The sequence below is a fragment of the Microbacterium sp. AG1240 genome (genome assembly GCF_003635115.1).
GTDB lineage: Bacteria > Actinomycetota > Actinomycetes > Actinomycetales > Microbacteriaceae > Microbacterium.
In genome coordinates this window covers 68,995-182,840 of record NZ_RBXJ01000003.1, presented here as the reverse complement: position 1 = coordinate 182,840, position 113,846 = coordinate 68,995, and the positions used below count along the sequence as shown (strand labels likewise).

The 113,846-nt window shown below is 69.6% G+C and carries 112 protein-coding genes and 1 riboswitch (1 of these 113 running past the window's edge); of the genes, 72 read left to right on the top strand and 40 right to left on the bottom strand.

The window, feature by feature from the left end; translation table 11 throughout:
• Positions 1 to 37: 37 nt before the first annotated feature.
• The 5 genes from rpsF (at position 38) to dnaB (ending at position 3,662) form a co-directional block, all read left to right on the top strand.
• The gene (gene rpsF / locus DEU34_RS13000) at positions 38 to 412 is read left to right on the top strand and encodes a 30S ribosomal protein S6 (RefSeq protein WP_116646939.1); all 375 of its coding nucleotides are present in this window, start codon (positions 38 to 40) and stop codon (positions 410 to 412) included.
• Between the two features lie 4 nt (positions 413 to 416).
• A complete protein-coding gene (locus DEU34_RS12995; protein ID WP_116646938.1) occupies positions 417 to 947 on the top strand; it encodes a single-stranded DNA-binding protein in 531 nt (176 codons plus the stop codon).
• A gap of 78 nt (positions 948 to 1,025) precedes the next feature.
• Positions 1,026 to 1,280: a 30S ribosomal protein S18 gene (gene rpsR, locus DEU34_RS12990; protein ID WP_116646937.1), complete on the top strand. Its 255-nt coding sequence runs from the start codon at positions 1,026 to 1,028 to the stop codon at positions 1,278 to 1,280.
• Between the two features lie 9 nt (positions 1,281 to 1,289).
• Positions 1,290 to 1,742 (top strand): 50S ribosomal protein L9, encoded by a 453-nt coding sequence (gene rplI, locus DEU34_RS12985; RefSeq protein WP_121150921.1) that lies wholly within the window; start codon positions 1,290 to 1,292, stop codon positions 1,740 to 1,742.
• A gap of 537 nt (positions 1,743 to 2,279) precedes the next feature.
• A complete protein-coding gene (gene dnaB, locus DEU34_RS12980; RefSeq protein WP_116646935.1) occupies positions 2,280 to 3,662 on the top strand; it encodes a replicative DNA helicase in 1,383 nt (460 codons plus the stop codon).
• A 278-nt stretch (positions 3,663 to 3,940) separates the two neighbouring features.
• Here dnaB and DEU34_RS12975 read toward each other — a convergent pair whose 3' ends face one another.
• Positions 3,941 to 4,891, bottom strand: a complete 951-nt coding sequence (locus DEU34_RS12975; protein WP_121150919.1) for a sugar kinase — start codon at positions 4,889 to 4,891, stop codon at positions 3,941 to 3,943.
• The gene (locus DEU34_RS12970) at positions 4,888 to 5,145 is read right to left on the bottom strand and encodes a hypothetical protein (RefSeq protein WP_121150917.1); all 258 of its coding nucleotides are present in this window, start codon (positions 5,143 to 5,145) and stop codon (positions 4,888 to 4,890) included. Before DEU34_RS12970 ends, DEU34_RS12975 begins: the two co-directional genes overlap by 4 nt.
• 20 nt (positions 5,146 to 5,165) lie before the next feature.
• Between DEU34_RS12970 and DEU34_RS12965 the strand changes: the two genes are divergently transcribed.
• Together DEU34_RS12965 and DEU34_RS12960 are read left to right on the top strand one after the other, a co-directional pair.
• On the top strand, positions 5,166 to 5,486 hold the full coding sequence (locus tag DEU34_RS12965; protein ID WP_121150916.1) for a hypothetical protein: 321 nt from the start codon (positions 5,166 to 5,168) through the stop codon (positions 5,484 to 5,486).
• Positions 5,483 to 7,090, top strand: coding sequence for a helix-turn-helix domain-containing protein (locus DEU34_RS12960; RefSeq protein WP_121150914.1), 1,608 nt, complete (start codon positions 5,483 to 5,485; stop codon positions 7,088 to 7,090). The genes DEU34_RS12965 and DEU34_RS12960 overlap by 4 nt, the downstream gene beginning before the upstream one ends.
• A gap of 12 nt (positions 7,091 to 7,102) precedes the next feature.
• On the opposite strand, the gene DEU34_RS12955 is transcribed toward DEU34_RS12960, so the two are convergent.
• A complete protein-coding gene (locus DEU34_RS12955) occupies positions 7,103 to 7,585 on the bottom strand; it encodes an Lrp/AsnC family transcriptional regulator (RefSeq protein ID WP_121150912.1) in 483 nt (160 codons plus the stop codon).
• Between the two features lie 132 nt (positions 7,586 to 7,717).
• Here DEU34_RS12955 and ald point away from each other — a divergent pair, with 132 nt between their 5' ends.
• Positions 7,718 to 8,833 (top strand): alanine dehydrogenase, encoded by a 1,116-nt coding sequence (gene ald / locus DEU34_RS12950; protein WP_121150910.1) that lies wholly within the window; start codon positions 7,718 to 7,720, stop codon positions 8,831 to 8,833.
• Between the two features lie 43 nt (positions 8,834 to 8,876).
• Positions 8,877 to 9,986, top strand: coding sequence for an alanine racemase (alr, locus tag DEU34_RS12945; protein WP_183042480.1), 1,110 nt, complete (start codon positions 8,877 to 8,879; stop codon positions 9,984 to 9,986).
• Between the two features lie 75 nt (positions 9,987 to 10,061).
• Here alr and DEU34_RS12940 read toward each other — a convergent pair whose 3' ends face one another.
• Both DEU34_RS12940 and DEU34_RS12935 read right to left on the bottom strand, forming a co-directional pair.
• Positions 10,062 to 11,519, bottom strand: coding sequence for a HAMP domain-containing sensor histidine kinase (locus DEU34_RS12940; protein WP_121150906.1), 1,458 nt, complete (start codon positions 11,517 to 11,519; stop codon positions 10,062 to 10,064).
• Positions 11,516 to 12,190 carry a response regulator transcription factor gene (locus DEU34_RS12935; protein WP_121150904.1) on the bottom strand — a complete coding sequence of 225 codons (675 nt, stop codon included), beginning with the start codon at positions 12,188 to 12,190 and terminating at the stop codon, positions 11,516 to 11,518. The genes DEU34_RS12940 and DEU34_RS12935 overlap by 4 nt, the downstream gene beginning before the upstream one ends.
• A gap of 147 nt (positions 12,191 to 12,337) precedes the next feature.
• Here DEU34_RS12935 and DEU34_RS12930 point away from each other — a divergent pair, with 147 nt between their 5' ends.
• Entirely contained in the window at positions 12,338 to 12,898 is a 561-nt protein-coding gene (locus DEU34_RS12930; RefSeq protein WP_121150902.1) for a hypothetical protein, read from the top strand.
• A 58-nt stretch (positions 12,899 to 12,956) separates the two neighbouring features.
• Here DEU34_RS12930 and DEU34_RS12925 read toward each other — a convergent pair whose 3' ends face one another.
• Positions 12,957 to 14,048, bottom strand: a complete 1,092-nt coding sequence (locus DEU34_RS12925; protein WP_121150900.1) for a DUF1611 domain-containing protein — start codon at positions 14,046 to 14,048, stop codon at positions 12,957 to 12,959.
• A 226-nt stretch (positions 14,049 to 14,274) separates the two neighbouring features.
• On the opposite strand from DEU34_RS12925, the gene DEU34_RS12920 reads away from it, so the two are divergent.
• Together DEU34_RS12920 and DEU34_RS12915 are read left to right on the top strand one after the other, a co-directional pair.
• Positions 14,275 to 14,868, top strand: a complete 594-nt coding sequence (locus DEU34_RS12920) for a nitroreductase family protein (protein ID WP_121150898.1) — start codon at positions 14,275 to 14,277, stop codon at positions 14,866 to 14,868.
• Between the two features lie 79 nt (positions 14,869 to 14,947).
• Positions 14,948 to 16,291, top strand: coding sequence for an APC family permease (locus DEU34_RS12915; RefSeq protein ID WP_121150896.1), 1,344 nt, complete (start codon positions 14,948 to 14,950; stop codon positions 16,289 to 16,291).
• 18 nt (positions 16,292 to 16,309) lie between these two features.
• On the opposite strand, the gene DEU34_RS12910 is transcribed toward DEU34_RS12915, so the two are convergent.
• The 4 genes from DEU34_RS12910 to DEU34_RS12895 all read right to left on the bottom strand — a co-directional run bounded on the left by DEU34_RS12910 (position 16,310) and on the right by DEU34_RS12895 (position 19,705).
• Positions 16,310 to 16,660: a multidrug efflux SMR transporter gene (locus DEU34_RS12910; protein ID WP_121150894.1), complete on the bottom strand. Its 351-nt coding sequence runs from the start codon at positions 16,658 to 16,660 to the stop codon at positions 16,310 to 16,312.
• Between the two features lies 1 nt (position 16,661).
• On the bottom strand, positions 16,662 to 16,976 hold the full coding sequence (locus DEU34_RS12905; protein ID WP_121150893.1) for a multidrug efflux SMR transporter: 315 nt from the start codon (positions 16,974 to 16,976) through the stop codon (positions 16,662 to 16,664).
• Between the two features lie 9 nt (positions 16,977 to 16,985).
• Positions 16,986 to 17,048, bottom strand: a riboswitch (guanidine-III (ykkC-III) riboswitch).
• 106 nt (positions 17,049 to 17,154) lie between these two features.
• The gene (locus tag DEU34_RS12900) at positions 17,155 to 18,288 is read right to left on the bottom strand and encodes a CapA family protein (protein WP_121150891.1); all 1,134 of its coding nucleotides are present in this window, start codon (positions 18,286 to 18,288) and stop codon (positions 17,155 to 17,157) included.
• Positions 18,281 to 19,705, bottom strand: coding sequence for an alpha/beta hydrolase domain-containing protein (locus DEU34_RS12895; protein ID WP_121150889.1), 1,425 nt, complete (start codon positions 19,703 to 19,705; stop codon positions 18,281 to 18,283). Before DEU34_RS12895 ends, DEU34_RS12900 begins: the two co-directional genes overlap by 8 nt.
• A 102-nt stretch (positions 19,706 to 19,807) precedes the next feature.
• On the opposite strand from DEU34_RS12895, the gene DEU34_RS12890 reads away from it, so the two are divergent.
• The 14 genes from DEU34_RS12890 (at position 19,808) to DEU34_RS12825 (ending at position 33,578) form a co-directional block, all read left to right on the top strand.
• A complete protein-coding gene (locus tag DEU34_RS12890; RefSeq protein ID WP_121150887.1) occupies positions 19,808 to 21,376 on the top strand; it encodes an ABC transporter substrate-binding protein in 1,569 nt (522 codons plus the stop codon).
• A gap of 29 nt (positions 21,377 to 21,405) precedes the next feature.
• The gene (locus tag DEU34_RS12885) at positions 21,406 to 22,350 is read left to right on the top strand and encodes an ABC transporter permease (protein ID WP_121150885.1); all 945 of its coding nucleotides are present in this window, start codon (positions 21,406 to 21,408) and stop codon (positions 22,348 to 22,350) included.
• On the top strand, positions 22,347 to 24,272 hold the full coding sequence (locus tag DEU34_RS12880) for a dipeptide/oligopeptide/nickel ABC transporter permease/ATP-binding protein (RefSeq protein ID WP_121150883.1): 1,926 nt from the start codon (positions 22,347 to 22,349) through the stop codon (positions 24,270 to 24,272). Before DEU34_RS12885 ends, DEU34_RS12880 begins: the two co-directional genes overlap by 4 nt.
• Positions 24,269 to 25,087: an ABC transporter ATP-binding protein gene (locus DEU34_RS12875; protein ID WP_183042479.1), complete on the top strand. Its 819-nt coding sequence runs from the start codon at positions 24,269 to 24,271 to the stop codon at positions 25,085 to 25,087. The genes DEU34_RS12880 and DEU34_RS12875 overlap by 4 nt, the downstream gene beginning before the upstream one ends.
• Positions 25,087 to 25,959, top strand: coding sequence for an alpha/beta fold hydrolase (locus tag DEU34_RS12870; RefSeq protein ID WP_121150879.1), 873 nt, complete (start codon positions 25,087 to 25,089; stop codon positions 25,957 to 25,959). The genes DEU34_RS12875 and DEU34_RS12870 overlap by 1 nt, the downstream gene beginning before the upstream one ends.
• A complete protein-coding gene (locus tag DEU34_RS12865) occupies positions 25,956 to 26,528 on the top strand; it encodes a MarR family winged helix-turn-helix transcriptional regulator (protein ID WP_121150877.1) in 573 nt (190 codons plus the stop codon). The genes DEU34_RS12870 and DEU34_RS12865 overlap by 4 nt, the downstream gene beginning before the upstream one ends.
• On the top strand, positions 26,525 to 27,760 hold the full coding sequence (locus DEU34_RS12860) for a CaiB/BaiF CoA-transferase family protein (protein ID WP_121150875.1): 1,236 nt from the start codon (positions 26,525 to 26,527) through the stop codon (positions 27,758 to 27,760). Before DEU34_RS12865 ends, DEU34_RS12860 begins: the two co-directional genes overlap by 4 nt.
• Positions 27,757 to 28,788, top strand: coding sequence for a 2-hydroxyacyl-CoA dehydratase family protein (locus tag DEU34_RS12855; RefSeq protein WP_121150873.1), 1,032 nt, complete (start codon positions 27,757 to 27,759; stop codon positions 28,786 to 28,788). The genes DEU34_RS12860 and DEU34_RS12855 overlap by 4 nt, the downstream gene beginning before the upstream one ends.
• The gene (locus tag DEU34_RS12850; RefSeq protein WP_121151571.1) at positions 28,781 to 30,040 is read left to right on the top strand and encodes a 2-hydroxyacyl-CoA dehydratase family protein; all 1,260 of its coding nucleotides are present in this window, start codon (positions 28,781 to 28,783) and stop codon (positions 30,038 to 30,040) included. The genes DEU34_RS12855 and DEU34_RS12850 overlap by 8 nt, the downstream gene beginning before the upstream one ends.
• 8 nt (positions 30,041 to 30,048) lie before the next feature.
• On the top strand, positions 30,049 to 31,524 hold the full coding sequence (locus DEU34_RS12845) for an SDR family oxidoreductase (protein WP_121150871.1): 1,476 nt from the start codon (positions 30,049 to 30,051) through the stop codon (positions 31,522 to 31,524).
• Positions 31,518 to 31,724 carry a hypothetical protein gene (locus DEU34_RS12840; RefSeq protein WP_183042511.1) on the top strand — a complete coding sequence of 69 codons (207 nt, stop codon included), beginning with the start codon at positions 31,518 to 31,520 and terminating at the stop codon, positions 31,722 to 31,724. The genes DEU34_RS12845 and DEU34_RS12840 overlap by 7 nt, the downstream gene beginning before the upstream one ends.
• 113 nt (positions 31,725 to 31,837) lie before the next feature.
• Positions 31,838 to 32,524: a cyclase family protein gene (locus tag DEU34_RS12835; RefSeq protein ID WP_259460160.1), complete on the top strand. Its 687-nt coding sequence runs from the start codon at positions 31,838 to 31,840 to the stop codon at positions 32,522 to 32,524.
• An 86-nt stretch (positions 32,525 to 32,610) separates the two neighbouring features.
• Entirely contained in the window at positions 32,611 to 33,240 is a 630-nt protein-coding gene (locus DEU34_RS12830; protein ID WP_121150869.1) for an acyl-CoA synthetase, read from the top strand.
• Positions 33,237 to 33,578, top strand: coding sequence for an amino acid transporter (locus DEU34_RS12825; protein ID WP_259460159.1), 342 nt, complete (start codon positions 33,237 to 33,239; stop codon positions 33,576 to 33,578). Before DEU34_RS12830 ends, DEU34_RS12825 begins: the two co-directional genes overlap by 4 nt.
• A gap of 130 nt (positions 33,579 to 33,708) precedes the next feature.
• Here the strand turns inward: DEU34_RS12825 and purB are convergent, their stop codons facing one another.
• The gene (purB, locus tag DEU34_RS12820; RefSeq protein WP_121150867.1) at positions 33,709 to 35,088 is read right to left on the bottom strand and encodes an adenylosuccinate lyase; all 1,380 of its coding nucleotides are present in this window, start codon (positions 35,086 to 35,088) and stop codon (positions 33,709 to 33,711) included.
• 57 nt (positions 35,089 to 35,145) lie between these two features.
• Positions 35,146 to 35,652, bottom strand: a complete 507-nt coding sequence (locus DEU34_RS12815) for a low molecular weight protein-tyrosine-phosphatase (protein WP_121151564.1) — start codon at positions 35,650 to 35,652, stop codon at positions 35,146 to 35,148.
• Between the two features lie 113 nt (positions 35,653 to 35,765).
• Between DEU34_RS12815 and DEU34_RS12810 the strand changes: the two genes are divergently transcribed.
• Together DEU34_RS12810 and DEU34_RS12805 are read left to right on the top strand one after the other, a co-directional pair.
• Positions 35,766 to 36,059, top strand: a complete 294-nt coding sequence (locus DEU34_RS12810) for a hypothetical protein (protein WP_121150865.1) — start codon at positions 35,766 to 35,768, stop codon at positions 36,057 to 36,059.
• Positions 36,056 to 37,375, top strand: a complete 1,320-nt coding sequence (locus DEU34_RS12805; protein WP_121150863.1) for a hypothetical protein — start codon at positions 36,056 to 36,058, stop codon at positions 37,373 to 37,375. The genes DEU34_RS12810 and DEU34_RS12805 overlap by 4 nt, the downstream gene beginning before the upstream one ends.
• Here DEU34_RS12805 and DEU34_RS12800 read toward each other — a convergent pair.
• Positions 37,338 to 37,739, bottom strand: a complete 402-nt coding sequence (locus DEU34_RS12800; protein WP_121151562.1) for a phage holin family protein — start codon at positions 37,737 to 37,739, stop codon at positions 37,338 to 37,340. The genes DEU34_RS12805 and DEU34_RS12800 overlap by 38 nt on opposite strands.
• 37 nt (positions 37,740 to 37,776) lie before the next feature.
• Positions 37,777 to 37,959 (bottom strand): hypothetical protein, encoded by a 183-nt coding sequence (locus tag DEU34_RS12795; protein ID WP_121150861.1) that lies wholly within the window; start codon positions 37,957 to 37,959, stop codon positions 37,777 to 37,779.
• 101 nt (positions 37,960 to 38,060) lie between these two features.
• Between DEU34_RS12795 and DEU34_RS12790 the strand changes: the two genes are divergently transcribed.
• The 7 genes from DEU34_RS12790 (at position 38,061) to DEU34_RS12760 (ending at position 49,622) form a co-directional block, all read left to right on the top strand.
• Positions 38,061 to 39,176 carry a histidinol-phosphate transaminase gene (locus DEU34_RS12790; protein ID WP_121150859.1) on the top strand — a complete coding sequence of 372 codons (1,116 nt, stop codon included), beginning with the start codon at positions 38,061 to 38,063 and terminating at the stop codon, positions 39,174 to 39,176.
• A 41-nt stretch (positions 39,177 to 39,217) separates the two neighbouring features.
• Complete coding sequence (locus tag DEU34_RS12785) at positions 39,218 to 40,345, top strand: thiamine pyrophosphate-dependent enzyme (RefSeq protein ID WP_396652136.1); 1,128 nt, start codon at positions 39,218 to 39,220, stop codon at positions 40,343 to 40,345.
• A gap of 11 nt (positions 40,346 to 40,356) precedes the next feature.
• On the top strand, positions 40,357 to 41,322 hold the full coding sequence (locus tag DEU34_RS12780) for an alpha-ketoacid dehydrogenase subunit beta (RefSeq protein WP_116647260.1): 966 nt from the start codon (positions 40,357 to 40,359) through the stop codon (positions 41,320 to 41,322).
• Between the two features lie 103 nt (positions 41,323 to 41,425).
• Positions 41,426 to 42,796 carry a dihydrolipoamide acetyltransferase family protein gene (locus DEU34_RS12775; protein ID WP_121150857.1) on the top strand — a complete coding sequence of 457 codons (1,371 nt, stop codon included), beginning with the start codon at positions 41,426 to 41,428 and terminating at the stop codon, positions 42,794 to 42,796.
• A gap of 582 nt (positions 42,797 to 43,378) precedes the next feature.
• A complete protein-coding gene (locus tag DEU34_RS12770; protein ID WP_121150855.1) occupies positions 43,379 to 44,680 on the top strand; it encodes a sugar ABC transporter substrate-binding protein in 1,302 nt (433 codons plus the stop codon).
• 119 nt (positions 44,681 to 44,799) lie between these two features.
• Positions 44,800 to 48,897, top strand: a complete 4,098-nt coding sequence (locus tag DEU34_RS12765) for a polysaccharide lyase family 8 super-sandwich domain-containing protein (protein ID WP_121150853.1) — start codon at positions 44,800 to 44,802, stop codon at positions 48,895 to 48,897.
• A 110-nt stretch (positions 48,898 to 49,007) separates the two neighbouring features.
• Entirely contained in the window at positions 49,008 to 49,622 is a 615-nt protein-coding gene (locus tag DEU34_RS12760; RefSeq protein ID WP_259460158.1) for a hypothetical protein, read from the top strand.
• Positions 49,623 to 49,706: 84 nt separating this feature from the next.
• Here DEU34_RS12760 and DEU34_RS12755 read toward each other — a convergent pair whose 3' ends face one another.
• From DEU34_RS12755 to DEU34_RS12745, 3 genes are read right to left on the bottom strand one after another with little or no spacing between them, the layout of a single operon-like run.
• The gene (locus tag DEU34_RS12755) at positions 49,707 to 50,795 is read right to left on the bottom strand and encodes a glycosidase (protein WP_121150851.1); all 1,089 of its coding nucleotides are present in this window, start codon (positions 50,793 to 50,795) and stop codon (positions 49,707 to 49,709) included.
• Between the two features lie 55 nt (positions 50,796 to 50,850).
• Positions 50,851 to 51,744 carry a carbohydrate ABC transporter permease gene (locus DEU34_RS12750; protein WP_220659955.1) on the bottom strand — a complete coding sequence of 298 codons (894 nt, stop codon included), beginning with the start codon at positions 51,742 to 51,744 and terminating at the stop codon, positions 50,851 to 50,853.
• Entirely contained in the window at positions 51,744 to 52,709 is a 966-nt protein-coding gene (locus tag DEU34_RS12745; protein ID WP_259460157.1) for a carbohydrate ABC transporter permease, read from the bottom strand. Before DEU34_RS12745 ends, DEU34_RS12750 begins: the two co-directional genes overlap by 1 nt.
• Positions 52,710 to 52,981: 272 nt before the next feature.
• Between DEU34_RS12745 and DEU34_RS12740 the strand changes: the two genes are divergently transcribed.
• Complete coding sequence (locus tag DEU34_RS12740) at positions 52,982 to 54,118, top strand: LacI family DNA-binding transcriptional regulator (protein WP_121150847.1); 1,137 nt, start codon at positions 52,982 to 52,984, stop codon at positions 54,116 to 54,118.
• Between the two features lie 126 nt (positions 54,119 to 54,244).
• Here DEU34_RS12740 and DEU34_RS12735 read toward each other — a convergent pair whose 3' ends face one another.
• Positions 54,245 to 54,616, bottom strand: a complete 372-nt coding sequence (locus DEU34_RS12735) for a helix-turn-helix domain-containing protein (protein ID WP_121150845.1) — start codon at positions 54,614 to 54,616, stop codon at positions 54,245 to 54,247.
• A gap of 71 nt (positions 54,617 to 54,687) precedes the next feature.
• Between DEU34_RS12735 and DEU34_RS12730 the strand changes: the two genes are divergently transcribed.
• Positions 54,688 to 55,137, top strand: a complete 450-nt coding sequence (locus DEU34_RS12730; protein ID WP_121150843.1) for a RidA family protein — start codon at positions 54,688 to 54,690, stop codon at positions 55,135 to 55,137.
• On the opposite strand, the gene DEU34_RS12725 is transcribed toward DEU34_RS12730, so the two are convergent.
• From DEU34_RS12725 to DEU34_RS12715, 3 genes are read right to left on the bottom strand one after another with little or no spacing between them, the layout of a single operon-like run.
• The gene (locus DEU34_RS12725; RefSeq protein ID WP_121150841.1) at positions 55,041 to 55,883 is read right to left on the bottom strand and encodes a glucosamine-6-phosphate deaminase; all 843 of its coding nucleotides are present in this window, start codon (positions 55,881 to 55,883) and stop codon (positions 55,041 to 55,043) included. The two genes, DEU34_RS12730 and DEU34_RS12725, sit on opposite strands and share 97 nt — an antisense overlap.
• A complete protein-coding gene (locus DEU34_RS12720) occupies positions 55,876 to 57,033 on the bottom strand; it encodes a sugar MFS transporter (RefSeq protein ID WP_147424073.1) in 1,158 nt (385 codons plus the stop codon). The genes DEU34_RS12725 and DEU34_RS12720 overlap by 8 nt, the downstream gene beginning before the upstream one ends.
• Positions 57,030 to 57,902 (bottom strand): MurR/RpiR family transcriptional regulator, encoded by an 873-nt coding sequence (locus DEU34_RS12715; RefSeq protein WP_259460156.1) that lies wholly within the window; start codon positions 57,900 to 57,902, stop codon positions 57,030 to 57,032. The genes DEU34_RS12720 and DEU34_RS12715 overlap by 4 nt, the downstream gene beginning before the upstream one ends.
• 197 nt (positions 57,903 to 58,099) lie before the next feature.
• On the opposite strand from DEU34_RS12715, the gene DEU34_RS12710 reads away from it, so the two are divergent.
• The 25 genes from DEU34_RS12710 (at position 58,100) to DEU34_RS12590 (ending at position 84,197) form a co-directional block, all read left to right on the top strand.
• Positions 58,100 to 59,659: an ABC transporter substrate-binding protein gene (locus DEU34_RS12710; protein ID WP_121150837.1), complete on the top strand. Its 1,560-nt coding sequence runs from the start codon at positions 58,100 to 58,102 to the stop codon at positions 59,657 to 59,659.
• A gap of 62 nt (positions 59,660 to 59,721) precedes the next feature.
• The gene (locus DEU34_RS12705) at positions 59,722 to 60,693 is read left to right on the top strand and encodes an ABC transporter permease (protein WP_121150835.1); all 972 of its coding nucleotides are present in this window, start codon (positions 59,722 to 59,724) and stop codon (positions 60,691 to 60,693) included.
• Positions 60,690 to 61,577: an ABC transporter permease gene (locus DEU34_RS12700; RefSeq protein WP_121150833.1), complete on the top strand. Its 888-nt coding sequence runs from the start codon at positions 60,690 to 60,692 to the stop codon at positions 61,575 to 61,577. Before DEU34_RS12705 ends, DEU34_RS12700 begins: the two co-directional genes overlap by 4 nt.
• Positions 61,578 to 62,486 carry an N-acetylmuramic acid 6-phosphate etherase gene (gene murQ / locus DEU34_RS12695; protein WP_121150831.1) on the top strand — a complete coding sequence of 303 codons (909 nt, stop codon included), beginning with the start codon at positions 61,578 to 61,580 and terminating at the stop codon, positions 62,484 to 62,486.
• A complete protein-coding gene (locus DEU34_RS12690; protein WP_121150829.1) occupies positions 62,486 to 63,655 on the top strand; it encodes an anhydro-N-acetylmuramic acid kinase in 1,170 nt (389 codons plus the stop codon). The genes murQ and DEU34_RS12690 overlap by 1 nt, the downstream gene beginning before the upstream one ends.
• Before the next feature lie 2 nt (positions 63,656 to 63,657).
• Positions 63,658 to 64,743 (top strand): dipeptide epimerase, encoded by a 1,086-nt coding sequence (locus tag DEU34_RS12685; RefSeq protein ID WP_183042478.1) that lies wholly within the window; start codon positions 63,658 to 63,660, stop codon positions 64,741 to 64,743.
• On the top strand, positions 64,740 to 65,834 hold the full coding sequence (locus tag DEU34_RS12680) for a serine hydrolase domain-containing protein (protein ID WP_121150825.1): 1,095 nt from the start codon (positions 64,740 to 64,742) through the stop codon (positions 65,832 to 65,834). Before DEU34_RS12685 ends, DEU34_RS12680 begins: the two co-directional genes overlap by 4 nt.
• On the top strand, positions 65,831 to 67,474 hold the full coding sequence (locus tag DEU34_RS12675) for an ABC transporter ATP-binding protein (protein WP_121150823.1): 1,644 nt from the start codon (positions 65,831 to 65,833) through the stop codon (positions 67,472 to 67,474). The genes DEU34_RS12680 and DEU34_RS12675 overlap by 4 nt, the downstream gene beginning before the upstream one ends.
• Before the next feature lie 5 nt (positions 67,475 to 67,479).
• On the top strand, positions 67,480 to 70,302 hold the full coding sequence (locus tag DEU34_RS12670; RefSeq protein WP_121150822.1) for an FAD-binding and (Fe-S)-binding domain-containing protein: 2,823 nt from the start codon (positions 67,480 to 67,482) through the stop codon (positions 70,300 to 70,302).
• Entirely contained in the window at positions 70,299 to 71,438 is a 1,140-nt protein-coding gene (locus DEU34_RS12665) for an N-acetylglucosamine-6-phosphate deacetylase (RefSeq protein ID WP_259460155.1), read from the top strand. The genes DEU34_RS12670 and DEU34_RS12665 overlap by 4 nt, the downstream gene beginning before the upstream one ends.
• Positions 71,439 to 71,583: 145 nt before the next feature.
• Positions 71,584 to 72,633 (top strand): metal ABC transporter solute-binding protein, Zn/Mn family, encoded by a 1,050-nt coding sequence (locus tag DEU34_RS12660; protein WP_121150820.1) that lies wholly within the window; start codon positions 71,584 to 71,586, stop codon positions 72,631 to 72,633.
• Positions 72,630 to 73,442 (top strand): metal ABC transporter ATP-binding protein, encoded by an 813-nt coding sequence (locus DEU34_RS12655; RefSeq protein WP_121150818.1) that lies wholly within the window; start codon positions 72,630 to 72,632, stop codon positions 73,440 to 73,442. The genes DEU34_RS12660 and DEU34_RS12655 overlap by 4 nt, the downstream gene beginning before the upstream one ends.
• Complete coding sequence (locus DEU34_RS12650) at positions 73,439 to 74,299, top strand: metal ABC transporter permease (RefSeq protein WP_121150816.1); 861 nt, start codon at positions 73,439 to 73,441, stop codon at positions 74,297 to 74,299. The genes DEU34_RS12655 and DEU34_RS12650 overlap by 4 nt, the downstream gene beginning before the upstream one ends.
• Entirely contained in the window at positions 74,296 to 74,907 is a 612-nt protein-coding gene (locus tag DEU34_RS12645) for a DUF2087 domain-containing protein (RefSeq protein ID WP_121151550.1), read from the top strand. Before DEU34_RS12650 ends, DEU34_RS12645 begins: the two co-directional genes overlap by 4 nt.
• Before the next feature lie 10 nt (positions 74,908 to 74,917).
• Positions 74,918 to 75,331, top strand: coding sequence for a Fur family transcriptional regulator (locus DEU34_RS12640; RefSeq protein WP_116646901.1), 414 nt, complete (start codon positions 74,918 to 74,920; stop codon positions 75,329 to 75,331).
• Between the two features lie 34 nt (positions 75,332 to 75,365).
• Positions 75,366 to 76,337 (top strand): permease, encoded by a 972-nt coding sequence (locus DEU34_RS12635; RefSeq protein ID WP_259460154.1) that lies wholly within the window; start codon positions 75,366 to 75,368, stop codon positions 76,335 to 76,337.
• Positions 76,330 to 77,112: a TIGR03943 family putative permease subunit gene (locus DEU34_RS12630; RefSeq protein ID WP_121150812.1), complete on the top strand. Its 783-nt coding sequence runs from the start codon at positions 76,330 to 76,332 to the stop codon at positions 77,110 to 77,112. The genes DEU34_RS12635 and DEU34_RS12630 overlap by 8 nt, the downstream gene beginning before the upstream one ends.
• Positions 77,102 to 78,517, top strand: a complete 1,416-nt coding sequence (locus DEU34_RS12625) for a hypothetical protein (protein ID WP_121150810.1) — start codon at positions 77,102 to 77,104, stop codon at positions 78,515 to 78,517. The genes DEU34_RS12630 and DEU34_RS12625 overlap by 11 nt, the downstream gene beginning before the upstream one ends.
• Positions 78,514 to 79,185 carry a DNA-3-methyladenine glycosylase gene (locus tag DEU34_RS12620; RefSeq protein ID WP_121151548.1) on the top strand — a complete coding sequence of 224 codons (672 nt, stop codon included), beginning with the start codon at positions 78,514 to 78,516 and terminating at the stop codon, positions 79,183 to 79,185. Before DEU34_RS12625 ends, DEU34_RS12620 begins: the two co-directional genes overlap by 4 nt.
• A gap of 153 nt (positions 79,186 to 79,338) precedes the next feature.
• Complete coding sequence (locus DEU34_RS12615; protein ID WP_220659953.1) at positions 79,339 to 80,595, top strand: DUF2029 domain-containing protein; 1,257 nt, start codon at positions 79,339 to 79,341, stop codon at positions 80,593 to 80,595.
• A gap of 138 nt (positions 80,596 to 80,733) precedes the next feature.
• Positions 80,734 to 80,970, top strand: a complete 237-nt coding sequence (gene rpmB / locus DEU34_RS12610) for a 50S ribosomal protein L28 (protein WP_116646896.1) — start codon at positions 80,734 to 80,736, stop codon at positions 80,968 to 80,970.
• On the top strand, positions 80,970 to 81,140 hold the full coding sequence (gene rpmG / locus DEU34_RS12605) for a 50S ribosomal protein L33 (protein WP_013584775.1): 171 nt from the start codon (positions 80,970 to 80,972) through the stop codon (positions 81,138 to 81,140). The genes rpmB and rpmG overlap by 1 nt, the downstream gene beginning before the upstream one ends.
• 2 nt (positions 81,141 to 81,142) lie before the next feature.
• Positions 81,143 to 81,448, top strand: a complete 306-nt coding sequence (gene rpsN / locus DEU34_RS12600; protein WP_116646895.1) for a 30S ribosomal protein S14 — start codon at positions 81,143 to 81,145, stop codon at positions 81,446 to 81,448.
• A 299-nt stretch (positions 81,449 to 81,747) separates the two neighbouring features.
• Positions 81,748 to 82,035 (top strand): HU family DNA-binding protein, encoded by a 288-nt coding sequence (locus DEU34_RS12595; RefSeq protein WP_116646894.1) that lies wholly within the window; start codon positions 81,748 to 81,750, stop codon positions 82,033 to 82,035.
• A gap of 134 nt (positions 82,036 to 82,169) precedes the next feature.
• A complete protein-coding gene (locus DEU34_RS12590) occupies positions 82,170 to 84,197 on the top strand; it encodes a cytochrome c oxidase assembly protein (protein ID WP_121151546.1) in 2,028 nt (675 codons plus the stop codon).
• 13 nt (positions 84,198 to 84,210) lie between these two features.
• On the opposite strand, the gene DEU34_RS12585 is transcribed toward DEU34_RS12590, so the two are convergent.
• Positions 84,211 to 85,332, bottom strand: coding sequence for a hypothetical protein (locus tag DEU34_RS12585; protein ID WP_121150806.1), 1,122 nt, complete (start codon positions 85,330 to 85,332; stop codon positions 84,211 to 84,213).
• Positions 85,333 to 85,451: 119 nt separating this feature from the next.
• Between DEU34_RS12585 and DEU34_RS12580 the strand changes: the two genes are divergently transcribed.
• Positions 85,452 to 86,819, top strand: coding sequence for an ATP-dependent RecD-like DNA helicase (locus tag DEU34_RS12580; RefSeq protein WP_121150804.1), 1,368 nt, complete (start codon positions 85,452 to 85,454; stop codon positions 86,817 to 86,819).
• Here the strand turns inward: DEU34_RS12580 and DEU34_RS12575 are convergent.
• On the bottom strand, positions 86,807 to 87,460 hold the full coding sequence (locus DEU34_RS12575) for a heme oxygenase (biliverdin-producing) (protein ID WP_121150802.1): 654 nt from the start codon (positions 87,458 to 87,460) through the stop codon (positions 86,807 to 86,809). The two genes, DEU34_RS12580 and DEU34_RS12575, sit on opposite strands and share 13 nt — an antisense overlap.
• Before the next feature lie 65 nt (positions 87,461 to 87,525).
• Positions 87,526 to 87,837: a DUF2470 domain-containing protein gene (locus DEU34_RS12570; RefSeq protein WP_121150800.1), complete on the bottom strand. Its 312-nt coding sequence runs from the start codon at positions 87,835 to 87,837 to the stop codon at positions 87,526 to 87,528.
• Positions 87,838 to 87,969: 132 nt separating this feature from the next.
• Between DEU34_RS12570 and DEU34_RS12565 the strand changes: the two genes are divergently transcribed.
• The 5 genes from DEU34_RS12565 to DEU34_RS12545 all read left to right on the top strand — a co-directional run bounded on the left by DEU34_RS12565 (position 87,970) and on the right by DEU34_RS12545 (position 94,313).
• Positions 87,970 to 89,250 (top strand): serine hydrolase, encoded by a 1,281-nt coding sequence (locus tag DEU34_RS12565; protein WP_121150798.1) that lies wholly within the window; start codon positions 87,970 to 87,972, stop codon positions 89,248 to 89,250.
• Between the two features lie 19 nt (positions 89,251 to 89,269).
• Positions 89,270 to 90,169, top strand: a complete 900-nt coding sequence (locus tag DEU34_RS12560; protein WP_121150796.1) for a DMT family transporter — start codon at positions 89,270 to 89,272, stop codon at positions 90,167 to 90,169.
• 112 nt (positions 90,170 to 90,281) lie between these two features.
• Entirely contained in the window at positions 90,282 to 91,130 is an 849-nt protein-coding gene (locus DEU34_RS12555; protein ID WP_121150794.1) for a sulfurtransferase, read from the top strand.
• Positions 91,131 to 91,140: 10 nt separating this feature from the next.
• Positions 91,141 to 91,821 carry a nucleoside/nucleotide kinase family protein gene (locus tag DEU34_RS12550; protein WP_259460153.1) on the top strand — a complete coding sequence of 227 codons (681 nt, stop codon included), beginning with the start codon at positions 91,141 to 91,143 and terminating at the stop codon, positions 91,819 to 91,821.
• Positions 91,822 to 91,871: 50 nt separating this feature from the next.
• A complete protein-coding gene (locus DEU34_RS12545; protein WP_259460152.1) occupies positions 91,872 to 94,313 on the top strand; it encodes a glycoside hydrolase family 3 C-terminal domain-containing protein in 2,442 nt (813 codons plus the stop codon).
• 8 nt (positions 94,314 to 94,321) lie between these two features.
• On the opposite strand, the gene DEU34_RS16510 is transcribed toward DEU34_RS12545, so the two are convergent.
• A complete protein-coding gene (locus DEU34_RS16510; protein ID WP_259460151.1) occupies positions 94,322 to 94,456 on the bottom strand; it encodes a hypothetical protein in 135 nt (44 codons plus the stop codon).
• A gap of 392 nt (positions 94,457 to 94,848) precedes the next feature.
• Here DEU34_RS16510 and DEU34_RS12540 point away from each other — a divergent pair, with 392 nt between their 5' ends.
• A complete protein-coding gene (locus DEU34_RS12540) occupies positions 94,849 to 95,175 on the top strand; it encodes a TraR/DksA C4-type zinc finger protein (protein ID WP_121150790.1) in 327 nt (108 codons plus the stop codon).
• A 64-nt stretch (positions 95,176 to 95,239) separates the two neighbouring features.
• Complete coding sequence (locus tag DEU34_RS12535) at positions 95,240 to 95,704, top strand: hypothetical protein (RefSeq protein WP_147424072.1); 465 nt, start codon at positions 95,240 to 95,242, stop codon at positions 95,702 to 95,704.
• A 46-nt stretch (positions 95,705 to 95,750) separates the two neighbouring features.
• Here the strand turns inward: DEU34_RS12535 and fgd are convergent, their stop codons facing one another.
• From fgd to DEU34_RS12465, 15 genes are all read right to left on the bottom strand, one after another.
• On the bottom strand, positions 95,751 to 96,761 hold the full coding sequence (fgd, locus tag DEU34_RS12530; RefSeq protein WP_121150786.1) for a glucose-6-phosphate dehydrogenase (coenzyme-F420): 1,011 nt from the start codon (positions 96,759 to 96,761) through the stop codon (positions 95,751 to 95,753).
• Positions 96,758 to 97,882 (bottom strand): alcohol dehydrogenase catalytic domain-containing protein, encoded by a 1,125-nt coding sequence (locus tag DEU34_RS12525; RefSeq protein WP_121150784.1) that lies wholly within the window; start codon positions 97,880 to 97,882, stop codon positions 96,758 to 96,760. Before DEU34_RS12525 ends, fgd begins: the two co-directional genes overlap by 4 nt.
• Positions 97,879 to 98,874 carry an LLM class flavin-dependent oxidoreductase gene (locus DEU34_RS12520; RefSeq protein ID WP_121150782.1) on the bottom strand — a complete coding sequence of 332 codons (996 nt, stop codon included), beginning with the start codon at positions 98,872 to 98,874 and terminating at the stop codon, positions 97,879 to 97,881. The genes DEU34_RS12525 and DEU34_RS12520 overlap by 4 nt, the downstream gene beginning before the upstream one ends.
• On the bottom strand, positions 98,871 to 99,269 hold the full coding sequence (locus DEU34_RS12515; RefSeq protein ID WP_121150781.1) for a carboxymuconolactone decarboxylase family protein: 399 nt from the start codon (positions 99,267 to 99,269) through the stop codon (positions 98,871 to 98,873). The genes DEU34_RS12520 and DEU34_RS12515 overlap by 4 nt, the downstream gene beginning before the upstream one ends.
• Positions 99,269 to 100,855, bottom strand: a complete 1,587-nt coding sequence (locus tag DEU34_RS12510; protein ID WP_183042477.1) for an amidase family protein — start codon at positions 100,853 to 100,855, stop codon at positions 99,269 to 99,271. Before DEU34_RS12510 ends, DEU34_RS12515 begins: the two co-directional genes overlap by 1 nt.
• 37 nt (positions 100,856 to 100,892) lie before the next feature.
• Positions 100,893 to 101,780 carry a DUF6282 family protein gene (locus tag DEU34_RS16325; RefSeq protein WP_183042476.1) on the bottom strand — a complete coding sequence of 296 codons (888 nt, stop codon included), beginning with the start codon at positions 101,778 to 101,780 and terminating at the stop codon, positions 100,893 to 100,895.
• Positions 101,777 to 102,652: an oxaloacetate decarboxylase gene (locus tag DEU34_RS12505; RefSeq protein WP_183042475.1), complete on the bottom strand. Its 876-nt coding sequence runs from the start codon at positions 102,650 to 102,652 to the stop codon at positions 101,777 to 101,779. Before DEU34_RS12505 ends, DEU34_RS16325 begins: the two co-directional genes overlap by 4 nt.
• Positions 102,645 to 103,658 (bottom strand): ABC transporter permease, encoded by a 1,014-nt coding sequence (locus DEU34_RS12500; protein ID WP_121150776.1) that lies wholly within the window; start codon positions 103,656 to 103,658, stop codon positions 102,645 to 102,647. Before DEU34_RS12500 ends, DEU34_RS12505 begins: the two co-directional genes overlap by 8 nt.
• Entirely contained in the window at positions 103,655 to 105,187 is a 1,533-nt protein-coding gene (locus DEU34_RS12495) for a sugar ABC transporter ATP-binding protein (RefSeq protein WP_121150774.1), read from the bottom strand. Before DEU34_RS12495 ends, DEU34_RS12500 begins: the two co-directional genes overlap by 4 nt.
• 63 nt (positions 105,188 to 105,250) lie before the next feature.
• A complete protein-coding gene (locus DEU34_RS12490) occupies positions 105,251 to 106,351 on the bottom strand; it encodes a sugar ABC transporter substrate-binding protein (RefSeq protein WP_147424071.1) in 1,101 nt (366 codons plus the stop codon).
• A 301-nt stretch (positions 106,352 to 106,652) separates the two neighbouring features.
• Positions 106,653 to 107,411 (bottom strand): IclR family transcriptional regulator, encoded by a 759-nt coding sequence (locus tag DEU34_RS12485; protein WP_183042474.1) that lies wholly within the window; start codon positions 107,409 to 107,411, stop codon positions 106,653 to 106,655.
• A gap of 73 nt (positions 107,412 to 107,484) precedes the next feature.
• Positions 107,485 to 108,546, bottom strand: a complete 1,062-nt coding sequence (locus tag DEU34_RS12480; RefSeq protein WP_121150768.1) for a sulfate/molybdate ABC transporter ATP-binding protein — start codon at positions 108,544 to 108,546, stop codon at positions 107,485 to 107,487.
• A complete protein-coding gene (locus DEU34_RS12475; protein WP_121150766.1) occupies positions 108,543 to 109,367 on the bottom strand; it encodes an ABC transporter permease in 825 nt (274 codons plus the stop codon). Before DEU34_RS12475 ends, DEU34_RS12480 begins: the two co-directional genes overlap by 4 nt.
• Positions 109,368 to 109,375: 8 nt before the next feature.
• A complete protein-coding gene (gene modA / locus DEU34_RS12470) occupies positions 109,376 to 110,152 on the bottom strand; it encodes a molybdate ABC transporter substrate-binding protein (RefSeq protein ID WP_121150764.1) in 777 nt (258 codons plus the stop codon).
• Positions 110,152 to 110,559, bottom strand: a complete 408-nt coding sequence (locus DEU34_RS12465) for a molybdopterin-binding protein (protein ID WP_121150762.1) — start codon at positions 110,557 to 110,559, stop codon at positions 110,152 to 110,154. The genes modA and DEU34_RS12465 overlap by 1 nt, the downstream gene beginning before the upstream one ends.
• A gap of 353 nt (positions 110,560 to 110,912) precedes the next feature.
• On the opposite strand from DEU34_RS12465, the gene DEU34_RS12460 reads away from it, so the two are divergent.
• Complete coding sequence (locus tag DEU34_RS12460; protein ID WP_259460150.1) at positions 110,913 to 112,421, top strand: glycosyltransferase family 2 protein; 1,509 nt, start codon at positions 110,913 to 110,915, stop codon at positions 112,419 to 112,421.
• A protein-coding gene (locus tag DEU34_RS12455; protein WP_121150760.1) for a glycosyltransferase family 39 protein crosses the window boundary here: on the top strand, positions 112,418 to 113,846 show its 5' portion. The gene runs 581 nt beyond the window's last position; the window shows 1,429 of its 2,010 coding nt (coding positions 1–1,429); its start codon is at positions 112,418 to 112,420; its stop codon lies beyond the right edge, outside the window. Before DEU34_RS12460 ends, DEU34_RS12455 begins: the two co-directional genes overlap by 4 nt.

The window sequence follows — 113,846 nt, the reverse complement described above, 5'->3', positions numbered from 1 at the left end:
TGCCCGGAAGCCGTTCTAGTCCGAAGGAGGTGGGTTAGTGACGCACCAGTACGAACTCATGGTCATCCTTGATCCCGAGGTCGACGAGCGCCAGGTCGCTCCGAAGCTCGATGGTTTCCTCAAGGTCATCACGAACGACGGCGGCTCGATCGACAAGGTCGACATCTGGGGCCGCCGGCGACTCGCTTACGAGATCCAGAAGAAGAACGAAGGCATCTACGCCGTCGTCAGCTTCACCGCCACGAGCGAGGCCACGCAGGAACTCGACCGTCAGCTCAAGCTGAACGAGCAGATCATGCGTACCAAGGTCCTCCGTGCCGAGGAAGCGATCGCCATGATCGCCTCCGAGAAGCAGCGCTCCGACGAGAAGGCTGCCCGCAAGGCAGCGCGCCCCGCCAAGCAGGACGCGTAGCGCCATGGCCGGTGAAACGATCATCACGGTCGTCGGCAACCTCACCGCCGATCCCGAGCTGCGTTACACGCAGAACGGGCTCCCGGTGGCGAACTTCACCATCGCGTCGACCCCCCGCACGTTCGACCGTCAGGCGAACGAGTGGAAGGACGGCGAAGCGCTGTTCCTCCGCGCGTCGGTGTGGCGCGAGTTCGCCGAGCACGTGGCGGGTTCGCTGACGAAGGGTGCACGGGTCGTCGCGACCGGTCGCCTCAAGCAGCGTTCCTACCAGGACCGCGAGGGCCAGAACCGCACCTCGATCGAGCTCGAGGTCGACGAGATCGGCCCCTCGCTGCGTTACGCGACCGCACAGGTCACGCGCGCAGCGTCGGGCGGCGGAAGCGGCCAGACCGGTGGCGGGCAGTCCCGTCCGCAGGTCGCGGCCGACGAGCCGTGGTCGACGCCCGGATCCTCGACCGGAGGCAGCACTCCTGCCGCCGGCGGAGCCGACGCGTGGAGCACGCCCGGCAGCTACGGCGACGACACCCCCTTCTAAATGCCCGTCGATCGGCAGCGCGGTGAGAGCCGCACGGTGCCGAGAGACAGCATCCACATTTCACAGTAAGGAAGCACTATGGCTGGAAAAGCCACCGGCGACCGCCGGAAGCCGCGGAAGGGCGCGAAGAACGCGGCCCCCGCGAAGGCGATCCGCGTCGGCCTCATCGACTACAAGGATGTCGCCACCCTCCGCAAGTTCATCTCGGAGCGCGGGAAGATCCGCGCCCGTCGTATCACCGGTGTCTCGGTGCAGGAGCAGCGACTCATCGCCCGCGCGATCAAGAACGCGCGCGAGATGGCTCTCCTGCCTTACGCCGGCGCCGGCCGCTAAGGAGCAACCATGTCGAAGCTCATTCTCACGAACGAGGTCACGGGGCTCGGTAGCGCCGGAGACGTCATCGAGGTCAAGGACGGCTACGCCCGTAACTACCTCATCCCCCAGGGATTCGCTGTGGCGTGGACCCGCGGTGGCGAGAAGCAGGTCGCGTCGATTCGCGCGGCCCGTGAATCGCGCGCGATCCACGACCACGAAGAGGCCGTCGCCCTGAAGGACACCCTCGAGTCGAACAAGGTCAAGCTCGCCGTCAAGGCCGGCAACGAAGGCCGCCTCTTCGGCGCCGTCAAGACCGGCGACGTCGCAGACGCCGTCAAGGCCGCCGGTCTCGGCGACCTCGACAAGCGCAAGATCCAGATCACGTCGCCGATCAAGTCGGTTGGCGAGCACGAGGCGACCGTTCGCCTGCGTGACGATCTCACCGCCGTGATCACCCTCCAGGTAGTTGCTGCGAAGTAGTACCGAACGTCGGTCCTTCGGGACCATCGGATGCCGCGGACCCTCAGGGGTCCGCGGCATCCGTCGTTCGACGTCAGTGCGCCGATCGCTCGGCGCCCGAGCGACTCTTCCGACCGCCGATGTCAAGTTTTCGCGGCAGTTATCCCCGAAGTTGTACACATGCGGCAGATGGTTTCGCAGAACCTTCAACCCACACTTCAAGTCGTCTGGGGAGGGTGGCATGTGGATACACTAATGCCTGATCAGGCGGCATTTATTACCCTCAAGTAAGTAGCATTCTGCAGATTCTCCACAGGTGTTGTACACAGGCCGCCCGGCGTTTCTCGACATCTCTCCACAGACTTATCCACAGGCCGGTTTGCGAGGGGCTGATCGCCTCCATAGCGTGGGGGCAGCCCACCGAAGAAACCCCGTCGAGACGCGCGATCACCGGCCGTGTCGGAGGTTGGTGGTGACATCTCCCGAAGCGGATCGCACCTCGTCCGCTTCGTTTTTCGGTGCGCTCCGCGCGCCGATGCGCACAACCCCGCGGAGCCCATGAACGGAGACCACGTGTCGATCGCCGACATCTCGGAAGAACGCCTGGGCGGACCCCGCAAGCACGAGCGCACCCCTCCGCACGACCTGCTGGCAGAGCAGAGTGCGCTGGGCGGAATGCTGCTGTCGAAAGACGCCGTCGCCGACGTGATCGAGACGCTGCGAGGGGCCGACTTCTACGTGCCGAAGCACGAGTTGATCTTCGACGCCGTACTGACCCTCTACTCGCACGGCGAGCCCACCGACGTCGTCGCCGTCACCGACGAGCTCATCAAGACCGGCGAGCTGCAGCGCGCCGGCGGTGCCGACTACCTCCACACGCTGACGTCGATCGTGCCGACCGCGGCCAACGCGGGCTATTACGCCTCGATCGTCGCCGAGCGGGCCCTGCTGCGCCGCCTCGTCGAGGCCGGCACCCGCATCGTGCAGATGGGCTACAACGGGCAGGGCGACGCCCTCGACCTCGTCAACAACGCCCAGGCCGAGATCTACAACGTCTCGGGAGCCGAGACCGCCGAAGACTACGTGCCGTTGACGATCGCCGTCGACGCCGCCGTCAACGAGATCGAGGCCGCCCGCGGCCGCGACGGTCAGATGACCGGAATCCCCACAGGGTTCAGCGGACTCGACCAGCTCACCAACGGCCTTCACCCGGGCCAGATGATCATCATCGCCGCGCGACCCGCCATGGGTAAGTCGACGCTCGCGCTCGACTTCGCCCGCGCAGCGGCCATCAAGCACAACATGCCGACGATCTTCTTCTCGCTCGAGATGGGGCGCAGCGAGATCGCCATGCGTCTCATGAGTGCCGAGGGCGCGATCCCGCTGCAGAACATGCGCAAGGGAACCCTCGACTCCCGCGACTGGACGACGATCGCCGCCACGCGCGGCCGTATCAACGAGGCGCCGCTCTACATCGACGACAGCCCCAACATGACGCTCGTCGAGATCCGCGCGAAGTGCCGCCGCCTCAAGCAGCGCGAGGGTCTGAAGATGGTGGTCATCGACTACCTGCAGCTCATGACGAGCGGCAAGCGCGTCGAGTCGCGTCAGCAGGAGGTCAGCGAGTTCTCGCGTGCGCTCAAGCTGCTCGCAAAGGAGCTCGGGGTTCCCGTCATCGCGCTGTCGCAGCTTAACCGTGGCGCCGAGCAGCGAGCCGACAAGAAGCCCGCCCTCTCCGACCTCCGCGAGTCGGGCTCGATCGAGCAGGACGCCGACATGGTGGTGCTGCTGCACCGCGAAGCGGCGTACGAGAAAGACAGCCCGCGTGCCGGCGAGGCCGACCTGATCGTCGCGAAGCACCGCAACGGTCCGACCGACACGATCACCGTGGCCTTCCAGGGCCACTACTCGCGCTTCACCGACATGGCCGTGGGGATGTAGAAGGACGTTTAGGTCCCTCGTGACGTCAGGGTTATGGGTTTCGACGGCGTAGCGCGAACGCTCCCGGCCGGCTTGGTGGCGTTAACCGCGCCCTAGGGGGCTGCGACAACGTGCCCGAAGGCAAGCTGGGCGAAGATGACACGAGGGTCAGGCCGATGCCGCGGCCCTCACGCAAGGCGTGGGTGGTGAGCTGCCCCCACAGCTCGCAGCCGGGTTTAATTGAGCTCGACTCCGATTGCAGTGACGAGCACTACGTCGGCGCTCCGCTGGTGTGAGCGTTAGCGGATGATTCCTTCTCGCGCGCCGATGCGGCCGAGCTCGGCGGTGGTGGCGCTGCCCTCCCAGTCGCCGATGACTGTGCACGCGTACGCGCCTGCTGCTGCGGCGCGATTGAGACGCGCTGTCATGGGCGTATCGGTTCCCCACAAGCTGAGGTAGCCGGCCACGAAGGCATCGCCAGCGCCTACTGTGTCGACTACGTCCACGGCAATTGCGGGCTGCTCCACGCGTTGCAGCCGGTTTGCGCCGAGCGCGCCCTTGGCCCCGCGCTTGATCACGACTTCCCGAGGGCCCAGGTCCAGCAGCCGTTCGGCAAGCTCCGGTGCGGTACCGGTACCGACGAGCAGGGCGGCCTCGTCCTCTCCGGCGAACACTACGTCGGACAGCGACGCGATCCACGCATACACCTCGCGAGGGTCTCGGTCGCGCCAGACGGCTTCGCGGTGGTTCACGTCGAACGAGACACTGGCGCCTGCCGCCCGGGCACGCCGGGCGATGTCGACAGCGCAGTCCAGCGCCGTTTCGGAGAGCCCGGGGAGGATGCCGGTGAGATGCACAACGTCCGCACTGTGCAGCAATTCATTAGGGACGTCCGAAGACTCGATTGTGGATGCAGCGCTACCGCGGCGCCAGAAGCTCACGGTACCCGTCGACGTGGTTTGCCGATGTTTATGCATGAATCCGGTCGGCCGGTCGGCGCACCTCGGGGCATGCACCTCGACTTGCTCGGCGCGAAGCTCGCGGGCAATCAGGTCACCGATCGGGTCATCGCCGAGCCTGCTCACCCAGGACACTCGCGTTCCCAGCCGGGCAAGCGCGATCGCGACGTTGCTCTCCGCGCCTCCGAAGCTCAGTGTGTGCGCGCGGGATGCATGAAGAGGACCGGGACGGTCGTTTGCGACCAACCCCATCGTCTCGCCAACGGTCACAATGTGGACGGGGTTTGTCATGAGCCGCCCCGGGTCTCCGCAACGGAGCGGACTGCCTGACGTGCCCGGTGGGCGAGTTCTTCGAGGTCGCCACCGGCGAAGGCGTCGACGATCAGTGGCCCTCCCAGGCTCACCGCGATGCAGCCTGCACGAATCCACGCCGGGATTGCTTCGAGAGTGACCCCACCTGAAGGCAGGGTCTGCACGTCGGGGAGTGGCCCCGCCAGTTGCCGGACGTAGTCGGACCCGACGGTGCTCGCCGGGAAGATCTTCACCGCGGTGGCGCCGCGACCAGGTGCTGCGCTACATCAAGGTGGCCCCCTACGCGGAGGAACTTCGCATCGTCCAACCCGTTGTCTCGGCGAGCAAGACCGGTTTCTACCCGGGCGTGCGCAGCGATATGGGAATCGTGAGGTTCCGCGGCACGGGCTTCTCGTACGCCGCGTCCACGCGAGGGTCGCACGATCTCCTGTTCGCTCCGGAGGACGAGGGTGAGATCACGAACGGCAAGGTCGGGCATGCCTTGCTGCGCCACTGGTGGCCCGAGCAGTGGGGGCCCGCTCCGCTCGTCGACTCACCGCACCTCGCCGCGCACGACCCAGTGAAGGCGCGATGACGACGCCGACATCCGGAGTGTCCCTCAACAAGGTGCTCAGCGAACTCGGATCCACGGTCGTCGAGCTCGCGATCGGACGAGTCGACCCATCGGTGATGGTCTCCACCGTGAGCATCTTCGACCCGCTCGATCACTCGTTGATCACACCCGGGTCTCTCGTGCTGGGTGTCGGGGTCGCGGGCGACGAGTCGATCCTCGACCTCATCCGTCACCTCACCGATCGCAACGCTGCCGCCGTCGTCCTGCGAGAACCGATCTCCGTGGACCGGAACGCCGCGGCTCAGCTGGAGGAGACCGGGGTTCCCGTCATCGGTCTTGTCCGCGGCGTGCCGTGGAATCAGGTCGCGGCCGCCGCCACTCTCACGATCTCGCGAAGCACGCTGGAACTGAGCCGACCCACGGAGGCTCACCTCATCGGAGACGCGGCCGATCTGCGATCCCTCGCCAATTCGGTTGCGGCATTGCTCGATGCGGCCATCACCATCGAAGACGTCAACTCCCGGATCGTGGCCTTCTCGTCGGGGGATCATCCCGCCGATCGCTCCCGCCGTGCAGCAGTGCTGGGGCAGCAGGTCCCCGATTCCTCGAAGCAACGGTTGAGGTCGGCGGGGATCTTCCACCGCATCTACGCCGAACCCCTGCCGATATTCGTGGAAGCGGGCGACATCTACGAACGTGGCCGCGCCGTCATCCGGGTCACCGCCGGAGAGTCTCTCCTGGGGTCGATCTGGGCGGTCGTCGATGCGCCACTGGACGGGCATCAGCAACGCGTGCTCGTCGAAGCATCCCGCCTCGTCGCGATACAGATGCTGCGCGAACGCGTGGAAGCAGACGCCTCACAACGGCAACGCCGTCGTCAACTCGCGGCTCTTCTGGCCGGCGGCGACTCAGCGAGACACGCCGCCCACGAGCTCGGCCTGCATTCCAAGAAGTACGCCGTCTGCGCGGTCACCTCCGTGGACAGCGTCAACGAGGACCCCGCAGATGTGGTTCGTATGGATCGGATCAGCCGCACCTTCGAACTGCACCTGTTGACCTTTCATCCGCACAGTGTCGCGGGAGTGATCGGGAAGGTCGTGTACGGCGTCCTCCCCGTCGACGAGAAGCACGCGTCGGAACGGGCCTACCTGTCGAGTGTCGGCGGCGACTTCGTCACCCAACGGGCGACACGTCTGCCGGTGCGGCTGGGTATCGGCGAGCTCGTCGACGACATCGCGGAGCTCAACCGGTCGCGGTCCGACGCTGATCGGGTGCTCCGCGTCATCGCCAAGCGAGAGCGAGGGGCATACCGAATAGATGAAGTCAGACACGATGTGATCCTCGCGGAGATGAAGGAGCGCTGGATCGACGAACATCGCACGGTGAGCGACGCTGTCACGCAGCTCGAAGAATGGGACGACAGGCACGGCACGCAACTGGTCGCCACACTGGAGATGTACCTCGAGAAATTCGGCGACGTGCGGACGGGAGCGGCGGAATTGATCGTGCATCCGAATACGTTCCGGCTGCGCCTGCGTCGGATCCAGGAGCTGCTGGGGGCGGATCTCGAAGACCCTGATCAGCGTTTCAGCCTGATGCTGCAGCTGCGCCTGCGGCGCCTCTAGCCTCTCGCGGCTTCACGCGACGGGAAGCGACTGGCTGCGCCCGTAATCGAAGATGATGCTGGTGCGTGTCGAGGCGACACTCTCGTGACCCGAGATCTCTTCGACGACGAACTGCCTCAGCGACGCGGAGTCTGCGACAGCGATGTGGATCACGAAGTCATCGCCGCCTCCGACGAAGAAGAACTGCGTCACTTCCGGCAGGCGTCTCACGTGGGCGGTGAACGCCTCGATATGCGCTTGACGGGCACCCGCGCGCAGCGAGACCCCGATCAAGGCCTGGATCGAGTTCCCCAGGGCGGTGGGTGAGATCACCGCTTCGTAGCCGACGATCACTCCCCGCGTCTCGAGGGACCGCAACCGTGTGTGAGCTGTGGACTCCGCGACGCCGGCGAGGGTCGCGAGCTGCCGGTTCGACGCGCGTCCGTTGTGGATCAGGGCCCTGACGATGGCCGCGTCGATGTCGTCCAGCTCGGGGGTTCGTGGATTCTTCGCCATCGCGACGTCCGACTTCCTCTTACGTGAAACACCTGGTCGATCACCGCTGGGATACGCGCGAATCCTTCGGTTGGAACGCTGGATGCTTCTTTTTGTTCTCATACTAGAGCCCACAATCCGAAGGAGATCCTCATGATCGTTGGCGTGCCCACTGAGATCAAGAACAACGAGAACCGTGTCGCCATCACTCCCGCGGGCGTGCACGAGCTCGCTGGGCTGGGCCACGATGTCGTGATTCAGGCCGGTGCCGGCGCAGGATCGGGGTTCCTCGACGAGGACTTCGTGCGCGCGGGGGGCCGTATCTCGGGGTCGGCCGGGTCTGTGTGGGAGCAGGCGGAGCTTCTGCTGAAGGTGAAGGAGCCGATCCCGTCGGAGTACCCGCACCTGCGAGAGGGTCAGGTGCTCTTCACCTACCTGCATCTCGCCGCATCGCGCGAGTGCACCGACGCGCTTCTGGCCTCCGGAACCACGGCGATCGCGTACGAGACGGTACAGCTGCCCGACGGGTCGCTTCCGCTCCTGTCGCCGATGAGCGAGGTCGCTGGCCGACTCGCATCGCAGGTGGGGGCCTACCACCTCATGCGATCCCAGGGCGGGGTGGGTGTGCTGATGGGCGGGGTTCCCGGCACACCGAAGGCGCACGTGGTCGTCATCGGAGGGGGCGTCGCCGGAGAGCACGCGGCCGCGAACGCCCTCGGCATGGGCGCCCGGGTCACCGTCATCGATCGGTCCTTGCCTCGACTGCGCCAGCTGGAGAGGATCTTCGACGGCCGAGTGGAGACACGCTCGTCGACAACGTATGAGATCGCCGATCAGGTCGCCTCCGCTGACCTCGTCGTCGGGTCGGTACTCATCCCGGGAGCACAGGCCCCCAAGCTCGTCACCACCGACATGGTGCGCACAATGAAGCCGGGATCGGTGCTCGTCGACATCGCGATCGACCAGGGAGGATGCTTCGAGGGATCACGGCCGACCACTCACGACGACCCCACCTTCGCGGTCCACGATTCGATCTACTACTGCGTGGCCAACATGCCCGGCTCCGTGCCCGCCACATCCACGCGGGCTCTCACCAATGCGACGCTGCCGTACGTCGCCGCGCTCGCGACGCTCGGGTGGAAGAGCGCCCTCCGTGACGACAGGGCGCTGGCGGGAGGGCTCAGTGTGCACGCGGGATCGGTCGTCAACGTGCCGGTCGCCCGCGCATTCGACCTCCCCGCGACACCGTCGGACGCCGTCCTCAGCTGACATGTCCGGGATTCCCGCCGGTGGCGTAGAACGCACCATCCACGTGCGTCTGGACGCTATCCGGGAGAACGTCGGTCGCTTCGCCGAGCTGGTGTCGCCGGCCGAGGTCATGGCGGTCGTCAAGGCCGATGCATACGGCCACGGAGCCATCGCCGTTGCGCGAGCCGCCCTCGAAGGCGGAGCATCGTGGCTGGGCGTAGCCCACATCGCTGAAGCGCTCGCACTGCGCGACGCCTTCATCGAGGCGCCCCTGCTGGCCTGGCTGCACACACCCCACTCTCCGTTCGAGGAGGCGGTGGCGCGACGCGTCCGTCTCGGGATCTCCTCCCGGGAGGAGCTCGACCGCGCGGCGCGCGCCGCCGTCGTCACGCGGCGTCGCGCCACCGTCCACCTGAAGATCGACACGGGGCTCGGGCGAAACGGATCCACGCCTCGGGGGTGGCATGACCTGCTCGTCATCGCCGAACAGCACGAGCGGCGCGGAACCATCCGCGTGGAAGGAGTGTTCTCGCATCTCTCGGTGGCCGAAGACCCCGCTCGCGACACGGAGACCGACTGCCAGCGCGAGGCCTTCGACGACGCCGTTGCGGCCGCCCGCGAGCACGGCTTCGGCGTGCGGGTCGCGCACCTTGCCAACACGGCGGCGGCCCTGCGGCGGCCTGACCTGCACTACGACATGGTGCGCGTCGGCATCGGAACCTACGGGTTGTCCCCACTCCCGTCCTCAGCGGCAGCTCCGTTCACCCTGCAACCGGCCCTTTCGTTCCGCACGGTGCTGTCGGCGATCAAGGTGCTCCCTGCCGGTCACGGCATCTCTTACGGAGCACGTCACACGACGTCCCGTCCCACGCGCGTGGGACTCGTCCCGGTGGGGTACGGAGACGGGCTTCCTCGATCGGCGCGGGGAATGTCCGTCACGATCGGCGGTGTGGCGCATCCGATCCTCGGAGTCATCGCCATGGACCAGTTCGTGATCGGTCTCGATGGAGAGGACGAATCGAGCCGACCGCAGCCTCCCCGCGTGGGGGATGAGGTCGTCGTCATCGCCCACGAGGGCGTGAACAGCGCGGACGCCTGGGCGGCGGCGGCCGGGACGATCAACTACGAGATCGTCACCCGGCTCGGGATGCGGGCGCACCGGTCGTACTCCTGAACGCGGGCGAGAACCTCGCCGCGCCCGCCGCGGCGGCCGTCGTGAGTCGGGGGCGCCCGCTCGTCGACCGTCGCGTCAGAACGGCACCATCGCCGGGGCCCGGGCGATCACGCCCGTCGGGAGCGACACCACGAACCTCGCGCCGCCGACATGCCGTTCGCAGACGACGTCGCCGCCGTGGGCCCGGGCGATGCCGCGGGCGATGGGGAGGCCGAGGCCGGCGCCGGTGCGGGCCGCGCGAGCCGGATCGAGTCGTAGAAGCCGCTCGAAGATGCGCTCGCGGTCGCCGTCGGGGACACCCGGCCCGTCGTCGGTGACACTTGTCGACGCCGTGTCGCCGGGGCCGACGGCGAGCTCGACCCGCACCCGTCCGGTGCCGGCGGTGACGCGGGCCGCGTTGTCGACGAGGTTCGCCACGACCTGCGCGATGCGGTCGGCGTCGACGGTGACGGGAACGGGGTCGGAGGGTACCCGCAGGTCGAGCCGCAAACCGGGGTGCACCCGCCGCATCCGCTCGGTCTCGTCGTCGAGCAGTGCGCGCAGATCGATCTTCTGCGCACGCAGCTCGAGGCCCTGGTCGACGCGCGCCATCGTGAGCAGGTCGTCGACGAGACGCGACGCGCGCGAGGCCTCCTGCACGACGCGAGCCGCGAGCAGCTCGCGATCGGGACCGTCGAGGTCGGCCCGGATCAGGGTCTCCGCGGCTGCCCGCATGCCGGCGACGGGCGTGCGCAGTTCGTGCGCGGCGTCGGAGAGGAAGGCGCGCAGCCGCGTCTCGGCGTCGAGGGCAGCCTGTTCTGCCCCCACCACGTCGTCGAGCATGTCGTCGAATGCGGCGGCGACCCGACCGATCTCGGTGTCGGGTCGCGTCGGGCGAAGGCGCCGATCCCGGTCGCCGGCGGCGACGGAGCGCGCGGCGTCCGACATGCGGTCGAGGGGGCGGAGGGTGCCGCGCACGATGAGCACGACCGCCCCGGCGCCGAGGGCGAGGACGACGACGGATGCGATGACCATGACCCACCGCACCTGGGCGAGCGTCTCGTCGATCCCGGCGGTCGAGGCCGTGAGCGTCACGGTGGACCCGTCGCTCAGGGTGGAGCGGAGTGTCATCAGCCGATCGTCGCCGCTGAGCTCCGACGCGGTGACCGTCGCGCCCGCCGAGGTCGTCGACGGCGTCGACGCGAGAGGCGCGGGCGGACCGTTCGGTCCGGGCCCGCCCGGAGGGCCCTCGCGCAGCTGATCGGGACTCGGGCCCGCGACCACCGAACCGCCGCCGGCGTCGTCGATCCGCACGGAGAGCCCCTGTGCCGAGAGGCGCTCGGCGAGGTCCTCGGAATCGACGGTGCCCACGAGCGACGCGGCCGCAGACGCGCGGTCACGGAGGCGATCCTCGATCTGGCTACGGAGCCGTGCCCCGAGCACCACGTCGACGACGATCACGAGAACGATCAGCACCAGCGCGAGAAGAGCGAGCACCGCCACGATGGTGCGTCGGCGCAGCGACCCGGTGCGCAGTGCCCCCGCGGCGGTCACGGCGCGACACTCAGCCGGTAGCCGAGGCCGCGCACGGTGTGGATCATGCGCGCACCCCGGGTCTCCATCTTGCGACGCAGCGCGCTGAGGTGCACTTCCACGAGATTCGGGTCGTAGTCGTCGTACCCCCACACCTCGGTGAGGATCTGCGCCTTCGACAGCGTCCGCCCCCGGCTCTCGATGAACATCCGCAGCAGCCGGAACTCGGTGGCCGTGAGGTCGAGAGTCTCTCCGCCCCGGCGTGCCAGCGCGGCATCCGGGTCGACGACGAGGTCGCCGACCTCCATCGTCGACGGCAGACGGCCCCGGCGTCGCAGCACCGCGGTCGTGCGCGCGACGAGCTCGGCCATCGAGAACGGCTTGACCACGTAGTCGTCGGCGCCGCCGGCGAAGCCGCGGAGGCGATCGTCGACATCGTCGCGGGCCGTGAGCATGATCACGGGGGTATCGCCCGCCTCGCGGATCACCGGCAGCAGGCGAATGCCGCTCGGCCCGGGCATCATCCAGTCGAGCACCAGCAGATCGGGCCGGAACGTCGCCAGTCTCTCGGCGAGGTGACGGCCGTCGGCATCGCCCTCCGCGATGAGGCCGTCGGCCCGCAGCGCCGTCACGACCGACAGTCGGATGGTCTCGTCGTCGTCGAGGACGAGCACGCGGGCGGGGGCAGGCATCCTCGGCACGGTACGCCGCGCGACTGGACGGCCCTTATGCGTTCGGTAGGTGGATGCTGCGTGCTCGCCGACTTCAGGCCTGCTTCAGACATCGATCACAGGCTGGAGAGAGAAGCCGGCGGAGCGTCCCCGGCGGACAGGATCACCATGAACAACGACCACATCTCGCCGAACTCCGACGATCACGACGACCAGAACGACACGCTGCCGCTGACCCGTCCGACGGTGACCGAGGAGCCTCAGCCGCGACGGTGGATGCGCCCGGCGCTGATCGTCGGTGCGGTCATCGTCGCGGCCGGTCTCGCCGGCGGCACGGCCGCGGTGGCTGCCCAGTCGAGTGCCACCGCGTCGTCGCTCTCGTCGTCGGCAGTCCGTGCCGACGGGATCGCACCGACCCCCGGTTCCGACGCGACCGCATCGACTCCCGGTTCGGACGGCGCGGCGCCGACGCCCCCCGCTGAGGGCGCGGCACCGACCCCCGGTACCGACGCAGCGGCCCCGACTCCTCCGGCCGGACCCGGCCGACCGGGAGCCTGCGCCGGCGGCGAGGGTCCGGCAGAACGCGACGGGCGCACCCCGCCGGTTCCGCCGACCGACGGGACGGCGCCCACGCCGCCCGCAGAGGGAACGGCGCCGACGCCTCCGACCGACGCACCCACTCCTCCGGCGGGTGAGCCCACGCCGCCCGCCGAGACCCCGGGCCGCTGACGACAGGCCCGTCGGCGAAGACGAGTCTCGTCCACGGTGCTCGCCGGGCCGGCCGAGGTCAGGTGGCGGCGAGCACCGACCTCTCTCGGAGGGCGGGGTAGGCCTGGAAGACCATCTCGACCAGGTGATCGATCGGCCGTGTCAGCGGGTCGGTCGCGGGCACGCCGAACTCGAGCTCGTACTCGTCGATGGCGTCGGTGACCTGCTGGTCGGTCATGTTCTCGTGGTTGATGGTGACCCCGATCACGCGGGTGCGGGCGAACGCCTCGATCAGGGCGATCTCGCTCGCCGCGGTCGGCATCGGTATGGCCGGATAGTCTCCGAGCGTGCCGCGCAGGGGTGCGTGCTGCACGATGACACCGTCGGGGCGGGCGCCGCGAAGGATGTACGCCGACGTGAGATAGGCCGGGTGGCTGAGCGCTCCCTGCCCCTCGACGACGATGATGTCGGGGTTCTCGTCGTGGAACGCAGCGACGACCTGGCCTTCGACCTCGCCCGAGCAGTACTGGGGAACGGTGGCGTCGAGGGCCACGGCGTAGCGCGCGCCCTGAATGAGGGCGGTCTGGCCGGTGCCGATCATGACGGCCTTGATGCCTCGGGCGCCGAGCGCCTCGACCAGGAGGGTCGTCGTGGTGCGCTTGCCGATCGCGCCATCGGTACCGAGAACGGCCACGCGCGGGCAGGTCACGTCGAAGATCTCGCCGGTGAACAGGCGCAGATCCTTCTTGTCCTTCGTCCGTCGCACGTCGGTGATCGTCACGTCCGCGAGGAGGGCCGCCGCGGCGAACTCGGCGTCGTCGTTGAGGAATTCGTGCAGCCCATTGACGAGGTTCATGCCCGCGACGATGGCGTCGAGGAGATCGGCGCGCTGGGCGGGGTTCAACATTCCGCCGGCGGGGGCCATGCCGAAGATCATCGTGTCGGGCACGCGTCCCGCGTGCACGATCGCGTCACCGAGATCGGCGACGACCGGGATGCCCGACGCGAGATCGCCGAGCACCGTGCCGGCGTCGCTACCGGCGAGCGTGCTGTCGATCACGCAGACGATCCGATACTTCTCCGAGTGGCGAACGAGACCGTTCGCCGTCTTGCCGTCCTGGCGCCCGAAGGTGCCTTCGCAGTACACGACGGCCGTGGCGGAATGAGTCATGATGCTCCCCTGATATCCCAGAGGAGGCGACAAAACCGAGCTGTCTTCCCTGACGCCCGCGAGATGCCGACCCCTGGACCGTAGCAACCCTTCCTGTGTAACGAGGAGCGAGGTGCTGCATATGCGCGGGAATAGACCTGGCCGCTCCGCGTTCCACACCGTGGCGCACCCGCGCCGATCGCTCAACGGCGCGCGATCCAGACACACATGGCCCGAGGAGCACGTCATGAGCATCGACACCGTCACGGATCGCGTCGCCCGCACCGACACCCCCATCCTTCCCGTCCTCGCGGAGCGCTGGAGCCCCCGCTCGTTCGTCGCCGACGAGACGATCGACGAGCAGAAGCTCGCCGCTGCCATCGAGGCCGCGCGCTGGTCGTCGTCCGCCGCGAACTCGCAGCCCTGGCGCTTCATCGTCGCCCGACGCGGCACCGAGGCCTTCGCCCGTATCGCCGCGACGCTCGCCGGGTTCAACGGGGTCTGGGCGGGCTCGGCGGGAGCACTCGTCGTCGCCGCTTATGAGCAGACCGGCCCCGAGGGCGAGCCCCGTCCGTGGGCGCAGTACGACCTGGGGCAGGCCATGGCGCACTTCAGCATCCAGGCGCACGCGAGCGGGCTCCACGTGCACACCATGGGCGGCTTCGACGCCGACGCGGTGTCGGCCGCGTTCGAGCTGCCCGTCCGCATCCGTCCCCTCACCGTCACGGCCATCGGGGCACTCGCCCCGGCGGAGGCACTGGGCGACGAGACGCTGATCGCGCGCGAGACGGCGCCGCGCGAGCGCCGCCCGCTGTCGGAGATCGTGCTCACCGACCAGTAACGGCACCGGCCTATACCCCACGCGCGCGGATCGCGCACGAGGGCTTGCATCGCCCGGCGTCACCCGGTCGAGTAGCACGATGACCAACGACACCACGGCCACCGAGCCCGCAGCTCCGACCGGCCTCAAGCGCGCCGTCGGTACTCCGTTGCTCTTCGCGTTCATCGTCGGGGACACGCTCGGCGCGGGCATCTACACCCTCGTCGGTTCCATGGCCGGGGACGTGGGCGGTGTCATCTGGCTGCCGCTGGTCGTCGCGCTCATCATCGCCCTGCTCACGGCGGGGACCTACGCCGAGCTCATCACGAAGTACCCGCACGCGGGAGGCGCGGCGCGCTACGCCGATCGGGCGTTCGGGGTGCCGTACCTGTCGTTCCTGGTCGGCTTCCTCATGATGGCATCCGGCATCACGACGGCCGCCGCGTTGGCGAACGCGTTCGCCGGCGACTACCTGGCCGCGATCATCGACGTGCCCGCCGCTCCGACGGCCGTGGTGTTCATCATCCTGCTGACGCTGATCAACCTCCGCGGCGTCCGCGAGTCGCTCGGGGCGAACCTCGTCGCGTCGGTGATCGAGGTGTCGGGGCTCGTGATCGTCATCGTGCTGGCCGCCGTCTTCATCGGCGGGGGCGGAGGGGACCCGGCCCGCCTTCTCGAGTTCTCGCCCGACAAGGCGCCGGTGGAGGGCGTGTTCGCGGCATCCATCATCGCCTTCTTCTCCTTCCTCGGTTTCGAGGCGGCCGCCAACATGGCCGAAGAGGTGAAGAACCCCTCCAGGGCCTACCCGCGAGCGCTGTTCGGTGCGATCGGCACCGCCGCGATCGTCTACCTGCTGATCGCGCTCGGCGCGGCGATGATCCTCCCGGCCGCCGACCTGGCCTCCTCGACCGGACCCCTTCTCGACGTCGTGGCCGCCACCGGTATCGCTCTGCCTCCGTGGCTGTTCGGGCTCATCGCGCTCGTAGCGATCGCGAACGGCGCGCTGCTGTTCATGGTGATGGCCAGCCGCGTCGGGTACGGCCTGGCCGAGTCGGGTCTGCTCCCCAGAGCCTTCTCGCGGGTGCTCCCGAACCGTCGCACCCCGTGGGTGTCGATCGTGGCCGTCGCCGTGGCGACGATCGGTCTCACCTTCCTCGGCGATGTCGCGACGTTGGCCGAGACGACGGTGCTGCTGCTCCTGCTGGTCTTCCTCTCGGCGAACGTCAGCGTGCTCGTGCTCAAGAAGGACAAGGTCGAGCACACGCACTTCTCGGTGCCGCGGGTGGTGCCGGTGCTCGCCATCATCGCGAGCATCGTGCTGCTCACCCAGCAGACCGGCGTGGTGTGGCTCGGGGCCCTGGCGTACATCGCGATCGGTTCGGTGCTCTTCTTCGTCGCTCGCGCCGGCCGCAAGCGCGATGAGCGCAAGGCCGCGCAGGACTGAGGCGGATGCCGCGCAGCGTCAGGCGCGCGGCTGCTCCTCGTCGTCACCGCGTCGCGCGGGGACGAGTTTGAGCCCGACGACGGCGACGACGATACCCGCGATGAAGATCGCCCGACCCCACGAGAGTGCTTCGTCGCCGGTGACGGTCGCCCACCCCACGGTGAGTACCGCACCGATACCGACCCACACGGCGTAGGCGGTGCCGATGGGGATGCGCTGCGAGGCTTTCGCGAGCCCGATCATGCTGGCGATGAGCGCGACGACGAACACGATCGTCGGGATCGGCTGCGTGAAGCCGTCTGATCGGCCGAGGGCCGTGGCCCACACGGCTTCGAGGACGGCGCTGGCGATGAGGATCACCCACGCCATGTCAGCTCACCGCCTTCAGGCCGATGACCGACGCCACCAGTAGGAGGATGAGCAGGATGCGCGCGGTCGAGGCGCGCTCCTTCCCGGTCACGATGGCCCAGAGCACGGTGAGACTGGCTCCGATGCCGACCCAGACGGCGTAGGCGGTGCCGGTGGGCAGGTCGTTCATGGCGAACGCGAGCCCCACCATGCTGATGACGAGTGCGACGACGAACACGATCGTCGGCCGGGGCCGACGGAAGCCCTTGGACGCGGCCAGCGCCGACGCCCACACCGCCTCGAGAACACCGGAGGCGACCAGAATGATCCACGACATGACGAACCTTCCGAGTCAGTCTTGTCGCTCAGCGGGTACTGCTCCCTCGTCCGCGCCCGCCATCGGGTCGCCCCCAGGCTATCGAGCAGACCTGGGCACTCCCGGTGCAGGAGAAGGGCGACGCGACCACGGTCGACAGACATATCGTGCCGTTCCGCGCGGGGCTGAATTCCTGCCATCACCCCGCCCGGGAGACCCGCACCACGTCGCCGTCCCACTCGTATCGGGTCGGCAGGCCGGCGCGCGCCGAGATCGTCCGCACGTAATCCACCACCGCACGGCCACGATCGTCTGCGCCGTGGGGCACGGGGCGCGCGTCGTCGTCGATCCAGCACGGGATGAAGGATGCTGCCGGAGGCCCGTCACCGAATTCGATCTGCGCGATCATCGTGTTCCGGCTGTCGGGGTGGAAGGGATACGTCGGCATGGCCGGGTCGGGGACGAAACCGAAGAGCTCCCTGCGCCGGGACGCCCACTCCGACGCCTCGGCCGACGACCCGTGATTCGGGGTCAGTGCGTCGGTGACGGTTACGAAGTTGCCGAGCCCATGGAAGATCGGTCGTTCGCGGTAGATCTCCACCCCTCGCAGGATGTGTGCGTGATGGCCGATGACGGCATCCGCACCGGCGTCGATCGCCGCCCGGGAGACCTCACGCTCGTAGTCGGCGAGCACCGCCGGGGTGTGGACGAGGCCCTTGTGGAGGGCCACGACCAGCACGTCGACCCGGGAGGCCGCCTCGGCGATCTCGTCGCGGAACGCGCGCAGCGACGTCGGCTCGCAGAAGGTACGGATGCGGGGCGGGCCGCCCGGGTTCGCATTGCGCATCTCGTAGTGCGTGAGCACATCGACGTAGGCGCAGCCCGCTTTGCCACTGGTGGCCCACGACTCGCGGGGTCCGACGCAGTTGTAGCTCACCACCCCGACACTCCGGTCGGAGCGCTGCACGATGGCGGGCCGCCGCGCCTCGTCGAGATCGGCGCCGGCGCCGGCGGTGAGCATCCCGAAAGACCGGGCAGCGTCGATCGTGTCGGAGACCCCCGTCGCGCCGCTGTCGGAGATGTGGTTGCCGGCGAGCGTGACGACGCCGAACCCGGCCTCGGCGACGGCGCGCAGGTGCGCGGGATCGGCGGGGGGTGCGGGCACGTCGGTGCTGGTGACCTCGTCGGTCGTGCTGTGCGGCACCTCGACGTGGCCGATCGCGAGGTCGGCGGTGCGCAGCGCGGGGGCGGCGGGCGCGAAGAAGCGGGACGGCTGCGGTTGATCGACGATGAGGTCGCCGACGGCGCGGACGACGAGCGGCCGCTCAGGCATCGCCGGGCTCGCAGCCGGTCGCGTCCGCCCACCGGGGCGCCGCGGAGGAGTCCAGTTCGGCGGCGTCCTCCGCCAGCAGGAATCCGGCGGTGACGAGGTCGCGGGTGGCGGCCGTGAAGCGCGCGCGGTAGTCCTGCTCGGACGCATACCGTCGCTCGACCTCCGAAGACGGGAACGCGGTCATCGTTCCCACCAGCCCCGCCGCGAGGTCGGGATCGGCCAGCGGCGTCCAGTCCGGGCCGGCGCTCGCCGCCTCCGCCGGAGTGCCGTGGGGGGAGTACGCGGCGAGGGGGGCCGTGATCCACGGCGGACGGATGCCGCCCGCGACGTTGCCGTCGGGATCGCGGCGCAGCATCCGTCTCTCGGGGACGTCGCCCTCGGCGTACGCGAAACGGGGGCCGCGGGGCGGGGTGCGCCCGTCGAGCGTCTCGACGAGCCGGTCGACGAGCGCACGGGCGACGAGGTCGGTGCGGGCGTCGGTGCGTTTCTCCCGCACGGCGATCGGCGGCAGGTCGACCCCCGAGGCCCGCAGCGCGGGCTCGTGCGTCGGCGCCGCCGAGGGCCAGTCCTCGATGTGCGCCGAGCCCGCGATCTGATACAGCCGGTACGTGTCGCCGGGGTCATCGGAGTCGTCGCGGAGCTGACGGCGGTGCGTCTCGGATTCGGTCTCGCTGAGGATCTCGAACGTCGGCAGGCCGACGTCTCGGATGGTCCGGCGGGGGTCGTCGGTCGCGATGGGCGTGCTGGCGGAAGACAGGGCCGGATACCCGGCGCTCCCCGCGCCGCCGGAGGATATGAAGATCGCCACGGCATCGGCGAGCCCGCCGCGGGCCGTGGCGAACCCCTCGCGCGCGAAGACGCGGCAGAAGCTCCCCGTCGCGGACCAGCCCGAGATCACGACCCGCGACGCGACGAGCCCGGGGATGTCACCCCGGCGGATGGCGGTCAAGGCATCGGAGAAGACGTCCCACTCGGTTCCGCCCCCCGGGACGATCAGCGACCCGTACCTCGCGGGATCGATCCGCTCGCGCATCAGTCCCGCCACCTGCGGGAAGACCGTGACCCCGACCCAGGCGTCCCCTCGACGGAGGAAGTGCGGGGCGAGGGCGCTCCAGGAGAGTCCGGCGTCGAGGTGAGGATGCAGCGGCTCCACGTGCGTCGTACCCGAGGCGAGAACGGCGCGGGCGGGACGCCGCACGAGCACCCGCGTGCGGTACGCCAGCGCCGATCGCCCCCGCTCCGGCGAGCCGGGCTCGGCGGAGTCCCAGGTGCCGGCCGTCCCCGAGAGGAAGTACTCCTCCTCCACGAAGGCATGCGGGGAGAGGTCGATGCCGAGGTCGCGCTCGGCGTCGTGCGCGGTGCCGTACGGGCGACCGCGCCCATCGACGGGCGAGAGAAGGGCGGGAGAGGAGTTCATCGGTGAAGCCTCCGAAGTTGTTGTCAATCATCAGTTTACTTGATAAGTTCCCGAATCGGGGGTGTCGCCGACGAGACCCCACATCTTGCGAAGGAGCAATGAATGTCCCACAGACGCCCCCTTGCCGCCGCGGCGCTCGCCGTCGCCGCGACCGCCGCCCTTGCGCTCTCCGGATGCGCCGCCTCGTCCGACCCGGTCGAGGGCGGACGAGGCGACAACCTCGCCCTGCAGTTCACGGGTGTGCCCATCAGCCTGAACCCCGCGCTCGCCGGCGGCGGAGGAAGCGTCGTGTTCACGGCACTCGCCTACGACCCGCTCATCTACCTGAGCGGGGACGGCGAGCTCGTCCCCGGGCTCGCGACCGAGTGGGAGTTCCGCGACGCCGACAGCACGCAGCTCGAACTCACGATCCGCGACGGCGTCACCTTCCAGGACGGCGCCGAGCTCGACGCCCAGGCCGCGGCGGACTCGATGAACTACTTCATGGGCGCCGGGGGCGGCCAGGTCGCCACCGTCGGCCCGATCGACACCATCGTGGCCGAGGACGCCGACACACTGCTCGTCACCTACTCCTCGTCGTACCCCGCCGCCCCGACGAAGCTCACCCAGATGTTCCAGCTGGGGCTCATCATCGGTCCCGAAGGCGTCGCCAACCCCGAGTCGCTGCTCACCACGATGGACGGCACCGGTCAGTACCGGTACAACCCCGACACCTCCGTCGCGGAGTCGAACTACGTCTACGACAGGTGGGACGGGTACTGGAACCCCGACGCGCAGAAGTACGAGCAGATCTCGGTGCAGATCATCGCCGACCCGAACGCGGTCATCTCCGCCGCCACCACCGGGCAGGTGGACTACGCCGGGGGTTCGGCCGACACGGTCGCGACCGCGGAATCGGCGGGGCTGTCGGTCGTCTCGGCGCCCTACTTCAACTACGGGCTCATCGTGCTCGATCGAGAGGGGAGCGTCGTACCGGCGCTCGCCGACGAGAAGGTCCGCCAGGCCATGGGGCACGCGATCGACCGCGACGCGATCGTCTCGGCGCGCGGCGGGGACGAGTTCGCCGTCGCGATCGACCAGCTGACCACCGATGGCGAGGTCGGGCACATCGACGACGCGGGGCTCGACTACGACCTCGCCGAGGCGAAGTCGCTCATGGCGGAATCCGGGTACCCCGACGGCTTCTCGATGACCCTGCTGTCGCAGACGCCGCTCGACAACCAGTCGCTGATCACCCAGACCGCGATCTCCCACCTCGGCGAGATCGGCGTCGAGGTCACCCTCGAGGTCGCCAGCGCCGTCCCCGACTTCATCCAGAAGGCCGGGAGCAAGCAGTACGGAGCGATCATCTGGCCGATCACCGGTGACACCGCATCGGACTACGCCCAGACGTTCACCGTGCCCGGCTTCATGAACGCGTTCGGGGTGACCGACTCCGAGCTGGACGACCTCGTCGGCCAGGCGATCGTGGCCACCGGTGATGAGAAGACGGCGCTCGAGGAGCAGGTGACCGAGCGCTCGAACGAGCTCGCCTGGTTCCTGCCGCTCGTCGCGACGAACAACGTCTACTACGTCTCGCCCGACGTGACGAACGTGCGGGTCTCGGCGCTCAACCCCAACCCCGTTCCCGTCGCGCCCGACGCCGATCTGGCGTGGGCTCCGGCCTCCTGAGGCCACGGGCCGCATCGAAAGGAGCTGACATGACGATGATGGTGATCCGTCGCGTGCTGATGTCGATCGTGCTGATCTTCGTCTCGACGCTGACGATCTTCGTGCTGATGTCGCTGGTTCCCGGAGATGCGGCCCAGACGATCCTGGGGGAGAACGCGACACCGCAGGCGGTCGAGTATCTGCGCCAGCAGCTCGGTCTCGACCAGCCGCTGTGGATCCAGTACGCGAACTGGGTCGTCGGGCTGTTCCGCGGCGACCTGGGCACCTCGATCTACAGCGGCGAACCGGTGACGAAGCTCGTCTGGGCGCGCATGGGCGTCACGTTCTCGCTGATGGTGGGCTCGACGGTGGCCATCGCGGTGCTCGGCATCGTGGTCGGGCTCGCGAGCGCCCTGCGCGAGGGGTGGGTCGGTCGCTCGATCGACGCGATCTCGCTCGTGGGCTTCGCGCTGCCCAGCTTCTGGATCGCGATCGTGCTGGTGGCCGTCTTCGCGGTCGGCCTCCGCCTCTTCCCCGCGACCGGTTACGTGCCGCCGGCTGCGGGGGTCGGGCCATGGCTCAACTCGTTGGTGCTCCCCGTGGCGGCCCTATCGCTGAGCGGGATCACGGTGATCGCCAAGCAGATGCGTGACTCGGCTCGAAAAGAGCTCGAGCGCGACTACGTTCGCGTGCTGCGGTCGACGGGGGTATCCGAGACGCGGATCGTGCTGCTGCACGTGTTGAGGAACGCCTCGATCCCGACGACGACGCTCATCGGGCTGATGGCCGTCGGCGCTCTCAGCGGGGCGGTCTTCATCGAGAACGTGTTCGTGCTCCCCGGGCTGGGAAGCCTCGTCACCTCGGCGGCGACGCGACAAGACCTGCCGGTGATCCTGGGAGTGGGCGTCGCGTTCACGGCCATCGTCATCCTCATCAACCTCGTGGTCGACGTCGCGTACGTCTCCCTCAACCCGAAGGTGCGTCAGAGCCGATGAAGACCTCCACCTCCCGCCCGCGTTCCGCGTCGCTGACGCGCGCCCTGGTTCGTAAGCCGCTCGGCGTCGCGTCGGCGGCGATCATCGCGCTCCTCGTCTTCGCCGCCGTGTTCGCGCCCTGGCTTTCCCCTTACGACCCGCTCGCGCAGGACCCGTCGGTCGCCCGTCAGGGCCCCTCGGCGGCGCACTGGCTCGGCACCGATCTGCTCGGGCGCGACCTGCTCACCCGGGTGATGTTCGGCGGTCGCGAGTCACTGGTGGGCGTGGCCGAGGCACTGCTCGTCATGCTGGTCATCGCCGTGCCCGTGGGGATCCTCGCCGCTTATCTGCGCGGGGCGTTCGACCGCGCGGTGCTGTCGGTCATCGACATCGTGATGTCGATCCCCACCATCCTCATCACCCTCGCCTCGCTCGCGATCTTCAACAACAGCATGCTCGCGGCGATGGTGACCGTCGGCGTCCTCGCCTCGGCGGCCTTCACCCGCGTGTTCCGCAGTGATGTGCTCGCCCAGCGACAGGCGCCCTTCGTGCAGGCCGCGGTCGTGACCGGGTTGCCGACGTGGCTGATCCTGCTGCGGCACGTGCTGCCGCAGGCGAGAGGCACGATCCTGGTTCAGGCGTCGCTGTTCGCCGCGGCCGCCCTCGGGATCCAGACCGGCCTGTCCTTCCTCGCTTTCGGCCCGCCGCCGCCCGCCCCCACCTGGGGCGGCATGGTGGCCGAGGCCGCCGCGGCCATCCAATCGTTCCCGTGGATGTTCATCCCGACCGGCGGAGTGATCGTCGTCGCCACCCTCGCGTTCGGTCTGCTCGGCGACGCCCTGCGCGACGCCGCGGCCGAGCAGGTGCAGCAGCGCCCCGTGCCGTCTCGCTCCCGTCGCGCGGTCGAGGCGCCACGGACGGCCGACGACGATGCCCCCGCGGAGCGGCATCGCGAGGCCCTGCTGCGGGTGAGGGAGCTCTCGGTCGGCTTCGGCGCGGACGAGCCGCTCACCGTCGTCGACCGGGTGTCGTTCGACGTCGGCAGGGGTGAGATCCTCGGCATCGTCGGAGAGTCCGGCAGCGGCAAGACCGTCACGGCCCTCGCGACGATCGGACTGCTCGGGCGCGGCGGTCGAGTGACCGGCGGCAGCGTCGTCTTCGAGGGGCAGGAGATCGCCGGCGACGCCGCCGGCGACAAGGCCGCGATGAAGAACGTGCGCGGCAGCGGCATCGCGTACATCTCGCAGGAGCCCCTCGTGGCCCTCGACCCGTCCTTCACCGTCGGCTTCCAGATCGTGGAGGTGGTGCGGCGGCACGAGAAGATCGGCCGCGCCGCAGCGCGCGCCCGCGCCGTCGAACTACTCGCGTCGATGCGTCTGCCCGATCCCGAGCGGGTCTTCCGGAGCTACCCGCACCAGATCTCCGGCGGAATGGCGCAGCGCGTCGTCATTGCGAAGGCGCTCGCAGGACGGCCGCGCCTGCTCATCGCCGACGAGCCGACCACCGCGCTCGACGTCACCGTGCAGGCCGAGATCCTGACGCTGCTGGCGTCGATCCGCGACGAGACCGGCATGTCGATCATCCTCGTCACGCACGACTGGGGCGTCGTGGCCGAGACCTGCGACCGCACGCTCGTCATGTACGCCGGACAGCTCGTCGAGGAGGCGACGGTGGAGGGCCTCCTCCGATCGCCGCGCCACCCCTACACGCGGGGGCTCCTCGCGTCGGATCCGCACGGTGCGCGCCGTGGCGACATCCTCCCGACGATCGGCGGCATCGTCCCGCCGCCCGGCTCATGGCCGTCGGGGTGCCGTTTCGCCGCGCGCTGCCCGATGGCGACGGCCGAGTGCTCCCAGCATCCGATCCCGCTCGTTGCGACAGGAACGGCCCGGGTGAGCCGGTGCATACGCGTCGGCGCGCTCGTCGAGGAGGCTCAGGCATGACCGGTACCGCCCCCGTGCTCGAGGTGCGCGACATCCGCGTCGACTACGGCTCGGGCCGTAGACGTTCCACCGCCGTCGAGGGCGTCGGGTTCACCATCGAACGCGGCCGGACGCTGGGTCTGGTCGGAGAGTCTGGATCGGGCAAGACCACGATCGGCATGGCCGTGCTCGGCCTCGTACCCGTCAGCGCGGGCGAGATACGGCTTCTCGGCCAGCCCGTCCACCGGGTCTCGGCGCGCCGCCGCCGCGAGCTCGGAAGGGTGCGTCAGGTCATCTTCCAGGACCCGTACAGTTCGCTCGACCCGCTGCGCACCATCGGCTACAGCCTCACCGAGCCTGCTCGCTTCCACGGGATGACGGCGGCCGATGCCGACGCGCGGTCGCGAGAGCTCGTGCGCAAGGTCGGACTCGACGAGAGCGCCCTCCTCCGGTACCCCGCGCAGTTCTCGGGTGGGCAGCGGCAACGCATCGCGATCGCGCGGGCGCTCATGACCGACCCGCAGTTCCTGGTCTGCGACGAACCCGTCAGCGCCCTGGACCTGTCGGTGCAGGCCGACGTGATGAACCTGTTGACGACGCTGCAGAACGAGTTCGCGTTGAGCCTGCTGTTCATCTCGCACGACCTGGCGATCGTCCGCCAGATCTCCGACGAGGTGGTGGTGCTGCGCAACGGTCGGATCGTGGAGCACGGTGCGACCGAGCAGCTGTTCGCCTCCCCGCGCGAGGACTACACGCGGGCGCTTCTGGAGTCCGTCCCGAACGCCGCGAGGGTCACGACGGCCCCCGGTGCCGATACGCAGAGAAAGGCCGGCTGATGCCCGAGATTCCCATCGACGACGTGTCGCTGTGGTACGACGAGTTCCCCGGGGAGGGCATGCCGATCCTCTCGAGCGCCTCGTCGTTCGAACCCGGGGGCTACCCCGAGATCCTCGCCCGCGATCCGCTGCGCCGTCCGGTGCTGCAGATCCAGGCGCGGGGGTGGGGGCGGTCGACCCACCTGGCCGATGCGCCGGCGGCAGGCTGGCTCGACACCTGGGCCGACGACGTCTGCCGTGTCGCCGACGCCCGCGGCATCGAGCGGTTCGTCTACACCGGCGTCTCGCACGGCGGCGGGATCGGCTGGCACCTCGCGCGCCGGCACCCGGATCGTCTCGCCGCTCTCATCTCCGTCGTCGCCGCGCCCCACGACCGGGCGGGAGGGACGGCGTCGTCGGCCGGACGAGCGAAGGTCATCGCGGGGCGGAAGGACCCGGCGGTGGTCCGCGCGCAGTTCGAGGTGCTGGCGGGCTGGACCGACGACCCCGCCCGCGCCGCAGCGCGAGAGCACATGTACCGGAAGATCGTCGACCGGTTCGCGACGCAGTCCGAGGAGGAGTCCCGCATCAACCAGGGCAAGCCCTTCCCCGAGGCGACCACCGACGAGGCGCTCGCCGAGATCTACCGGTCGATCCGCGTTCCCGTCCTGATCCTCGGCGCACTCCGCGACGGGGTGATCAGTCCCGAGGCGAGCCTGCGCGCCGCGGTCAACGTGCGCGGCGCGAAGACCGTGCTCTGGGAGGACGAGGGGCACATGATGGCCGGCGAGAGTCCGTCCAGACTCGCCCGCGAGGTCGCGCTGTTCCTCGCCGAGCTCGCCGGTGAGGCCGTCCCGGCCGATGGAATCGTCTCGGATACGTTCGCTCCATGAACGAGCCGCTGCCCCCTCGCGCCACGAGCCTCGCCACCGACGAGCTCTACTACATCCTCAACCGCCTCTCGCGGTCGATGAACCGCGCCGCAGACGACATCGCCTGGCGCCACGGCATCACACTGGCCGAGTTCAACGTGCTCCTCGTGCTCGCCGAGGGCGTCCCGCTCTCGTCGGCGCAGCTCGCCCGACGCGCGTTCGTGACTCCCCAGTCGAGCCACCAGGTCGTGTCCACGCTCGTCTCCCGTTCGTTGATCGAGACGGTCGACCACCCCACGGACGGGCGCGTCAAGCTCGCCCGTCTCACCGACGCCGGCTGGGAGGTGCTGGACGGCGCGCGCGCCGAACTGCGCGTCATGCAGGCGCGGGCCGTCGCCGACCTCACCGCTGCCGACGGCGAGCGCCTGCCGGTCGTGCTCGAAGCTCTCGCCGAGACCCTCCAGGGCGGCTGGTTCGGCGATGCCGAAGCGGCCGAGGCCGCCGCTTCGCGACGGCCGTTGCGGGGCACCCTCGCCCGAACGCCCGATATCCGTCCCCTCCCCACCGCCGACAGGAAGAAGCCCACATGACCGGCGCGCCGCTCGATGGACGAATCGTCATCGACCTGACCACCGCCCTCGCCGGGCCCTACGCCACGCTCATGCTGGGGGGCCTCGGCGCGCGCGTGATCAAAGTCGAGAACCCCCACCGCGGCGGGGACAGCTCGCGCACGAACTCGCCGTATGTGACACCCGACGGCCTCTCGCCGGTGAAGACCACCGCCGAAGACATGTCGGTGTCGATGCTGCTGCGCGGACGCAACAAAGAGAGCATCTCGCTCGATCTGAAGACCGACCAGGGGCGCGCGGTGCTGCTCGACCTCATCGCTCACGCCGACGTGCTGGTCGAGAACTTCAGCGCCGGCGTCACCCACCGCCTCGGTATCGACTACGAGTCGGTGCGCGCCGCCAATCCCCGCCTGGTCTACACCTCGATCACCGGCTTCGGATCGAACGCCGGCGATGGGGGGAAGGCGATGGACACCATCGTTCAGGCGCTCAGCGGAATCATGATGACCGCGGGAGAACCCGGTGACAGCCCCGTGCGGTTCGGCCTGCCCATCGCCGACCTCTCCGCGCCGATGTTCGCCGTGATCGGCACGGTCGCCGCCCTCATGGAGGCCGATCGCAGCGGCGACGGGCAGCACGTCGACGTGTCGATGCTGGGGGCCATGACCTCCCTCGTGGCCTGCGAGCCGTTCGACGCGTTCGAGTCGATGGGCTACCCCACGCGCACGGGTGACTACGTGCCGAGGCTCGCGCCGTTCGGCACCTTCCGCGCCGAGGACGGCTGGTTCGCCGTGTGCGGACCGACGGACGCTTTCGCGAAGGGCGTGTTCGCCGCGATCGGCGAGCCCGAACTGGCGCAGGACCCGAGGTTCGCGCTGCGCGACGACCGGGTCAGCAACTCCGACGACCTGCACGAGCGGATGTCGCAGTGGGCGTCGCACCGTTCGGTCGAGGAGGCCGTGGCCGCTTTCGAAGCGCACGGCGTGCCGTGCGCGCCGGTGCGATCGCTCGCCGACGCCGTGCGCGATCCCCGGGTGCAGGAGCGCGGCGAGGTGGTGCGCATCCAGCATCCGGACTACGACGTCGACACCGAGCTGTGGGGAACGGGAGTGCCCATCACCTTCAGCCGCAGCCGCGTCGGGCTCGACCGTCCGGCGCACGCGCTCGGCGCCGACACCGACGACGTGCTGTCCGGACTCCTCGGCTACTCTCCCGAGCACATCGCCGACCTCTCCGCTGCGCGGATCGTATGAGCGCCGCGCTGCGGACGCCGGTGATCGCGGTGGTGGGTCGCGACGTGCCGATCGAGCTCATCGAGGCGCACGGGGCGATGGTGCGTCGGCTCGAGCTGCATCCGGGGTCCGACGTCGCGGAGGCGACGGAGATCCTCGGCACCGGCATGGATCCCGCGGCGATCGCCGTGCTCGCCGGGGTGCTCGAGACGGATGCGGCGCCGCTCGACGCGATCGTGCTGTGCAGCGACTCCGACGCCACCCAGCGCCTCTTCTTCGGGCTCCGCGAACTCGCCAGGACGAAGCCGGAGCGGGCGCTGCCGCCGATCCATCTCGTCGACATCGTGCACCTGCCGCGGGCGTCCTCGCTCGAGTACGCGCGCGAGGAGGTCGGTCTGCTCGCCGCCCGGCTCCAGGCGTGGACCGGGCGCACGCCGTCGGCGGCAGACCTCGCCCGCGCGGTGCGGGAGCGCGACCTGGCGCGCCTCCTGCTGGCGGAGATGCGTCGCCGGGTCGACGGCGCCACCTTCTTCGCGTGGCGCTCCTCGGTCGACGAGATGCCCGCGGCGGTCGCCGTGGAGCGCCTGCGCGCCGCTCTCGCGGCCGAGCCCGACCCCATCCCCGACTCCGTGCCGGTGGCCCTCACCGGCAGCTCGCAGTACGGGCCCGAGGTGGTCGCGGCGATCGAGGCTTGCGGTGCCCGCGTCGTCGCCGATGATTGCGCGGGCGGATCGCTGGGGCTCGAGATCGGTGCGCGCGAGCCGTCGCTCGACGGGCTCGCCGAGAGGTACTGGCGCGACGGCGACTCCGCGCACCGGGGGTCCGCCCCCGAGCGGGCCGCGCGACTCGCGATCGCCGCTGAGCGGCAGGGGGCACGGGCGATCGTCTCGTACGCCCGTCGTCGCGACGACGCTGCAAGCTGGGAGGTGGCGGCAGTGCGGTCTGCCACCTCCCTTCCCGTGATCGTGCTGCACGACCAGGAGTACGGCGGCGTTGACCGGTCGCTCCTGATCGACGCGCTCGGTGAGAAGGGTGGGGCCCGTGTCTGACGATCGCCTGCGATCCGCGCGTGATGCGCTGCGTCACCAGCGGGAGTGGTTCGCCCGGATCGCCGCGGAGGCGGCGGCCGGCACCCCCATCGCGCTCGTGAATGCGGATGTGCCGCACGAGCTCTTCCGAGCACTCGACGTGCCCTACGTCGTGAACCAGTGGTGGTCGTCGGTGGCCGCGTCGCGCGGGGCGGCGCAGTCGGGGCTCGACGCCGTCGCACGAGCCGGCCTGCCACGCGATTCCGAGCCGTACAACCTCATCGGGATGGGCAACGTGCTCAACGGCGACAGCGACGTGGTGCCCGGGTGGGGGTCGCTCCCTCGCCCCGCGCTCGTCGCGACGGACTACACCGGCGACGTCACCCGCAAGCTCTTCGAGGCGTGGCGCGACGTCGTCGGCGTGGAGCTGTTCGCGTTTGAGAGCGTCGCGCAGACCGCGCCGGTCGACGAGTGGTGGCGGTTCATCGCCGACGACTGGGAGCGCGTCGTCGGGTCGCGCCGGATCGACCTGATGGTGGCGGAGCTGCACGAGCTGCGCGCGGTGCTCGAACGCATCAGCGGCCGCTCCTACGACGAGGACCGCCTGCGCGAGATGCTCGCGCTCGGCAACGAGCAGGCCGAGTGGAACCGCCGTACGCGCGATTTGATCGCGAGCGCGCGCCCTCTGCCGGTGCGGGTGAACGACACGATCCCCGCGGTGATGCTGCCGCAGTGGCATCGCGGCACCGAATGGGCGCGTGATGCGGCCCGCGCGCTGCACGACGAGATCGCCGAGCGGGTCGCCGACGGCTACGCCGTCGTGCCCGACGAACGCGCGCGCCTGATGTGGATCGGTCGGGGGCTGTGGTTCGACATGGACTTCTACCGCCACTTCGAGGAGCACTACGGCGCCGTCTTCGTCTGGTCGATGTACCTGTCCATCGCCGCCGACGGCTATGCGAGACACGGCGGCGAGCCGTTGCGGGCACTCGCGTCGCGGTTCATCGGCTTCCACGAACGCCTGTACGTCGCGCCCGAAGCATCCGACTGGTACGTCGCGCAGGCCCGTCAGCACGGCGTCGACGGTGTCGTGCACCTGGTCTCCGATGATCCGCGCGGCGGGTGGGCCATCACCGCGGCGCTGGAGAAGGCCGGCATCCCCGTGTTCGTCCTGCGCGCCGACAACGCCGATGAATCGACCTACGACGCCGAGGAGGTGCGCGCGCAGGTGGCCGAGTGGTTGCGGATGCTGCGCCCGACCGGCCCAACGTAGAATCTCGTGTGCCCTCCGATGCCCCCGACGACCGCCAGCCGAGCGGAATCGACCCCGCCGAACTCGCGGTCACGCTCGATGTGCTCGCGAGGATGGCCCGGATCGATCAGACGCATCCCGACTTCATCCGGGTGCGTCGGGCCACGGCCCACATGTTCAAGGCGGTCAAGAAGGAGCGCCGGCGCGAGATCCGCGAGGCGATCGCCGAGGCCGACCGCAGTGTGATCGCCGCGACCGCGACCGGAGCGCCCGATCGCATCGACGATGAGACACGCGGCATCCCGATCAGCACCGCGACGACCGCCCCGACCGCGGGAACGCTGCTGAAGGCGCGCGGCTGCTACATCTGCAAGCAGCCGTACACGCTGGTCGACGCGTTCTACCACCAGCTGTGCCCCGACTGCGCGGCGATGAGTCACACCAAACGCGATGCGCGCACCGACCTCACCGGCCGCCGGGCTCTGCTCACCGGCGGGCGGGCGAAGATCGGCATGTACATCGCCCTGCGGCTGCTGCGCGACGGCGCGCACACCACCATCACCACCCGGTTCCCGCGAGATGCGGTGCGGCGTTTCAGCAGCCTCCCCGACTCGGGCGACTGGTTCCACCGTCTCAAGATCGTCGGTATCGACCTCCGCGACCCCGCACAGGTGATCGGGCTCGCCGACGACGTCGCCGCCGCCGGCACCCTCGACATCCTCATCAACAACGCCACCCAGACGGTGCGTCGCTCGACCGGCGCGTACCAGCCGCTCGTCGACGCGGAACTCGCACCGCTCCCCGACGGACCGCTCCCCGAGCTGGTCACCTTCGGGCACACCAACGATCAGCATCCGCAGGCCCTGGAGCGCTCCGTCGCCGCGCACCCCGTGCTCGCCGCGGCCGCTTCGCGCGCCGACGAGCTCACCGAGCAGGCGATGGCCGCCGGCTCGAGCTCGCTCGAGCGGCTCGCCGCGGGCACGGCCATCGACGCCGGCGGCCTCGTGCCCGACCTGCACGACGTCAACTCGTGGACGCAGCGCGTCGACGAGGTCGACCCCCTCGAGATGCTCGAGGTGCAGCTGGCCAACACCACGGCGCCGTTCCTGTTGATCTCGAAGCTGCGGGCCTCGATGGCGGCGAGCCCGGCGGCCCGCACCTACATCGTGAACGTGAGCGCGATGGAGGGTGTATTCGGTCGCGGCTACAAGGGCCCCGGCCATCCGCACACCAACATGGCCAAGGCCGCCGTCAACATGCTGACCCGCACCAGCGCGCGCGAGATGTTCGAGACCGACGGCATCCTCATGACGAGCGTCGACACCGGTTGGATCACCGACGAGCGCCCCCACCCGACGAAGGTGCGGCTCGCCGAAGAGGGATTCCACGCCCCGCTCGACCTCGTCGACGGTGCCGCGCGGGTCTACGACCCCATCGTGCGCGGTGAGGCCGGGGAGGACCTGTTCGGCGTCTTCCTCAAGGACTACGCCCCCGGCTCGTGGTGAGGCTCCCCGCCCCCGGCGCCCGGGTGGTGGTGCGCTACCTGCTCCCCACCGGGCAGGCGACCGACGCGCTCGGCGAACTGCTGAGCGCCGACGCCGAGACCGTGGTCGTCGACGGCAAACGCGGCGTCGAGCGGATCGCGGTCGCCGACATTATCGCGGCCAAGCCCGTTCCCCCGCCCCCCGCACCGCGCCCGCGCTGACCGCAGCATCCGCCGGTCTCCCTCCGTGCGAGACGAGCGGATGGCAGGCATCGGTCGGCATCTGTCCGAGGCGACGTCATCGCGCGCCGGTACCGGGCCCTAGCGTGGTCATCGTGCCCGAGAACCCCCGCCGCGTCGTCGACCTGAGCCACCCGATCCGAGCCGGCCTCGTGACCTACCCCGGTCTGCCCGCGCCGGTGATCACGCCGCACATGACGCACGAGGGCTCCCGCGGGACGTACGCGCCCGGCACCGAGTTCGCCATGGACATCGTGACGATGATCGGCAACACCGGCACCTATCTCGATTCGCCGTACCACCGCTATTCGTCCGGACCCGACCTGGCGGGCCTCGACCTCGCCACCCTCGTGGGCCTTCGGGCCGAGGTCTTCCACCTCGAAGACGCATGGGATCCGCAGAACCGGGGCATCGGGGTCGACGCGCTCGCCGACCGCGATGTGCGCGGCGCCGCGGTGCTGCTCCACACCGGATGGGACCGCTTCTTCGGCACCCCCGCTTATGCCGCCGGGTCGCCCTTCCTCGCGGCCGACGCCACGAGCTGGCTGATCGAGCAGGGCGCGACCCTCGTCGGTATCGACGCCCTCAACATCGACGACACCGAGTCGGGGGGCGAGCGACCGGCCCACACCCTCCTGCTCGGCGCGGGCATCCACGTGGTGGAGCACCTGACCCGCCTGGGCCACGTGCCCGAGCGGGGCGCGCGCTTCACGGCCGCACCCCCGGCGTTCGAAGGATTCGGCACGTTCCCGGTGCGCGCGTTCGCCGAGATCGGGTCGTAGCGCTTCGACGTCGACGGACCTCCCGACGTCGCGATGGCGCGCAGACGTAGACTGGGGCTATTCTCTCCGCCTCTCCTGGATCTGCCGTGACCTCTGCCGCATCCGCTCGCACGCTCGACGTGCGGCATCTTCAGCTCGCCCGCGCCGCCTTCGCGGCGATCGCGGCGATCATGGTGACCTTCTCGCCCGACCACTCGGCGTCGGTAGGACTCGCGGTGTTCAGCGGTTTCGCGATCGCGACGGGGATCGTCTTCGCCGTCGCGGCGTGGCTCGTCTTCCCCGCCGGACAGCGGGGTCCGTCGGTGCTGCTGGCTTCGCTCACGCTGCTCGCCGGGCTCGTCGCGAGCATCGGCCCCTGGCGCAGCACCGCCACCTTTTTCGCGGTCGTGATCTCTTGGGCGCTCGTCACCGGCATCGTCGAGGCGGTCGTCGCCTTCCGAGGACGAGCGGATGCGGCGCGCGCCGCGTCGCGCGACGGTCTGACGATCGGCGTGCTGACCATCGTGCTCGGGCTCGCCCTGCTGCTCGTGCAGCCCGGGTACGCCCTCGACTACTACATCGAAGACGCCGGCCGATCGTTCACCCTGACGGGGATCACGATCGCGGTGGGCGTGTTCGGCGGATACGCCGCGATCGTCGCGGTGTTCCTCGGCATCGCGGGGTTCTCACCTCGCCGGGCGCCCGCCCCGAGCCCGGCCGATAGGAGCATCCCGTGACCGACCGCCCCACCCGCCGCGACCTCATGAAGCCCGTGCAGCTGCTCGGACTGGCTTTCGTCTGCGCCCTGTTCGCCGGCATCGTCACGCTCGTGTCGATGGGCTTCTTCCAGTCGAAGCCGGGCGATCAGATCGAACGCGCCCTTGTCATCGCGGCCATCGCCGCGGGTGTCACGTTCATCGTGGTGCTCGTCGTGGTGGCGTTGCTGCTGCTAGCGGTGGATCCCGCCCAGGTCGGCAAGACCCTCGACCGTCCGCTGCTGCTTCCCCCCGACGACGAGACTCCCGGCGCGCAGCCCGGCTCGCCCGCCGACGGCGGCCCCGCGCCGCGTTCCTAGCGCGCGCGCTCGCGCCGCAGCATCCGTTCGCCCCCGCTCCCGACCGCGAAACCGCGTCTGCGCGGCGAGACCCGGTCAGAATGTCGGGGTCTCGCCGCGCAGAACGGGTCTCACGGTCAGTGGGCGCGCGTCACAGGCGGTCGACGGTCGCAGAGGCCAGGCCCGTGTAGGTCGCGGGGGTGAGATCGAGCAGGCGGGCCTTCGCGGCGTCGCCGATGTCGAGGCCGCGAACGAACTCCGCGAGATCCGCCGCGCCGACGCGACGCCCGCGGGTGAGATCCTTCAGCAGCGCGTACGGGTCGGTGATCTGCGAGCGACCGGCGGCGATCTCGGCGCGCACGACCGTCTGGATCGCTTCGGCGAGCACCTCCCAGTTCGCGTCGAGGTCGGCCAGCAGCACGTCGGGCGCGAGCGAGATCTCGCCGAGGCCGCGCTGGAGGTTGTCGAGCGCGAGGAGCGAGTGGCCGAACGCGACGCCGATGTTGCGCTGCGTGGTCGAGTCGGTGAGGTCGCGCTGCAGGCGCGAGGTCACGAGGGTCTGCGCGAGCGTGGCGAAGAGCCCGCCCGCGATCTCCAGGTTCGCCTCGGCGTTCTCGAACCGGATCGGGTTGATCTTGTGCGGCATGGTCGACGAGCCGGTGGCCCCGGCGACGGGGATCTGGGTGAAGTACCCGAGCGAGATGTAGGTCCACACGTCGGTCGCGAGGTTGTGGAGGATGCCGCCGGCGTGCCGTGCGCGGTCGTAGAGCTCCACCTGCCAGTCGTGAGACTCGATCTGGGTCGTCACCGGGTTGGCGGTGATGCCGAGCGACTCGATGAACGCGGTGGTCAGCTCGGGCCAGTCGACGGCGGGGTCGGCGGCCACGTGGGCCGACCAGGTGCCGGTCGCGCCCGAGAACTTCGCCAGGTAGTCGGATGCTTCGACCTGCTGCGCGATGCGACGCAGACGCCACGCGAAGACGCCGATCTCCTTGCCCATCGTCGTGGGGGTGGCCGGCTGGCCGTGGGTGCGCGCGAGCATCGGCGCGTCGCGGTGAGCGGCGGCCATCGCCGTCAGCGTGTCGATCACCGCGTAGAGCTTGGGGAGCCAGACGCGGGTGACCGCGCGCTGCACCGTGAGGGCGTACGACGCGGAGTTGATGTCTTCGCTGGTGCAGGCGAAGTGCGTCAGCTCGGCGATGGCGTCGAGACCCAGGGCCGCGAGCCGGTCGCGCACGAGGTACTCGACGGCCTTCACGTCGTGACGGGTGACGGCCTCGCGCTCGGCGAGCCAGTCGATGTCGTTCTGTCCGAAGTCGACGTAGAGCGCGCGCAGCCGGGTCTTGTCGGCCTCCGACAGCGGCTCGGTGCCGAAGAGCGAGCGGTCGGTCAGCGCGATCAGCCACTCGACCTCGACCTCGACGCGTGCGCGGTTCAGGCCGGCCTCCGAGAGGTAGTCGGCGAGGGGCGCGACCGTCTTCTGATAGCGGCCGTCGAGGGGGCTCAGCGGCTGAGGGGGCAGAGAAGTCACGAGAGGCTCCGAAACGTTCGAGCGAGCAGAGGGGCGGGCGATGGGGCGGCCGGGCGTTCAGACCGCGGAACGGATCGCGGGTTCGAGCTGGCGGAAGAGGGCCCGGCTCGCGCCCTCGATCATACCGAGCACCTCATCGAACATCGCCGGGCCCGCGTAGTAGGGATCGGGGACGTCGGTCGTCTTCGCCGCGGGATCGAACGTCAGGAGGAGCGATACCTTGCCCGCCTCCGATTCGTCGTGCGCCCAGCCGCGGAGGATGCGCTCGTGGGTGTGATCGAGCGCGACGACGAGGTCGTTGTCGGCGAAATCGGCGGCCGTGAACTGACGGGCGCGGTGGTCGGCTCCGTCATATCCCCGCCGATGGAGCGCCTCGATCGTGCGGTGATCGGCCCGTTCGCCCACGTGCCAGTCGCCGGTGCCCGCGCTCGTGGAGACGATGCGGTCGCCGAGACCGGCCGACTCCGCCAGCTCCCGGAAGACCTCGGCGGCCATGGGAGAGCGACAGATGTTGCCACTGCACACGAAGACGACGCGGAAGGTCTGGGCGTCTCGGGCACTCACCACTCCATTCTGGTGCCCGCTTCGTCTCCTGCACAGGCAGCCTCATCGCGTCGGGCTCCCCGAGGGCGGTGGTCGGAGGCGACGGCGGGGCCGCGGCACGCCACCCTGGACGGATGCTCATCGATGTGACGCTCTCCCCCGGCTCGGCGAGATCTCTCGAGGCGATCGACGAGGCCACCCGCATCCTCCGCGATCTGCACGGGCGGCTCGGCGATCTCGCCGTGCGCGTCGCCCCGGTCGTCGCGGAGGCGGATTGGCGCGCTCCGTCGGCACGGGCGTGCCACGAACGCCTCGATCGGTGGCGGGAGTCGTTGGTCACCGCCCGGGGGCGCATCGACGACCTCGCCGACACCGTCGCGCGTGCGCGCGCCGATCTGCTCGCGCGCGCCGCGACGGCGCTGCCGTGACCGAGATCACGATCCGCAGTGGGGCCCTCGTCGAGGTCGACTCCGACGCGGTGCGTCGGGTGGCGACGGGACTGCGCCGTCTCGTCGCCGACGCCGGCGAGACGGTCGCGCAGATGGATGCGGCGGTCGACCTCATCACGCAGGGACAGCCGTCGACGTTCGCCGCGGTGCTCGATGCCACCGTGCTCCGGGCGGTGCTCGAGCGGGTCGGGCAGGAGGGCGAGGACATCGTCGAGAAGGTGACCTCGGCGGCGGCGCTCTACGAGGCGGTGGAGCTGCGCGTCGAAGCCGCGACCGCCGCCGCGGCCGGCGACACGGCGCGGATGGGGATCATCGACGCCCGCCTCGCGAGGCTGTGGGCGCAGGAGCCCTCGGCGGTGGCCGCCGCCGACGTCGCCCTCGAGCACCGACCGCCGGCGCATCTCGATCTCTACGGCCAGGCGCTCGTCGGCGGGCAGGGTCTGGGGCCGATGAACCCGTGGCTGGCCTTCCCCTCCCTGTACGGCGTCGTCGACGCTCTGCGCCTCGGTGTCATCCCGCCGGGTGCCCGGCTGGTCTCGCACGGGGCGGTGCCCGTACGGGTCAGCCCGGTTGCGCGCGCTGCGGCGACGCCGCCGCCCTCCTCTCTCGCCGACGCTGCGTCCCGCATCCCGTCGGCGGGCGCGGCGCAGGTGAGGGTGGAGCGCTACGCGATGGCCGACGGCACCCGGCAGTTCGGCGTCTTCGTCGCGGGCACGCGCTCGGGCGGTGCGATCGAGCCCTTCGACATCCGCTCGAACCTCGAGCTGTACACGGGCCGGCGCAGTGCGTCGTACGAGGCGGTCGGCGCGGCTCTCCACGACGCGGGGGCTCGCGACGGCGACGTGGTGCACGCGTTCGGGCACTCCCAGGGAGCGATGGTGATCGAGCGGCTGGCGCTCGAGGGCGGATACGACACCCGCACGCTGGTGTCGTTCGGCTCGCCGGTGCAGGCCGACGTCGGCGCCGACACCCTGGGCATCTCCGTGCGCCATACCGACGACCCGGTCTCGGCCCTGCAGTCGGGCGGGCACGTCACCGGGGTGGGCGCACCGGGGAGCTTCGTCGTCGAGCGCCTCGCCGATCCGGCCGCGGGGATTCACGACCTGCGGATGCCCGCCCATGCTCTGGCGTCCTACACGGAGACCGCGGCTCTCATCGACGCATCCACCGACCCTCGGGCCGCCGCCGTGCGCGACGTCTTCGCCGCTCTGGGCCGGGCCGAGGCCGCCGACGCGACCGAGTACGTCGCCGAGCGGGTCAGTCTCGGCGCTCCCGCGGGCGCGGGCGCAGGATGAGCCCGGCGATCCAGTTGATGATGCCGATGACGAGCGCGGCGAGCACGGTCAGCCAGAAGCCGTCGACCCGCAGGCCCCAGTTCCAGAATCCCGTGATCCACGCGGTGAGCCAGAGCAGGAACCCGTTGATGACGAACGAGATGAGGCCCAGCGTCAGGATGTAGAGAGGGAACGCCAGCACCTTGACGATGGTGCCGATCACCGAGTTCACGATCGCGAAGATCGCGCCGACGACGAGCAGCGTCAGGGCCACCTGAAGCCACTCGCCCGGCGCGAACGGCACCAGCACCACGCCGAGGGCGGGCAGCAGCGTCACGATCCAGATGGCGAACGCGTTGACGACGACGCGGACGAAGAATCCCATGGGATCGAGTGTGGCACGCGGGCCGTTCGCCGTCACGCTACCGACGGAGGCGGTCGGAGAGCGTCGACCGTGAACCGTCGGGGTCGGGGTACGCCTCGACCCCGAACATCGCGCTCTCGGGGCGTGCGAGAGCCGACGAGAGCAGGCCGAGATCGCGAACGTGCAGGCCCATGTCGGCGGCGATGGCGGCGGCCTCCGGGAGGCCGACGTACTCGGTCATGCGTCGACGAACTCGGTCATGCGTCCTCGAGCCTGCTCAGCAGGTCGGCGTACCGGTCTCGGACCGACGCCGCCGTGTCGGTGCCGACCTAGACTCGGTGCGTGACAGACGACATCCCCGTCCGCATCCGCCCCGAGATCGCCGCTCTTCCGCCGTATCGCCAGGGCAAGCCCGCGGGCGACGACGGATTCAAGCTCTCGAGCAACGAGAACCCCTTCGATCCGCTCCCCGGCGTGATCGAGGCGATGAGCGACGCGGCCGATGTCAATCGGTATCCGGATGCGTCGGCCCGACGTCTGCGCGAGAGGCTCGCCGCGCGTTTCGGGGTCGACGCCGACGAGGTGCACATCGGCGCGGGGAGCGTGTCGGTGCTGGCGCAGCTGATCCTCGCCGCTGCCGGGCCGGGCGACGAGGTCGTCTACGCGTGGCGGTCGTTCGAGGCCTACCCCACCCTCGTGCGAGTGGCGGGTGCCACCGCCGTGGAGGTGCCGCTCGCGGCCGACTTCCGGCACGATCTTCCGGCGATGGCGGCGAGCGTCAGCGAGCGCACCCGCGTCGTCATCGTCTGCAGTCCCAACAACCCCACCGGCACCGCCGTCACGCACGACGAGTTCGCCGCCTTCATCGACGCCGTTCCGAGCGACGTGCTCGTCATCCTCGACGAGGCCTACGCCGAGTTCGTCACCGCCCCCGACGCGGTCGACGGCATGCGGGTGCTCGGCCTGCTCGACCGGCCCAACGTCGTCGCGCTCCGCACGTTCTCGAAGGCCTTCGGGCTCGCCGGTCTGCGCATCGGGTATGCGATCGGTCACCGCCGCGTGCTCGACGCCGCGCGTTCGACGGCCATCCCGCTCGCGGTGACGGGTCAGGCGGAAGCCGCGGCCCTGGCGAGCCTTCGGGCGGAGTCGGAGCTCCTCGAGCGGGTGCGGGTGATCTCCGCGCGCCGCGACCGCCTCGTCGCGGGTCTGCGCGACGGCGGCTGGAATGTGCCCGACGCGCAGGGCAACTTCGTCTGGCTCCCCGCCGGAGAGCACACGGCGGCCTTCGCGGAGGCGTTCGAGGAGGAGGGTCTCATCGTCCGCCCGTTCGTCGGCGATGGCATCCGTATCTCCGTCGGCGAGGAGGAGTCTGTCGAGAAGGTCCTACGGATCGCAGCATCCGTTGTTCAGACCCTCCCAGAGGGCCATTCGGGCCGAGGGCTAGCGTGGAGAGCGTGACAGTGCCCGATCCGACCGTGCCCGACGCGCTCGACGCGTCCCTGCCCGTCGACGACACAGAGCTCGTCCGCATTCTCGCCGCGGACGGGTCGATCGCGCCGACGCCCGCCGCCGAGCAGTACCTGCCGCTCGTCGATGCGCTGCCCGATGCCGAGCTCGAGCAGTTCTACCGCGACATGGTGTCGATCCGCGCGTTCGACCGGCAGGCGACCCTGCTGCAGCGACAGGGGCAGCTCGCCCTGTGGCCGCCGAGCTGGGGCCAGGAGGCCGCGCAGGTCGGCTCGGCCCGCGCCGCTCGCACCCAGGATCACGTCTTCCCCTCGTATCGCGAGCACGTGGTCGCGCGAATCCGCGGGGTCGACCCGGTCGACATCATCCGCCTCATGCGCGGACTCACGCACGGCGGGTGGAACCCGTACGACCCGAAGAACGGCAACACGCACATCTACACGCTCGTCCTCGGTGCGCAGACCCTGCACGCGACGGGTCTCGCGATGGGTCTTGCTTTCGACGGCAAGAGCGGCGGCGGCGACCCCGACCGTGACGAGGCCGTCATCGTCTACTACGGCGACGGCGCGTCCAGCCAGGGCGACGTGCACGAGTCGATGGTCTACGCGGCGAGCTTCCAGGCGCCGGAGGTCTTCTTCCTGCAGAACAACCAGTGGGCCATCTCGGTGCCCGTCGCCACGCAGTCGCGCTCGCCGCTGTTCCGCCGGAGCGCCGGGTACGGCATCCCGAGCGTGCAGGTCGACGGCAACGACGTGCTGGCGAGCTACGCGGTCACTCGCGCCTCGCTCGACGAGGCGCGCGCCGGCGGCGGACCGCGCGCGATCGAGGCGATGACCTACCGCATGGGCGCGCACACCACGAGCGACGACCCCACGAAGTACCGCACGACCGCCGAGGAGCAGGCCTGGGGTCGGCGCGATCCGATCGAACGCATGCGGGCCTACCTCGAAGGTCGCGGCGCCGGGGCGGCCTTCTTCGCCGACGCGGAGGCCGAGGCCCAGGCGCTCGCCGACGACACCCGCGTGCGCACCAACGCGCTCGGCGGGCTCGAGGCCGACCAGATCTTCACGAACGTCTACTCCGAGCAGCATCCGCTCGTCGACGAGGAGCGCCGCTGGTTCCATGCCTACGAGGCGTCTTTCGAAGGGGGCGCATCGTGAGCACGACCGAGATGTCGCTGGGCAAGGCTCTGAACGCGGGCCTGCGACGCGCGATGGAGCAGAGCGACCGCGTGCTGCTCATGGGCGAGGACATCGGCCCGCTCGGCGGCGTCTTCCGGGTCACCGAGGGGCTCCAGGCCGACTTCGGACCTCGCCGGGTCATCGACACGCCCCTGGCGGAGTCGGGCATCATCGGCACGGCGATCGGCCTCGCGATGGGCGGGTTCCGGCCGGTCTGCGAGATCCAGTTCGACGGCTTCGTCTACCCGGGGTTCGACCAGATCACCAGCCAGTTGGCGAAGCTCACCTACCGGCACGAGGGCGCCCTGCAGATGCCGGTCGTCATCCGCATCCCCTACGGCGGGCACATCGGCGCGATCGAGCACCACCAGGAGAGTCCCGAGGCCTATTTCGCCCACACGCCGGGCCTGCGCGTGGTGAGCCCGTCGACGCCGAACGACGCGTACTGGATGATCCAGGAAGCGATCGCCTCGCCCGACCCGGTCATCTTCTTCGAACCGAAGAGCCGCTACTGGCCGAAGGGCGAGGTCGACCTCGACGCCTCCGCGGTGCCGCTGCACGCCAGCCGTATCGTTCGGCGCGGCACCGACGTGACCCTCGTCGGGCACGGCGCGATGGTGTCGACCCTCATCCAGGCCGCGGCGCTCGCCGAGAGCGAGGGCACGAGCTGCGAGGTCGTCGACCTGCGTTCGCTGTCGCCGGTCGACTACGACCCCATCCTCGAATCGGTCGGGCGCACCGGCCGCATGGTCTACGCGCAGGAGGCCCCGGGCTTCGTCAGCGTCGGCAGCGAGATCGCCGCCACGGTCGCCGAGCGGGCGTTCTACTCGCTCGAGGCGCCGGTGCTGCGCGTGTCGGGCTTCGACACCCCCTTCCCCGCGGCGAACCTGGAGGGCAAGTACCTCCCCGACGCCGACCGCATCCTCGAGGCCGTCGACCGCACGATGGCGTACTGAGCACCCCGATGACCGTGAGACGTCATCCCCGCGACGAGACTGCGACAGAGATGCGCAGTCTCGCGGCCGGATTGATGTCTCGCGGACCGCGAAAGGACAGATCATGAGCACGCAGAAGTTCCTCCTCCCCGATGTCGGCGAGGGTCTGACCGAGGCCGAGATCGTGTCCTGGCGCGTCGCCCCCGGCGACACGGTCGAGGTCGACGACGTGCTCGTCGAGATCGAGACGGCCAAGTCGCTCGTCGAACTGCCGTCGCCCTTCTCGGGCACGGTGGGCGAGCTGCTCGCCGGCGAGGGCGACACCGTCGAGGTCGGCAGCGCCATCATCACGATCGCCGACGAGTCGGCCGCGAGTCCCGCCGCCCCTGCCGCGCCGGCCGTCGTGCCCGAGCCCGAGGCGCCGGGAGGCGCGGTGCTCGTCGGCTACGGCAGCGCGGGTCATGTCGCGTCGCGCCGTCGCCCCGTCAAGCCCGAGGCGCGCCCGGCCGGCACGTCGGCCGGGGTGGTAGCCAAGCCCCCGATCCGCAAGCTCGCCCGCGACCTCGGCGTCGATCTCGCCTCGGTCACGCCCAGCGGCGCGTCGGGCGAGGTGACCCGCGACGACGTCGTGAAGCACGCATCGCAGGCGAGCGTCTTCCGCAACATCGAGACCCCCGCCTGGGGAGAGGTGCGCGAGGAGACGATCCCCGTCACCGCCGAGGAATCGGATGCTGCGCGCCCCGCAGCATCCGCACCCCCTGCCGAGCCCGCCCAGCCCACCGAGAGCATGGACGGCCGCGAGGAATCGATCCCGGTGCGGGGCGTGCGCAAGGCCGTGGCCTCGGGCATGGTGCGCACCGCCTACTCGGCGCCCCACGTCACGGTCTGGACCGATGTCGACGCCTCGCGCACGATGGAGCTCGTCAAGCGGCTCAAGTCGTCGCCCGACTTCGCCGACGTCAAGGTCTCACCCCTGCTGATCATGGCGCGCGCGGTCATCTGGGCCGCCCGTCGCACCCCGATGGTGAACGCGGCCTGGGTCGACGGCGACGACGGCGCGCAGATCCGTCTGCACCACTACGTGAACCTGGGCATCGCCGCCGCCACGCCGCGCGGACTCCTGGTGCCGAACATCAAGGACGCGCAGGACATGAGCATGCGCGAGCTCGCCCGTGCCCTGCAGAACCTCACGACCACCGCGCGTGAGGGCAAGTCGACGCCCGCCGACCAGAAGGGCGGCACGATCACCATCACGAACATCGGCGTCTTCGGCATGGATGCCGGCACCCCGATCCTCAACGGCGGAGAGGCCGGCATCATCGCGCTCGGCACGATCCGCCAGAAGCCGTGGGTCGTCGACGGTGAGGTGCGCCCCCGCTGGGTGACCACCGTGGCCGGCTCCTTCGACCACCGCGTGGTCGACGGCGACGGCATGAGCCGGTTCGTCGCCGATGTCGCGTCGATCCTCGAGGAGCCGGCGCTGCTGCTGGACTGAGGCGAGACGGCGCTGAGGTCGACCGGTCCGCCCATCGACGTTGGCCCCGCCTGATGCATCCGAGTCAGAACCACCTCAGCGAACCCACGATCAAGAGGGTTCGCCCGGGAGGTCGTGAGAGGGCTTCGCGGCGGGAAACACCCGGGCGCGGGGGTGCAGCTCGTGCGCTCGCCGCCGACATCGGGTCGGTGAGAGCGGGGTAGGACGCGTCATCCGCCCGGACACGTCGTCCTCTTTCCGGGCCATGGCCACGTCGCCTCCTCGGAGAGAGGTGTGTCGTGGCCGAAGAGTCCGTTCGTGAGGCCCACCACCCTCCGACACGGGGAATGCTGTCTGTACCGCTTTAGCTGTGTGTCGGATAACCCTCAAAATGCTTGACATACCGGCGAAAGAACCGGTTTACTGACACCACGAGCTTCCTGGAGCCTCTGATGACGCGACCTACGTGTGTGAATCAGAACGGCGGTTAGCGGGCCAAGGATTGCCCTGTCGACACCGCCTCGCGCTCTGTCTTGGGAGCTCATCACATGGAAGCGCAGAAGCTGGCGTGGGACGGCTTTCGTACAAAGGAGTTAGCGCGCAATGAAGCGTTCCATCGGCGCAGCAGCAGCACTCGTTGTCCTCGCCATGCCACTAGCGGCATGCTCCGGGGGCTCATCCAGCGGAGGCGGGACAGAGCTCACCTCCGGGCCCATCTCGATCTGGTACTCCACGAACGAGCAGGAGATCGCATGGGCGGAGGCGGTCGTCGACGCATGGAATGCGGACAATCCTGACGCCCAGGTGACAGCGGCGGCGATCCCCTCGGGGAAGTCGTCCGAAGACGCGATCTCCGCGGCGATCACCGCCGGCAACACTCCATGCCTGGTCTACGCCACCGCACCCGCTGCCGTGCCGGCGTTCCAGAAGCAGGGCGGCCTCGTGAACATCTCCACGACCTTCGAAGACGGCGAGTCGTTCGTCAAAGAGCGTTCCGGGGAAGCAGCCGACGGGTTCCGCTCGCCGGACGGAGACCTCTACCAGCTGCCCTGGAAAGCAAACCCCTTCATGCTCTATTACAACAAGACCGCGTTCGCCGAAGCGGGTCTCGATGCGGAGAACCCCTCGCTCGCCACCTACGACGATGTCCTCGCCGCAGCCGAGGCGATCAAGGATTCAGGTGCCGCCGACTTCGCGCTGTATCCACCTGCTTCGGGCGATTACACCAACGCCCTGTTCGACTTCTACCCGTTCTATCTCGCGAACTCCGGCGGGGAGCAACTCGTCGTCGATGACAAGGCGACCTTCACGAGCGAGGCGGGTCTGGAAACGCTCGAGTTCTGGAAGACGCTGTACGCCGAAGGCTACTCCTCCGCGGAGGCCTACAGCGGCGACGCCTGGGCAGGACCTTTCGCGGATGGTGTCGCCGCGATGGGGATCGCCGGACCGTGGGGGGCCGCGCAGTTCGACGGCAAGGTCGAGTACGGTGTCGTGCCGCTGCCGACAGCCGACGGCAAGACCATCGACGAGACGTACACGTTCGGCGACTCGAAGAACGTCGGACTCTACACCTCGTGCGAGAACAAGCAGACGGCCTGGGACTTCGCGAAGTTCTCCATGGACGCCGACAACGACCTCGCACTCCTGGAGACAACCGGCCAGTTCCCCATTCGTACCGACCTGACCGAGGTCGCGGGCGACTTCCTCGCGGCGAACCCGCTGCTCGAGACCTTCGCGAAGGAGGTTCCGTTGACGGTCGACGTGCCGAACATCGCCAATTCTTCCGAGATCTGGCAAACCTTCCGTGATGCGTGGGGAGGGGCGGTCCAGACGGGTCAGGGTGACCTGGCCGACGTGATGAAGAACGCCGGCAGCGAGATCGACACCCTCGCGTCACAGGGTTGACGCCGGACCGTCGGACGAGGCCTGTTCCGGGCTCGTCCGACGGTCCACCTGCGCGATGTCGCGTCGAACGTGACAGGGCACTGCGCCCAACGATTCTCTACCGGCCGAAGGAGCCCGTCATGAGACGCTCAGGAACCCTGATCGCCGTCGCCGTCGCGACCGTTCTCGCGGTGGGCGGAGCGGGCGCCGCGCCCGCCGTTGCCGCCCCCGACGCATCCGTCGACACGATCGTCGACAGGCTGCAGGATTACTACCTCGGGCAGGGCGACGAGGTGATCATCGCCAACGGCATCTACCTCGCGCGCACCTCTGAAGCGCTGGACTACGTCGCATCTCAGAACGCCGACGGATCGTGGACGGACGTCAACTACGCCGACCGCACCAGCTCAGCGAACGGCGCCGTCTGGTCGCCCTACATCGCGTTGTACCGCGCGTTGGCGCTGACCCATGCCTACCGCAGCCCCGGTGCACCGGGATTCAACGACCCGGCAGTCCTCGCGGCGGTGAACAAGGCTCTGGTGCACTGGGACCGCGTCAACCCCGGTAACCAGAACTGGTGGGAGACCGAAGTCGGCGAATCCATCGCGATGGGGCGTATTTCCGTCTTCTTGGGCGATGTGCTCGACCCCGCGGCGCTCGATGTCGCGCTGAAGCACAACACCGGAAAACTCGACCCGGTGGGGGCGAACGGGGCGTGGAGAACGACGAACTTCCTCTTCGAAGCCGTCGCCACCAAGAACGTCGAAGACATCGCCCGCGGCGTCGACACGATGGTCTCGACCATTGCGGTTGATCCGACTGGCGCCGTCACTTTCGACGGTGCCGTGCAGGTCGACGCGAGCTACTGGGCGCACGGGGCCCAGCTCTACAGCGAGGGCTACGGTCTCGCCCTGTTCACGAACGTCGCGATCTGGGCGGACGCGGTCCGCGGTACCGACCTCGCGTTGAACCGGAATCAGCTCGACGCGGTCGCGTTCTACATCATCTCCGGTACGCGATGGATGATCCGCGGCGAGGTGGGGATGCCGTACCTGGGCTACCGTCCTGCGAAGACCGTCGACGGAGTCACCGGCTACGCGGCCGAGTTCCTCGAGCCGTTGGACAAGATGGTGCGCTCGGATGCGCTCTACTCGACGGCCTATCAACAGCTCGCCGACAGCATCCGAGGCAAGACCCGATCCATCGGTGCGACGGGCAACAAGTACTTCTGGCGTTCTGAGTTCTCCGCGCATCAGCGAGACGAGTACGCGATCTTAACACGCCTCAACTCCAGCCGCACCGTCGGCAGTGAGTACCGCTCGACCTTCCGGCCTGAGGTCGGCAACGAGATCGTCTGGAACTCCGCCGGGACCACGGCGATCCAGGTGAACAACCGTGAGTACTTGGACCTCGGCCCCGCCTTCGACTGGTTCCACTACCCCGGTGTGACGGCGCCCTACGTCAAAGAGCAGACCCGCGGCACCACGGGTAACGGCGGAAGCTTCACCGGCGGCGTATCGGACGGAAGGTTCGGGGCGGCAGTGCACAGCCTGGACCGCGCGGCCACCAAAGGCAGCAAGAGCTACTTCTACTTCGATGACGAGATGGTCGCACTCGGGGCTGCCATTCGCTCGACCTCGGACGCCCCGGTGCACACGGTCGTGAATCAAGCCGCCGCGAAGTCGAACGCCACCGTAGACGGCTCCCCCGTGGCACGGGGAACGGATTCGGTGACCGTCACCGACCCGACGTGGGCCTACAACGACGAAGTCGGATACGTGTTCCCCACCGACGCCGACGTGAAGGTGTCGAACAAGACGCAAACGGGCAGCTGGGTAGGGGAGGACGCAGTGGAGCGCGACGCCTTCACCCTCTTCATCGACCACGGTGTGAAGCCGGTCGACGCGGGATACGAGTACATCGTGCTCCCGGCATCCACTCCGGCCGAGGTCGCAGCGTACGCACACGACCCCGCCGTCGACGTCTTGCGCAACGATGCGAGCGTGCAGGCGGTGCGGCACGGCGAACTCGAACGGACGATCGCGACGTTCTACGAGGCCGGCGAGCTCGACCTGGGTCAAGGACGCACCCTCGAGGTGAGTAGACCCGCGATCGTTCTTCTCGATGAGTCGGGAGACGCTCCCGTCGTCGGTGTGGCGAACCCCGACGTGCCCGGTCTCGTCGTCAATGTCTCCCTCCACACCGACACCGCAACCCAGACAGGTACTTTCGGCCTCGGTTCGGGCGCCAACCTCGGCAAGACGGTGACTGCCGAGCTCGTCGGATCGAACGGATCGAATTCGTCTCCCTACCACGCGAGCGGCTCGGCGGACGGCCGCGCGCCGGCACTCGCCGGAGACGCCGACATCGGTACGTCATGGGCCTCTGCCGCGGGCGGCGTGCAGTGGCTCGCGAAAGACCTCGAGCCCGGCTCGTTCGTCACGGGGGTCACGGTGAACTGGGCGGGCGAGTTCCCGTCGAAGTACCTGCTGCAAACGTCGCGGGACGGCGTCACGTGGACCGACCAGCGGTTCGTCCAGGACGGAAACGGTGGTGCGGACAGCCTGAAGATCGCTCCGACGGCCGCATCGTTCGTGCGGGTGCTTCTCCTCGAGAGCGTGGGCCCGCGGTATGAGGTCGCAGAGTTCGAAGTGGCGGCGAGCCGCAACCTCGCCCTCGGCCGTGCGGTGTCGGCTTCCGGCGGCTCCGCCCCGGGGAGCGTCGCTGACGCCGATATGTCGACCCGATGGATCGCGAACCTCTCCGACGCGGCGTGGACGCAGGTCGACCTGGGATCGGTCCAGCCGATCGGGGCGGTCAGGCTGTGGTGGGAGGCGTCGTACGCGAAGCAGTACCGCATCCAGGTCTCCGACGACGGCGCCGCCTGGCGTAACGCGTACAGCACTCCGGCTGCAGGTAGTGACGGTGGTGTCGATGTGATCGACGTGCAGGAGAACGCTCGATTCGTTCGCATGCAGACCGTGCAGCGGAGCACCACTCAATACGGGGTGTCGATCTGGGAGTTCGAGATCTTCGCAGAGGATGCCATCGTCAACGCCCCGACCACACCTGCCGGAAGAGAGAACCTCGCGCTAGGGAAGACCACGACGGCGGACACGGCGTACAACGCCACGCTCGACGCGCGGTTCGCCACGGACGGCAACGCCACGACTCGCTGGGGGTCTGCTCGTCAGGACGCTCCCTACACCACTGAACGGTGGCTCCAGGTCGACCTCGGCGAGAGCAAGACGGTGAACCAGGCTGTGCTGACCTGGGAGGCCGCGACGTCGAACGATTTTCGGGTACAAGGCTCCGTCGACGGCTCGAACTGGACCGACCTCGCGCGTGTCACGAAGACATCCGGGGAACTGAAGAATGTCGTCGATTTCGCCGATGCCCATGTCCGGTACGTGCGCGTGATCGGGCTCCCCGCGACGAAGTACGGAATGTCGCTCTTCGAGCTCGAGCTGTACGGCGGCTACAAGCTCGGCTGCGTCGACGCTCCGCTGACGGTGCCCGCCCAGGGGACGGCCGAGTTGGTCGTCTCCGTCACGCCACTCGAAGCCGATGACGCATTCCACGCATATGCGCTGGACGCCGGCGTGCTGAACGTGACGCATACCCCGCGTGTAGGGACGGACGGGCGTATAACCTTCGGCATCGAGGCCGGCGGTTCCGGATCGACGACGGTGCTCGTCACTCACGACGCCGGCAGCGAGCTCGTCTGGTGTGGGGTGACGCTCACGGCCGAGACTGCCGCTCTGCAAGCGGCGGTGGAACGCGCGAATGGTCTCGACAGCACGCGATACACGCCGGAGAGCTGGGCGCCGGTGCTGCCCGCTCTTGAGGCGGCGAAGCAGACCCTCGCAACCCCGGGCGCCGAACAGGCCGTAGTCGATGCGCAGGCCGAAGCCCTGACCGCTGCGGTGGACGGTCTCAGGGAAAGAGGCATAGACGTCGAGGTAACGGTCGCGACGCGCTGCGCGAGTGGGAAGACCCAACTCACGGTGACCACGCGCAACCCGTCCGATGTCGCGGTGTCGCTGACTTACGCGACCGCCTACGGTTCGAAGTCGTTTCCGTCGGTCGCGCCGGGCAAGACGGTGTTCCACGCGTTCACCACTCGACAGGCGAAGCTCACGGGCGGGGAGGTCACGGTCACGGCGACGGCCACCATCGACGGGCGCACGGTGACGTCGACCGAGACGGCAGACTACGCAGCGCGGTCCTGCGGCTGACACCTCGAAGGCGGGTCCTTTCCCGATGCAATCGGCCCGCCTTCGGTCCTTCGGTGGGTAGCTTCCACCACGAGTATGCCGAGGCACATGCCCGGCGGAGACGAGAGAACATGATGAAGAAGTCGGACATTCTGAGGACCGCGGCGATTGCTGCCGGAGTTCTGGTGATGGTCGGCACCGCGGGCGCCGCCCTGGCCGACACGGAGGGGGACGTCACCGTCGACGTCCAGATCCCGCCGTTGGTGCAGCCGGGGGAATTGGCATTGACGGTGGCGCCAGGGGGCGTCACGCTCACCGAGGATGGCTCGACGGCCGATTGGCGCCAGTTCACGGGGGTGCTGCCCGAAGTGACGGTCACCGACACCCGGCTGGACGGGGAAGTGCCTGAGGGTGCGTTCTGGTATGTCGTCGGAACGGCCAGTGATTTCGTGGGCGACGCGGGGCAGCCGGTCCTCGACGCCGGGTACCTCGGATGGACCCCAAGACTCGTCTCCGAGACCGAATCGGGCCTGGTGGCAGAAGGCGATCCGGTCGAGACCGTCCTGGACGAGGGGCCTAACGCGGTCGGTCTCGTCGACCAGGAGTTGCTCGTTTCAACGGCGGACTCCGCGGCAGTACGCGAAGAAGGCTCGTGGACCGCTGCCGCCGACTTGTTCCTGCGGACGCCGGTCGACGTGGCGCCCGGCGGTTACTCCTCGATGCTCACTCTCTCCCTGTTCGAGTGAACGCGGCTCGATCTGTGTAGACCGTCGCCGCCGTCGCCCTCGTGGCGATGGCGGCGACGGTCATGATGAGCAACAAGCCCTGGGTCACTCCACGTCGCGCGTCAGCTCCGCCACGCCGATGGACGAGTCAGCCATGCCGTAGAACACGAACAGGCGTCTCCCGATCCTCTCGATGGCGGTGGGGAAGACGACGTTGGCGAGTGTTCCCGACGTCTCCTGAGCGGTCTCCGGCTCGAGCAAGGGTTTCAAAGAGCGTCCGAGGATCCGGCGCGGGTCCTGCGGGTCGAGGAGGATCGCGCCAGCAGCGTACTTCGAGCCGTGGGCGAGCTCGAAGCCCTTCGGCTTCGCTCCCGAGACGCCATGATGGATGAGCAACCAGCCCTCGGGGACGCGGAGGGGGGATGGGCCGGCGCCCACCTTGGCGCCCTCGTACTCCGCCTCGGGCGCCACGATCATCGATGACTGTTCGACGTAGGTGAGAGCAGAGAGGCTGCGCGTCGCCGCCTCGAGATCGACGTAGCCGATCCAGATGGACGGACGGTCGTCGTCGATTCCTGCAGGAGGGCGGGCACCCTCCCCTTTGCGCAGCCAATCCAGATCCCACATGGGGCGGTGCAGGAGGGCAAGGCTGGGCCGACCGTCGGGGCCCGGCACAGCCTCCGGGAAGAACACGATGTCCTTATTCGGGAACAGGTTGAGATCGGTGTCCAGCTCGGGCTGGTAGGCGAACCGCACGGGCCCTAGCCGCTGCCAGGTGATGGTGTCTTTGGAGACGGCGATGGCAGACTTCGGGCCGAGCGGTCCGTAGGCCACGTATGTCATGACGTGCAGACCGAGCGGCTTCAGGAACGTGATGCGAGGGTCTTCGACGCCGGCGTTGTGCCGCCCGTGTTCCCACCCCTCGTCGGGGGAGAGGATGACCCCAAGCCGTTCCACTCCCACCGGCACGCCGTCGTCCACGACGACACGGGCGCGGGCGATACGGGAGACGTTGCCTTTCGCGACGATGCGCGGGTACAGGTAGAGCTGGCCATCAAGCCCCCAGGCGGTGCCGGGGTTGAGGACGCCCTCAGCCTCATAGGGGTTGTCGGACTCCGCGGACATGAGGACGCCCTTGCGAACCAGCGTGTAAGGGATGGTGGTCGAAATGCCGACGTGGTCGGTCTGAGTCATGAGACGTGCCTTAGATGGTGGGAGCGGGCGACTCGAAGGTCCTGGTCGCGGAGGATCAACCCTTGACGGCCGAGCCGAGATTGGCTGAGGTGAACTGGCGTTGGAAGAGGAGGAAGAGGACGACCACCGGCACCGCCAGGACGCACGCTCCGGCGAGCACTGCACCCATGGGGTTGGCGAGGAACGTTCCATTGGACTGCGAGAAGTTCGCCAAGCTCACGGCCAGTGTCTGGAGTTCGGCGTCTTTCGTGACGAGGAACGGCCAGAGGAACTCGTTCCAGGGGCCGATGAAGGTCACGAGCATCGCCGTCAGGATCGCGGGGCGCACCAGTGGGACGGCTATCGACCGGAGGATGCGCATCTCGCTCGCTCCGTCGATGCGGGCGGCGTCGAAGATCTCCTTTGGAATCTGCAGGAAGTACTGGCGGAAGATCAGAACCGCGACGGAGTTGATCGCGAAGGGCAGGATCATGCCCAGGTAGTTGTCTGCGAGATTGAAGTAGCGGACGATCATGACGTACAGCGGGATCATCAGGAGCTGGAACGGGATTGCCTGAACCAGCAACACCAGCGCGAAGACCACACCCTGCCCGCGGAACGACAGGATGGAGAGGGCGTATCCGACGAGGAGACCGAAGACGAGGGTGCAGAGAACAACCCCGCTGGTCATGATCAGCGAATTGAGGAGCGAGCGGAGCAGATCGATCGACTCGTTCACCTCGATGAAATTGTCGAGGGTCAGATTGCCGGGCAGTGGGAGCAGGCCGATAAGAGTGGTGTCGCGCTCGCGTTGGAGTGAGCCGATGACCATGTAGTAGAACGGCACGAGCGCCGCCAGGGCGCCCACGACCAGCGCGACGAATCGCGCAGCCGGCAGAACACCCCTGCGTCGCCTCCCCCGATCGGGCGCGGCGGTAACCTGGTGCCGCTTCTCGCTCGTGGTCGTCATCACTTCTTCCTCTCCGTCAGCCGGCGAGACGCGAACGACACGATCATCACAGCCGCCACGAGGATCATCCCGATAGCCGCGGCGATGTCGGGTTGCCCTTGTTGAATGCCCTTCTGATACATCAGCAATGCGGGCGTCAACGATGCGCCGTTGGGGCCGCCTCCGGTGAGAAGGTAGGGCTCGGTGAAGATCTGGCCGGTGGTGATGACCGACAGCAGTACAACGAGCGATGTGACCGGGGCCACGCCCGGGAGGGTCACGGCCCGGAAGCGATGCCAGCGTCCGGCCCCGTCGAGCTCGGCGGCCTCGTACAGCTCCTCCGGCACGTTCTGCAACGCGGCGAGGTAGAGCAGGATGTAGAAGCCCAGGTTCTTCCACGTCACATAGAACGCGATGAGCGGCATGATGATCGCGGGATTCGCTAACCACGTGGGGTCCGGAGCAAGAGTTCCGAGCAGCGTGTTGACGACGCCGTTGCCGTTGAAGAGAAAGATCCAGATCGCGATCGTCGCGACGGACGCGGTCACATAGGGGATGTAGTAGGCGACCCGGAAGAACCCCTTCCAATGCACCACCGAGTTCATCCCCACGGAGAAGAGCAAGCCGAGCACGACCGTGAGGGGCGCGTTGATGATCAGGAAGATGAGGAGGTTCAAGAACGCCTGGTGCACCTGCGGGTCCGCGAGAACCGCCGCGTAGTTCGCGAATCCCACGAAGGGATGAGGAACGTCTACTCCGGGCGCCGTGAAGAAGAAGTCGTGGAGCGACATCCAGATCCCGAACCCGAAGGGTGTGAGGAAGACGACGACAACGAAGGCGACGTACGGAGAGCTGAGCAGGAGGCCCAGCGGGTTCTCGCCGAGCCAACGATGCAGACGGCGCCGCCGGCGTGCACCACGCGCCGAATAATGCTCCGGAACTTCGACGTCGCTCGTTCGCACTCGTCGGTCCAGTAGTGAGCTCACGAGCGTTCTGCCCGACGGGTCTTCACCGGTGTGCATCTCATGCCGGCCGCTCGTTCACTACGCGTCATCGCGTCTACTCCTCGTGTCGGTGTCAGGGGGGAGGCCTCAGACGCTCCCGGTCGCGTCGTCGAGGGCGACGCGACTTCTTGAGTAAACCGGTTTGTGTAAGCCACGTCAACTCTGCATGGACGGGGTCCTAGCGCCGCGCTGAGCACAGATGGGCCCGCGCAAACTGCAACTAAACCTGGCTAAATCGGCGTTACACTGACGGAGTGGAAAGCGATTCGCCCGATAGGCCCCGTCCCGAGGACGCGCCCCCGACGACTTCGTCACGGGCGAGGGCGAACGCTCGTGAACGCAAAGTCACCATCGGCGATGTCGCCGCGCGCGCCCAGGTCTCGAAGAGTGCGGTGTCCTTCGTGTTCAACAACCGCGGCGGGGTAGGCGAACTGGCGAAAGCCCGGATTCTCCGAGCGGCGGCCGACCTCGATTGGCGACCGGATGCACGGGCTCGCGCGTTGTCCAGCCGGCGTGCTCAAGCGCTGGGGTTCGTCGTCCGACGAGAACCGGAGCTCTTCAGCACCGACCCCTTCTTTCCCCAGTTCATCGCCGGTGTCGAGAGCGCGTTGTCCGGGGTGGGGTACGCGCTCGTGCTGCATGTCGTGGACGGTGAACGAGCCGAACATAAGGCGTACGGCAACTTCGCGAACGAGTCTCGAGTCGACGGGGTGTTCCTCACGGACCTTCAGCTCCCCGATGGGCGACCGGCTGAGCTCGAGCGCCTCGGCCTTCCTTTCGTGCTCGTCGGCCCGGAGGCGGCCGCGGAGGGGGGCTATTCGCCCATCGGTCTGGACGATGCCGCGGGCGTCCGTCGTGCGGTTCGACACCTGAGGGCCCTCGGACATAGCCGTATCGCGCACGTCGGCGGGCCCGAGCGCTACGTGCACTCGCAGGTACGTCGGCAGGCGTGGGCTGAAGAGCTGGCCGATCTTGGGCTGGAGCAGGGGCCGGTCGTCATGGCCGATTTCACCGGAGCGGCGGGTGCTCGTGCGACCCACGAGCTGCTGGATCGAGCCATCCCGCCGACCGCCATCGTCTACGCGAACGACCTCATGGCGATCGCGGGTATGTCGGCGGCAATGGATCGCGGGCTCCGGGTGCCCGAGGATCTGTCGATCGTCGGGTTCGACGACATTCCCTTGGCTCCGTACGTCGTGCCGCCGTTGACGACAGTCCGTCAGGACGTGATCGAATGGGGCCGCGCATGCGCGCGGACGTTGATCGCTCTCGTGGAGGGGCGCGAACCCGACCCTGTGCAGTTGCCGGCCGTGGAGTTCGTCGTACGAGGGAGTACCGGACGGGTCAGCGGAAGTAGCCCGTCACTCGCCGGCGGTGATCACGTTCCGTAACGCGCCCCCTTCTCGAGGCCGGGGCGGCTCCGACGAGCGGTGCTCCGTCGGAGAGCCGAGCGCGCGCGATGTCCGCACGTTCGGGGGCGGCCCAGCGGGTCCCGCGCGCCGTCGGTTCGCGTCGCGTCAGGACTCGTCGAAACTCTCTCGTGCACGTTCGATGGCGTCGATGTTGTCGTGAGCCCAGGCCAGGATGGCCTCGACGGGGCTCCGCAGGGTCTTGCCCAGCGGGGTGATCCGATACTCGATCGCGACAGGACGCGTGCTGAGGACGACCCGATCGACAACGCCGTTGCGTTCGAGGCGGCGAAGCGTCGCGGTCAGTGATTTCTGTGTGACGACCGGGATGAGCTGGCGGAGCTCGCTGAAGCGACGAGGCTGTTCGCACAGTTCGTTGAGGATGGACAGGGACCATTTGTCGAGCACCTGGTCGAGGAGCTCGCGCTGGGGGGCGTCGATCACGAACCGTGCTGAGCGATGGACGGTGGTATCGGTCATGAAACCAAGTCTCGTTGAAGTTTCCAGTGGATACCAGGTATTCATGGTGGAGAAGCTCGGAAGGAGCCACCATGGCCGTGAAACTCACCTCTCCCTCTGCCCTGATGCAGCCCGTTCCCTACCACCACGTCGCCGTCGGTACGGGTACCCGCCACGTGCACGTGGCGGGCCAGATCTCGCGCACCGCTGACGGCACGCCGGTCGCCCCCGGCGATCTGGCCGGCCAGGTCGCGCAAGCGCTCCGCAACGTCCATGCCGGTCTCGTCAGCGCTGGGGCCGGGTTCGATGACGTCGTGCGCCTGACCTTCTATGTCACCGGGTGGGAGCCGTCCAAGATCGAGAACTTCATGGCCGGCGTGACGCGGGTCGCGGGGGAGATCGGTCTGCCCATGCCGCTGCCTCCGGCATCCCTCATCGGCGTCGACTACCTCTTCGAGCCGGATGTTCTCGTCGAAGTGGAGGCGTCTGCGATCTGCTCCGCTGAGGTTGACTGCCAGGCCGGCTTGTTGGCGAAGGTGTAGCGGTAGTAGTCAGCGAAGGCGAGTTGCGCTGCGGCGGCCTCGTCCACGATGACGGTGGCGTGCGGGTGCAGCTGGATCGCGGATCCCGGGCTGCTGGCCGAGACCGGCCCTTCCACCGCCGCGGCGACGGCGGCCGCCTTCTCATCACCGAAAGCCAGCAGCAGGAGGTGGTCGGCCCGGAGGATGGTGCCGATCCCCTGGGTGATGCAGTGCACCGGAACGTCGTCGGGGCTGGTGAAGAAGCGGGCGTTGTCGGCACGCGTCTGTTGCGTCAACGTCTTCACCCGGGTGAGTCCCGCGAGCGACGATCCCGGTTCGTTGAATCCGATGTGTCCGGTGCGACCGATCCCGAGGATCTGCAGATCGATGCCGCCGGCTTCTCGAATAGCGGCCTCGTAGGCGTCGCCCGCATGCGGGATGCGGGAGGGATCGCCGTCGGGAACCTGCACCCGCGCGGGGTCGAGCCCGAGCGGCTCCACGACCTCCCGCGTGATGACCGCGCGGTAGCTCTGCGGGTGCGTCACCGGCAGCCCGACGTACTCGTCGAGGGCGAACCCCCGCACCCGGCTCAGATCCGTCCCGGCGAAACGCACCAGCGAAGCGAGTGCGGTGTAGGTCGTCAACGGCGTGGATCCCGTCGCCAGGCCCAGCACCGCGTCGCTCTTGCGCCCCAGCAGTTCGAAGAGGGTGCGGGCAGCCAGCTCGCCGGCGGCCTGCTGGTCGGGAACGATGATGACTTCAGCCATGACGCTGTCTCCTTGATCGAGGGATGCTGGTCGCCGATCCGACGAGCACGAGGGTGAGGACCACGACGCACGCACCGGCGAGCGTCACGAAGGTGAGAGCGCTGCCGGGCTCTTGGCCGACGGCGAGCACGCCGAGCGGCAGCAGCGCTCCACCACCCGCCCCGCACGCGATGATCGCGGCGGACACGCGCGGCGCGCCACGGTCGTCGGTGCGATCCAGGGCGGTTCCGAGAACGATGCCGTAGGTCGGCGCCAGGGCCACGACGGCGATGGCGAGGCAGACCAGGGCGACGGCGGGGGCGCGGTCGACGGTGACGGCGGCCATCACCAATGCGGCGGCGGCGAGCGTCGAACCGGAGGTGAGGGTGAGCCGCGGGGTCGAACCGGCGCGCAGCATCCCGGCGGCGCAAGCCCTGCCGATGGCCATGAGCGCCCAGAAGATGCTGGTGCCCAGCACAGCGGAGGAGGGATCGATGTCGAGGAGCTCGAACGGAATCGCCGACGACCAGCCCGAGATGACCGACTCGATGCCGACGTAGACGGCGATGGCGGCGGCCAGGGCGACGAGCGGAGCGGTCACCGACAGTCGTGCCCGCGGTGCGGGTGCGCCCGCGCGCACCCGCGCGCGCAGACGCAGGAGCGCCGGCACGGCCAGCGCATTGACGGCGGCCGGAAGCAGGAGCGCGACGATCGAGCCGGGCGCGGCGAGCGTCGCCGCCCCCAGCGCCAGCGGGCACAGGCACGCCGCCAGTGCGACGGTCGTGGTCAAGCCGGTCAGTGTGCGGGCGGCCGACTGCTCGGCCGTCATCTTGGCGACGACGCCGATCGCGCTCTCCGTGAGACCGAACCCCACGCCGGCGAGCCCCGCGGCGGCGATGAAGACGGCGGGCGACCACGAGAACGCCCCGAGGGCCAGCCCCGCGGTCTGCAGCATCGTTCCCGTGAGGACGACGCGCGTGACATCGACCGACGGGGGCAGGAGCGCCGACACGCAGACGCCGGCCAGCAGGCCGAGGAACAGCAGGGGTGCAGCGGCCAGCACCCCTTCGCCGAGCTGCGACTGAGCCGTGGGCAGCACCGCCGGCACGGATGAGGCGGTCGCCCCCATTCCGGCGTAAGCGAGATGGAGGCGACGCGAACCGCTCGTCACGACCCTCGGACGCGACGGGACTGCACGGCGGCGTAGGTGCGCCGTAGATCGGCGATCGACTCGTCGTAGTTCTCTTTCGCCACGGCGATGAACAAGCAGTCCACGACCATCAGCTGCGCGATGCGGCTTCCCAGGGCGCCGGATCGGAAGACGGTCTCGCGCGCCGCGGTGGTCAGCACCACGTCGGCGTGCTCGGCGAGCTCGGATGCATCGTGATTGGTGATGGCGATGGTCGCCGCGCCTGCGCCCCGCGCGATGGCGAGGAAGTCGATGGTGTCCGCCGTGTTGCCCGAGTGGGAGATCGCGACGGCGACGGACCCGTTCCGCAAGGTGGCCGCCGACGTCCAGGCACTGTGGGAGTCCGACCAGCTCAGCGCCACCCGCCCGATCCGGGTGAGCTTCTGCTGCAGGTCGAGGCCGACGAAGGCGCTGGCCCCCACTCCGAAGATGTCGACCCTCGAGGCCTGGCCGACGAGTTCCGCTGCTCGGGCGAGCTCGTCGATGCGGAGCGCCTTGGCGGTGTCGGCGAGGGACAGCGTCTCGGCCATGGAGACCTTCGCCACGACGTTCTCGAGGGAGTCGTCCTGGTCGATGTCGCCGGAGACGTCCGACAGGGCAGCGGTCTCGAAGTTCTCGCGGGCGACGGCATTCAGAACGTCGATGCGCAGGTCCTGCAGTCGCGGGTATCCCAGTCGCTTGCAGAGCCTGATCACCGTCGTCGTGGAGGTGCTCCCCTTCGCGGCCAACGCGGCGACCGACAGCGCAGAGGTCTCCGTCGGATCGGTGAGGAACAACTCCGCGATGCGGCGCTCGCTCGGCCTGAGATCCGGGAGGAGGGATCGGATGCGGATCAGGACGGGGGGATTCACGTCAGCCACACTGTTGCGGTCCGTCACCCTGGCTCCTCATATTTCGGCGATGTGAGACAAATGTAACGGTTGAGGGTCAATAAGTACATGTGCTAGCTTGCCCAGGTACTTTTAGTACCACCCACCCCAATGCTTATCGAGCTCAGCGAGGCGTTCGATCCACCATCGTCGCCTCCCTCACCCACCAGGGAGTATCCATGAAGGCAGGAACTCGCGCACAGCGGGCCACCATCGCCACCATCGCCCTCGCCGCCGGCGCGGCTCTGACGCTCGCGGGCTGTTCTGCGCCGTCGAGCACCGCGCCGTCCGGCGACGCCGCCGCCGTCGCGGGCGGCAACCTCGTCGTCGGGGTGACCGCGGAGCCCGACAACCTCTACCCGTGGACGGCCACCCAGTTCCAGGCCGTGAACGTGCTGCAGAACGTCTACGGCACGCTGACGGAGTACGACCAGGACCTCAACGTCGTCCCCGGTCTCGCCGAGTCGTGGGAAGTGTCGGAGGACGGCCTGACGCTCACCTTCGACCTGCGCGACGGCGTGACCTTCGAAGACGGCAGCGCCTTCGACTCCGCCGACGTCGTCTACTCGCTGAACGCGATCAAGGATGAAGCGACCGCGGCCGTCTCGCGCGCGACCCTCACCAGCGTCGCGAACATCGAGGCTCCCGACGCCGACACGGTCGTGCTCACCCTCACGGCACCTGACGCGGCTCTGCCGTCGAACCTGGCCACCATCAACATGGCGATCCTGTCGTCGGATGACACCGCCGAAGCGCTCGCCTCCGCGCCGAACGGTACCGGGCCGTTCTCGTTCGACTCGCGGATCCCGAACCAGTCCCTGACACTCACCCGCAACGACGCGTACTGGGGTGAGGCCGCGTCGCTCGATTCGGTCGAATTCCGCATCATCCCCGACGAGACGTCCATCGTCTCGGCCATGCAGTCGGGCAACGTGCAGCTCGCCGTCCTCAGCGACCCGCTCGTCGCGCAGACGGCCGAGACCGGCACGACGACGGTGGAGCGCACCCCGCAGCTCAGCTACCACGCCCTCCAGCTCAACGCGAGCAGGGGCGACCTCGCCGATGTCAACGTCCGTCTCGCGGTGCAGTGCGCCATCGACCGCCAGCAGGTGCTCGACACGGCCGCCCTCGGCGAGGGGGAGGTGACCGGCCCCATCACCTCGCCGGCCTTCCGCTCCGATCCCGCCGCGCGCCCCTGCCCCGAGCGAGACCTCGACAAGGCCGCGCAGTACCTCGATGACGCGGGCAAGTCCGGTGGTGTGACCATCGACGCGATCGTGAACCAGAGCGGATACGCGACGTCGGTCGCCGAGGCTCAGAACCTGGCGGCGCAGCTCGCCGAAGCCAACATCACGCTCAACCTCGAGGTGCTCGAGTCGGGCGCGTACGTCGACCGCTGGGTGGCGGGCGACTTCGACGCAGCCGTCGCGTTGAACGGCGGCCGGCCCGACCCGGACGGCGCCTACTCGCGGTACTTCACCAGCACGGGCAACCTCAACAAGGTCGCCGCCTACAGCTCGCCCGAACTGGATGCGCTGTTCGCCGAAGGGCGCGCCGCCAGCGACCAGGGTGAGCGCGAGGACATCTACGGCCAGATCTCGGAAGACCTCGAGAACAACGCCCCCTGGATCTGGCTGTTCACCGGCTTCAACTACACCGCCATGAACGGCGTCACCGGGTTCGTCCCCCTGGCCAACGGTTCGCTGCAGTACCTGCGCACCGCGTCCCTGACCGCGTGACACGTCCGGCAGCGGCGCGGGAGCACCTTCCCGCGCCGCTGCCCTCCAACCGAACGAGACTCATGCTCCGCACAATCTCTCGAAGCCCCGTTCTGCGACGCATCCTCACGATCGTGGGGACGCTCTTCGGGGTAGCCGTCGTCGTCTTCGTGATGCTCCGCGCCATCCCCGGCGATCAGATCACCGCCGGTCTCGGCACCGAGGCCGCCGCCCTCACCCCCGAGCAGCGCACCCAGCTCGAGGCCTACTACGGGCTCGACCAGCCCCTCGTCGTGCAGTTCTTCTCGTGGCTCGGCAACATGTTCACCGGCAACTTCGGGTTCTCGTCGCGAGCGCAGGAGAGCGTGCTCGCTCTCACGGCGATGTCGCTTCCCGTCACCCTCGAGTTGGCGGTGATCGCGATCGTCCTCGCTCTCGTCATCGGCGTCCCCCTCGGCATGCTCTCGGCCTCCAAGCCCGACTCGGCCCGCGACGCCGTCGGACAGACGGTGGCCCTGGCGGGTCTGTCGGTCCCCGCCTTCCTCCTCGGCACGACACTCCTGTCGGTGCTGTCGGCCAACCTCGGATTCAACCCGAACGGGCAGGCCTTCGCGTACTTCTTCCAGAACCCGATCCTGAACCTGCAGCAGATGCTGCTGCCGGGCCTCGTGCTCGGATTTGGGATCGCGGCGCCCATCATCCGCACCACTCGCGCCGCCGTGCTCGAGATCCGCTCGAACGACTTCATCCGCACCACGCGGGCCAAGGGTGTGCCGCCGCGGCGACTCCAGTTCCGTCACGTGCTGCGCAACGCGCTGGTACCGATCGTCACCATGACGGGCCTGCAGTTCGGCTACCTGCTCGGCGGAGCCGTCGTCGTGGAACAGATCTTCTCCCTGCCGGGCGTCGGGCGTCAGGTGCTGCTCGGCATCCAGCAGAAGGAGTACGCCCTCGTGCAGAGCACCGTCCTGTTCATCGCGTTGGCCTTCGTCATCGTCAACCTGCTGACCGACCTCATGTACCGAATCATCGACCCGAGGGTGCGTGCCGCATGACCGATATCGCGCAGTCCGCCGCCATCGCCCCCGGCGGCGGGCGGGCCACGGAGCGCATCCGCCTGCTCCTCAGGAGCAAGACGGGCCTCGCGGGCCTCATCATCGTGACGCTGCTCGCGCTGGTGAGCCTGGCGGCAGCATTCAACCTGCTGCCCTACGACCCCATCGCCCAAGACCCGCCGGCACGTCTGCAACCGCCGTCCGCGGCGCACTGGTTCGGAACCGATCAGTTCGGACGCGACGTGTTCTCACGCGTCGCGTCGGGCGTCGCCAACTCCGCGGTCGTCGCGCTGGTCGCCGTGGCCTTCGCCACCGTCGTCGGCACTCTGGGCGGTCTCGTCGCGGGTTTCTACCGAGGACCCGCCGACGCCGGCATCAGCGGTGTGACGAACGTGCTGTTCGCCTTCCCGCCTCTGCTGCTCGCCCTCGCTCTCGCGTCCGTCTTCACGCGCAACTGGTTCACCGTCGCCGTGGCGATCGCCATCGTGTACGTACCCATCTTCATCAGGGTCACCCGTGCGCCTGTCCTCTCCCTGCGGGAGGTCGACTACATCAAGGCGGCCACCAGCACGGGGCAGCGGCGGTCGGCCATCATGTTCCGTCACGTGCTGCCCAACATCACCTCGATCGTCATCGTGCAGATCACGTTGTCGCTGTCGTGGGCGGTGCTGACCGAAGCATCCCTCAGCTTCCTCGGTCTCGGAACGCCACCGCCGGCCGCGTCGCTCGGATCGATGATCTTCGACGCGCGCACGCTCGTGACACTCGCCCCGTGGAACATGATCGCGCCCGGGCTCGTGATGGTTCTGCTCGTCGTCGGGCTGAATCTGCTCGGCGACGGTCTGCGCGACGCTCTCGACCCCAGAAACAGAGGCAAGAAGTAGATGACCTCCCACGACGTCCTCGCCGCCCTCACCACCGAGGACAGCGACCCCCGATACGCCGCGATCGACACGCAGTCGGTCGACGAGCTCGCCCGGCTCATGAATGAGGCGGATGCTACGGTGCCCGCCGCCGTGAACGCGGCCCTCCCCCAGATCGTCCCGGCCATCGAAGCCCTCGTCGCCAGGATGTCCGAGGGAGGACGACTGGTCTACGTGGGGGCGGGAACCCCCGGTCGCATCGGGGTCCTCGATGCATCCGAGTGCCCGCCCACGTTCAACACCCCGCCCGAGCTCGTGTTCGGGATCATCGCCGGCGGCCCGATCGCGGTCAGCAACCCCGTGGAGGGTGCCGAAGACGACAGCGGGGCGGGTGCCGCGGCCATCGACGAGGCGGGCATCGGGCCGCTCGACACCGTCATCGGAATCGCCTCGAGCGGACGGACCCCCTACGTGGTGGCCGCGGTCGAGCGGGCTCGGCAACGCGGTGCGCTCACCGTCGGGCTCTCGTGCAACCCCGACACCGAGCTCAGCGCCGCGGCAGAACACGGCATCGAGGTCAACGTCGGGCCGGAGTTCGTCAGTGGTTCGACCCGGTTGAAGGCCGGTACCGCCCAGAAGCTGGTGCTCAACATGTTCTCGACCATCGCGATGGTGCGCCTGGGGAAGACCTACGGCAACCTGATGGTCGACGTGCGGGCGACCAACCACAAGCTGCGTGAACGCGCCATCCGCATGGTCGCCCAGATCGCGCAGGTGGGGCGCGATGTCGCCGAGCGGGCCCTCGTCGACGTCGACTTCGATGTGAAGACCGCTTCGGTGATGCTCGTCAAGGGAGTAGGTCGCGCGGAGGCCGGCGATGCTCTGGACGAGGCGGGCCGTCGGCTCCGCGTCGCCCTGGAGGCCTCCTGATGCGCGTGGCAGGACTCATCTCCGGCACGTCGCACGACGGCATCGACGTCGCGGTGGTCGAATTCGCGGTGGAGGGCACGAGTCTCGCCGGGCGGGTGCTCTACGACGGCAGCGTTCCCTACGACCCCCAGCTGCGGGCGCGCCTCATCGCGGCGCTCCCGCCCGCTCCGACGACGCTCGATGAGATCACCCAGCTCGACACGCTGATCGGACAGGCCTTCGCCGACGTGGCGCAGATGGCCGCCGATGAGGTCGGCGGTGTCGACGCGGTGTGCAGTCACGGGCAGACCGTCTTCCACTGGGTGGACGGGCCTCACGCCCTCGGCACGCTCCAGATCGGACAGCCCGCATGGATCGCCGAGCGCCTCGGCGTCCCCACGGTCGCCGACGTCCGGATCCGCGACATCACCGCGGGCGGTCAGGGCGCGCCGCTGGTGTCGTTCCTCGACGAGCTCCTGCTTCGCGACCGCGGACGAGCGGGTGCGCTCAACCTGGGCGGCATCTCGAACATCACCGTCGTCGACGGAGCCGATGTCTTCGCCTACGACATCGGACCGGCGAATGCGCTCATCGACGCGGTCATCGTCGCGCGCGGGCTCAACCCGCTCGGCTACGACGACGACGCCCGTATCGCCCGATCGGGCCGGGTGCACGAGGCTCTCCTTGACTCGCTGCTCGCAGACCCCTACTACCTCCTGCCGGCCCCGAAGAGCACGGGCAAGGAGCACTTCCACCTCGACTACATCGACGCCCATCTCGCGCAGCAGCCCGGGACGATCCCCGCGGAGGACGTGATCGCGACCCTGACCGAGCTCACGGTGCGGACGGTCGCCGATGCGATCCGGCGCACCGGATTGCGCACGCTGGTGGTCTCGGGAGGCGGATGCCGCAACCCCCTCATCCTCGACGGGATCACGGCCGGCCTGCCGGAGGTCGAGGTGCTCCTCACCGACGAACTGGGCGCGCCGGCGGACAGCAAGGAGGCGATCCTCTTCGCGCTCATCGGCTGGTGCACCCTCCACGGGGTGGCGAGCGTCGTGCCGGGGGGCACCGGGGCGTCCGCGCCGCGCATCCTCGGCTCCATCACCCCGGGGGCAGGGCCCCTCGTGCTGCCCGCTCCAGCGGAGGGTGTCACCTCGCTCCGGCTCGAGTCGACCGCGCGGGGATGACGATGGCTGTGTCCCACCCCGCCGGCGCCGACCGGACGATCACCGGCCTCCGCGTGGAGGTCACGAGCGTTGCGCTCAAGGCGCCGTTCGTCACGTCGGTCCGGCGCGCGGATGCTGCGCAGATCGTCGTCGTCGAGGCTCGTGACGCCGCGGGGCGCGTGGGAATGGGCGAGGCCGCCGTCAGCTGGCGGGTCACCGGCGAGAGCGCCGAGAGCGTCACCGCCGCCGTCGCCGGTCCGCTCTCCGACGTCGTCGTCGGCCGCGCGCCGGACGATCGTGCCCTGCCGGAGGACATCGCGGTGGCTCTCTGGGGCAACGCTTCGGCGCGCAGCGCGGTGGAGTGCGCCGTCGCCGACCTCCGGGCAGCGCAGACCGGCAGCGCCGTGTGGCAGTTGCTGGGCGCTCGATCTCCTTCCCTCCGCACCGATCGGACCCTCTCCGCTGCATCGCCCCGCGAGCTCGCGGAGGCGGCGGTGGGGCACTGCGAGGAAGGCTTCGGGGTGCTCAAGATCAAGGTGAGGGCATCCGATGACGCCGTCGCGGGCGTGCGGGAGGTGCGCGCGGCCGTCGGTGACGGTGTGCGGTTGCGCATCGACGCCAACCAGGCCTGGCGGCCGGACGAGGCCGTGCGCATCATCCGCGAGATGGAGCGGGCGGGCGTCGACCTCGAATTCGTCGAGCAACCGGTCGCCGCCGACGACCTTCCCGGCCTGGCCGCGGTGGCCGCCGCCGTCGAGACGCCCGTGATGGCGGACGAGTCGGTGCGCACCGCGGCCGACGTCCGCGCGATCGCGGAGCGAACCTCCGTTTCCCTGGTGAACCTCAAACTCGCCAAGGCGGGCGGGTTGACCGCGGCAGAGCGGGCCGCGGAGGTGGCACGCGATCACGGGATCGGCGTGATCGTCGGATGCATGCTCGAGGGACCGGTCGGCATCACGGCTGCTGCCGGGCTCGCGGCCGCCGTCGCGCCGGAGGTGGTCCACGATCTCGACGGGGCGCACTGGCTGGTCGATCCGCTCCTCACCGATCGCACCGCCGCCTTCAGCGCCGACACGATCCTGCTCCCGTCCGCCCCGGGGGACCGATGACTGTCGCAGCGGTGGCCCGGGCCCTCCTCGATCAGACCGACGCCCCTCTCGGAGCGGTCGTCGGATACGCCCGTCATGGTGAGCGGGAGATCGCCGCCGATGGCATCCGCACGGCGGGCGGCGAGCCGATGACCGGCGAGCCGATGACCGCCGAGACGGTCTTCGACCTCGCCTCGGTCAGCAAGGTCGCCGGAACCACCAGCGCCATCCACCGGCTCGCACGCATGGGAGAGCTGGATCTCGACAGCGCGGTCGGCCGCTTCCTTCCGAGCTCCCCGTGCGATCAGCGCACGACGATACGAGACCTCCTCACGCACCGAGCGGGCCTCTGGGAGTGGCAGCCCTTCTACCTCTCCGACGACCCGTGCCGCGCCGTGGACGCCCTCCCCCCGCGGTACGCCCTGGGGTCGGGGCGGCACTACTCCGACGTGGGATTCATGCTGCTCGGTCGCGTCGTCGAGGTCGTCGCCGGCAGCGGCCTCGACGTCGCGGTCCGTCACCTCGTGCATCGGCCGCTCGGCATGCACCACACCGGCTTCGGACCGGTGACCGGAGTGGTCGCCGCATCCTCGTTCGGCGACCGCGCCGAGAAGAGGATGGTGGCGACGGGCGAGCCCTACCCGATCGTGCTGGAACCCTCCTCGACCCACCGCTGGCGGGACGAGGAGATCGTCGGCGAGGCGAACGACGGAAATTGCTTCCACGCCTTCGCGGGGGTGTCGGGTCACGCGGGCCTCTTCTCCGATGCCGCCGACCTGCTCTCCCTCGGATCGTCGCTCGCCTCCGCCGACCTCCACGACCTCTGGGGCGAGACCGTCTCGGCCGAGGTCTTCCGCGACGGGCCCGACGCCGGTCAGGCGCTCGGGTGGAGGAGCATGCCCGTCGCGCTCGAGGGCCGGCGCACGCGGATGCTGTGGCACCCGGGTTTCACGGGATGCGCCCTCGGCTTCGTCCCCGGCGAAGACCTCGCCGTCGTCCTCCTCACCAACCGGCTGTTCGCCGCAACGCCGCGCCCCGTCGCCCATCTCTGGGCCTCGGCACTCACCGCGGTCCCCGACCTTGACCTACCCGAACGGGAGCACCTGCCATGACCCGAACCACCGTCACCGAACCGGTGCTGCGCATCGAGAACCTCACCGTGGCGTTCCGCAGCGGTCGCGAGCTGGTGACCGCCGTGCGCGACGTCACCATCCGTGTCGATCCGGGCGAGACGGTGGCCGTCGTCGGCGAGTCCGGGTCGGGGAAGTCCACCACCGCCGCCGCGGTCAACAGGCTGCTGCCCGAGAACGCCGTCATCGTGCAGGGGTCCGTGCAGTTCGACGGTCGCGACCTCACGAGCCTTCCCGAGAGCGAGATGGTGCGGCTGCGCGGGGCGGGAATCGGGTTGGTTCCGCAGGACCCCATGTCGAACCTCGACCCGCTGATGCGCGTGGGGGATCAGATCGCCGAGGCTCTCGAGGTGCACGGCTACACGAGCGGGAGCGGCACCGGCGAGCGCGTGATCGCGCTCCTGGAGGCCGTGGGGATCTCCGACGCCGGCCAGCGCGCCCGGCAGTACCCGCATGAATTCTCCGGTGGCATGCGACAGCGCGTCCTGATCGCGATGGGGTTGGCCTGCAAGCCCCGCCTCCTCATCGCCGACGAACCCACGTCGGCATTGGACGTGACGGTGCAGCGGCGGGTGCTCGACCAGCTCGACCAGCTCACCGAGGAGATGGGTGCGGCCGTCTTCCTCATCACCCACGACCTCGGACTGGCCGCTGAACGCGCCGACCGTATCGTCGTCATGCTCAAGGGCGACGTCGTCGAGGAGGGGCCCGCCGCCGAGGTCCTGAGGAATCCGCAGCACGAGTACACGCGTCGGCTCATCGACGCGGCCCCGAGCCTCGCCGTCCGCACCGAGCGGCCGCAGCGACCCACCCCGGAGGGCGCCGCTGCGGCACCCCTGGTGGAGGTCACCGATCTGAGGAAGGTCTTCCCCCTCCGCTCGGTCAAGCGCGGCGAACCCGACACCTTCACCGCCGTGGACGGCGTCAGCTTCAGCATCCCCCGGGGCTCGACGGTGTCGATCGTGGGGGAGTCGGGCTCCGGGAAGTCCACCACCGCGAACCTCATCCTGGGGCTCGAAGACGCCACCTCGGGGAGCATCTCGTTCGACGGCGTCGATCTCGCGTCGCTCGGCCGCTCGCAGATGTTCGCCTTCCGTCGGCGCGTACAGCCGGTCTTCCAGAACCCCTTCGCCTCGCTGGATCCGAGATACACCGTCGGCGAATCCATCGCCGAGCCGATGAAGGTGCACCGCCTCGGTGACGCCTCGAGCAGGCGCGCCCGCGTCGACGCCCTCCTCGACCAGGTCGCGCTTCCCCGCGCCATGGCCGAGCGTCTCCCGCACGAGCTGTCCGGCGGCCAGCGTCAGCGCGTCGCCATCGCCCGCGCGCTCGCTCTGAAGCCCGATCTCGTCGTGCTCGACGAGGCGGTCTCGGCGCTGGACGTGCTGGTGCAGGCGCAGATCCTCGACCTGCTGGCGGGTCTGCAGTCGGAGCTGGGTCTCAGCTACCTCTTCATCAGCCACGATCTCGCCGTCGTGCGCATGATCTCCGATCACGTGCACGTCATGCAGCGGGGGCGCATCGTCGAGAGCGGCAGCCCCGACCAGATCTTCGGCGACCCCCAGCAGGCGTACACGCGCGAACTCCTCGCCGCGATCCCCGGCGCCGACCTGGACCGCTGACCCCGATGGCCGGCCGACTCCTCGACGCGCCCGTTCCACGGGAGATCAGCGACGCGGTCGCCGAAGCGTCGCGCATCAAGACCAGGGCGATCGACCTCGCCGCGTACGCGAGCGATGCCTCGCACTACCTGATGACGCCGGAGGCGGTCGTCGTCGCGGCGGATGCCGATGAGGTCGCCCGTCTCCTGGCCGGCGCCACCGCGACGCGCTCACGGGTGACCCTCCGATCGGGAGGCACGAGCCTGTCGGGCCAGGCGGCCGGAGACGGCCTGCTCGTCGACGTGCGCCAGCGGTTCCGGGCGATCGACGTCGTCGACGGCGGCCGTCGGGTGAAGGTTCAGCCCGGCGCGACCGTCCGCCAGGTCAATACCCGCCTGGCCCCCTACGGCTACCGGCTGGGCCCCGACCCCGCGAGCGAGATCGCGTGCACCATCGGCGGTGTCGTCGCGAACAACTCCAGCGGCATGGCGTGCGGCACGGTGGAGAACACCTACGCGACGCTCGAGTCGATGGTGTTCGTGCTGCCCTCCGGCACCATCATCGACACGTCGCGCGCCGATGCCGACGCCGCCCTCGTCGCGGCGGAACCCCGGCTCGTCGATGTGCTCGAGCAGTTGCGCCGTCGAGTGCTCGACAACCCCGCCTCCGTCGAGCTCATCCGACGGCAGTTCTCGCTGAAGAACACCATGGGCTACGGGCTCAACTCCTTCCTCGACCACGACACCCCCGCGCAGCTGCTCTCCCACCTGATCATCGGATCGGAAGGAACCCTGGCGTTCGTCGCGGAGGCGACGTTTCGCACCGTGCCCGTGTCGCCGCTGATCTCCACGGCCCTGGCGGTCTTCCCGACACTGACGCACGCCACCTCGGCGCTTCCCGAGCTGGTCGCGTCGGGAGCGGCCACTCTGGAGCTGCTGGACGCCGCATCCTTGCGTGTCGGGCGGACCCTTCCCGGGGTTCCCGATGAGATCCTCGGCTTCGCGGTGGCCGACCATGCTGCCCTGCTCGTCGAGTATCGCGGCTCCGATCCCGACGCTCTCGCGACTCAGGCGGCGGGAGGCGAGAGCGTGCTGGCCGGGGCCGACCTGCACTCCGCCGCGAGGTTCACCTCAGACCCGGCGACGCGGGCGAAGGCGTGGGCGTTCCGCAAGGGACTGTATGCGTCGGTCGCCGGCGCGCGGCCGACCGGTACGACGGCGCTCCTGGAAGACGTCGTCGTCCCCGTCGCTGCGCTCGCCGACACCTGCGAGTCGCTGCAGTCGTTGTTCGATGAGTACGGGTACGCCGAGAGCGTCATCTTCGGCCACGCGAAGGACGGCAACATCCACTTCATGCTCACCGACAGGTTCGAGGGCGACGCCGCCATCGGTCGGTACCTGGGCTTCACCGAAGACATGGTCGATCTGGTGCTCGCCGCCGGCGGCAATCTCAAAGCAGAGCACGGCACCGGTCGCGCGATGGCGCCGTATGTGCGGCGCCAGTACGGCGACGAGCTGTACGACGTGATGCGCCGACTCAAAGACGCCTGCGATCCGGCGGGCATCATGAACCCCGGCGTGATCATCGACGACGACCCGAATGCTCACATCCGCAACATCAAGCTCGCTCCGACCATCGAGCCGGAGGCCGATCGGTGCGTGGAGTGCGGCTACTGCGAACCCGTCTGCCCGAGTCGCGACCTGACGCTCACTCCGCGCCAGCGCATCGTGGTGCGCCGCGCGGCGACGGCGGCCCGGCAGCGGGGGGATGCGGATCTCGCCGACGAGCTCGACGACGACTACGACTACGACGGGGTACAGACCTGCGCGGTCGACGGGATGTGCCAGACGGCCTGCCCCGTGCTGATCAACACCGGCGCCCTGGTCAAGCGGCTGCGGCGTGAGAACGCCCACCCGGTCACCGCGGGCGCTTGGCAGGCGGCATCCGCCGGCTGGGGTGCCACGACCCGGGTCGGATCGCTCGCGCTCTCCGCGGCCAAGAGGATCCCGACCCCCGTCGTCGCGGCGGCGACCACCGTGGGCCGCGCCCTCCTGGGCGAAGACGCCGTGCCGGCCTATACCGGCGATCTGCCGGGCGGCGGCCCCTCCCGCGGGCGACTTCGAGGGAGTGTCGGTGCGGGTGGCGGTGAGCCCGTCGGCGTGTACGTCCCGGCGTGCGTGAACAGCATGTTCGGCCCGGCGGGCGACGGTCTGGGAGTCACCACGGCGTTCACCCGGCTTCTCGAGAGGGCCGGAGTCAGGCTCGTCGTGCCCGATGAGATCGAGTCGTTGTGCTGCGGGACGCCCTGGTCGTCCAAGGGGTATGCGGCCGGCGGCGACCTCAACGCCGGTCGCACCACCGCGGCGATCAGGAAGGCATCCGAGAACGGGAGGCTGCCGGTCGTCGTCGACGCCTCCAGCTGCACGGAGGGCTTCATCCACACGCTGCGCGGCGAGAACATCGCGGTGGTGGATGCGGTGACGTTCGCCGCGCGCGAGATCCTGCCGCGCCTGGAGACGACGCCCGTCGTCGACTCGCTCGTGCTTCACCCGACCTGCTCGTCCGTGCAACTGGGGTTGGACGGCGACGTCCGCACCCTGGCGGAGGCGGCGGCGGGGGAGGTGACGGTGCCCGACGCGTGGGGATGCTGCGCCTTCGCCGGCGACCGCGGCATGCTCCACCCCGAACTGACCGCGTCGGCGACCCGCGGTGAGGCCGACGAGGTCAGGGCGATGCGTGCCGACGCGCACGCGTCGTGCAACAGGACGTGCGAGTTGGGGATGACCCGCGCAACGGGCGAGGATTACCAGCACATCCTGGAGCTGCTCGAGAAGGCGTCGCGACCGTGACCGAAGACGAACATCCGCATCCGCTCACCGTGTACCTCGAGGCGACCGCGCCCACCGGAGAACGCGGCTGGTTCGAGACGCGGGACGGCGTCGTCACGGCGCGCGGGACGGGCTCGCGGGCGCCCGAGCCCGGGCAGCGCTGCGTGCCGCTGAGCACGGCGGTCGTCACGACGGGGTTCACCGATCTGCACTGCCACGGCGCGAGCGGCGTCGCCTTCGACGCCGGCCCCGAGGGCGCGATCCGCGAAGCGATCGACTTCCACGGCGCGCATGGAACGGGGCGGATGCTGCTGAGCCTCGTCAGCGCGCCGGTGCCGCGGTTGGCGGCGCGGCTCGCCGAGATCTCGGCCGCGCTCCCGTCGCTGCCCGCGGCCGCAGGCATCCACGCGGAAGGACCCTTCCTGGCCCCGGGACGACGTGGGGCGCACGCCGCGGCCGCGCTGACCGACCCGAGCCCTCAGGCGGTGGAGGCGCTTCTCGAGGCGGCGAACGGTCGGCTCCGCTCGATCACGATCGCTCCGGAGCTGCCGGGTGCGATCGACGCCATCGATCGGCTGACGGCCGCCGGAGTGGTCGTCGCCGTGGGCCACACGGATGCGGACTACGACCGGGCGGCGGAGGCGTTCGACCACGGGGCCTCGCTGCTGACCCACACCTTCAACGCGATGCGACCGTTCCTGCACCGTGAGCCGGGGCCGATCGGCGCAGCGATCGACCGCGATCACGTGGTCCTCGAGGCGATCGCGGATGGTCACCATCTCCACGACGCGGCGCTCCGGCTGCTGTTCGCGGCCGCACCCGGCCGGATCGCCCTCGTCACCGACGCCATGTCGGCAACGGGCTGCGCCGACGGCGAGTTCGCCATCGGGGAGCTCGACGTGACCGTGCGCGGCGGCGTCCCCTATCTCTCGGGGACGACGACTCTGGCCGGTTCGACCCTCACGCTCGACGAAGCGGTGCGCCGGTGCGTGCGGGCCGGGATCCCCGTCACCGAGGCCGTGGCCGCCGCGGCGTCCGTGCCCGCGGCGCTGCTCGGCGAGCCGGAGCCTCGGGTCGACATCGGAGCGAGGACCGCGGATCTGCTCGTCGTCCACCAGGACGGATCGGTGGAGGCGTTCGACGCGGCGACGGCGTGAGCCGCGGGCGTCGCATTCTCGAGGGTGCCCCATTCCGCCGACCGTGGCCGAAAGAACGCGCACCTTCGGCGGGAACGGGCACGGTCGAGGCCGCGGCCCTTCCGGTGAGTTTGAGAACGATTATCAGTAGCCCTATAGTGGGCGGGTGACCCGGAACCGACTCCTCCTCCCCGCAGCCCTCGTCGCCGCATCCGCGCTCGCTCTGGCCGGATGCGCCGGAACGACGGATGCTGCCGGCTCCGCCCCCTCAGGCGACGACGGGCGCGTGCAGATCGTCGCGTCGACCAACGTGTACGGGCAGATCGCCGAGGCGATCGGCGGCGACCTCGTCGACGTCACCTCGATCATCGCGTCGGCCTCGCAGGACCCGCATTCCTACGAGCCCAGCGCGCAGGATCAGCTCACCGTCAGCCGCGCCGACCTCCTGATCGAGAACGGCGGCGGCTACGACGCCTTCGTCGACGCGCTGATCGAATCGTCGGACGTCGACGCCCCGGTCATCACCGCCGTGGAGTACTCCCACGACTGGCCCGAGAACGCCGGTCACGACGACGCCGGCCACGACGACGCGGAGAACGGTGAGACCGCGGGTAGCGAGACCCCCGCCGCCGACACCGACGATCACGCCGACGAGGAAGGCCACGACCACGCCGGTCATGACCACGTCGAGGGGTTCAACGAGCACGTCTGGTACGACCCGCACACCGTCGAGCACGTGGCCGAGGCCATCGCCGACGAGTTGAAGACCCTGCTCCCCGACGACGCCGACGCGATCTCCACCAACCTCACCGCCTTCACCGACGGCGTCGCCGGCGTCGAAGACGCGCTGGCACAGGTCGAGGCGTCCGACGCGGGCGCCGGCGTATTCGTGACCGAGCCGGTCCCCGGCTACCTCGTCGCCGCCGCGGGCCTCACGGTCGTCACCCCGGAGGCCTTCAGCGAGGCCGTCGAGGAGGGGCAGGACGTTCCCCCGGCCACGCTCCTCGAGGCGCTCGACCTCGTCGCATCCGGCGACGTGCGTGTCGTCATCACGAACACGCAGACCGGCGGGGCCGAGACGACGCAGGTCGTCGACGACGCGGACGGACGCGGCATCCCGGTGATCCAGTTCGCGGAGACGCTCCCCGAGGGACAGACTTACATCTCGTGGATGGACGAGAACGTCGCGGCACTGGCCGACGCCCTGGCGAGGTGACGTCCGACTCACCGCTGCAGATCAGCGGCGCAGCCCTGCGCCGCGGTGATCGCGAACTGTGGAGCGGCCTCGATCTCGACGTCGCCCCCGGCGAGTTCATCGCCGTCCTCGGCCCGAGCGGGTCGGGCAAGACCACCCTGCTTCGCGCCATCCTCGGGCTGGAGCGCCTCAGTTCGGGCAGCATCCGGGCTCTCGGCAGCGAGGTGCACCGGGCCGGCAACCGCCGCATCGGCTACGTACCCCAGCAGCGTCCGCTTCCGCCCGAGACCTCGCTGCGCGGGCGCGACCTCGTCGGACTCGGCGTCGACGGGCATCGGTTCGGTCTGCCGTTTCCGCGCCGCGGCGATCGGGAACGCGTGCGCGAGCTCGTGCGCGCGGTCGGAGCCGAGGGCTTCGCCGACCGCCCGGTGGGCGAGCTGTCGGGCGGTGAGCAGCAGCGTCTGCGTGTCGGGCAGGCGCTCGCCGACGACCCGGGGCTGCTGCTCTGCGACGAGCCGCTCACCAGCCTCGACCTCGCGAATCAGCGAGCGGTCGTACGCCTCATCGACCAGCACCGCGTGCGCTCGGGCGCGGCCGTGGTCTTCGTCACGCACGACATCAACCCGGTTCTCGAGCATGTCGACCGCATCCTCTACATCGCCCACGGCCGGTTCATGCTCGGCGCGCCCGACGAGGTGTTGAACTCGGCCGTGCTCAGCGATCTGTACGACGCCCCGGTCTACGTGCTGCGGGCGGGCGGACGACTCGTCGTGGTCGGTGCCCCCGACGCCGACGACGCCCACCACCACCACGACGAGGAGCCCGAATGAACTGGGCCGACGTGGGCACCGCGCTCTTCGGCGGGGTCGCCGATTACGGCGAGATCCTCGCCCTCGTGTGGAACTCCGTCATCGCCGGTGCGGTGCTCGGACTCGTGGGCGGCCTCATCGGCGTCTTCGTCATGCAGCGCGACATGGCCTTCGCCGTGCACGGCATCAGCGAACTGTCGTTCGCGGGCGCCGCGGCGGCGCTCCTCATCGGCGTCGACGTCGTCACCGGCTCGATCGTGGGATCGCTGATCGCCGCCGGCCTCATCGGGGTGCTCGGCGCGCGCGCCAGGGACCGCAACTCGATCATCGGCGTGCTCATGCCGTTCGGGCTCGGTCTCGGCATCCTCTTCCTCTCGCTCTACAACGGGCGCAGCGCCAACCGTTTCAGCCTGCTCACCGGCCAGATCGTGTCGGTGCAGACGGGGCAGCTCGGGTGGCTCATCGCCCTGAGCGCCGTCGCGCTGCTCGCGCTGCTGCTCATCTGGCGGCCCCTGCGCTTCGACTCCCTCGACCCGCAGTCGGCGGCGGCCCGCGGCGTACCGACCACGGCCGTCTCGCTCGTTTTCATGCTGCTGCTCGGCCTCGTGGTCGCCGTCGCGGTGCACATCATCGGCGCCCTGCTCGTGATGGCGCTGCTGGTCACCCCGGCCGCCGCGGCGATGCGCGTCGCCTCCGGCCCGGTGGCGGTGCCGGTGCTCGCCGCCGCCTTCGGATTCGTCTCGGCGGTCGGCGGCATCCTGCTCGCCGTGGCCGGCACGTTGCCGGTGAGCCCGTACATCACGACGATCTCGTTCGTCATCTACCTCGTGTGCCGGATCATCGGCGCGCGCCGCGGCCGCGTGACCCGCACCGCATGACGTCGAACGCCTGGCGCCCGGCGATCGCCGCCCTGGCGAACGACACGACCCGCGAGGTCTACGCGCGCATCGTGCTCGGTGCGTCGCGCGTCGACGCCGTCGCTGGCGTCGCCGCCCCGCGGGCAGACGCCGCCATCGCCGCGCTGGTCGGGGCGGGCCTCGTGACCGAGCGCGAGGGCGCGCTGGTCGCCGACGCGACCGGACCGAAGCGGATGCTGGCGACCGCCCCCGCGCGACCGACCGGCGTCGATCGATTCCTGCGGCCCGACGGGCGCATCGACCGCTACCCGTCGAAGGCCGGCGAGCGGGTGGAGCTGCTCGCGCACGTGGCGGAGAGGGTTCTGCGCCCCGGCGAGATCGTGACCGAGCGGGAGCTCACCGGGCGACTCGAGCGCTTCGCCGATGACGTCGCCCTCCTTCGTCGCCATCTCGTCGACCATGGCGTGGTCGAGCGCACCCCCTCGGGGTCGGAGTACGCCCTGGCTCCCAGCATCCGTGAGACACCCCCTGCGGCCGAGACACCTCGCCAGGCGGTGGGTGTCGCCCCGGAAGGGGTGTCTCGGCCGCGCGACGCGGCGTCCGGGTCGACGTCCAGCGAGCGCCGGTAGAATCCCGGCCATGACCCAGCGCAACACCTGGCAGCGAGAACGCGTGCGCGAAGCGCTCGCCGACGCCCGCGGGTTCGTCAGCGCTCAGTCGCTGCACGCCACCCTCCGCGACGACAACACCGGCATCGGCCTCGCGACCGTCTACCGCGCCCTCGCCGGGCTCGCCGCCCAGGGGAACGCCGATTCGCTGCAGAGCCCCGAGGGCGAGAACCTCTTCCGGGCCTGCGCGACCCCCGGTCACCACCATCACCTGATCTGCCGTTCGTGCGGACTGGCCGTCGAGATCGAGGCCGACGACGTCGAGGAGTGGGCTCAGCGCACCGCGGCGACGCACGGCTTCACCCAGGCGGAGCACATCGTCGACATCTTCGGCCTCTGCGCATCGTGCACCGAGGCCCGCGCGAGCGAGCGTGCGGGGCAGTAGCGCGACCGCGACACGACCCGCCTCGCGATCCCGCGTGGCGGTGCCTCTCGCGCTCGGCGTAGCCGCGATCGCCGCTCTCTTCGCGATCGACGCCTTCGCCCCTCAGCTGTTCAGCGCCTCGTTGCCGACGAGGGCGCAGGACGCCGTCACGCTCTCGCTCAGCGTGCTGATCGAGTCGTTGCCGTTCGTCGTGCTCGGCGTGGTGCTGTCGATCGTCGTGCAGGTCTGGGTTCCGCCGGGTGCGATCGAGAGGTGGATGCCGCGGCGAGCGTGGGCGCGTCGCGCGGTGCTCTCGCTCCTGGGCATGTTCATCCCGGTCTGCGAGTGCGGCAACGTGCCATTCGCGCGGGGCCTGCTGATGCGCGGCTTCACGGTGTCGGAGACGCTGACGTTCCTGGTCGCGGCGCCGATCGTGAACCCGATCGTCATCATCACCACGCACGCCGCGTTCGGCTTCGACGACAACATCCTCATCGCCCGCCTGATCGGCGGCTACCTCGTCGCGAACCTCATCGGCTGGCTGTACAGCCGTCACCCGTCGCCCGACGCGCTGCTGACCGACCGGTTCCGCGAGACCTGCGAACTCGTCATGACCGAGTCGGGCGGGAAGGGCCGCCGCTCGCTCGCCCAGTTCGTCGTCGAGCTGCGCTCGGTGATGCCGGCCCTCGTCATCGGGTCGGCGCTCGCCGGAGCCGTGCAGATCCTCGTGCCGCGCGACACGCTCGTCGCGATCGGGTCGGACCCGGCGTTGTCGATCGTCGCGATGATCGTGCTGGCGCTGGTGGTCTCGATCTGCTCGAACGTCGACGCCTTCTTCGCCCTGTCGTTCGCCGCGTCGTTCACCCCCGGCTCGCTCGTGGCGTTCCTGGTGGTCGGCCCGATCGTCGACCTCAAGATGCTGGCGTTGCTTCGCACCACCTTCTCGACCCGCGTGCTCGTGGGGATGACGGTCACCGTGGTGCTGTTCGCCTTCGCCCTCGGAACGGTGGTGAACCTCGGTGCGTAACGCGGGATTCGTCGGCACGCGCTGGCTCGGAGTGGGCCTCGCCTCCTGCCTGGCCGTGGTGACCATCGCCCTCTGGGCCACCGGGCGTCTGGCGCTGTACATCAACCCCGACTCGGCGTGGTTCGCCGTGGGCATGGCGGTGCTCCTCCTCGTCGGAGCCGTCGCGAGCTTCGCGCTCCCGCTCGGCGCCGAGGAAGACCACGGTCACGACCACGGCGACGGGCACGAGCACGCGGAAGAGGGCGACGCCCCGCATCCGCACCCCACCGCGCGCCCGGTCGGCGCCGTGGCCCTCGCCGGTGGCCTCGTCGCCTCGGGTGTCGTCGTGACGATGCTCGTCTCGCCGCCCGCCTCGCTGTCGGCCGAGCTGGCGATGTCACGGGACGTCGGGGCGCCCCCGCTGTTCGCCGGGGCCGACGTCATCACGCTGGCGTCGTCGGGCGACACCGCCGAATTCGGGGTCGGGGAGTGGGCCAGCGTGTTCGCGACCGCCACGAACCCCGACACGTTCGACGGCGACGCGATCTCGCTCACCGGGTTCGTCACCCCCAGCGACAACGGCTCGGGGTTCGACCTCACGCGGCTCGTCATCACGCACTGCGTCATCGACGCGCAGCCGGCGACGCTGCCGATCGCCTCGACCGCCGCGGTTCCCGATACCGGCCAGTGGGTGACGGTCACCGGCACGGTGCGCTCCACCAGCAGCGGTGCGCTCGAGATCACCCCCGACGAGGTCGTGGCGATCGACGAGCCGCAGGACCCCTATGAGTACTGAGGCCCCGTCTCGCCGCGCGCGGGGGCATCGACGTCGCAGCCGCGCCTTCCTCTCGGGCTTCGCCGCGGTGCTGGGCGTGCTCGTGCTGGTCGGCGCCGCGGGCGCGGCGATCGGCATCGTGCAGGGCCCGCGGGTGACGAAGGTGCAGGTCGATCCCGCGGGCGCCGTCGCCGCCTCCGGCTCGCGGGTCATCCTCGAGACGACGCAGGCCCTGGAAGACGTGGATGCGGCGCAGGTCACCGTGGATCCGGCGACGCCGTTCACGGTCGACACCTCCGGCCGCAGCGTCGGGGTGCGCTTCACGCTGCCCCTGCGCGACGACACCGACTACACGGTCACGATCTCCGATGCCTCAGGTCGCGGAGTCGGACCGGCGTCCACCCTGACGACGACCTTCCGCACACCCGCGCTGCAGCCCTACCTCCTGCAGCGCGGCGACGACGGCGACACCATCTATCGCACGGGGTTGGGCGGCGACGCGGTGCCCGTGTTCACCCATCCGCACATCGAGGACTACCGCGCCACCGCCACCCACCTCGTGGTGTCGGTGCGCACCGACGACGACCGGCCCGCGATCCTCGTCACCGGTTCGGACGGCCAAGATCCGCGGGAGCTCGAGCTGCCCGGCGACGGCTTCGTGTCGAATCTGCAGAGCGCAGACCGCGGCGAGACCATCGGCTTCACCTTCTCCGACGCCGACCTCGGTGCCGGCGGAGGTCGTGAGGCGGTCCTGTTCACGACCTCGGTCGCGACCGGTGCGGCCGACGCCCCTCCGCAGGAGGTCGACCTCGGCGGCGACGTCCGCGTGGCGGAGTGGCGCTTCGTGCCCGATACCGACAGCATCCTCGTGCTCACGTTCGACAGTCGGCTGCTGCTCTCGGGCGCCGACGGGGCGAACGCCGCTCCGCTCGGCAACGCTCTGTCGATCGACGGCATCGCGCGCGGCTCGTCGCAGGCCGTCGTCGAGGGGTTGGAGGGCATGCGCGTGGTCGACCTCACCGACGGCAGCGAGCAGCCCCTGGTGGAGCCGACGACGGCGATCGGGTCGCTGGGCGCGGTCACCCCGATGCCGGGTGAGGGCGCGGGCACGATCCGCACCTACGCCGAGCTGTCGGACGACGGTGCGTTCGTCTCGACCGTCGTGGCGCGCGTGACCGACGACGGCACAGCCACCGTGCTGCTCGACGCATCGGCCTCCGACTCGGTGCTGCAGACCTGCGTGTCGGCGAGCGGACGGTACGCCGCCGTGCTCGTCGCGCCGAGCGCCGCGAGCAACCCCTACGACCGCTACCTGCTGCCGCTGCCCACGCGCCTGCAGACGCACGTCGTCGAGATCGACACCGGCACCGAGGTCTCGGTGCTCGACGGCTTCGGCCTGTCGTGGTGCCAGGTGCCGCCGGCGTGAGCGCGCTTCGCCCGGCGCGCCGCTCCGACCTCGACGGCCTCCCCGCCGAGGTCGCCCCGCGCCTGCTCGGCGGGGTGCTCGAGACCGTGATCGCGGGCGAGCGGGTCGCGGTGCGGCTCACGGAGGTCGAGGCGTACCACGGCCTCGGCACGGGCCCCGTCGCCGATCCCGGCTCGCACGCCCGCATGGGTCAGACCCCCCGCAACGCGACCATGTGGGGCGAGCCCGGGCATCTGTACGTCTACCTCAGCCACGGCATCCACTCGTGCGTGAACGTCGTCTGCGGACCGGAGGGCGTGGCCGGAGGAATCCTGCTGCGCGCCGGAGAGATCGTCGCGGGGGCGGATGCGGCGACCCGCCGCCGGCTCGAACGCCGCGGCGTCGTGCGCTCGCCGAGGGAGCTCGCCAGCGGACCGGGACGTCTGGGCGACGCGGTCGGGCTGAAGCATCCGATCCACGACGGCATCGACGCGATCGTGCCGGCCGAGAGGGCGGGCGCCGTCGCATCGCTGTCGGTGCGGGAGCAGCCGCTCGCGACCGTCGTCACCGGCCCGAGGGTGGGCGTGGCCGGCATCGCGGGCACCGAGGCGTTCCCGTGGCGGTTCTGGATCGCCGGCGACCCCACCGTCTCCGCGTTCCGCTGGGGCCGTGGCGCGCGCGACGCCTGACCCCGCCCCGACCCTGACCCCTGACCCTGACCGCGAGACCGCTTCTGCGCGACGAGACCTGGGCGGAATGTCGGGGTCTCGCCGCGCGGGACGGGTCTCGCGGTCATGGCGGCGGAGGTGGGCGTTCAGGTCGCTCGGATAGGTTGGCTTCTCGTGTCGCGAGAACTTCGGAATATCTGGTTGTGGTTCCTGGGCGCTCATGCGCTCGTCGTGGCGCTGGGGTTCCTGCTGTGGAGCCAGCCCATGGGCGACGTCTACAACGTCTACGAGCCGTGGTCGAACCAGGCCCTGGGCGGCGGCGGCATCGTCGGCATCACCGAGCAGTGGGTCTACCCGCAGGTGGCGCTCGTGCCGATGCTGGCCGCGCACCTGTTCTCGTGGATGGCCGGGTACACGTTCGGCTGGGCCGTGCTCGTCTGCGTGCTCGATGCGGCGGCATTCGCCTTCCTCGTGGGCCGAGGGCGCTCCCGGGCCCGCATGACGGGAGCCCGCGTCTGGCTCGTGCTCTTCGTCCTCCTCGGTCCGATCGGCATGTACCGCATCGATGCGATCACGGTGCCCCTCGCGATCGTCGCCCTGCTCCTCGCCATCCGCCACCCCGCCGTCTCCTCCGCCATCCTCACCATCGGCGCCTGGATCAAGATCTGGCCGGCCGCCGTGGTGCTCGCCCTGACGATCGCCGCGCGCAAGCGCTGGTGGGTGGTCGTGGCCTCGGCCGGGGCCACCGCCGCGGCCGTGGTGCTCGTGGTCGTCGCGCTCGGCGGCGCAGGGAACCTCACCGGATTCATCACGGCCCAGGTCGGCCGCGGCCTGCAGATGGAGAGCACGGCGGCGACCCCCTTCGTGTGGCTCGCCGTCTTCGGCGTCAACGGGGCGAAGGTGGCCTTCGACGACGAGATCATCACGTTCGCCGTCTACGGTCCGGGCGTCGACACCATGGCCGCGCTTCTGACACCCCTCATGGCGGTCGCGGTCGCCGCCGTCTGCGTCGTGGGAGTGCTCAAGGCGCGCGCCGGGGCACGGATGCTGCGCCTCCTCCCCCCGCTGACCCTCACGCTCGTGCTCGTTCTCATCGTCTTCAACAAGGTCGGCTCGCCCCAGTTCGTGGCGTGGATCATCGCGCCCTTCGTCCTCTGGGCCATCGTCGACCGCCACGGCATCCGGCGCGGGCTCCAGTACGCCGCCATCACGGCCTTCCTCACGCAGGGCGTGTATCCGCTCGTCTTCGACCTCGTGCGTGTCGCCAACCCGATCGGCGTGCTCGTGCTCACCGCGCGCAACGTCATGCTCGTCGTGCTGCTGGTGTGGGTCGTGCGGCAGCTGTTACGGGTTCCGACCGAACGAACGCGCGTCGCCCATATCGCAGCATCCGGCCCCCGCAGGGCCGACGCGCCGACCGTGCTAGACTGACTCCTCGTCTGCGCGCACTCCAGCACGCAGTACGCACCCCTCCCTCATCGAACGGCCGTCGCGGCTGCGCGCGAGCGGGGTGCAGACAAGGGATCTTGGGTGGCACCGTCCGGTGTCACGGTACTAAGGAGAATCACTATGGCAGCAGTGTGCCAGGTGACCGGCGCTGTTCCCGGCTTCGGTCACAACATCTCGCACTCGCACCGCCGGACGAAGCGCCGCTTCGACCCGAACGTGCAGCGCAAGACCTATCTCGTTCCGTCGCTCGGTCGCAAGATCACGATCAACGTGTCCGCGAAGGGCATCAAGGTCATTGATGCTCGTGGCATCGAGGCAGTCGTCAAAGACATGCTCGCAAGGGGTGTGAAGCTCTGATGGCTAAGAAAGCACAGGACGTTCGTCCGATCATCAAGCTGCGTTCGACCGCCGGCACGGGGTACACCTACGTGACGCGCAAGAACCGCCGCAACAACCCCGACCGCATCGTGCTGAAGAAGTACGACCCCGTGGTCCGCAAGCACGTCGACTTCCGAGAGGAGCGCTAAACATGGCAAAGAAGAGCAAGATCGCGCGCAATGAGCAGCGCAAGGTCATCGTCGCCCGCTGGGCCACGAAGCGTGCCGAGCTGAAGAAGGCTCTGGTCGACCCGACCTCCACCGACGAGCAGCGTGAAGCCGCTCGCGTGGGCCTCCAGAAGCTGCCCCGCAACGCGTCGCCGGCCCGCGTGCGCAGCCGCGACGTCATCGACGGCCGCCCCCGCGGTGTGCTGACGAAGTTCGGCATCTCGCGTGTGCGCTTCCGCGACATGGCTCACCGGGGCGAACTGCCCGGCGTGACCAAGTCGAGCTGGTAACACTTCGAGGGGCTCAGTGAACGACTGAACCTCTGAAAGGGCGGGATCTCCTCACGGGGGTCCCGCCCTTCCGCGTTGCTGTCGGCGATGCTCGGGTGGGTCCGAACCGAGCCCCAACAGCCCCATCCGTCACACCAGCCCCGCGACACGGCGTCCGAATGCGTCACGAGCCCCGGAAATACGCGGTTCTCACCGCGATCGTTGATACATTCGAGGCGGTCGATCCGACCACCCGGAGGCATTCCGCCTCCGTCCGAAGAAATAAGGGGCGGCGTCTGCCGCCTTGGAGGACAACCCCCATGGCTGACAAGTCCATCACCAAGACCGAACTCGTCGCGAGCATCGCGAGCGCCACCGGCCAGAGCCAGTCCGCCGTGTCGGGCGTGCTCGACTCCCTCTTCTCCACCGTCTCCGAGGCGGTCGCCAAGGGCAGCAAGGTCTCGATCCCCGGCTGGATCGCCTTCGAGCAGGTCGAGACGTCGGCGCGTACGGGCCGCAACCCCCAGACCGGCGAAGAGATCAAGATCCCCGCGGGCAAGCGCGTCAAGGTCACCGCCGGCTCGAAGCTGAAGGCTGCCGTCAAGTAAGACGACGTGACGCTCGCCGCGCGATAGCGCGGCCTCAGCGCTCCAGAGGGGGGATGCTTCGGCATCCCCCCTCTGCTGTGTCCGCTACTTCCGGCTCGGTCGGGTTCCGGCGCGAATAAGCTTGCATGATGACCATGACCACTCCTCGCGGCACCACCGCGCCGCGCGGAACGTCGGCACCGCCGACGTCGTCGGCCCGCACGCTCCGCGTGGCGGGTCTGGCGATCCTCGTCGTCGTCTCGGCCGTCGCTCTCGTCGCGGGGCTCGCCTACGGCGGTGGCGCCGCGCCGCTGCTCATCGGAGATGCCGGCCCGGTCGTGCGCTGGGGGCTTCCCGCCGCGAAGCTGGTCGTCAACCTCGCCGCGGCGGGAATGCTCGGCTCGCTCGTCCTCGCCCTCTGGGCACTGCCGGCGGGCCAGCGCGGTTTCGACACCGCCCTCGACACCGCCTCCATCAGCGCGGCGATCTTCACCCTCGCCTCCGCGGCGACCGGGTTCCTCACGTTCGTCAACACGATGAACGCCGTGCCCAGCGCCGACGCCGTGTTCGGCCAGCAGCTGGGCCGGTTCCTCGTCGAGGTCGAACTGGGCCGCGCGTGGCTCATCACCACGATCGCCGGCGCGGTGCTGACCGTGCTCACCTTCGCCGTCCGCTCGTGGACGCCCACCCTGTTCGTCGCCCTCCTCGCGGTCGTGGCGCTCGTACCGATGGGAACCCAGGGCCACGCGGGTGAAGAGGCCAACCACACGCTCGCCGTGACGGCGCTCGTGCTGCACATCCTCGCGGCGGCGGTCTGGCTGGGCGGCCTCGTCCTGCTCGTGGTCGTGCGTCCCGTGCTCGACAAGGGCGCGCTGAAAGACGTCCTGCTGCGGTACTCGAGCCTCGCGCTCATCGCCTTCGTCGTCGTGGCGATCTCGGGCACCGTGCGCGCCTCGATCGGCCTCGGGGGATGGGAGCAGCTCGGCTCGCCCTACGGGATCCTCGTCATCGTTAAGGTGGTCGCGCTCCTCGGGATGGGAGCCCTCGGTGCGTGGTACCGCGTGCGCCTGATCTCCCGCATGCCCGACAGCGGGGCATCCCGCCGGTTCTGGGGCCTCATCGCCCTCGAACTCGGTTTCATGGGCCTCGCCAGCGGCGTGGCCGCGGCCCTGGCCCGCACGCCCACCCCGGGCGATGCCATCCCGGTCGTCCAGACACCCGCAGAGGTGCTCACCGGGGCGCCTCTCCCGCCCGAGCTCGATCTCAACGCCTGGCTCACGTCGATCGACGTCGACCTGCTCTGGGCGTTCGCCGTCGGGTTCGGCCTCTTCTTCTACCTGGCGGGCGTCATCCGCCTGCGGCGCCGCGGTGACGCGTGGCCGATCCACCGCACCGTCTCGTGGGTCGCGGGCCTGCTGCTGCTGCTCTGGGTCACCGCGGGGCCGATCAACGCCTACCAGGACTACCTGTTCAGCATGCACATGATCGGTCACATGCTGCTGAGCATGGCGATCCCGCTCCTGCTCGTGCTCGGGGCTCCCGTGACCTTGGCGGCGCGGGCGATCCGCAAGCGTGACGACGGTACACGTGGCGGGCGCGAGTGGATCCTCTGGGCCGTTCACAGCCCGGTGTCGAAGGTGCTCACGAATCCCTACGTCGCCGCCGGGCTGTTCATCGGATCGCTCTGGGCCTTCTACTACAGCGACCTGTTCCGGTGGTCGCTGTACGACCACATCGGTCACGAGTGGATGGTGGCGCACTTCCTCATCACGGGGTACCTCTTCGTGCTGTCGCTCATCGGGATCGACCCGGTGCCGTACCGACTGCCCTACGCGATGCGCCTGCTGGTGCTCATTGCGGTCATGGCCATGCACGCCTTCTTCGGCATCGCGATCATGATGCAGACCGGCCTGTTCGTCGCCGAGTGGTTCGGATCCATGGGTCGCACGTGGGGTGTGTCGCCTCTCGAGGACCAGTACCTCGGCGGCGGCGTCGCGTGGTCGGTGGGCGAGATCCCCACGCTGATCCTCGCGATCGCGGTCGCGATCCAGTGGAGCCGATCGGACGAGCGGATGCAGCGCCGACGCGATCGGCAGGTCGACCGCGCCGGCGACCCCGAGCTCGACGAGTACAACGCGCAGCTCGCCGCTCTCGCCGAGCGGGATTCCCGCGCCGCGCGCTGACCGCTCGACCGGTCTACGACGTGCGGTTGCCGCCGACCTTGATCGATGCGGTGCCGTCGGGGAGCACCTCGACCGAACCGTTGATGACGAACGGGACGTCCTCGGAAACCGTGCGCACCGATCCGTCGTAGAGCGAGCGGATCTGCACCTCCACGCGGGCCACGGCATCGGCCTGGGCGATGCTCCAGCCGGCGCCGTCGGGGGTCACCGAGATGGCGGGGTGCTGCACGATCGACCACGCCGGAAGGCTGATGATGCGATTCTGCACCGTGAGCCCGAACGGGCAACCGGTCGGTTGCAGCACCTGCTGGGTCGCGCAGTCAGCGAGGAACTCTTCGACCCGCTGCTGCACGACGTCGACGAACTCGGTCGTCGCCTCGGCCTGGATGCGAACGGGGATACCGGCCGTGGGGAGGTCTGCCAGCACGGCGACACCGGGGGTGGTCGAGATCTGCGTGTCGACGTCGACGGAGTAGATGCCGGGCGAGAACACCAGCAGGGGCACGGCGGCCAGCGGGTCGGCATCGACGCCGTTCGCCGAGACCTGACGCTTGTCGACCTCGAAGCCGTTCACGGCGAAGCGCATCGACCCCGTGACGACGAGATCCATGACGGCGAGCGGACTCTTCGCGAAGGTCCAGCTCGGCACGACCCCGATCCACCCGTCCTGCGCGACCTCGAACGTCGACGTGCCGCGGTGCCCGCCCGCGACGTACTCGACCGTCACGCGGGTGCTGTCGCCGGAGGCCTCCTCCGACACCCCGACCACATCCGTCAGCGACGACAGGGCGGCGCTTCGCAGGAGCGCGTTCGACGCCGTGGCCGACAGCCCCTCCGCTTCGAGGCCGGCTGCGTCGAGGGCGACCCCGGGCACGGCGAGCGCGTCGGCGGCTCGTCCGTCCGAGAGGAGGTCGAGGTAGCGAAGCACGAACGCCGTCGGGCTGTAGAGCTCGCGGTAGAGCGTCACGCCGCCGGCTGCCAGAGCGGCGAACAGGAGAACCGCCACGACGCCGATCACTCCGAGCTCCAGCCCCAGGCGCCGAGGGCGCCGCTCGGGCATCGGCGGGGCGGAGGAAGCGGAAGGCGTGCCGCCGGGGGCCGCCGGCGCCGCAGTCCCCCCGAGCTCGTGGTTCACCTCCTCAGTCTAGGAAATCTCTGCTGAGCGACCGCCGATGCGTCCGCCTTTGTTACCCACCCGTTCCGAGCGGGGGATGATCCGCCGCTCCCGGTGCGAGGGACGAATAACATGAACCGGTGAGCACTCCCGCCCTCTCCGCCGAGCAGGAGGCCCTCTTCCGGCTGATCGAAGACACGCGCGAGCACGTCTTCGTGACCGGCCGGGCCGGCACGGGCAAGTCCACGCTCCTGCAGCACCTCGCCTGGAACACCTCGAAGCAGATCGCCGTCTGCGCTCCGACGGGCGTCGCCGCGCTGAACGTCGAAGGTCAGACGATCCACTCGCTGTTCAAGCTGCCGATCGGTCTCATCGCGTCGGGCGACATCGACCAGACCGACGCGACGCGCAAGATCCTCAATGCGATCGACACCCTCGTGATCGATGAGATCTCCATGGTGAACGCCGACCTCATGGATGGCATCGACCGGTCGCTGCGTCAGGCCCGCAACCGCCGGGCGGAGCCGTTCGGCGGGGTGCAGATCGTGATGTTCGGCGATCCGTACCAGCTCGCACCCGTGCCCCCTCGCGGCGACGAGGCGCGGTACATCGCAGACCACTACCGGTCGTTCTGGTTCTTCGACGCGAAGGTGTGGGCGGGCGAGTCGGCGGGCGACGGCCTCATCGAGCTCGGCCGCCACGGCGCCGATCTCCACATCCGCGAGCTGACCGAGATCCATCGCCAGTCCGACCCCGCCTTCAAGGCGCTCCTCAACGGCGTGCGCTACGGGCACGTCACCGCCGACATGGCGGGGGTGCTCAACGGCGCCGGAGCCCGGACACCTCCGCACCCGGCCGACGGCGAGCATCCGATCATCACCCTCGCGACCCGCAACGACATCGTGAACACGATCAACCGCCGGCACCTCGACGCGCTCGTCGGACGCATGCAGACCGCCAACGCCGAGATCAACGGCGACTTCGGCCGGGGCGATGCGAGTTATCCCGCCGACGCCGAGTTGAAGCTGAAGGTGGGCGCGCAGGTGATGTTCCTGCGCAACGACATCTCGAACTTCGGCGAGCCGCCGCGATGGGTCAACGGCACCATCGGCACGGTGAAGCGGATCACGGGCTCCAGCGTTCGCGTCGAGGTCGACGGCAAGACCTACGACGTCGAGCCGGCGGTGTGGGAGAAGTTCCGCTACGCCTACAACCCCGGGTCGAAGACGCTCTCCCGCGAGATCGTGGCGGAGTTCCAGCAGTTCCCGCTGCGGTTGGCGTGGGCCGTGACGATCCACAAGTCGCAGGGCAAGACCTACGATCGAGCGATCGTCGACCTGGGGTCGGGCGCGTTCGCGCCCGGGCAGACCTACGTGGCGCTCAGCCGGCTGACGTCGCTCGACGGTCTCTACCTCACCCGGCCGCTGCGCCCGAGCGACATCCGCGTCGATCCCGACGTGCAACGGTTCATGGCCGGCGTCCGCGCGGCGCGGGCTCAGGCGACCTGAGAGGCCTTGGCCCTGCCGAGGTCTTCGAACAGCTCGGTGTTGAAGCGGTAGGCCAGCAGCACCTCGTCGATCACGCGCTGCTGCTCGGCGGCGTCCCAGGGCGCGGCATCCAGCTGCTCGCGGTAGACGTCTTTGAAGGCCTTCGGATCGGCGATGTCGTCGAACACGTAGAACCCGATGCCGTTGGTCTCGAAGCCGAAGCGGCGCTGCATGAGCCGGCCGATGAACTGGCCGCCCGACAGGTCGCCGAGGTAGCGCGTGTAGTGGTGCGCGACGAATCCGCCGGGCCAGGTGGCCCCGACCTGTTCGATGCGGGCGACATAAGCGCGGGTGGTGGGGAGAGGCTCGATCCGGTCGCGCCAGTCGGGTCCGATGAGGAACTCGAGGTCGGCTTCGAGCGCGGGGAGGCGGGTGAGCCGGTCGCTGATGAACACGGATGCGACGGGGTCGCGCCGCATCCGCTCCGCCGCCGCCTCGAGGGCGGCGTAGATGCACCAGTGCTGGGCGACGAGTGCGACGTAGTCGTCGCGGGTGCCCTCGCCCTTCATGAGATCGGTCATGAAGCCGGAGCCCTCGCTCGACGAGTGCGCGCTGCTCGAGCGCTCGCGAAGGGCGGCGGAGAAGAGGATGACGTCGCTCATAACGGTCATCATAGGGGAAAGTTAGGGCGTCCTAACCTACGAATTTTCCCGGGGTACCCCGGGGTTCAGCCGTGCGGGCGCGGCTCGATGCCCAGTCGCTCGCAGGCGTCGTCGTACAGGGCGACGATCTCCCGGCGCACCTCGGGACGCTCGGTGATCGCTCCGCCGGGCCACGGAACCCGCAGCGTTTCGACCGTCCCGCCCGCCCCCGTGACCTCCCACTGGCCGCCGTCACCGTCGAACGAGGTCATCGTGGCCGATACGGCTGCGGGATCGTGTCCGAACGCCCGCGCGATGAGGATGTTGTCATCCGTGTGGTCGCTGTTCATATGACGGAGGACGCCCGCGATCGTGGCATCGTCGAAGCTGTGCGGCATCGCCCCAGCCTAGGCAAACTCGTGATCCACCTGTGACCTGCCCTCGGCCGATGATCGGGGTGGGGGCGGAGGGGTGTGATTCAATTCTTGGACGCGTAAAACGACGCGTGCAGGATCCCCCGGGGGGTGAGGATGCGAATCCTTCCCAAGCGCCGCGGCGCCGCGGTCGCCGCGGCTGTGGCATTGGCAATGATCGCGCTGAGCGGCTGCTCCGCACAGCAGACGGTCGATATCGACGTGCCTCCGCAGACGGAGGCCGCCCTCCCCGCCGACACGGTGACCCAGCTCGAGGCGGCCGTCACCGCGGCGATGACGGCGACCGGGTCGTCGGGGGCGATCGTCGGTGTCTGGGTGCCGTGGAGCGGCACCTGGGTGAGCGGGCTGGGAACCACGTCGATCGGCGGGTCCGAGTCGGTGACGACCGATATGGCCTTCCGCGCCGGCGACGTCACCCGCGCGATGACGTGCGACGTCCTGTACGCGGTGGCCGCGGAGGGCGCCCTCTCGGTCGACGACTCGGTGACGAAGTACGTCTCCGCCGTGCCCGAGCTGGCGGATGTGACGCTGCGCCAACTCTGCGACAGCACGTCGGGGATCGGCTCCTACGCGCCTCAGCTTCAGTCGTTGTTCCTGAGCAACCCCGCCCGGGTCTGGAACGCGCGGGAGCTCGCGGCCTACGGTCTGTCGGAGCGCGACGACTCCCAGCCCGGCACCGTGTTCCGCGACTCCGACGCCGGCTACCTCCTGCTCGGTCTCGCCCTCGAGCGCGCGGAGAACGAAAGCCTTCCGTCGCTCATCGATCGGTACATCTCGGAGCCGCTGGAGCTGCCCTCGACGCGGCTCCCGGCGACGGCGGCGCAGGCCCCCGGCGACGGCGCCGTCCTCGATGGTCACTGGTCGACCCCCGATGCGGCGGGAGTGTGGAACTGCACCGAACCGGCTGATTTCACCACTCTGTCGTCGAGCATCGGCGGCGCCGACTCGGGTGCCGTCACCACGATCGACGACCTCGGACGATACGCGCAGGCACTGGCGACGAATGCGCTCGGGTCGGAAGGCGACGGGCGCTTCGCCACCCCGGTGCCGGTGGCCGCCGACCAGCCCACGTGGCTCACCACGACGGGGGGCGCGTATCAGGCGGGCTCGCTCGTCGGGCAGTACGGATCGATCCCCGGCTACATGACCGCGGCTTTCGCCGACCCCGCAACGGGCATGACCGTCGCCGTCGTGCTCAACAACTCGGGCGCGAACCAGGCGATCGCCGCGTGGTTGGCGTGGGAGCTCGCAGCGATCGCCTCGAAGGCGCCGGCGGCATCCGGGCAGACCGCACCCGAGGCCGGCCTGCCGTGGACGGCCCAGCAGTGGCACGACCAGATCGCGGGCAACGCGATCTGCGCGCCCCCCGCAGCGTGACGGTCGCGTCGGACGTGTCGTGACGACGCGTCGGACCAACACCGCGCTCACCTTCGTTCTCGTCGGGCTCGTCTGTCAGGAGGTCGGAGCGTCGGTCGCCGTGCTCCTGTTCCCGCAGGTCGGCCCCCTGGGCATGGTCATGCTCCGGCTGGTGTTCTCGGCCGCGATCCTGCTGCTCATCGCGCGACCCCGCCTGCACGGGCACACCGCGAGCGCGTGGCGCTCCGTCATCGCCTTCGGCGCGGTTCTCGCGCTGATGAACGGGCTGTTCTACCTCGCGCTGTCTCGATTGCCCCTCGGCGTGACGGTGACGATCGAGGTGCTGGGGCCGCTCGCCCTCTCGATCATCGCGAGCCGCCGCGCGTCGGCGTGGGTCTGGGCGGGGCTCGCCCTTCTCGGGGTCGCCGCGCTCGGGGGCGGGGGCTGGGACCGGCTCGATCCGCTCGGAGTGCTCTTCGCCCTCGGGGCGGCGGCCGCGTGGGCGCTCTACATCCTCGCCTCCGCCCGCGTGGGAGCCGAGTTCCCGCGGCTCGACGGACTCGCTCTGGCGATGGCGGTCGGCGCGCTCATCGCGCTACCGTTCGGCGTCGTCGACGCCGGCTCGGCGCTCCTGCGGCCCGAGCTCCTGGCGCTCGGGCTCGCCGTGGCCGTGCTGTCGTCGACGATCCCGTATGCGCTCGAACTGCTCGCGCTGCGCCGACTGCCCGCGTCGACCTTCGCCATCCTCATGAGCCTGGGCCCGGTGACCGCCTCGCTCGCCGGATTCTTCCTGCTCCAGCAGCACCTCGCCTGGTTGGAGATCGTCGGCATCGCCCTCGTGATCGTCGCGTCGATCGGCGCCGTCCGCGCGAGCACCCGCGGCGACGCAGCATCCGCCCCTCGCGATTCCGATCCGCCGCTCGGCGAGCCCATTGCGTGAAGACCCTTCCCCGTCACGAAGAACGGCGCGCATCACGCGTTCGCGACGGGGGAGCGGCGCAATCGCGGGTAATGGACGTGCGCGCACGACCGAGGGGTGCCACCCTCGACACATGAGCCATCTGGTGAGCGTGTCGGAACTGAGCGAGCTTCTCGACACGGGTGCCCCCGTGCGGGTGCTCGACGTGCGGTGGCGGCTGGACAAGCCCGACGGGCGGGCCGAGTACCTCGACGGTCATGTGCCCGGTGCGGTGTACGTCGATCTCGGTGGCGAACTGGCCGACCACGCGGTGTCGGGCCGCGGCCGCCATCCCCTGCCGACGACCGCCGACCTGGAGCGATCCGCGCGTCGCTGGGGGCTGCACGACGGCGACATCGTGGTCGCGTACGACCATGCCCGCGGTCTCGCGGCGGCACGGGCGTGGTGGCTGCTGCGCCGCGCCGGGGTCGACATCCGCGTGCTCGACGGCGGTTTCCCCGCGTGGGTCGCCGCCCGAGGTGCGCTCGAGACCGGAGAGGTTTCCGCTCAGAAGGGCGACGTGCACCTCACCGATTCGATCGCCGGGGTCATCGACATCGACGAGGCGGCGGCCTTCCCCGAGACGGGGGTGCTCCTCGACGTGCGCGCGCCCGAGCGGTACCGCGGCGACGTCGAGCCGCTCGACCCCATCGGCGGGCACATTCCGGGTGCCGTGAACCTGCCGACCCCCGTGCACCTCGCCGATGACGGGACCCTGCGTGGCCCCGACGAGCTGCGGGCGACGTTCGCTGCGGCGGGCGTGACCGAAGGGACCCCGGTCGCCGTCTACTGCGGTTCGGGTATCACTGCCGCGCACACCGCTCTCGCGTTGGAGGAGGCGGGGATCGAAGCGCTCGTGTTCCCCGGCTCGTGGAGCGAGTGGTCTACCGCCCCGGGGCGGCCGGTCGCTCGCGGAGACGCTCCGTCCGGCGCCGCGGGGTGACGACGTGCCGGTGACCGGCCGACCACCCGGCGCGGCTGTGGCCCGGCTGGCATCGCGCATCGAGGCCGCGGCGACGCCCGGACGGCGATTCATCCTCGGCATCGCCGGGAGCCCCGGGAGCGGCAAGACCACCCTCGCGGTCGCGCTGGTCGATCACCTCAACGCCGGCCGCCCGGGCGTTGCCGCGCACCTGCCGATGGACGGCTTCCACCTCGCGAACGCGACGCTCGACCGTCTGGGCATCCGCGACCGCAAGGGCGCGATCGACACCTTCGACGGCTGGGGCTTCGTCGCGCTGCTCGACCGTCTGCGTGTCGAGACCGATCACGTGATCTTCGCCCCCAGCTTCCGCCGGGTGGTCGACGAAGGCGTCGCCGGCGAGATCGCGATCGAGCCCGCAGCATCCGTGGTCGTCGTAGAGGGCAACTACCTCCTGGCCGACAGCGCCCCGTGGTCGGGGGTGCGCGACCGACTCGACCTCGCGTGGTTCTGCCGCACCCCGGCCGGCGAGCGCGAGGCCCGCCTCGTCGACCGTCACACCCGTCACGGCCGCACGGTCGAGGCGGCCACCGCCTGGGCCCGCGGTGTCGACGGGGCGAACGCGGTGCTCATCGAGGCCACGGCGGATCGGGCAGACCTGATCGTCTCGGGTGTCACGGGTCAGCCCGAGGAGGCCGGGCGGGAACGATAAACTGCACACCGCTGCGGGGCCACCGAACCCGTCGGACGGGACGGTGCTGAGTGGACGACCCCGCAGAGATCCTCGTCCGGCTCACCTTGCTGCAGAAGGCGGCGCTGCTCAGCGGCGAGAACGTCTGGCAGACCCGCGCAGTTCCCTCGGCCGGTGTACCCGCCATCCGGCTCGCCGACGGTCCGCACGGCCTGCGTCGCCAGCTCGGTGCGGCCGACCACCTCGGGCTGGCCGGGTCCGAGCCGGCCACGTGCTTCCCGACCGCGGCGACGGTGGCGGGAAGCTGGGATCCCGAGCTCGCCGAACAGATCGGTAGGGCGCTGGGCCGTGAGGCCGCCGCGCAGGGTGTCGACGTGCTGCTCGGACCGGGGCTGAACATCACGCGCAGCCCGCTGGGCGGTCGCAACTTCGAGTACTTCTCCGAAGACCCCGAGCTGTCGGGCATCCTCGCGTCGGCCTACGTGCGCGGTATCCAGTCGCAGGGGGTCGCCGCGACCCCGAAGCACTTCGCGGTGAACAGCCAGGAGCTTCGCCGTATGGTCAGCGATTCGGTGGTCGATGAGCGGACGCTGCGCGAGATCTACCTGACGGCGTTCGAGATCGTCGTCCGCGAGGCGCGCCCGTGGGCGTTGATGAGCGCGTACAACCTCGTCAACGGCACGTACGCGCACGAGAACCGGCACCTGCTGACCGAGATCCTCCGCGAGGAGTGGGGGTTCGACGGCGCCGTGATCTCGGACTGGGGCGGGGGCGATGACCCCGTGGCCGCCGTCTCCGCAGGAGGCACGCTCGAGATGCCGTCGCCGGGGTTCGACTCCGCCCGCGCGATCGTCGCCGCGGTGGAGCGGGGTGATCTCGCCGTCGCCGACCTCGATGCGCGGGTGATCGAGCTGTTGCGGCTCGTCGAGCGGGTGACGGCCCGCGACGCCCCGGGAGAGGTGGATGCTGCCGCCCACGACGCGCTCGCCCGGCAAGCCGCCGCGGAGTCGGCCGTGCTGCTGCGTAACACCGATGCGACCCTGCCGCTCGCGCCCGGCACCCGGGTGGCCCTCATCGGCGATTTCGTGACCGAGCCGCGCTTCCAGGGAGCGGGGTCGTCGCTGGTGAATCCGACCCGGGTCGCCACGCTGCGCCAAGCGGTGGCCGCGACACGGCTCGTCACGACCGGGGTCGCCCGGGGCTTCCGCCGTGACGAGGTGCCCGACGCCGCGCTGGTCGCCGAGGCGGTCGCGGCGGCACGCGGCGCCGATGTCGCGGTGCTCATGCTCGGCCTTCCCGAGATCGCCGATGCGGAGGGGCTCGACCGATCCACGCTCGCGATCCCCGCCGACCAGATCGCCCTCCTGCGGGCGGTGGCGGCGGCGAATCCGAGAACGGTGGTCGTGCTGAGCGCGGGCGGTGTGATCGAGACAGCACCCTGGATCGAGGACGCCGCCGCGCTGCTGCACGCCTATCTCGGCGGGCAGGCCGGGGCGGATGCGATCGCCGACCTCCTGACTGGCGCGGTCATGCCCTCGGGGCGACTGGCCGAGACGTTCCCCCGCGCGCTCGCCGACGGCGCGACTGACGACACCTTCCCCAGCGCAGCGCGCACGGCGGAGTATCGCGAGGGCCTCTACGTCGGATACCGCTTCTTCGACTCCGCCGGTGTCGACGTCGCGTTCCCGTTCGGGTTCGGACTCACCTACACGACCTTCGCCTACGCGAACCTGCGCGCGACGCCCGACGAGGTGCGGGTCGAGGTCACCAACACGGGCTCCCGCGCCGGAGCCGAGGTGGTGCAGGTGTACGTCGGTCGGCGAAGCCCGAGCGCCGTCCATCGGCCCCGACGCGAACTGAAGGCCTTCGCGAAGGTGCGGCTCGACCCCGGCGAGACTCGCGACGTCGTGCTGGCGCTCGGCCCCCGAGGCTTCCGCCACTTCGACGTATCGACGGGTGCCTGGGCGGTCGAGGCGGGGGAGTACGACATCCACGTCGGTCCCAACGTCCGCGACATCGAGCACGCCGCGACCGTCACGGTCAAGGGCGACGAGGTTGCAGCATCCGACGCCGACGAGGTCGCGGCTTATCGCGCGGCCGACGTGCGCCAGGTCTCCGATGCCGACTTCGCGACGCTGCTCGGGCGCCCGATCCCGTCATCGCACTGGCCGGTCGACCGGCTCGGGTTCAACGATCCGATCGACCGGCTGCACGTCGCCCGCAGTCGCGTGGTGCGCACGATCTTCCGCCTCATCGAGCGCCGACATCAGCGTGCGCTCGGGGCCGGGCGCCCCGACCTCTCCGTGGTCTTCGTCTTCAACGCGCCCTTCCGTGCGCTCTCGAAGATGAGCGGCAGCAGAACGACTCACGCCGTCACCGACGCCGTGCTGTTCCTCGTGAACGGACACACCTTCCGCGGGGCGGTGCGGGTCATCCGGGCCTACGTCCGCGGTCGCCGCGACGAGCGGGCCACGCGCGACGAGTTCCGCCGCGGACTCCGGGCGCCGCGCTGAGCGGGGGCTCAGCGGGCCTTGCGCGGCTTGATGAACACCGGCTCGGCATTCGTGCGCTTCGCTTCGCGCTTTTCCTTCAGAGTGAGCTTCGGCGCCTTTTTCGCTTTTCCACCGCGAGGGGCCTTATCGGCCATGTCGATCACGCTTCCCTTCTTCAGCTGGCATGATTTCCGATGACCATAGTGCATTCATCGCGATAAAGCACTTCGTCTCCGTCGAAATGCGTATCGACGACCGCGCGGGGGTGAATCGGGTCGATTTGCCTTTTCCTGGAAGCGGGCTACGGTGATGGCATGTCGATGATCGCTCCGCCGGGGGGCCGCTGTGCGTTCCGTGCTCCGCCGCCCTGATCCGTTTTCACGTTCTCGGTAGTCACGCGCGTCGCATTCGCGGCGTTTTTTTGTACCCGGAGGCGGTTATCGCGAGCGCGTCATCGCGCTGCGCGCAGCATTGTGAAGAAATGCTCACGCTCCGACATCTTCGAGGGCAGAATTCGTGCTGCCCTTTTTCCGCTGCATTCTTTGTCAGGATTATCATGTCTGCCGACACCTCAACACCGTCCGCCCCGAAGCTGGACGTCTCTCGTCTTCGTCGCCTCCTCGAGCACGATCTCAGCCAGCGGCAGGAGATCGTGCGGCAGGCGGGGCCGAGCGCGGCGCCGAATGTCGACCCGGTGACGTGGGCCACCAGCGCCGCGACGCGGCGGGTCTTGGAGCAGATCACCGCGGCGCTCACGCGCCTGGACGACGGAACCTACGGTCGGTGCCTCCGCTGCGGTGAGAGGATCGCCGCTGCCCGGCTGGAGGTGCTCCCCCACGCCGAGAACTGTCTCGATTGCCAGCGCCGTGTCGACGGGGCCTGACGATGCCCCGGAGCCCTCCCCCCTGGTCGCGGTGATCGGGGATCGGCTGGGGTGTCTGGCGGCGATGCGCGCGGTGCCGGAGGCGCAGGAGTTCCCCTGTGCCTGCACGGTGTCGGGGCGCCACCGTGCCGTCGTCATCGGAGTGGACGTCGCCGCGTCGCGCACCCGCGGGCAGCTTCGAGCGGTTCTTCGCGAGATCGAGTCCCAGTGCTCGGTGCTGGTCGGTCGATTGCACCGGCTGCAGCACATCCTCGTCGTCCTCAACGGCTCGCCGCTTCCGGAGCGCGTCGTGCTGCGCATCTGCGACAGCGCAGCGCAACGCATCCACGCATACCTCGAGCAGGCCTGTGCGCGCTCGATCGTGCTCACCGTGCTGCTGGCCGAGAAGTGCGACGACTCCGGACGCCTCGCCGAGCGTCTGATGGCGCGGGCGCGGCAACGCCCCTGGCTCGATGCGGGCATCGCGCTGCGCTGGCGCGACATCGCGAACGCGCCGATCGGCGCGGTCGGTGCCAACACCTACGTGTGAGCCGGCCACGGTGGGGATCGCTCGCTTCTCGCGGGAGATCACAGGGTCAGCGGCCGAGGGGGAGCAGGGGGACGACGTCACGCGTGAACTGCGTCATGAAGCGTCGCTGATCCGCACCCGGCGCGTGGAAGACGAGGTGGGTGAAGCCGGCGTCGATGTACGCGGAGATCGCCGCGGCGACCGGCCGAGGGTCAGAGCCGACGATCCACCGTGAGGCGATCGCGTCCATCGACAGGCCATCGGCGGCCCGCTCCATCTCAAGCGGGTCGCTCAAGTCGTGCTTCTGCTCCTTCGACAGAGACAGCGGCGCCCAGAACCGGGTGTTCTGGCGCGCGAGGTCGGGGTCGGTGTCGTAACTGACCTTGATCTCGATCATCCGGTCGATGGATGCGGCGTCGCGACCCGCTTTCGCCAGTCCCGTGTCCACCGCGGGCAGCAGCTGCTCGGTATACAGACCCATGCCCTTCCCCGAGGTGCAGATGAACCCGTCACCTGCTCTCCCCGCATAGGCGGCGACGACCGGACCTCCCGCAGCGATGTAGATGGGCACCGGACTGTCCGGTCGGTCGTAGATCGTGGCGTTGCGTGTCGTATAGAACTCGCCGTCGATGGTGATGCGATCGTCCGTCCACAAACGCCGCATGAGATCCACCGATTCGCGCAGCCTCGCGAACCTTTCGCGGAACGCCGGCCAATCGCCGCGCCACCCCGACGCAACCTCGTTGAGCGCCTCGCCCGTTCCCACTCCGAGCATGATGCGACCCGGGTACAGGCACCCCAGGGTCGCGAATGCCTGCGCAAGAACCGCGGGGTTGTAGCGGAACGACGGCGTCAGAACGGACGTGCCGATTCGGATACGAGAGGTGCGCTCGCCGACGGCGGCCATCCAGGCGAGTGCGAACGGGGCGTGGCCACCGGTGTGCCGCCAAGGCTGGAAGTGATCGCTCACGGTGACCGAGTCGAAGCCGTGCTGCTCGGCCTCGACGGCGATCTCCACGAGCTCGCGCGGGCCGAACTGCTCGGCGGACGCCTTGAGTCCGATCTCGATGCGTGTCATCGGTGGTCTCCTTCCGTCGTCATGTCGATCACCTGGCGGATTGCGTGCCCGTCCGCGAGACGGTCCATCCCACGATTGATCTCATCGAACGGGAGACGATCCGAGATCAGCTCCTCGATCGGGAGCAGGCCCCGTCGCCACAGGTCGACGTAGCGGGGGATATCGCGCTCCGGCACGGCCGATCCCAGGTAGCTGCCCACGATCCGGCGACCCTCGGCGACCAGGGCCAGCGGGCTGACGGGCACTCTCGCCTCGGGGCGGGGGAGGCCGACCGTCACCGTGGTCCCGCCGGGCGCGGTGAGGGTGATCGCGGTCTCGAACGCGGCGGCAGCTCCGGCAGCTTCGACGACGACGTCGCCGCGCAGCCCCTCCCCGATCGCCTCTTGAGGGGCGAGCGCCCGGGAAGCGCCGAGGCGCGACGCGGTCTCTCGCTTAGCCGGATCCAGATCGACTCCCACCACGTCCACTCCATCGATCGCGAGGGCGGCGAGCAGCGCGGACATGCCTACGCCGCCCAGGCCGACGACCACGACCCGGTCGCCCGGAGAGGGAGGGGCGGCGTTGAACACCGCGCCGCCGCCGGTGAGGATCGCGCAGCCCAGAAGCGCGGCCACCTCGGCGGGGACGTCGTCATCGACCCGCACGACCGAGCGGCGGTCGACGACCGCGGCGGTCGCGAATGCCGACACGCCCAGGTGATGCAGTACGTCCTCGCCGTGATCGTGCAGGCGAACGGCACCGGAGAGCAGAGTGCCCGCGCCGTTGGCCGCACTACCCGGCTCGCAGGGGATCCGACCCTCGCTCATGCACCCGCGGCAGCGACCGCATCGGGGCAGGAAGGTCATGACGACGCGGTCGCCGACCGCCAGGTCGACGACGCCGTCTCCCAGCTCGACAACGCGTCCGGACGCCTCGTGACCCAGCAGCATCGGGAGCGGTCGCGATCGATCGCCGTTGATCACGGACAGGTCGGAGTGGCAGAGGCCGGCGGCCTCGATCCGCACGAGGATCTCACCCGTCCCCGGAGCGTCGAGGTCGAGCTCCCGCATCTGCAGCGGGTGAGAGGAGACATACGGGCGATCCGCGCCCTCGCGGGAGAGAACAGCTCCTCGAATTCTCATAGTCCCGGTACCACCTCTCGCGTCAGAAGTTCGAGCGACGACATCGCCGCCGCGGCGGGCATATCGGGCCAGTCGGTGCGGAGGAGGAACTCGTCGACGCCGACAAGATCACGGAAACGGGCGAGCTCCCTGCGGCAGTGCTCTGGGTCGCCCACGATGAATCGCCCCGCGCCGACCTCGTCGGCTCCGCCGGTCAGCGCCTGCCCGTCGGGATGACCGTCCTGCTGGCCCCAGGCCTCGTAGCGTCCGTACTTCTTCTCCAGGAACGGAAGGGCGAGTTCGCGGGCGCGCTCGGTCGTGGGGGCGCAGTACACCTCGCGGAAGGCGGCGATCCAGCCGTCCCCCCGGCCGCTGTCCTGAGAGGTGCTGCGGTACAGCGATGCCTGCTCGGCGATCGTGCCGGCCGGAGCGGCGGGGTTCAAGATCCACCCGTCCGAGAGCCGGCCCGCTCGGCGGATGGCGGCGTTGCTCGTGCCGCCGATCCACACCGGCAGCGGTCGCTGCACGGGCGGCGTGCCGATCGTGGCTCCGTCCAGGGAGCACCAGGGCTCGTCGACGGTGACGGGCTCGCCGCTCCACAGCGCTCGGGCGATCTCGAGGTTGCGCTCGAACCTGCGTGCACGGGATGCCCGATCGACGCCGAAGGCGGCGAACTCCTCAGCGCGGTATCCGAGGCCGAGGCCCGCGATCATCCGCCCGCCCGTGAGCACATCGAGCGTGGCGAACTCCTCCGCCATCGCGACCGGATTGCCCAGCGTCCACAGGTGGATGCCGGTGCCCAGTCGCATCCCCGGCACCTCGCCTGACAGGCGCGCGAGGAACGGCAGCGGCTGCAGCCTCTGCGTGCCCTCGGTGACGAAGTGCTGACCGGTGAAGATCGAGTGCCACCCCGCGTCTGCCGCCGTGCGTGCCAGGGCGAGCTGGTCGCCGAGGTGCGCGCCCATGTCGGCGGGCGTCGAGTGCTCGTTGGTGAGGAACAGCCCGACCTTCATGCGTCGTCGCCGTCCGCGAGTCCGGCGAACTCCTCGGTTCGCAGAACCTCTTCCAGGATCGGGAACGCCGCCATCGGGACGTGGAAACCACCGACGAGTCCGGCGAGTTCGAGCGTGTTCACGATCTGCTCGACCGATGCGCCGTGGCGCAGCGCCTCGCCGATGTGGAACCGCAGGCCGTAGGTGAACGAGACGGCCGCATCCGCCGCGATCATGATGAGTTCCTTCGTGATGCGGGGGAGCACCTCGTTCTCGTGCACGGCGTGCATGTACGAAGCGTGGAACTGCTCCAGCGCGGCGGGGCTGTAGCGTGCCGCCACGGCCAGGTGCGGGTGCACGACGCCGCGGTCCTTCTCGATGCGCGCGAGCAGGTCGTCGGTCGTGGTGGCGCCCATCACCGTCCTCCCTCGAAGGCGGTGGGCTGCGCCCAGTCGAAGCGGGCATCCTGAAGAGCCCACCCGTGGGCGAGCTCGTACGCCCTGGCGAGGGTCATCAGACGTGCGTCGTCGTGGCGAGCGGCGACCGCCATGACTCCGACCGGCAGCCCGTCGTGATCGGCGGCGGGCATGCTCATCGCCGGGTGCCCGGTGAGGTTGAACAGCGGCACGTTGTGCATCATGCCCCAGCCGCGCAACGACCGGTCGACCCCATCGAGATCGGGGCGCGCGAGGAAGGGCGTGTGCGTGGTCGTCGGCATCATGAGCACGTCGACGTCCTGAAGCGCAGCATCCACCTCCGCCCGCATGCCCTCGGCGAGTTGGTGGGCACGGGCGCCGACCTCGCCGCCGCGATGACGGTTCAGGTAGGTGCCGACCATGAGCACGGCCTGGAAGTTGGGCGGGAGGCGGTTGCCGCGTTCGGCGATGGACCTCGCGAGGGCACCGGCGAACTCCGGCGAGGACTCCGACAGCCAGTGGTACGCGTTCGGCCAGCCGAGCGTCGCCGAGGTCGCCGACTCGAGCATCGCGGCGAACATCACGTCACCGCCCTCGGCGAGCACGGGCAGATCGATCTCGACGAGCTCGGCCCCGAGCGCGGCGAAGCGGTCAGCGGCTGCGCGGACGGCAGCGGCGGTCTCACGCGAGCCCTCGGGTGCGTCAGGCGCATCGGCGGGGGCGAAGCCCTGCCGTACGAGCCCGATGCGCACACCCGACAGGTCGACGGATGCGGCGGCGACCGCCTCGACGTACGAACCCCGCTCGATGCGCACGGGGGTCAGAGGGTCGGCGTCGTCGTGGACGACAGGGGGCACCACGGCATCCATGCCCCTGGCCATGATCTCCACGCGGCGCGCGAGCGGACCCGCGTGGTCGAATCGCCAGTCCGACGTGGGGATGCCCGTGAAGGGCACGAGGCCGTGCGTCGGTTTCAGGCCGATCACCCCGCTCCAGGACGCGGGGATGCGGCAGGAACCGCCCGTATCGGTGCCCCAGGCGAGATCGATGCCGTCGTACCAGAGAGCAACGGCCGATCCCGTGGAGGAGCCGGACGCGGTTCGTGCGCGGTCGAAGGGGTTCTCGACGCGCTCGTGCCCGGAGGTCTCGCCGCCGCCTGAGAAGGCGAAGGCCTCCATATTCGTGGTGGCAACGATGCGCCCGCCCGCGTCGAGCACCCGTCGGGTGAGCTCGGCATCATCGCTCGGCACATAGTCGGTGAGCACATCGGAGCCCATCGTCATGGGGATGCCGGCGACCGGGATGTTGTCCTTCATGACGATGCGCAGACCCTCCAGGGTGCCGCGCGCACCGGGCTCGGTGACATCGACGATTCGCAGGATCGCGTGCAGCGGATCCTCCTCTGCCGTCGGCGCCCGGCCCGGGTCGCGTGTCACGGGCGTGCGTGCACGTTCGCGCGCGATCGCGTCGAACCGATCGACCGTGTCGAACATGTAGTCGGTCAGGTCGCGGAAGCGTGTCGCTTCATCGTCGGGGATGGGGAAGCCGAGCTGGGCCGACAGCGCGGAGATGTCTTCGGGGGTCATTCGCGGCATCTTTGCTCCTTGATCGGGGGTCGAGAGGTCACAGCGCGTGCCGGACGAGGTGCGCCGGGTTGTCGCGGAAGATGAGCTCGATCTCGTGGCGGGTGAGACCCTCGGCGATGAGGGCGTCGGCGAGCGTCTGCAACATCGCGCTCGACGGAGGGCACCACGAGAAGAAGTAGTCCGACGTCGCGACACATCTTTCGGCGCCCACCAGGCGCACCATGCGAGCAAGGTCGGCGAACGAGACGCGCCCGATCGGAGCGTACGCCCCGAGCGCACAGATCTCGATGAATGCGCCCAGGCGGGCGGCCTCCGCGATGTCTTCTCCGCTCGCGCCGATCGAGTGGCTGTCGGGGTGAGCGAAGACATAGCGGTCGGCGAGGCGACCGGTGCGGAGGATCGCCATGGTCTCGGCGACGCTCACGTGGCCGGAGTAGACCAGGAGCGGGTACGCGTCGAAGACGTCGAGCACCGAGAGCGCGGCGGCGGTGAGCTCGCCGTCGTCGTCGGTGATGACGACGCCGCGCTCCGCGTCGGGGCGGTAGCGGTCGATCACCCCGGCGATGCGCTGCGAGATACCCCCGCGTGCGAGGTCGCTGGCGGCGCTCGCCGTCGGGAGATATACGACCCCGGCACCCTGGCGCGCGGCGAGCTCCACGACGTCAGGTTCCATGCCGCCCGCGAAACGGTTCAGGGTCACACTCGGAATCACGGTGATCCCCGGAACCGCGCGGTTGATCATCTCGGCGCGGCCGAGCGTCGGCCAGACGTGCGACTTGAGGACCACGGCGCGCATGCCGGCGTCGCGGCAGAGGGTCACGTCATCGATGTCCGACATCGGGGTGCGCAGGTCGTCCGATATCTCGGGATAGCCGTGGCGGTGCAGATCGACGGCACCGTCGAGGATCCCCGCAGCATCCGTCATCTCGCCGACCCCTCGAGCACCGACTGTTCCAACGCCTCCGCGGCAGCGATGCCGACCAGCTCGTTGAGCTGGCCGAGCGTGGCCATCTCGCCCGTCCATGCGCTGCTGGTGCCCGAGGCGAGCAGATCGGCGAAGAAGCGGGTGAATGCATCAGCGGCGATACGCAGCGACGACGTGGGGTACAGCACGATCCCGAAGCCCATCTCGCGGAAGCGTTCGCGCGAGAGCGCGGGCGTGAGACCCGACTCCGACATGTTCGCGACAAGGATGCCGGGCACGTCGGCCGCGATCCGCTCGAGTTCGCCCTCCGATTCGGGGGCGTCGATGAAGAGCGCGTCCGCGCCGGCGTCGTGGTATCGACGCGCGCGCTCGATCGCTTCGTCGATGCCGAGGGGCGCTCGGGCATCGGTGCGCGCGATGACGAGGGTCGAGGCATCGGTCCGCGCCCGGACGGCGGCGCGGATCTTCCGTTCCATCACCTCGGTCGGCTCGACCGTCTTACCGCGAAGGTGTCCGCATCTCTTCGGCCAGGTCTGGTCCTCGAGCTGGATGCCCTCGGCGCCCAGCGCCACGAGGCGCTCCACGGTCTTGGCGACGTTCACGACGTCGCCGTATCCCGTGTCGGCGTCCACGATCACGGGCACGTCGACGACGGAGGTGACCGCGGCGAGAGACTCGGCGATCTCGGCCAGAGCGATGAGACCGATGTCGGGCACACCGTGCCGCCAGGCCGCGGTGGCGTAGCCGCTGACGTAGACGACGCCGGCGCCGGCGCGTTCGGCCGCGAGAGCCTCCAGAGGCGTCCCGGCTCCGGGTACGACGAGCGTCCCGCCCGCCTCGGCGATGCGTCGGACGATGCGTGATTCAGGCACCGGCACTTCCTCTCCTGCCGCGCCCGGCGAGGACGGCGGCGAACGACACGGCCAGCAGGAGCGCCGCACCGTTGAAGACAGGGGCGACCCAGAAGGGGGCGCCCAGCAGATTGAGCCCGGAGACGCCGACAGCGAGGACGAGGACGCCGACCATGGTGCCCCAGACATTGAACCGGCCCCGGCGGATCGTCGTGGCGCCGAGGAAGGCGGCCGCATACGCCGGGAGGAGGAACGCCGGCCCTGTGCTCGGGCTCGCCGATCCGACGGTGCCGGTCTGCAGCACTCCCGCCACACCGGCGAGAGCCCCGGCGCCGATGAAGGCGGCAGAGAGATACAGATCGGTGGGGACGCCGGCCAACCGTGCCGACGCTCTCCCGAGGCCGGTCGCGGTGAGATAGCGGCCGAACGGAGTGCGCTCGAGCACGAGCCAGAGGATGAGCGCGATGGCGATCAGGTAGTAGAACGTCAGGGGGAGACCCAGGAACCGGCTGCGGGCGACGTAGGCGAGCCCCTCGTCGATGCCGTCGAAGAGCACCGACCCGTTGGTGAGCAGAAGGTTGCCTCCCGACAGCAGCGTGCCCATGCCCAGGGTGGCGATGAACGCGCTCACCCGTACCTTGACCACCAGGAAGGCGTTGATCGCACCGATCGCCGCGCCGGCGACGATGCCGAGGAGCATCGCGGGCACGAGGGGGACGCCCCCGATCGATGCCCACGCGGTGAGTACCGAGGTGAAGCCGAGCGTCGCGCCGACGGAGAGGTCGAACTCACCGGCGGCGAGGGGAAGGATCACGGCCAGAGCCAGGATCGCCGGCACGGCCTGATTGTTCGCGATCGCCTGAAAGTTCGACCAGGTCGGGAAGAGCGTCGGCGCCACCATCGAGAAGACCGCGATCAGCACGAGGAGGAAGATGACGATCGCGTAGTCGCCGATGCCCTGGCGCACCCGCCGGCGGCCCGCGCCGGTGCGCGCCTCCACCTCGGTGCCGGTGATGGTGCTGGTCATGAGAGATCTCCTGGAGGGGTATCGGATGACGGGGTCGAGAAGCTGGACGAGGTCAGACGCTGGACGGTGATGTCATCGCCGGCCACCTCGTCGACGATCCGCCCCCGATCGAGCACGAGGACGCGATCGCACAGACTCGCGATCTCGTCGAAGTCCGTCGAGGCGACGATCACGGCGATGCCGGATGCGGCGAGGTCGCGGCAGGTATCGGCGATCTCGGCGCGTGCGCCGATATCGATACCCTGCGTCGGCTCGTCGAGGACGAGGACGGAGAGGTCGAGCGCCGCGTTCCGGGCGAACACAACCTTCTGCTGGTTGCCGCCGCTCAGATCACCGACCAGCCGCTCGGGAGCGTGAGGGACTACTCCGAACCGCCGGATGAGCGCATCGGCGAGCTCGCGCTCGCTGCCCCTCTGGATGAGCCCGGCTCGCGTGACGCGGCTCAAGACGCTCAGCGAGGCGTTCTCGGCGACCGTCATACCCGCGACGACACCCTCCGCACGGCGATCCTGGGGCACGTAGCCGACACCGCGGCGCCGAGCGGCTCGCGGCGAGGTAGGAGCGTACGGTCGATCGTTCAGGGTGAGTGCTCCCGTGGAGGGGCGTTGGGCCCCGGCGAGAATACGCGCGAGCTCTGATCGCCCGCAGCCGATCAGCCCGGTCACGCCGAGGATCTCTCCGCGGCCCACCTCGAGCGAGATGCCCTGGAGACGCGGTCCGCTCACCGCGTCGACCACGAGCACCGGCTCTCTGCGCTTGATGCTGCGCCCGCGGGCGGAGGTCGGAGCGGTGCGACCGAGCACGAGCTCGACCAGTTCCTTCGTCGTGTGGCCCGCGTTCGGGGTGTCGGCGACGAGGCGACCGTCACGGAGGATGACGAGGTCGTCGGCGATCTGACGCACCTCGTCGAGGCGGTGCGAGACGTAGACGATGGAGGCGCCCGCGTCCACCGCGGTCCGCAGTGCGGCGAGCACCTTCTGCACCTCCGACTCGGGAAGAGAGGCGGTGGGTTCGTCGAGGAAGATCGTCGGTCGCTCGGCCTCGAAGAATGCCCGGGCGATGGCGACCATGGTCTGCTGGGCGGGAGCGAGGTCGCTCATCAGTTCGGACGGACGCACCGGTACGCCCAGACGATCGAGGGTCTCGCTCACACGCGCGTCCTGCCGGCGCTGCGCGATGAATCCACCACGCACCACACCGGTGAACCGCTCGGTGAGCGCGAAGTTGTCGCTCACCGACATGGCGGGCACGACGGCGAGGTCCTGGTGGAGGAACCGGAGCCCCGCCGCGTGCACCTGACGCGGGTTCGAGGGGAGCGCGAGTGCATCGCCGTGCACGAGCGCCTGGCCGTGGCCGGGATCGGGGGTGTAGAAGCCGGAGAGGATTTTGATGAGCGTCGACTTGCCCGACCCGTTCTGGCCGAGCAGAGCGGTCACCCGACCGCTGTCGAAGCTCACCGACAGGTCATCGAGCGCGCGCTGCGCGCCGAACGTCTTCGAGATGTTCTTCACCTCGACTGCAGCTGACATGGTCTGTCCTTGGATGGGGCCGGGGAGGGCGGGTGAGTGCCCTCCCCGACGGGCGGGAGGGGGTCAGACGCCCCACATCTCGGAGTACTTCGCGCGGAAGTCGAAGTCGCCCGTCCACGCGGTTCCTTCGGCGGGCAGGTTGTCGGCGACCAGGATGCGGGCCGGGACGCCGTCGTCGTCGACCATCGCGGCGCCTTGGCTCAGACGCAGCACAGCGTCGGCTCCGGCCCATCCGACCCATTCCAGGGCCTCTCCGACCACGATCTTCTGCACGGTGCCGGAGCGGATGAAGTCGAGGTTCTGCAGGTTGCCGTTGAAGGAGGCGACGATCACGTCCGAGCGTCCGGACTGCTGCACGGCCTGGACCATGTCGGTCGCGGCTGCGTCGTAAGGGGCCCAGAGGACGTTGACGTCGGGGTTGGCCTGCAGTGTGCTCTGGACCAGAGAGACGAGATCGGCGCCGCCGGCGGTCTGCGAGATGTCCTGCTCGGCGACGATCTCGCAACCGGAGCACTGCGAGAAGATCTCCTTGCTTCCCTCGACGCGCTTGACGACGGTCTTGAACTCGTTGCCCGTGAACATCGCGATCTTGGCATCGCCACCGGTCGAGACCACGATCTGCGAGGCGAGCATCTGCCCTTCAGCGTCACCGTGCAGCGAGACTTCGTGATCGAGCCCTGTGGTGTTGTCCGTCGCGGAGGCCACCACGAAGATGCCGGCCGCTCGAGCGCGCTCGAGGGCACCCGAGACGATGTCGGGGTCGATCGAGACCAGGAACACCGCGTCGGCCTTCTGCGTGATGGCCTGATCGATCGCGGCGTTGTCGGCAGCGGGGTCGCCCTTCGGGTCGACGAGGGTGGTCTGCCATCCGAGAGCGTCGGCGGCTTCGATGAAGCCCTCCGCCTGTCGCTTGCAGCCCTCCACGGCCATGCCGCACGGAACGACGACCACCGACAGGGCTTCGCCGTCCGCCTGTGGGCTGTCATCGGGGCCGGGCCATGCGGTGATCTCCGCCTGACCCTGCTCGGCGATCTCCGAGATCGCCGCCGGCACGTTCGACGTGTCGACGGGGGCGCTCGCGGTGTCGTCCTCGGGGCCGCTGCAGCCGGCCAGCAGCAGGGCCGCCGCGGCGACGATCGCGGGGGCGAGCCATTTCTTTGCCATGGTGATCGGTTCCTCTCGTGCGAACGGTTCGGCCGAATGGCCGAGTCGGGTGGTGCGTCTCGGGTGGTGCACGAAATCGACAGCCGTCGGGGTGTATGCCAGGACATCTCTGTCCTTGCTGGTTCACTCAGCGAACCGCTGTTTCGCTTTCTGGACCATACGGTAAGACCCGCGAGAGGGCGGGGTCAAGCATCCTTTTGTAAAGATCACGTGACGGAAACCGCACCCGGTGACGGCGGGAGGGCGCGCGAAACTGCCCGTGCCCCCACGGCGGCGGGGTCGGAGGTGAGAGGGAGTCGGGTCAGTCCCAGCCCATGGCGGCCGACACGGCGCCGGCGGCTGACGCGACCGACGCCGCGAGGGAGGCCTCGGATGCCTCGACGCGCTGAAGGAGTCCACCGAGGCTGATCGCTCCGACCGGCATGCCGCGATCGTCGCGGAGTGCGACGGCGATGGCGCCGACGCCCTGCGAGACGTCGCCGCGAGCGAACGCGTAGCCGTTGTCGGCGGCGAAGCGGATGCGACGACGTACGGCCTCCTCTTTGGACGGGTCGAGTCCGCTGAGGGCTTCGCTGACTTCTTCCGCGTCGAGAGCGGCCAGGATCGCGCTGCCGCTCGCCCCGACCGTCAGCGGGACCATGCTCCCCGGCGGCGTGGAGAGATCGCGCATCGGGTGCCAGCCCTCGATCCGCTCCGCGCAGACCGCCTCGGACTCGCGGCGCAGCATGAGGTACACCGTCTCGCCGGTGTCCTCGCGGAGCGCGCGCAGCGCGCTGCGCGCTTCTCGTCGGATGTCCAGCGACGACTCGACCACGTGTGACAGGTGCAGCAATCGCACGCCGAGTCGATACGCACGGGTCTGTTCGTTCTGCTCCAGGAGACCGAGTGACACGAGCGTCTGAGCCACTCGGTGGACGGTGGCCTTGCTCAGTCCCACCGTCTTGGCCAGGAGCGTCAATCCCATCTCGGGCCGCTCGCGGGAGAAGGCGAAGAGGATTGCGCCTGCTCGGGTGACTGCGCCGAGATCTGATCCTTTATCCGGACCGTCGTTTCGCTCCATGAACCATGACGCTAGGGGTGGCATGCATCGCCGTCAAGCGGGGAGGTGTGAGCCGGCCACGGTCTTCCGCGGGTCAGAGTTCGTACGCCAGGGCGACGCCCGCGTCGAAGGTGAACCATGCCGTCGTTCCCGGCGTGAGATCCAGCTCGGCGACGCGAACCGGGAGCACGTCGGCGGCGATGCCGGTCGAGCGCACGCGCACGAGGTCGCCGCGCGGTTCGAGATCAGTGATCTCTCCCGAGATCGTGACAGCGGCGGAGTCGTGCGGAGGACGCGTCCCGGTGGTGACCGTGACCGACGACGGACGGATCGACACCCCGACCCGTGCGCCCACCGGTATCGCGTCGACGCCGCGTGCGCCGAGCGAGTGGCCGTCGTCGGTGCGGATCTCGTCGGCGGTGCGGGTGCCGACGAGGAGGTTCAGGGCGACGAGTCCCGCGGCGAACGGTGTGGCGGGGCGGTGGAGCACGTCGCGCGTCGGCCCCGTGTCGACGATGCGCCCCGCTTCGAGGACGACGACGCGGTCGGCGAGGGTGAACGCGTCGAGGACGTCGTGGGTGACGATGACGGCCGTCCGGTCGGCGAGGACGTCGCGCAGCATCCGGCGCAGAGCCGGCGCGACCGACACGTCGAGGGCCGACATCGGTTCGTCGAGCAGCAGGAGCGCCGGGTCGGAGGCCAGCGCGCGGGCGACGGCGATGCGCTGCGCCTGCCCGCCGGAGAGCTGGGCCGGCTTCCTGTCGTGCAGCTCGGCGGCGTCGACGCGTTCCAGCCACTGCATCGCCGTACGGTTCGCCGCCTCGCGCGAGACCTTCTTGCTGCGGGGACCGAAGGCCACGTTGTCGCGGGCCGTCAGATGCGGGAACAGCAGAGCGTCCTGCGCGAGCATCGACACGCCCCGCTCGTGCGGGGCGAGCCAGCGGTTTCCGCTGCGGCCGGGCGAGATGTCGAACAGCGTTCGGTCATCGAGTCGCGCGCGGCCGGTGGTCGGGCGGAGGAGACCGGCGGTGACGTTCAGGAATGTCGACTTGCCCGCCCCGTTGGGGCCGAGAACGGCGACGGTCTCGCCGGCGGCGATATCGATGGCGACATCGAAGCCGCGGTCGGCGACGGTCGCGGTGAAGGAGAAGCTCACGAGCGCACCTTCCCGAGCCGGGGGAGGCGCGCTTCGCCGGCCTGATGGGCGATCGCCACCACGATGATGGCGACGACGACGAGCACCAGCGACAGCGCCACCGCCGCGTCGGGGTCGGTCTCGCGCTGCAGGTAGATCTCCAGCGGCAGGGTGCGCGTGACCCCCTGCAGGGATCCGGCGAACGTCAGCGTCGCCCCGAATTCGCCCAGGGCCCGCGCGAACGACAGCACCGCGCCCGACAGCACCGCGGGGAGGACGAGCGGCAGGGTGATGCGGCGCAGCACGGTCGTGGGGCGGGCTCCGAGGGTGGCGCCGACCGCTTCGTACCGCGTGCCGGCGGTGCGCAGGGCGCCCTCGAGGCTCAGCACCAGGAAGGGGAGGGCGACGAAGGTCTGCGCCAGGACGACGGCGGTGGTCGAGAAGGCGATCGATATCCCGAGAACCTCGAGGTGCTGCCCGAGGAGTCCCCGCCGCCCGAAGGTGTAGAGCAGCGCGATTCCTCCCACGACCGGCGGAAGCACGAGGGGGAGGAGCACCAGCGACCGCAGGATCTTCTGCCCCCAGAAGCGCGTCCGCGCGAGGACCAGCGACATCGGCACCCCGACGACGATGCACAGCGCCGTCGCCGTGAGCGACGTGCGAAGGCTCAGCCAGAGCGCGTCCATCGACGACGGCGAGGTGACGAGTGGGAAGAACTCCGCCCAGTTGACGCGGGAGATCATCGCCACCAGCGGCACCACGACGAACGCGGCACCGATGACGGCGATGGCGACGACCCACGCGGGTACGCCCGCGAAAGGGGAGGTTCTCCGGGGTGCCATGCGGTCGCCTACGGCTTCCCGAAGCCGGCGGCGGAGAGCACATCTTCGCCGACCGAGCCGGTGACGAACGCCACGAACGCCGCGGCGACGTCGGGGCGGGCGGAGTCCTTCACCACCGCGATGGGGTAGGTGTTGACCGCCTCGCTCGATTCCGCGAATTCGATCCCCTCGACGGCGTCTCCGGCTGAGATGACGTCGGTGACGTAGACGAGTCCGGCGTCGGCCTCGCCCGAGACGACCTTGCCGAGCACATCGGTGACCGATGATTCCTCGCTGACCGGAACGATGTCCGAACCTGTTGCCTGCTCGATGGCGGCCGTCGCAGCTCCACAGGGAACCTGTGCGGCGCAGATCACGGTCTTCACCGCCGGGTCGGCGAGATCGGCGAGAGTCGTCACACCGGCGGGGTTGCCCGGTGGCACGGCGATCTCGAGCACGTTCGTCGCGAAGTCGACCGGGGCGTCGGCGTCGATCAGGGCCGCATCGGTCAGCTTCGTCATGTTCTTCTCATCGGCGGAGGCGAACACGTCGGCGGGGGCGCCCTCGGTGATCTGCGTCACGAGGTCGGAGGAGCCGGCGAAGGTCAGCTGCACGGTCGTGCCGGGGTTCGCGGCTTCGAACTCCGCCGCGAGCTCGGTGAATGTCGCGGTCAAGGATGCCGCGGCGAAGACGGTGATGGAACCCTCCGTCTTCGCGGTGTTCGTCGGCGCGTTTCCCCCGGCGCACGCGGTGAGGGTGAGCGCGGCGGCGAGGAGCGTCGCCGCGAGCGTGGAGATGCGGGTCATCACGGGGCCTTCGCTTCGGGGGTCTCGATGATGACCGTGGTGGCCTTCACGACGGCGATCGCGACGGACCCGGGTTCGAGCGCCAGCTCGCGCACCGCGTCGCTGCTCATGAGCGAGACGATCCGGTGGGGACCGCACTGCATCTCCACCTGCGCCATGACGGTGTCCATACGGATATCGGTCACCACGCCGACGAGCCGATTGCGGGCGGATCGTCCGATCTCGGAGGGGTCCGCCGGCAGCACGGCGTTCTTCCGGGCGAGGAGGGCGACGGCGAGGCCGTCGACGACGGTGCGTCCGGACGCATCCCGCGTGCTCTCCAGCACGCCGACCTCGATCCACCGACGAACGGTGTCGTCGCTCACGGCGAGAAACGCGGCCGCGTCTCGGATACGAATCTGCGTCATGAGGCACATCATATTTCCGCATAAGCGGATTCGCGACCGCGAGCGGGCCATCCGCAGGTGAACAGAGGGTTTCGCCACCCTGGCAAACACCTGACCGCTCCAAACCGTCTCCGTGTTCGTTCCGCATCACCACCCGTGCGGACGAATATCGATACGGAAGAAATCAGGAACACCGGGAGCGCCGCCGCAGCCGCCCCGTCCATGTCAGAGCAGGCCGGCTCCCTCTTCGCCGTTCTGCGCGCCATCTTCCGTTCCGTCGCCCCTCGGCGTCTCGTCGTCTCCCCGCGCACGCGCACCCCGCGCCTCTCGCTCCCCGCCCCTCGACTCGTCCGCCCGGACGCCGGAGGTTTCTCGTGATCCCGCCCCTCGACGCACCCGTGTCTCTTCTCGCCCAGACCGCTCCGGGTCAGACCCCCGAACCCCTCCTCACCCCCGTCGCCCCAGCGCCGGGGCAGCAGCCCTCCGGCGTGACCGACGTGCCCGTCCCCGCGCAGTCCGGCACCTCCGTGATGGGAGGATTCCTGCCCGATTGGTCGATCGGCGAGTGGCTCGGCTACAGCGGCATCATCGTTCTGGCGCTGCTGCTCACCGCGGTCGCGACGACGACGCTGTGGTGGATGCTGCACGCCTGGCGATCGGCCGACGACCTCCGCGCCACGCAGTTCAGCTCCTCGCCGCGCCCCGCCCGCCATCGCTTCACCCTCCTGGTGCCCGGGCGTCATGAGGAGGAGGTCATGGGGCAGACCCTCGACCGCCTCGCGCAGCAGGACCACCCCGACTTCGAAATCATCGCGATCGTCGGTCACGACGACCCCGGCACGGAGCTCGTCGTTCGCGAGGCCGCGGCTCGCCACCCCCGCCTCATCAAGGTGGTCGTCGACGACAGCGTGCCCAAGAACAAGCCGAAGGCGCTGAACCGCGCGCTTGAGATCGCGACCGGTGACGTCGTGGGCGTCTTCGATGCCGAGGACGAAGTGCATCCGGGTCTGCTCACCGTCGTCGACTCGAAGTTCCAGGAGACCGGCGCCGACGTCGTCCAGGGCGGCGTGCAGTTGATGAACTTCGAGACGAGCTGGTGGTCGCTGCGCAACGTGCTGGAGTACTACTTCTGGTTCCGTTCGCGCCTGCACTTCCACGCGCGGTCGAAATTCATCCCCCTGGGCGGTAACACCGTCTTCGTCACCCGCGACCGCCTCGAATGGTCGAAGGGGTGGGACGACCAGTGCCTCGCCGAGGACTGCGAGCTCGGTGTGCGCCTCTCGAGCGACGGGGCCAAGGTCGTCGTCGCCTACAACCCCGAGTACGTCACCCGTGAGGAGACGCCGCCGACGCTGAAATCGCTGTACAAGCAGCGCACGCGCTGGAACCAGGGCTTCCTGCAGGTGCTGGGCAAGGGCGAGTGGAAGAAGCTCCCGACCCTCCGCCAGCGCATGTACGCCCGCTACCTCCTCAACATGCCGTTCCTGCAGGCGGCCACCGGCATCCTGATCCCGATCTCGGTGGCCTTCATCCTGCTCGTCAAGGTGCCGACGGTCGTCGCGCTCATCACCTTCCTTCCGCTGGTGCCCACCGTCATCACTCTCGTCGCCGAAGCCGCCGGGCTCACCGAGTTCGGACGTGTGTACGCCAAGAAGGTGCGCGTGCGCGACTACGTCAAGCTCGTGCTCGGTCTCGTGCCCTACCAGATCTTCCTCGCCGCGGCGGCCGTGCGATCGGTCGTCCGGCAGCTGCGCGGCGACGGCAGCTGGGAGAAGACGGAGCACACCGGGGCGCACCGCGATTCCTCGGCCCCGACGTCGTCCGCGCTTCGACCCGCTTCTGCCGAGCTGGTCCCCGCCGCCGCTTCGGAGGAGAACCGATGACCTCGACGCTCGAACGCACGCCCACCGCGTCCGCTCCCGTGCCGCCCGCGAATGCCGGCGGTACGGCGGCGACGCTCCCCCGGGGCTCCTGGCGTGCGCGGCTGACCGACCTCGCCTGGTTGCTCCCCGCCCTGGCGATCGGCATGGTCGTCAACGCGATCAATCTCGGCGGTTCGCCGCAGCGTATCGACGACGAGGGCACCTATACCGCGCAGGCCTGGGCCATCGGCAACCTCGGCGAGCTCACCCATTACACGTACTGGTACGACCATCCGCCTCTCGGGTGGATTCAGATCGCGGGGTACGCCGGTCTGACGGGGGCGTGGGACCGGCACGACGTCGCCGTCGTCGCGGCGCGCGAGGCCATGCTCGTCGCGACAGCCATCGCGGGGATCCTCCTGTGGTTCCTGGTGCGGCGCATCGGCTTCGCACGACTCACCGCATCCGTCGCGACCGCGCTGTTCCTGCTGTCGCCGCTGGCGGTGCAGTTCCACCGCCAGGTGTACCTCGACAACATCGCGACGGCGTGGCTTCTCGGGGCCCTCCTGCTCGCGATGAGCCGGCGCAAGCAGCTGCTCGGGTACATCGGGGCGGCGGGGGCATTCGGTATCGCCGTCCTGACCAAGGAGACCTACCTCCTCGCCCTGCCGCTCATCGCGTGGTTCATGTGGCGAGGCGCCGACCGCACGACGCGTCGCTATACGCTCTCCGTCGCATCGGCGGTGCTGGTTCTCATCGGACTGACCTACGTCGCCTTCGCGCTCGTCAAGGGCGAGGTCGCTCCCGGCGCCGGTCGGGTCAGCCTCTTCGAAGGGCTGGCATTCCAGCTGGCCTCCCGCGAAGGCAGCGGATCGTTGTTCGACCCCGACAGCCTCATGTCGCGCACCGTCGGCATGTGGTGGCAGCTCGATTCCGTGCTGATCATCGCCGCTCTCGCGGCGGCGGTGGCGGCGCTCTTCGTGCGCCGCCTGCGTCCGTGGGCGATCACCCTGCTCGCGCTCACCGCGTTCATGTTCCGCGGCGGGTACCTCCCCGTGCCGTATGTGATCATGCTGCTGCCGTTCGCGGCGATCGTGGTCGCCGGGATCGGACAGGTCGCCGTCGAGCGCGTTCGCGCCCGGACGACTCGGCATCGGCTGCTCTCCCGCGTGGGCGGTGCCGGTGTCGCCGCCGGCCTGGTCATCGCGCTGGTGGCGGGCGCTCCGCTCTGGACGGCGCAGTTGCGCGGCTTCCTGCTCGCCGACCTCGACCGTCCGCTGCGCGACGCGGAGACCTGGATGGCCGAGAACGCCGCGGCCGACTCCCGGATGCTCGTCGACGACGCCATGTGGGTCGATCTCGTCGACGAGGGCTTCACCCGCGAGAACGTGGTCTGGTACTACAAGGCCGACACCGACTCCGACGTGCAGGCGCTCGCCCCCGACG

Coding starts and splice junctions, on each gene's coding strand:
- DEU34_RS12555 (WP_121150794.1), top strand. CDS start 90,282: ATGAGCCATCTGGTGAGCGTGTCGGAACTGAGCGAGCTTCTCGACACG.
- DEU34_RS12920 (WP_121150898.1), top strand. CDS start 14,275: ATGAGCATCGACACCGTCACGGATCGCGTCGCCCGCACCGACACCCCC.
- DEU34_RS12925 (WP_121150900.1), bottom strand. CDS start 14,048: ATGACTCATTCCGCCACGGCCGTCGTGTACTGCGAAGGCACCTTCGGG.
- DEU34_RS12885 (WP_121150885.1), top strand. CDS start 21,406: ATGACGATGATGGTGATCCGTCGCGTGCTGATGTCGATCGTGCTGATC.
- DEU34_RS12795 (WP_121150861.1), bottom strand. CDS start 37,959: ATGACCGAGTACGTCGGCCTCCCGGAGGCCGCCGCCATCGCCGCCGAC.
- DEU34_RS12910 (WP_121150894.1), bottom strand. CDS start 16,660: ATGGCGTGGGTGATCCTCATCGCCAGCGCCGTCCTCGAAGCCGTGTGG.
- DEU34_RS12640 (WP_116646901.1), top strand. CDS start 74,918: ATGACCCAGCGCAACACCTGGCAGCGAGAACGCGTGCGCGAAGCGCTC.
- DEU34_RS12565 (WP_121150798.1), top strand. CDS start 87,970: ATGCGAATCCTTCCCAAGCGCCGCGGCGCCGCGGTCGCCGCGGCTGTG.
- DEU34_RS12915 (WP_121150896.1), top strand. CDS start 14,948: ATGACCAACGACACCACGGCCACCGAGCCCGCAGCTCCGACCGGCCTC.
- DEU34_RS12810 (WP_121150865.1), top strand. CDS start 35,766: ATGCTCATCGATGTGACGCTCTCCCCCGGCTCGGCGAGATCTCTCGAG.
- DEU34_RS12590 (WP_121151546.1), top strand. CDS start 82,170: ATGACCACTCCTCGCGGCACCACCGCGCCGCGCGGAACGTCGGCACCG.
- DEU34_RS12500 (WP_121150776.1), bottom strand. CDS start 103,658: ATGACCAGCACCATCACCGGCACCGAGGTGGAGGCGCGCACCGGCGCG.
- DEU34_RS12535 (WP_147424072.1), top strand. CDS start 95,240: ATGCGCGCGGTGCCGGAGGCGCAGGAGTTCCCCTGTGCCTGCACGGTG.
- modA (WP_121150764.1), bottom strand. CDS start 110,152: ATGACCCGCATCTCCACGCTCGCGGCGACGCTCCTCGCCGCCGCGCTC.
- DEU34_RS12520 (WP_121150782.1), bottom strand. CDS start 98,874: ATGAAGGTCGGGCTGTTCCTCACCAACGAGCACTCGACGCCCGCCGAC.
- DEU34_RS12870 (WP_121150879.1), top strand. CDS start 25,087: ATGCCCGAGATTCCCATCGACGACGTGTCGCTGTGGTACGACGAGTTC.
- DEU34_RS12895 (WP_121150889.1), bottom strand. CDS start 19,705: ATGAACTCCTCTCCCGCCCTTCTCTCGCCCGTCGATGGGCGCGGTCGC.
- DEU34_RS12475 (WP_121150766.1), bottom strand. CDS start 109,367: ATGGCACCCCGGAGAACCTCCCCTTTCGCGGGCGTACCCGCGTGGGTC.
- DEU34_RS12760 (WP_259460158.1), top strand. CDS start 49,008: ATGATGAAGAAGTCGGACATTCTGAGGACCGCGGCGATTGCTGCCGGA.
- fgd (WP_121150786.1), bottom strand. CDS start 96,761: ATGACACGCATCGAGATCGGACTCAAGGCGTCCGCCGAGCAGTTCGGC.
- DEU34_RS16325 (WP_183042476.1), bottom strand. CDS start 101,780: ATGACGGATGCTGCGGGGATCCTCGACGGTGCCGTCGATCTGCACCGC.
- DEU34_RS12710 (WP_121150837.1), top strand. CDS start 58,100: ATGAAGGCAGGAACTCGCGCACAGCGGGCCACCATCGCCACCATCGCC.
- DEU34_RS12775 (WP_121150857.1), top strand. CDS start 41,426: ATGAGCACGCAGAAGTTCCTCCTCCCCGATGTCGGCGAGGGTCTGACC.
- DEU34_RS12725 (WP_121150841.1), bottom strand. CDS start 55,883: ATGGCTGAAGTCATCATCGTTCCCGACCAGCAGGCCGCCGGCGAGCTG.
- DEU34_RS12680 (WP_121150825.1), top strand. CDS start 64,740: ATGACTGTCGCAGCGGTGGCCCGGGCCCTCCTCGATCAGACCGACGCC.
- DEU34_RS12860 (WP_121150875.1), top strand. CDS start 26,525: ATGACCGGCGCGCCGCTCGATGGACGAATCGTCATCGACCTGACCACC.
- DEU34_RS12960 (WP_121150914.1), top strand. CDS start 5,483: ATGACGACGCCGACATCCGGAGTGTCCCTCAACAAGGTGCTCAGCGAA.
- DEU34_RS12645 (WP_121151550.1), top strand. CDS start 74,296: ATGACGTCGAACGCCTGGCGCCCGGCGATCGCCGCCCTGGCGAACGAC.
- DEU34_RS12495 (WP_121150774.1), bottom strand. CDS start 105,187: ATGTCAGCTGCAGTCGAGGTGAAGAACATCTCGAAGACGTTCGGCGCG.
- DEU34_RS12575 (WP_121150802.1), bottom strand. CDS start 87,460: ATGAGCGACGTCATCCTCTTCTCCGCCGCCCTTCGCGAGCGCTCGAGC.
- DEU34_RS12935 (WP_121150904.1), bottom strand. CDS start 12,190: ATGCCTGCCCCCGCCCGCGTGCTCGTCCTCGACGACGACGAGACCATC.
- DEU34_RS12730 (WP_121150843.1), top strand. CDS start 54,688: ATGGCCGTGAAACTCACCTCTCCCTCTGCCCTGATGCAGCCCGTTCCC.
- DEU34_RS12685 (WP_183042478.1), top strand. CDS start 63,658: ATGGCTGTGTCCCACCCCGCCGGCGCCGACCGGACGATCACCGGCCTC.
- DEU34_RS12650 (WP_121150816.1), top strand. CDS start 73,439: ATGAACTGGGCCGACGTGGGCACCGCGCTCTTCGGCGGGGTCGCCGAT.
- DEU34_RS12595 (WP_116646894.1), top strand. CDS start 81,748: ATGGCTGACAAGTCCATCACCAAGACCGAACTCGTCGCGAGCATCGCG.
- DEU34_RS12510 (WP_183042477.1), bottom strand. CDS start 100,855: ATGACCCCCGAAGACATCTCCGCGCTGTCGGCCCAGCTCGGCTTCCCC.
- DEU34_RS12780 (WP_116647260.1), top strand. CDS start 40,357: ATGTCGCTGGGCAAGGCTCTGAACGCGGGCCTGCGACGCGCGATGGAG.
- DEU34_RS12515 (WP_121150781.1), bottom strand. CDS start 99,269: ATGGGCGCCACCACGACCGACGACCTGCTCGCGCGCATCGAGAAGGAC.
- dnaB (WP_116646935.1), top strand. CDS start 2,280: ATGAACGGAGACCACGTGTCGATCGCCGACATCTCGGAAGAACGCCTG.
- DEU34_RS12570 (WP_121150800.1), bottom strand. CDS start 87,837: ATGCCGCACAGCTTCGACGATGCCACGATCGCGGGCGTCCTCCGTCAT.
- murQ (WP_121150831.1), top strand. CDS start 61,578: ATGACCTCCCACGACGTCCTCGCCGCCCTCACCACCGAGGACAGCGAC.
- DEU34_RS12675 (WP_121150823.1), top strand. CDS start 65,831: ATGACCCGAACCACCGTCACCGAACCGGTGCTGCGCATCGAGAACCTC.
- DEU34_RS12750 (WP_220659955.1), bottom strand. CDS start 51,744: ATGACGACCACGAGCGAGAAGCGGCACCAGGTTACCGCCGCGCCCGAT.
- DEU34_RS12855 (WP_121150873.1), top strand. CDS start 27,757: ATGAGCGCCGCGCTGCGGACGCCGGTGATCGCGGTGGTGGGTCGCGAC.
- DEU34_RS12525 (WP_121150784.1), bottom strand. CDS start 97,882: ATGAGAATTCGAGGAGCTGTTCTCTCCCGCGAGGGCGCGGATCGCCCG.
- DEU34_RS12930 (WP_121150902.1), top strand. CDS start 12,338: ATGAACAACGACCACATCTCGCCGAACTCCGACGATCACGACGACCAG.
- rpmG (WP_013584775.1), top strand. CDS start 80,970: ATGGCTAAGAAAGCACAGGACGTTCGTCCGATCATCAAGCTGCGTTCG.
- DEU34_RS12490 (WP_147424071.1), bottom strand. CDS start 106,351: ATGGCAAAGAAATGGCTCGCCCCCGCGATCGTCGCCGCGGCGGCCCTG.
- DEU34_RS12625 (WP_121150810.1), top strand. CDS start 77,102: ATGAGTACTGAGGCCCCGTCTCGCCGCGCGCGGGGGCATCGACGTCGC.
- rpmB (WP_116646896.1), top strand. CDS start 80,734: ATGGCAGCAGTGTGCCAGGTGACCGGCGCTGTTCCCGGCTTCGGTCAC.
- DEU34_RS12995 (WP_116646938.1), top strand. CDS start 417: ATGGCCGGTGAAACGATCATCACGGTCGTCGGCAACCTCACCGCCGAT.
- DEU34_RS12800 (WP_121151562.1), bottom strand. CDS start 37,739: ATGGGATTCTTCGTCCGCGTCGTCGTCAACGCGTTCGCCATCTGGATC.
- DEU34_RS12735 (WP_121150845.1), bottom strand. CDS start 54,616: ATGACCGATACCACCGTCCATCGCTCAGCACGGTTCGTGATCGACGCC.
- ald (WP_121150910.1), top strand. CDS start 7,718: ATGATCGTTGGCGTGCCCACTGAGATCAAGAACAACGAGAACCGTGTC.
- DEU34_RS12705 (WP_121150835.1), top strand. CDS start 59,722: ATGCTCCGCACAATCTCTCGAAGCCCCGTTCTGCGACGCATCCTCACG.
- DEU34_RS12700 (WP_121150833.1), top strand. CDS start 60,690: ATGACCGATATCGCGCAGTCCGCCGCCATCGCCCCCGGCGGCGGGCGG.
- rpsN (WP_116646895.1), top strand. CDS start 81,143: ATGGCAAAGAAGAGCAAGATCGCGCGCAATGAGCAGCGCAAGGTCATC.
- DEU34_RS12890 (WP_121150887.1), top strand. CDS start 19,808: ATGTCCCACAGACGCCCCCTTGCCGCCGCGGCGCTCGCCGTCGCCGCG.
- DEU34_RS12975 (WP_121150919.1), bottom strand. CDS start 4,891: ATGACAAACCCCGTCCACATTGTGACCGTTGGCGAGACGATGGGGTTG.
- DEU34_RS12755 (WP_121150851.1), bottom strand. CDS start 50,795: ATGACTCAGACCGACCACGTCGGCATTTCGACCACCATCCCTTACACG.
- DEU34_RS12485 (WP_183042474.1), bottom strand. CDS start 107,411: ATGGAGCGAAACGACGGTCCGGATAAAGGATCAGATCTCGGCGCAGTC.
- DEU34_RS12465 (WP_121150762.1), bottom strand. CDS start 110,559: ATGACGCAGATTCGTATCCGAGACGCGGCCGCGTTTCTCGCCGTGAGC.
- DEU34_RS12540 (WP_121150790.1), top strand. CDS start 94,849: ATGTCTGCCGACACCTCAACACCGTCCGCCCCGAAGCTGGACGTCTCT.
- DEU34_RS12955 (WP_121150912.1), bottom strand. CDS start 7,585: ATGGCGAAGAATCCACGAACCCCCGAGCTGGACGACATCGACGCGGCC.
- rplI (WP_121150921.1), top strand. CDS start 1,290: ATGTCGAAGCTCATTCTCACGAACGAGGTCACGGGGCTCGGTAGCGCC.
- DEU34_RS12770 (WP_121150855.1), top strand. CDS start 43,379: ATGAAGCGTTCCATCGGCGCAGCAGCAGCACTCGTTGTCCTCGCCATG.
- DEU34_RS12765 (WP_121150853.1), top strand. CDS start 44,800: ATGAGACGCTCAGGAACCCTGATCGCCGTCGCCGTCGCGACCGTTCTC.
- DEU34_RS12880 (WP_121150883.1), top strand. CDS start 22,347: ATGAAGACCTCCACCTCCCGCCCGCGTTCCGCGTCGCTGACGCGCGCC.
- DEU34_RS12905 (WP_121150893.1), bottom strand. CDS start 16,976: ATGTCGTGGATCATTCTGGTCGCCTCCGGTGTTCTCGAGGCGGTGTGG.
- DEU34_RS12875 (WP_183042479.1), top strand. CDS start 24,269: ATGACCGGTACCGCCCCCGTGCTCGAGGTGCGCGACATCCGCGTCGAC.
- rpsR (WP_116646937.1), top strand. CDS start 1,026: ATGGCTGGAAAAGCCACCGGCGACCGCCGGAAGCCGCGGAAGGGCGCG.
- DEU34_RS12690 (WP_121150829.1), top strand. CDS start 62,486: ATGCGCGTGGCAGGACTCATCTCCGGCACGTCGCACGACGGCATCGAC.
- DEU34_RS12865 (WP_121150877.1), top strand. CDS start 25,956: ATGAACGAGCCGCTGCCCCCTCGCGCCACGAGCCTCGCCACCGACGAG.
- DEU34_RS12670 (WP_121150822.1), top strand. CDS start 67,480: ATGGCCGGCCGACTCCTCGACGCGCCCGTTCCACGGGAGATCAGCGAC.
- DEU34_RS12900 (WP_121150891.1), bottom strand. CDS start 18,288: ATGCCTGAGCGGCCGCTCGTCGTCCGCGCCGTCGGCGACCTCATCGTC.